Annotated in this window: 97 protein-coding genes and 1 tRNA gene (1 of these 98 running past the window's edge); 45 read left to right on the top strand and 53 right to left on the bottom strand. The window is 50.1% G+C overall.

Annotated features, from left to right (window positions below; all coding sequences use genetic code 11):
• The first annotated feature begins 307 nt into the window (after positions 1–307).
• Positions 308–2,398, top strand: coding sequence for a M3 family metallopeptidase (locus Pan241w_RS03320; protein ID WP_145210933.1), 2,091 nt, complete (start codon positions 308–310; stop codon positions 2,396–2,398).
• 311 nt (positions 2,399–2,709) lie between these two features.
• Positions 2,710–4,029, top strand: a complete 1,320-nt coding sequence (locus Pan241w_RS03315) for a nucleotide sugar dehydrogenase (RefSeq protein WP_145210930.1) — start codon at positions 2,710–2,712, stop codon at positions 4,027–4,029.
• Between the two features lie 85 nt (positions 4,030–4,114).
• Here Pan241w_RS03315 and Pan241w_RS03310 read toward each other — a convergent pair whose 3' ends face one another.
• Positions 4,115–4,669, bottom strand: a complete 555-nt coding sequence (locus tag Pan241w_RS03310; protein WP_145210927.1) for a DUF1802 family protein — start codon at positions 4,667–4,669, stop codon at positions 4,115–4,117.
• A 33-nt stretch (positions 4,670–4,702) separates the two neighbouring features.
• Positions 4,703–6,649 carry an FG-GAP repeat domain-containing protein gene (locus Pan241w_RS03305; RefSeq protein WP_145210924.1) on the bottom strand — a complete coding sequence of 649 codons (1,947 nt, stop codon included), beginning with the start codon at positions 6,647–6,649 and terminating at the stop codon, positions 4,703–4,705.
• A gap of 151 nt (positions 6,650–6,800) precedes the next feature.
• Here Pan241w_RS03305 and Pan241w_RS03300 point away from each other — a divergent pair, with 151 nt between their 5' ends.
• Positions 6,801–8,360, top strand: coding sequence for a TrkH family potassium uptake protein (locus tag Pan241w_RS03300; RefSeq protein WP_145210921.1), 1,560 nt, complete (start codon positions 6,801–6,803; stop codon positions 8,358–8,360).
• Positions 8,361–8,427: 67 nt separating this feature from the next.
• On the opposite strand, the gene Pan241w_RS03295 is transcribed toward Pan241w_RS03300, so the two are convergent.
• Positions 8,428–9,405, bottom strand: a complete 978-nt coding sequence (locus tag Pan241w_RS03295) for a ThuA domain-containing protein (protein WP_145210919.1) — start codon at positions 9,403–9,405, stop codon at positions 8,428–8,430.
• 219 nt (positions 9,406–9,624) lie between these two features.
• On the opposite strand from Pan241w_RS03295, the gene Pan241w_RS03290 reads away from it, so the two are divergent.
• Positions 9,625–10,839, top strand: a complete 1,215-nt coding sequence (locus tag Pan241w_RS03290) for an SGNH/GDSL hydrolase family protein (protein WP_145210916.1) — start codon at positions 9,625–9,627, stop codon at positions 10,837–10,839.
• 17 nt (positions 10,840–10,856) lie between these two features.
• Here Pan241w_RS03290 and Pan241w_RS03285 read toward each other — a convergent pair whose 3' ends face one another.
• From Pan241w_RS03285 to Pan241w_RS03275, 3 genes are all read right to left on the bottom strand, one after another.
• The gene (locus Pan241w_RS03285) at positions 10,857–13,268 is read right to left on the bottom strand and encodes a hypothetical protein (protein WP_145210913.1); all 2,412 of its coding nucleotides are present in this window, start codon (positions 13,266–13,268) and stop codon (positions 10,857–10,859) included.
• Positions 13,269–13,362: 94 nt separating this feature from the next.
• Positions 13,363–14,832 carry a serine/threonine protein kinase gene (locus Pan241w_RS03280; protein WP_145210910.1) on the bottom strand — a complete coding sequence of 490 codons (1,470 nt, stop codon included), beginning with the start codon at positions 14,830–14,832 and terminating at the stop codon, positions 13,363–13,365.
• A gap of 221 nt (positions 14,833–15,053) precedes the next feature.
• Positions 15,054–15,944 (bottom strand): phosphoribosylaminoimidazolesuccinocarboxamide synthase, encoded by an 891-nt coding sequence (locus Pan241w_RS03275; RefSeq protein WP_145210908.1) that lies wholly within the window; start codon positions 15,942–15,944, stop codon positions 15,054–15,056.
• Between the two features lie 275 nt (positions 15,945–16,219).
• On the opposite strand from Pan241w_RS03275, the gene Pan241w_RS03270 reads away from it, so the two are divergent.
• Both Pan241w_RS03270 and bcp read left to right on the top strand, forming a co-directional pair.
• A complete protein-coding gene (locus Pan241w_RS03270) occupies positions 16,220–17,725 on the top strand; it encodes an endo-1,4-beta-xylanase (protein WP_145210904.1) in 1,506 nt (501 codons plus the stop codon).
• 181 nt (positions 17,726–17,906) lie between these two features.
• Complete coding sequence (gene bcp / locus Pan241w_RS03265) at positions 17,907–18,392, top strand: thioredoxin-dependent thiol peroxidase (RefSeq protein ID WP_198000302.1); 486 nt, start codon at positions 17,907–17,909, stop codon at positions 18,390–18,392.
• 43 nt (positions 18,393–18,435) lie between these two features.
• Here the strand turns inward: bcp and Pan241w_RS03260 are convergent, their stop codons facing one another.
• From Pan241w_RS03260 to Pan241w_RS03245, 4 genes are all read right to left on the bottom strand, one after another.
• On the bottom strand, positions 18,436–19,512 hold the full coding sequence (locus tag Pan241w_RS03260) for a Gfo/Idh/MocA family protein (protein ID WP_145210901.1): 1,077 nt from the start codon (positions 19,510–19,512) through the stop codon (positions 18,436–18,438).
• Entirely contained in the window at positions 19,509–20,375 is an 867-nt protein-coding gene (gene lpxA, locus Pan241w_RS03255) for an acyl-ACP--UDP-N-acetylglucosamine O-acyltransferase (RefSeq protein WP_232107343.1), read from the bottom strand. Before lpxA ends, Pan241w_RS03260 begins: the two co-directional genes overlap by 4 nt.
• 84 nt (positions 20,376–20,459) lie before the next feature.
• On the bottom strand, positions 20,460–21,341 hold the full coding sequence (gene lpxC / locus Pan241w_RS03250) for a UDP-3-O-acyl-N-acetylglucosamine deacetylase (protein ID WP_145210894.1): 882 nt from the start codon (positions 21,339–21,341) through the stop codon (positions 20,460–20,462).
• Positions 21,342–21,458: 117 nt separating this feature from the next.
• Positions 21,459–22,127, bottom strand: a complete 669-nt coding sequence (locus tag Pan241w_RS03245; protein WP_232107342.1) for an OmpH family outer membrane protein — start codon at positions 22,125–22,127, stop codon at positions 21,459–21,461.
• Positions 22,128–22,674: 547 nt separating this feature from the next.
• Here Pan241w_RS03245 and Pan241w_RS03240 point away from each other — a divergent pair.
• Positions 22,675–24,096, top strand: a complete 1,422-nt coding sequence (locus tag Pan241w_RS03240; protein WP_145210892.1) for an SH3 domain-containing protein — start codon at positions 22,675–22,677, stop codon at positions 24,094–24,096.
• 87 nt (positions 24,097–24,183) lie between these two features.
• On the opposite strand, the gene Pan241w_RS03235 is transcribed toward Pan241w_RS03240, so the two are convergent.
• Positions 24,184–25,467 (bottom strand): nucleoside permease, encoded by a 1,284-nt coding sequence (locus Pan241w_RS03235; protein WP_145210889.1) that lies wholly within the window; start codon positions 25,465–25,467, stop codon positions 24,184–24,186.
• Between the two features lie 173 nt (positions 25,468–25,640).
• Positions 25,641–25,814, bottom strand: a complete 174-nt coding sequence (locus Pan241w_RS29250; protein ID WP_198000301.1) for a hypothetical protein — start codon at positions 25,812–25,814, stop codon at positions 25,641–25,643.
• 246 nt (positions 25,815–26,060) lie between these two features.
• On the opposite strand from Pan241w_RS29250, the gene Pan241w_RS03230 reads away from it, so the two are divergent.
• Positions 26,061–26,477, top strand: coding sequence for a hypothetical protein (locus Pan241w_RS03230; RefSeq protein ID WP_145210886.1), 417 nt, complete (start codon positions 26,061–26,063; stop codon positions 26,475–26,477).
• 93 nt (positions 26,478–26,570) lie between these two features.
• Here Pan241w_RS03230 and Pan241w_RS03225 read toward each other — a convergent pair whose 3' ends face one another.
• A complete protein-coding gene (locus Pan241w_RS03225) occupies positions 26,571–27,368 on the bottom strand; it encodes a hypothetical protein (RefSeq protein ID WP_145210883.1) in 798 nt (265 codons plus the stop codon).
• A gap of 774 nt (positions 27,369–28,142) precedes the next feature.
• Here Pan241w_RS03225 and Pan241w_RS03220 point away from each other — a divergent pair.
• Both Pan241w_RS03220 and Pan241w_RS03215 read left to right on the top strand, forming a co-directional pair.
• Positions 28,143–28,970, top strand: a complete 828-nt coding sequence (locus Pan241w_RS03220) for a DUF1571 domain-containing protein (RefSeq protein WP_145210880.1) — start codon at positions 28,143–28,145, stop codon at positions 28,968–28,970.
• 424 nt (positions 28,971–29,394) lie between these two features.
• Entirely contained in the window at positions 29,395–30,768 is a 1,374-nt protein-coding gene (locus Pan241w_RS03215) for a Gfo/Idh/MocA family protein (protein ID WP_145210877.1), read from the top strand.
• 100 nt (positions 30,769–30,868) lie between these two features.
• Here Pan241w_RS03215 and Pan241w_RS03210 read toward each other — a convergent pair whose 3' ends face one another.
• Positions 30,869–31,207, bottom strand: coding sequence for a hypothetical protein (locus Pan241w_RS03210; RefSeq protein ID WP_145210874.1), 339 nt, complete (start codon positions 31,205–31,207; stop codon positions 30,869–30,871).
• A 454-nt stretch (positions 31,208–31,661) separates the two neighbouring features.
• Here Pan241w_RS03210 and Pan241w_RS03205 point away from each other — a divergent pair, with 454 nt between their 5' ends.
• The 4 genes from Pan241w_RS03205 (at position 31,662) to Pan241w_RS03190 (ending at position 35,021) form a co-directional block, all read left to right on the top strand.
• Entirely contained in the window at positions 31,662–32,144 is a 483-nt protein-coding gene (locus Pan241w_RS03205) for a division/cell wall cluster transcriptional repressor MraZ (protein WP_145210871.1), read from the top strand.
• 501 nt (positions 32,145–32,645) lie between these two features.
• Positions 32,646–33,281: a transposase gene (locus tag Pan241w_RS03200; RefSeq protein ID WP_232107341.1), complete on the top strand. Its 636-nt coding sequence runs from the start codon at positions 32,646–32,648 to the stop codon at positions 33,279–33,281.
• Between the two features lie 139 nt (positions 33,282–33,420).
• Entirely contained in the window at positions 33,421–34,209 is a 789-nt protein-coding gene (locus Pan241w_RS03195; protein ID WP_145210865.1) for a DUF6985 domain-containing protein, read from the top strand.
• 179 nt (positions 34,210–34,388) lie between these two features.
• A complete protein-coding gene (locus Pan241w_RS03190; protein WP_232107340.1) occupies positions 34,389–35,021 on the top strand; it encodes a transposase in 633 nt (210 codons plus the stop codon).
• An 8-nt stretch (positions 35,022–35,029) separates the two neighbouring features.
• On the opposite strand, the gene Pan241w_RS03185 is transcribed toward Pan241w_RS03190, so the two are convergent.
• A complete protein-coding gene (locus Pan241w_RS03185) occupies positions 35,030–35,623 on the bottom strand; it encodes a hypothetical protein (protein WP_145210859.1) in 594 nt (197 codons plus the stop codon).
• A gap of 200 nt (positions 35,624–35,823) precedes the next feature.
• Here Pan241w_RS03185 and Pan241w_RS03180 point away from each other — a divergent pair, with 200 nt between their 5' ends.
• Positions 35,824–36,243: a hypothetical protein gene (locus tag Pan241w_RS03180; protein WP_145210856.1), complete on the top strand. Its 420-nt coding sequence runs from the start codon at positions 35,824–35,826 to the stop codon at positions 36,241–36,243.
• A 111-nt stretch (positions 36,244–36,354) separates the two neighbouring features.
• Positions 36,355–36,873: a hypothetical protein gene (locus tag Pan241w_RS03175; protein WP_145210853.1), complete on the top strand. Its 519-nt coding sequence runs from the start codon at positions 36,355–36,357 to the stop codon at positions 36,871–36,873.
• A gap of 29 nt (positions 36,874–36,902) precedes the next feature.
• Here the strand turns inward: Pan241w_RS03175 and mutY are convergent, their stop codons facing one another.
• Positions 36,903–38,111 carry an A/G-specific adenine glycosylase gene (gene mutY / locus Pan241w_RS03170; protein WP_145210850.1) on the bottom strand — a complete coding sequence of 403 codons (1,209 nt, stop codon included), beginning with the start codon at positions 38,109–38,111 and terminating at the stop codon, positions 36,903–36,905.
• A gap of 55 nt (positions 38,112–38,166) precedes the next feature.
• On the bottom strand, positions 38,167–39,273 hold the full coding sequence (locus Pan241w_RS03165; RefSeq protein ID WP_145210847.1) for a GTP-binding protein: 1,107 nt from the start codon (positions 39,271–39,273) through the stop codon (positions 38,167–38,169).
• 195 nt (positions 39,274–39,468) lie between these two features.
• Here Pan241w_RS03165 and Pan241w_RS03160 point away from each other — a divergent pair, with 195 nt between their 5' ends.
• Positions 39,469–40,698, top strand: coding sequence for a DegT/DnrJ/EryC1/StrS family aminotransferase (locus tag Pan241w_RS03160; protein ID WP_198000300.1), 1,230 nt, complete (start codon positions 39,469–39,471; stop codon positions 40,696–40,698).
• A gap of 14 nt (positions 40,699–40,712) precedes the next feature.
• On the opposite strand, the gene Pan241w_RS03155 is transcribed toward Pan241w_RS03160, so the two are convergent.
• The 3 genes from Pan241w_RS03155 to Pan241w_RS03145 all read right to left on the bottom strand — a co-directional run bounded on the left by Pan241w_RS03155 (position 40,713) and on the right by Pan241w_RS03145 (position 42,042).
• Positions 40,713–40,787: transfer RNA gene (locus tag Pan241w_RS03155), tRNA-Glu, on the bottom strand.
• Between the two features lie 182 nt (positions 40,788–40,969).
• The gene (gene csrA / locus Pan241w_RS03150; protein WP_145210842.1) at positions 40,970–41,182 is read right to left on the bottom strand and encodes a carbon storage regulator CsrA; all 213 of its coding nucleotides are present in this window, start codon (positions 41,180–41,182) and stop codon (positions 40,970–40,972) included.
• A gap of 530 nt (positions 41,183–41,712) precedes the next feature.
• Complete coding sequence (locus Pan241w_RS03145) at positions 41,713–42,042, bottom strand: HU family DNA-binding protein (protein WP_145210839.1); 330 nt, start codon at positions 42,040–42,042, stop codon at positions 41,713–41,715.
• A gap of 408 nt (positions 42,043–42,450) precedes the next feature.
• On the opposite strand from Pan241w_RS03145, the gene Pan241w_RS03140 reads away from it, so the two are divergent.
• From Pan241w_RS03140 to Pan241w_RS03125, 4 genes are all read left to right on the top strand, one after another.
• The gene (locus tag Pan241w_RS03140; protein WP_145210834.1) at positions 42,451–43,014 is read left to right on the top strand and encodes a response regulator transcription factor; all 564 of its coding nucleotides are present in this window, start codon (positions 42,451–42,453) and stop codon (positions 43,012–43,014) included.
• Between the two features lie 201 nt (positions 43,015–43,215).
• Positions 43,216–43,785, top strand: a complete 570-nt coding sequence (locus Pan241w_RS03135; protein WP_145210831.1) for an FHA domain-containing protein — start codon at positions 43,216–43,218, stop codon at positions 43,783–43,785.
• Between the two features lie 104 nt (positions 43,786–43,889).
• Positions 43,890–44,480: a 16S rRNA (guanine(966)-N(2))-methyltransferase RsmD gene (gene rsmD / locus Pan241w_RS03130; RefSeq protein WP_145210828.1), complete on the top strand. Its 591-nt coding sequence runs from the start codon at positions 43,890–43,892 to the stop codon at positions 44,478–44,480.
• Positions 44,477–45,403, top strand: a complete 927-nt coding sequence (locus tag Pan241w_RS03125; protein WP_145210825.1) for an alpha/beta hydrolase — start codon at positions 44,477–44,479, stop codon at positions 45,401–45,403. Before rsmD ends, Pan241w_RS03125 begins: the two co-directional genes overlap by 4 nt.
• On the opposite strand, the gene Pan241w_RS03120 is transcribed toward Pan241w_RS03125, so the two are convergent.
• The 3 genes from Pan241w_RS03120 to Pan241w_RS03110 form a co-directional block, all read right to left on the bottom strand.
• Positions 45,404–48,322, bottom strand: a complete 2,919-nt coding sequence (locus Pan241w_RS03120) for an efflux RND transporter permease subunit (protein ID WP_145210822.1) — start codon at positions 48,320–48,322, stop codon at positions 45,404–45,406. It abuts the gene before it with no gap.
• A gap of 535 nt (positions 48,323–48,857) precedes the next feature.
• Positions 48,858–49,658: an MBL fold metallo-hydrolase gene (locus tag Pan241w_RS03115; RefSeq protein ID WP_145210819.1), complete on the bottom strand. Its 801-nt coding sequence runs from the start codon at positions 49,656–49,658 to the stop codon at positions 48,858–48,860.
• Between the two features lie 283 nt (positions 49,659–49,941).
• The gene (locus Pan241w_RS03110) at positions 49,942–51,297 is read right to left on the bottom strand and encodes a hypothetical protein (protein WP_145210816.1); all 1,356 of its coding nucleotides are present in this window, start codon (positions 51,295–51,297) and stop codon (positions 49,942–49,944) included.
• A gap of 237 nt (positions 51,298–51,534) precedes the next feature.
• Between Pan241w_RS03110 and Pan241w_RS03105 the strand changes: the two genes are divergently transcribed.
• The gene (locus Pan241w_RS03105) at positions 51,535–52,281 is read left to right on the top strand and encodes a rhamnogalacturonan acetylesterase (protein ID WP_145210811.1); all 747 of its coding nucleotides are present in this window, start codon (positions 51,535–51,537) and stop codon (positions 52,279–52,281) included.
• 463 nt (positions 52,282–52,744) lie between these two features.
• Here Pan241w_RS03105 and Pan241w_RS03100 read toward each other — a convergent pair whose 3' ends face one another.
• On the bottom strand, positions 52,745–53,671 hold the full coding sequence (locus tag Pan241w_RS03100) for a radical SAM/SPASM domain-containing protein (protein ID WP_145210809.1): 927 nt from the start codon (positions 53,669–53,671) through the stop codon (positions 52,745–52,747).
• 278 nt (positions 53,672–53,949) lie between these two features.
• On the opposite strand from Pan241w_RS03100, the gene pyrF reads away from it, so the two are divergent.
• From pyrF to Pan241w_RS03085, 3 genes are read left to right on the top strand one after another with little or no spacing between them, the layout of a single operon-like run.
• Entirely contained in the window at positions 53,950–54,891 is a 942-nt protein-coding gene (pyrF, locus tag Pan241w_RS03095; RefSeq protein WP_145210806.1) for an orotidine-5'-phosphate decarboxylase, read from the top strand.
• Positions 54,888–55,523 carry a DNA-3-methyladenine glycosylase family protein gene (locus Pan241w_RS03090; RefSeq protein ID WP_145210803.1) on the top strand — a complete coding sequence of 212 codons (636 nt, stop codon included), beginning with the start codon at positions 54,888–54,890 and terminating at the stop codon, positions 55,521–55,523. The genes pyrF and Pan241w_RS03090 overlap by 4 nt, the downstream gene beginning before the upstream one ends.
• 41 nt (positions 55,524–55,564) lie before the next feature.
• Positions 55,565–56,566, top strand: a complete 1,002-nt coding sequence (locus tag Pan241w_RS03085; protein ID WP_145210801.1) for an oxidoreductase — start codon at positions 55,565–55,567, stop codon at positions 56,564–56,566.
• 78 nt (positions 56,567–56,644) lie between these two features.
• Here the strand turns inward: Pan241w_RS03085 and Pan241w_RS03080 are convergent, their stop codons facing one another.
• Positions 56,645–57,442, bottom strand: a complete 798-nt coding sequence (locus Pan241w_RS03080) for an HpcH/HpaI aldolase family protein (RefSeq protein ID WP_145210798.1) — start codon at positions 57,440–57,442, stop codon at positions 56,645–56,647.
• A 54-nt stretch (positions 57,443–57,496) separates the two neighbouring features.
• Positions 57,497–57,850, bottom strand: a complete 354-nt coding sequence (locus tag Pan241w_RS03075) for a cupin domain-containing protein (RefSeq protein ID WP_145210795.1) — start codon at positions 57,848–57,850, stop codon at positions 57,497–57,499.
• Positions 57,851–57,992: 142 nt separating this feature from the next.
• On the opposite strand from Pan241w_RS03075, the gene Pan241w_RS03070 reads away from it, so the two are divergent.
• Positions 57,993–59,144: a mandelate racemase/muconate lactonizing enzyme family protein gene (locus tag Pan241w_RS03070; RefSeq protein ID WP_145210792.1), complete on the top strand. Its 1,152-nt coding sequence runs from the start codon at positions 57,993–57,995 to the stop codon at positions 59,142–59,144.
• A 281-nt stretch (positions 59,145–59,425) separates the two neighbouring features.
• On the opposite strand, the gene Pan241w_RS03065 is transcribed toward Pan241w_RS03070, so the two are convergent.
• From Pan241w_RS03065 to sigJ, 5 genes are all read right to left on the bottom strand, one after another.
• Positions 59,426–60,361, bottom strand: a complete 936-nt coding sequence (locus Pan241w_RS03065; RefSeq protein ID WP_145210789.1) for a DUF1559 domain-containing protein — start codon at positions 60,359–60,361, stop codon at positions 59,426–59,428.
• A gap of 67 nt (positions 60,362–60,428) precedes the next feature.
• Positions 60,429–60,872 (bottom strand): hypothetical protein, encoded by a 444-nt coding sequence (locus Pan241w_RS03060; RefSeq protein WP_145210786.1) that lies wholly within the window; start codon positions 60,870–60,872, stop codon positions 60,429–60,431.
• A 364-nt stretch (positions 60,873–61,236) separates the two neighbouring features.
• The gene (locus tag Pan241w_RS03055) at positions 61,237–61,719 is read right to left on the bottom strand and encodes a carboxypeptidase-like regulatory domain-containing protein (protein ID WP_145210784.1); all 483 of its coding nucleotides are present in this window, start codon (positions 61,717–61,719) and stop codon (positions 61,237–61,239) included.
• A gap of 115 nt (positions 61,720–61,834) precedes the next feature.
• A complete protein-coding gene (locus Pan241w_RS03050) occupies positions 61,835–62,821 on the bottom strand; it encodes a DUF1559 domain-containing protein (RefSeq protein ID WP_145210782.1) in 987 nt (328 codons plus the stop codon).
• Between the two features lie 264 nt (positions 62,822–63,085).
• Entirely contained in the window at positions 63,086–63,973 is an 888-nt protein-coding gene (gene sigJ, locus Pan241w_RS03045) for an RNA polymerase sigma factor SigJ (RefSeq protein ID WP_198000299.1), read from the bottom strand.
• An 87-nt stretch (positions 63,974–64,060) separates the two neighbouring features.
• Here sigJ and Pan241w_RS03040 point away from each other — a divergent pair, with 87 nt between their 5' ends.
• Positions 64,061–64,507 carry a transposase gene (locus tag Pan241w_RS03040; protein WP_145209666.1) on the top strand — a complete coding sequence of 149 codons (447 nt, stop codon included), beginning with the start codon at positions 64,061–64,063 and terminating at the stop codon, positions 64,505–64,507.
• Positions 64,504–64,905 (top strand): transposase, encoded by a 402-nt coding sequence (locus Pan241w_RS03035; RefSeq protein WP_145209663.1) that lies wholly within the window; start codon positions 64,504–64,506, stop codon positions 64,903–64,905. Before Pan241w_RS03040 ends, Pan241w_RS03035 begins: the two co-directional genes overlap by 4 nt.
• Positions 64,906–64,947: 42 nt before the next feature.
• On the opposite strand, the gene Pan241w_RS03030 is transcribed toward Pan241w_RS03035, so the two are convergent.
• From Pan241w_RS03030 to Pan241w_RS03000, 7 genes are all read right to left on the bottom strand, one after another.
• Positions 64,948–65,460, bottom strand: coding sequence for a carboxymuconolactone decarboxylase family protein (locus Pan241w_RS03030; protein ID WP_145210776.1), 513 nt, complete (start codon positions 65,458–65,460; stop codon positions 64,948–64,950).
• Positions 65,461–65,556: 96 nt separating this feature from the next.
• Complete coding sequence (locus Pan241w_RS03025) at positions 65,557–65,913, bottom strand: hypothetical protein (RefSeq protein ID WP_145210773.1); 357 nt, start codon at positions 65,911–65,913, stop codon at positions 65,557–65,559.
• 207 nt (positions 65,914–66,120) lie between these two features.
• The gene (locus Pan241w_RS03020; protein WP_145210770.1) at positions 66,121–67,053 is read right to left on the bottom strand and encodes a TIGR01777 family oxidoreductase; all 933 of its coding nucleotides are present in this window, start codon (positions 67,051–67,053) and stop codon (positions 66,121–66,123) included.
• A gap of 73 nt (positions 67,054–67,126) precedes the next feature.
• On the bottom strand, positions 67,127–67,888 hold the full coding sequence (locus Pan241w_RS03015; protein WP_145210767.1) for a DUF1559 family PulG-like putative transporter: 762 nt from the start codon (positions 67,886–67,888) through the stop codon (positions 67,127–67,129).
• A 111-nt stretch (positions 67,889–67,999) separates the two neighbouring features.
• Complete coding sequence (locus Pan241w_RS03010; protein ID WP_198000298.1) at positions 68,000–68,632, bottom strand: DUF4190 domain-containing protein; 633 nt, start codon at positions 68,630–68,632, stop codon at positions 68,000–68,002.
• Between the two features lie 37 nt (positions 68,633–68,669).
• Positions 68,670–69,650, bottom strand: a complete 981-nt coding sequence (locus tag Pan241w_RS03005) for an alpha/beta hydrolase (protein ID WP_145210761.1) — start codon at positions 69,648–69,650, stop codon at positions 68,670–68,672.
• A gap of 82 nt (positions 69,651–69,732) precedes the next feature.
• Complete coding sequence (locus tag Pan241w_RS03000; protein ID WP_145210758.1) at positions 69,733–70,362, bottom strand: M50 family metallopeptidase; 630 nt, start codon at positions 70,360–70,362, stop codon at positions 69,733–69,735.
• A gap of 214 nt (positions 70,363–70,576) precedes the next feature.
• Between Pan241w_RS03000 and Pan241w_RS02995 the strand changes: the two genes are divergently transcribed.
• On the top strand, positions 70,577–74,440 hold the full coding sequence (locus Pan241w_RS02995) for a PVC-type heme-binding CxxCH protein (RefSeq protein ID WP_145210755.1): 3,864 nt from the start codon (positions 70,577–70,579) through the stop codon (positions 74,438–74,440).
• Between the two features lie 53 nt (positions 74,441–74,493).
• Here the strand turns inward: Pan241w_RS02995 and Pan241w_RS02990 are convergent, their stop codons facing one another.
• The 7 genes from Pan241w_RS02990 to Pan241w_RS02960 all read right to left on the bottom strand — a co-directional run bounded on the left by Pan241w_RS02990 (position 74,494) and on the right by Pan241w_RS02960 (position 81,934).
• Positions 74,494–75,243, bottom strand: a complete 750-nt coding sequence (locus Pan241w_RS02990) for a hypothetical protein (RefSeq protein WP_145210752.1) — start codon at positions 75,241–75,243, stop codon at positions 74,494–74,496.
• A 36-nt stretch (positions 75,244–75,279) separates the two neighbouring features.
• Positions 75,280–76,182: an STN domain-containing protein gene (locus Pan241w_RS29245; RefSeq protein ID WP_198000297.1), complete on the bottom strand. Its 903-nt coding sequence runs from the start codon at positions 76,180–76,182 to the stop codon at positions 75,280–75,282.
• A 49-nt stretch (positions 76,183–76,231) separates the two neighbouring features.
• Positions 76,232–77,071 carry a hypothetical protein gene (locus tag Pan241w_RS02980; protein WP_145210749.1) on the bottom strand — a complete coding sequence of 280 codons (840 nt, stop codon included), beginning with the start codon at positions 77,069–77,071 and terminating at the stop codon, positions 76,232–76,234.
• A 73-nt stretch (positions 77,072–77,144) separates the two neighbouring features.
• Positions 77,145–77,918, bottom strand: a complete 774-nt coding sequence (locus Pan241w_RS02975) for a hypothetical protein (protein WP_145210746.1) — start codon at positions 77,916–77,918, stop codon at positions 77,145–77,147.
• Positions 77,919–77,994: 76 nt separating this feature from the next.
• Positions 77,995–78,858 carry a hypothetical protein gene (locus tag Pan241w_RS02970; RefSeq protein WP_145210743.1) on the bottom strand — a complete coding sequence of 288 codons (864 nt, stop codon included), beginning with the start codon at positions 78,856–78,858 and terminating at the stop codon, positions 77,995–77,997.
• A 372-nt stretch (positions 78,859–79,230) separates the two neighbouring features.
• Positions 79,231–80,673, bottom strand: a complete 1,443-nt coding sequence (locus Pan241w_RS02965) for a polysaccharide biosynthesis protein (protein WP_145210740.1) — start codon at positions 80,671–80,673, stop codon at positions 79,231–79,233.
• A gap of 40 nt (positions 80,674–80,713) precedes the next feature.
• Positions 80,714–81,934, bottom strand: coding sequence for a hypothetical protein (locus tag Pan241w_RS02960; RefSeq protein WP_145210737.1), 1,221 nt, complete (start codon positions 81,932–81,934; stop codon positions 80,714–80,716).
• Positions 81,935–82,076: 142 nt separating this feature from the next.
• Here Pan241w_RS02960 and Pan241w_RS02955 point away from each other — a divergent pair, with 142 nt between their 5' ends.
• Positions 82,077–83,489 carry a hypothetical protein gene (locus tag Pan241w_RS02955; RefSeq protein ID WP_232107339.1) on the top strand — a complete coding sequence of 471 codons (1,413 nt, stop codon included), beginning with the start codon at positions 82,077–82,079 and terminating at the stop codon, positions 83,487–83,489.
• Between the two features lie 415 nt (positions 83,490–83,904).
• Here the strand turns inward: Pan241w_RS02955 and Pan241w_RS02950 are convergent, their stop codons facing one another.
• On the bottom strand, positions 83,905–85,110 hold the full coding sequence (locus tag Pan241w_RS02950) for a sialidase family protein (RefSeq protein ID WP_145210734.1): 1,206 nt from the start codon (positions 85,108–85,110) through the stop codon (positions 83,905–83,907).
• A gap of 182 nt (positions 85,111–85,292) precedes the next feature.
• Between Pan241w_RS02950 and Pan241w_RS02945 the strand changes: the two genes are divergently transcribed.
• Complete coding sequence (locus Pan241w_RS02945; protein ID WP_145210730.1) at positions 85,293–86,390, top strand: cellulase family glycosylhydrolase; 1,098 nt, start codon at positions 85,293–85,295, stop codon at positions 86,388–86,390.
• Positions 86,391–86,670: 280 nt separating this feature from the next.
• Here Pan241w_RS02945 and Pan241w_RS02940 read toward each other — a convergent pair whose 3' ends face one another.
• Positions 86,671–88,731 (bottom strand): isochorismatase family protein, encoded by a 2,061-nt coding sequence (locus Pan241w_RS02940; protein ID WP_198000296.1) that lies wholly within the window; start codon positions 88,729–88,731, stop codon positions 86,671–86,673.
• A gap of 207 nt (positions 88,732–88,938) precedes the next feature.
• A complete protein-coding gene (locus Pan241w_RS02935) occupies positions 88,939–90,723 on the bottom strand; it encodes a thioredoxin domain-containing protein (protein ID WP_145210727.1) in 1,785 nt (594 codons plus the stop codon).
• Between the two features lie 1,065 nt (positions 90,724–91,788).
• Between Pan241w_RS02935 and Pan241w_RS02930 the strand changes: the two genes are divergently transcribed.
• The 3 genes from Pan241w_RS02930 to Pan241w_RS02920 all read left to right on the top strand — a co-directional run bounded on the left by Pan241w_RS02930 (position 91,789) and on the right by Pan241w_RS02920 (position 99,575).
• Positions 91,789–92,886 (top strand): hypothetical protein, encoded by a 1,098-nt coding sequence (locus Pan241w_RS02930; protein WP_145210724.1) that lies wholly within the window; start codon positions 91,789–91,791, stop codon positions 92,884–92,886.
• A gap of 62 nt (positions 92,887–92,948) precedes the next feature.
• Positions 92,949–96,536, top strand: a complete 3,588-nt coding sequence (ccsA, locus tag Pan241w_RS02925; RefSeq protein ID WP_145210721.1) for a cytochrome c biogenesis protein — start codon at positions 92,949–92,951, stop codon at positions 96,534–96,536.
• 219 nt (positions 96,537–96,755) lie between these two features.
• Positions 96,756–99,575: a beta strand repeat-containing protein gene (locus tag Pan241w_RS02920; protein WP_198000295.1), complete on the top strand. Its 2,820-nt coding sequence runs from the start codon at positions 96,756–96,758 to the stop codon at positions 99,573–99,575.
• A 191-nt stretch (positions 99,576–99,766) separates the two neighbouring features.
• Here Pan241w_RS02920 and Pan241w_RS02915 read toward each other — a convergent pair whose 3' ends face one another.
• The 3 genes from Pan241w_RS02915 to glnA form a co-directional block, all read right to left on the bottom strand.
• The gene (locus tag Pan241w_RS02915; RefSeq protein WP_145210715.1) at positions 99,767–101,119 is read right to left on the bottom strand and encodes a carbon-nitrogen hydrolase family protein; all 1,353 of its coding nucleotides are present in this window, start codon (positions 101,117–101,119) and stop codon (positions 99,767–99,769) included.
• A 253-nt stretch (positions 101,120–101,372) separates the two neighbouring features.
• Positions 101,373–101,837 (bottom strand): BLUF domain-containing protein, encoded by a 465-nt coding sequence (locus Pan241w_RS02910; RefSeq protein ID WP_145210712.1) that lies wholly within the window; start codon positions 101,835–101,837, stop codon positions 101,373–101,375.
• A gap of 315 nt (positions 101,838–102,152) precedes the next feature.
• Positions 102,153–103,565, bottom strand: coding sequence for a type I glutamate--ammonia ligase (gene glnA, locus Pan241w_RS02905; protein WP_145210709.1), 1,413 nt, complete (start codon positions 103,563–103,565; stop codon positions 102,153–102,155).
• A 407-nt stretch (positions 103,566–103,972) separates the two neighbouring features.
• Between glnA and Pan241w_RS02900 the strand changes: the two genes are divergently transcribed.
• The 4 genes from Pan241w_RS02900 to Pan241w_RS02885 all read left to right on the top strand — a co-directional run bounded on the left by Pan241w_RS02900 (position 103,973) and on the right by Pan241w_RS02885 (position 107,693).
• Positions 103,973–104,950 carry a DUF1559 domain-containing protein gene (locus tag Pan241w_RS02900; protein ID WP_145210706.1) on the top strand — a complete coding sequence of 326 codons (978 nt, stop codon included), beginning with the start codon at positions 103,973–103,975 and terminating at the stop codon, positions 104,948–104,950.
• A gap of 137 nt (positions 104,951–105,087) precedes the next feature.
• Positions 105,088–105,543 (top strand): carboxypeptidase regulatory-like domain-containing protein, encoded by a 456-nt coding sequence (locus tag Pan241w_RS02895; protein ID WP_145210703.1) that lies wholly within the window; start codon positions 105,088–105,090, stop codon positions 105,541–105,543.
• Between the two features lie 719 nt (positions 105,544–106,262).
• Positions 106,263–107,180 carry a DUF1559 domain-containing protein gene (locus Pan241w_RS02890; protein ID WP_198000294.1) on the top strand — a complete coding sequence of 306 codons (918 nt, stop codon included), beginning with the start codon at positions 106,263–106,265 and terminating at the stop codon, positions 107,178–107,180.
• 93 nt (positions 107,181–107,273) lie between these two features.
• Complete coding sequence (locus Pan241w_RS02885; RefSeq protein ID WP_145210697.1) at positions 107,274–107,693, top strand: carboxypeptidase-like regulatory domain-containing protein; 420 nt, start codon at positions 107,274–107,276, stop codon at positions 107,691–107,693.
• A 68-nt stretch (positions 107,694–107,761) separates the two neighbouring features.
• Here Pan241w_RS02885 and Pan241w_RS02880 read toward each other — a convergent pair whose 3' ends face one another.
• Together Pan241w_RS02880 and Pan241w_RS02875 are read right to left on the bottom strand one after the other, a co-directional pair.
• Entirely contained in the window at positions 107,762–108,946 is a 1,185-nt protein-coding gene (locus Pan241w_RS02880; protein WP_145210693.1) for an STM4014 family protein, read from the bottom strand.
• Positions 108,947–108,965: 19 nt separating this feature from the next.
• On the bottom strand, positions 108,966–109,901 hold the full coding sequence (locus tag Pan241w_RS02875) for an STM4015 family protein (RefSeq protein WP_198000293.1): 936 nt from the start codon (positions 109,899–109,901) through the stop codon (positions 108,966–108,968).
• Between the two features lie 116 nt (positions 109,902–110,017).
• Between Pan241w_RS02875 and Pan241w_RS02870 the strand changes: the two genes are divergently transcribed.
• The 7 genes from Pan241w_RS02870 to Pan241w_RS02840 form a co-directional block, all read left to right on the top strand.
• Positions 110,018–110,377, top strand: coding sequence for a hypothetical protein (locus Pan241w_RS02870; RefSeq protein WP_145210690.1), 360 nt, complete (start codon positions 110,018–110,020; stop codon positions 110,375–110,377).
• A 157-nt stretch (positions 110,378–110,534) separates the two neighbouring features.
• Entirely contained in the window at positions 110,535–111,398 is an 864-nt protein-coding gene (locus Pan241w_RS02865; protein ID WP_145210686.1) for a DUF6745 domain-containing protein, read from the top strand.
• Positions 111,399–111,453: 55 nt separating this feature from the next.
• Complete coding sequence (locus tag Pan241w_RS02860; protein WP_198000292.1) at positions 111,454–112,122, top strand: HAD family hydrolase; 669 nt, start codon at positions 111,454–111,456, stop codon at positions 112,120–112,122.
• Positions 112,119–112,934 carry an STM4013/SEN3800 family hydrolase gene (locus Pan241w_RS02855; RefSeq protein ID WP_145210681.1) on the top strand — a complete coding sequence of 272 codons (816 nt, stop codon included), beginning with the start codon at positions 112,119–112,121 and terminating at the stop codon, positions 112,932–112,934. The genes Pan241w_RS02860 and Pan241w_RS02855 overlap by 4 nt, the downstream gene beginning before the upstream one ends.
• On the top strand, positions 112,931–114,250 hold the full coding sequence (locus Pan241w_RS02850) for an STM4012 family radical SAM protein (RefSeq protein ID WP_145210678.1): 1,320 nt from the start codon (positions 112,931–112,933) through the stop codon (positions 114,248–114,250). Before Pan241w_RS02855 ends, Pan241w_RS02850 begins: the two co-directional genes overlap by 4 nt.
• A complete protein-coding gene (locus Pan241w_RS02845; protein WP_198000291.1) occupies positions 114,241–115,107 on the top strand; it encodes an STM4011 family radical SAM protein in 867 nt (288 codons plus the stop codon). The genes Pan241w_RS02850 and Pan241w_RS02845 overlap by 10 nt, the downstream gene beginning before the upstream one ends.
• 200 nt (positions 115,108–115,307) lie before the next feature.
• A protein-coding gene (locus tag Pan241w_RS02840; RefSeq protein ID WP_145210675.1) for an alkaline phosphatase crosses the window boundary here: on the top strand, positions 115,308–115,343 show its 5' portion. The gene runs 1,641 nt beyond the window's last position; only the first 36 of its 1,677 coding nucleotides appear in the window; the start codon lies at positions 115,308–115,310; its stop codon lies off the right edge, out of view.

Genomic DNA, 115,343 nt, shown 5'->3' with positions numbered 1-115,343 from the left:
GTCCAACCATAACAAAGCGGTCCTACATCGAAATATGCTCAATCCAACAGGTCTTGGAAACACGATAAAAAGTGATTACGAGCAAAAACGCGACTGATTTCACACCTTCCAAGGTATCGGCAGGGGACTCTTATCAAGTAAAATCCTACAGGGCATTGTATCGATTCATCGAATATATAGAATGCCTTTTAAAGAAGTCTTCTATTTTTTTATGATGACCCCGCCGATCAATGATGAACTATGATCCGGCAGAGGGACGCCCATCACTTTGAATACCAGAAATTCCGCAAGAAGGATCGTTTTTAGTATGGATCAGCAAAATACGTTAGCCGACAACCCCTTACTGGTTTTAGAGGGCCTTCCCCGCTTTGATCAGATTGAACCTCAGCACATTGAACCCGCTGTTAAGTCATTGCTGGAACAATCAACTGCCGGACTGGAAAAAATTGAAGAACAGGCAGAACCGTCCTGGGAAGGTCTGATGCAGCCTCTGGAAGAATTAGACTATCCCTGGGAACGATCATGGGGGTCGATCGGACATTTGCTGGGAGTGAAAAATACTCCTGAACTGCGCGAAGCCTATGAAGGTGTGCTTCCGGAAGTGGTTGCTTTCTCACTGAGAGTGAAACAAAGCAAGCCCATCTACGAAGCCTTGAAAAGTTTGCGCGACAGCAGCAAGTGGAATGAACTCAATGACGCGCAACGCCGAATTATTGATAAACGGATTCTGTCAGCGGAACTCGCTGGTATAGGCCTTGAGGGCGAGCAACTCACGCGGTTCAATGAAATCGCAACAGAACTGTCTCGTCTGGCAACCAAGTTCTCAAACAACGTTCTGGACGCCACAAAAGCCTTCTCGCTGATTATCACTGACTCCGATGTTGTAAACGGATTTCCTGACAGTCTCAAACAACTGACGGCCCAATCCTATAACAGCTGGGATGACAAAGAAGCCGACACCGAAGCAACTCCTGAACAGGGGCCTTGGAGAATCAGTCTGGATTTCCCCTGCTTCGGTCCATTCATGCAGCACTGTCGAAAACGCGACCTGCGCGAAAAAGTATATCGGGCTTTTATCACACGCGCCTCGGACGGAGACGTCGACAATACACCCTTAATCCCACAGATCCTGAAACTGCGTAAAGAAAAAGCACAACTCCTCGGTTATCAAAATTTTGCCGAAGTGAGCCTGGCAGAGAAAATGGCTCCCAGCATCGATGCGGTTCTGGAAATGGAAGAACGACTGCGCACGGCATCATGGGATGCAGGCCAGCAGGATTTAAAAGAACTGCAAGAATTTGCTGCGGAACAGGGAGAAACGGAACCGATCATCCAATGGGATTTCGCATTCTGGTCTGAACGATTGCGCGAGCAGCGTTTCAGTTATACCGATGAAGAATTACGTCCCTATTTCTCACTGGAAAAAGTTCTGGACGGCTTATTCGAGTTAGTAAATCGAATCTTTGGAATTACGGTCACCGCTGTAGCGGAAGAAGTCCCTGTCTGGAATAAAGATGTCCGCTATTTCAATATCGCCAGTGAAACGGGCGAAACAATAGCCGGATTTTATCTCGATCCTTATGCACGTCCCGCCGATAAACGCGGTGGCGCCTGGATGGATGATTGCCTCGGCCGCAAAATCGTTGCAGGGAATGTGCAAATTCCCGTTGCTCATCTGGTCTGTAATTCGACACCTCCCGTAGGAGACAAGCCGTCGTTGATGACCTTCCGCGAGGTTGAAACGCTGTTTCACGAATTCGGGCATGGCCTGCAGCACATGCTGACGACGATCAATGAAGCAGATGCTGCCGGCATTAATGGTGTGGAGTGGGATGCCGTCGAATTGGCCAGCCAGTTTATGGAAAACTGGTGTTACCATAAGCCCACGCTCCTGGGTATGGCCAAACATTACGAAACCGGTGAAACATTGCCGGACGACTTATTTGAAAAAATTAAATCAGCACGCAACTACCAGGCTGGCACACAAATGCTGCGTCAGATCCAATTCGGTGTCGTCGATTTGAAACTGCATAGTGAGTTTGATCCCAATGGTTCTCAAACCGTCTTCGATATCCAGCGCGAAGTGAGCCAGACAACATCAATCCTGCCAATGCTACCGGAAGATCGTTTTCTGTGTTCCTTCCAGCACATTTTTGCCGGAGGATATGCAGCTGGCTACTTCAGCTATAAATGGGCAGAAGTTCTCAGCGCCGATGCCTTCAGCGCTTTTGAAGAAGCGGGCCTCGATAATGAACAGGCTGTGGCAGAAACAGGCAGACGTTTCCGTGATACCATTCTGGCCAAGGGTGGCAGTTGCCATCCAATGGATCTCTTCAAAGAGTTCCGCGGCCGTGAACCCAGTCCTGAACCACTGTTACGGCATACAGGACTGCTCTAAAAACAGCCTGATTCTTAAGTTTTAAAGCTGGCTCTCCTGCGCCCTTTTCCTCATTCCGGAAATGGCGCAGGCGAACTCCATGCGCTGCAAACTTCAGATTCAAGCCCCCGCAAGTGTATCCAGATGTTCGGGCTGGATTTACCGTAATAGCCACGGAATTCGAAACCGAGTCAGCCGATTCACTGAGCGAAATCCCCGGTTGAAGAGCATCCGCTAAAATGCTTGCAGGAAATAAGTTCGACTGATATGATCCGGCCGACTCAGCAGCATCGTATACCTGCATTAATGACTTAAACAAGGACGGCACTTAGATGGCAAATCAGCTTGAGCAGGCGATTAAAGATAAAACTGCAATCATTGGTATTATCGGCTTGGGATATGTAGGACTCCCCCTGATCGATGCCTTTGTGAACAGCGGCTTCAAAACGATGGGATTCGATGTTGATCAAAAGAAGGTCGATCAACTTCAGGCCGGCAAAAGCTATATCCAACATATCCCTTCCAAAACAGTTTCCGACTGGCTGGAAAAGAAACAGTTTGAATCGACAACCGATTTATCACGCATGAGCGAAGCAGATGCTCTGCTGATCTGCGTACCGACGCCGCTGACAACGAGCCGCGACCCTGACCTCGCCTATGTCGAAAATACAGCGAAAGCGATTGCCGAATCATTACGTCCCGGTCAACTCATCGTATTAGAGAGCACAACTTATCCGACAACAACACGCGATGTCCTGTTGCCGATTCTCGATGCCAAAGGCCTTAAGATCGGTGAGGACTATTATCTCGCCTACAGCCCGGAACGTGAAGATCCCGGTAACCCGGATTTTTCTGCAGCAGGGATTCCCAAAGTCGTCGGCGGGATGGAAGAAAACAGCCTGCGAATCGCCGCTGCCTTGTATGAACATGCCGTGGTGAATGTGATTCCGGTTTCTTCACCGGAAGTGGCTGAAGCCTGTAAGATTCTGGAGAATACGTACCGCGCGGTCAATATCGCGATGGTCAATGAACTCAAAACATTATTTGATCGCATGGGCATTGATGTCTGGGAAGTCATCGATGCAGCGAAAACCAAGCCCTTCGGTTTTCAGGCCTTCTACCCTGGCCCGGGACTGGGGGGGCACTGTATTCCCATCGACCCGTTCTACCTGAGCTGGCTGGCACGCAAAGAAGGCCTCACCACGCGATTCATCGAGTTAGCGGGGGAAGTCAATACCCGTATGCCGCGTTATGTGATTGACCGGTTGGCCGAGTTTCTCAATCAGCAGGGAAAGCCTCTCAAAGGAAGCAAAATCTGCATGCTGGGCGTTGCCTACAAAAAAGATGTCGACGACCCCCGCGAAAGTCCATCGTTCCACCTGTTAGACCTGCTGCTCGAACGTGGTGTGGACTTTACTTATAATGATCCACATATTCCAAGCCTGCCCAAGATGCGTCATCACAATGTACCGGCTATGGAAAGTCAGGAATTAACGCCTGAATTTCTAGCAGCCCAGGACTGTGTGCTCATCGCCACAGATCACAGTGCCTATGACTATGACTTTATCGTCAAACATTCAGGCATGATTCTGGATACACGTAACGCCACAAAGAATGTGACTGAAAGTCGCGAGAAAATCTATAAAGCATAGACAGAGTCTGAATCACAACAGCCCGGTTGATAACCAACCGGGCTGTTTTTGTTTGGCCGACACATTCCTCGACTCAAGCAATAATCTATTGCAAAGCTTGTTGCTGCTGCGCAAACTGCTCGTCGGTCAAGATAGGCATCAGATTGCTGGTTGAATATTCTTGAGTCAATTCAACCCAACTTCGGCAACCGGCATAACGCGTTTCATTTTCAACTTCAAATGGTTGAGACAGTTGATAAGCGCGGACCAGCAACACAAATAAGCCCGGGTTTTTATATTCAAACCGCTGCTGGATCGTTTCCTGATTCAATACCTGAAGCGAATCCAACCGGGAAAGCACTGCCGCATCTTTAATTTCCACGACCTGTTCTACTACTGCATACAAGGCCAGCATGATCTTTCCTGAAGCGGGCTCAATCGCAATCGGTGCCTGGAGCAAATCGCTACATTCCGGCTGCAACTGCTCAGCCCCCTGATGAAAACGCGTCGGAAAAAGCCAGAATTCACGATGGTCAACGCGGAAACCCTGTTGTCCTTCGTGAATGCCCCCTTTGCGAATAATGACTGTCTGTCTGCCCTGCCCTAATGCAGCGCAGACAGCCCCCCATTCTTTAAATGCGATTCGATTCTGTGCCAGCATATTTCTACCAGACAATTGAAAACTGTTGTGTCATTATTTCTTTGAACGCGGATTCTGCATCCAATACAGATAACCGTCTTCGGCACCCACGATTAAATCACGAACGCCGTCCTTGTCCCAATCCACCGTACAAGGGCTGCTGGTATGACCGGCCAGCTTTCGTGAACTGAGGGGGCCTTGATTTTTCAAGGCGATTTTTCCATCAACGGTTTTTTCATTGCGATAGAAGTCAGCATTCATGCTGTTCACGAGTAGATCCAAGCGTCCGTCGCCATCCCAGTCGACGATATGCAGTTTATACCGCCCACTACCGCCGGCCCGTTTGGGATTCAGTTGAATCGGCTTGAGAGATTCATCCACAAAAATTCGCTGGCCCGGCAGTAACTTGAGTTCTTTGCCATCACGAACCCGCTCAAAAAAGGCAATATAACCTTCATGATCCAGCATCACCAAATCGGTAAGGCCATCCTGATTGAAATCGACGGCAACCGGAGTTGTTCTCCACTGAGTCACCAGTTGATTGCCACGTGGATTCCACCAGTTCCAGGCTGGCTTGGGAACATCGCCCTTCCATTCCACGTCCAGCGTCTGTGCAGGAGCCAGTTTGGGGGCTTTCCGTGTCCCAATATTTTCGTACCAGAGAATTTCACCCCAGATCGAATTCACCAATAAATCGGGCAATCCATCCTGATTCCAGTCTGCGACCGTCTGGGTTGTATAACCCCACTTGGCTTCACAGGGACCTTGAATCGAGCCGTTGGGGCCTGCCTGAATTCGAATCGGTCGGCCGCCTGCTTCCAGATAACGGGGGGCAGCCAGTTTAGGAGAATTCGCGTTTCCATCCAGATTTTCTATGAAACCAATATAGCCTGCGGTATTCCCACAGATCAGATCTTCATCGCCGTCACCATCCCAGTCATAAGCGTAAGGCGTCGCCAGTGCACCAAACTTGACTCCCGCTGCCTTTTGCCGGAAATAACGAGGCGGGAGAAACTGAGGCAACCCGCCCAACAGTTCTCCCGTATTCTCCATGAACGCAACACGTCCATCTTCATCCCCTATCACCAGATCGGTATCGCCATCCTGATCCCAGTCAATCGCAGTCGGCACGATCATCTGCAGATCCATCTGTAAGGGCTGCCCATTATTCGCCAGACGGCGACCAGACACATAACGGGGTTCGGTTCGCGTTCCTGTATTCTCGAAGTACGTTAATTGATCCAGAAATTCTCCACACAGCAAATCCAGATCACCATCATGATCAAAATCAGCAAAGTTAGGTGAAGGCCAGCCAAACACTTCCAGAGGCTGATCTCCGACCTTAATCTTGACCGGTTTTTCATATTTGGGTTTTTCATCGGTACCAGAATTTTTCAGCACATACACCAGACCATGCAGCGGTCCGTTGGTCCACTGCCCCTGTTCGTTATAGGCGTCATCCCAGCCATAGTCACCCCAGTCGCCGACTCCTACGATCAAATCATGATCCTGATCGCCATCGTAATCCACATAGTACCATTGATTCGCACGCACTTTTTTCCCATGCACATTTCGGTCAACGGGTAACGCAGTCAGTTTATCAAAGCCCTTGTTTTTGAAATCAACCACTTCCCGCCCGGAAACCAGGACACGAGGTGTTCCATTGATCGATGAGAGACAGGTATTGTGATAGCCTTTCCCCAGGCGAACCCCCGGCTCAAAAACAGGCAGCTTCTGTTTACCATCTGATCGATTTTCGAAGAAATAGGTTCCATTCGAAGGCTTATCCGGACAGGAAACTAGCAAATCCAGATCACCATCGCCATCATAATCCATGGGTAGTGGCCATGCCCATAACCCGACTCCCAGATCAACTTCAAGCCCTGAATTATGGTAGGTTAATTGCTCTAACTCTTCCGCGGGCAGCGAGACCGCCATTGAAAAAAACAAGATAGCGAAACAGAGTTGAAAACCAGTTCGAAATAGACGATGAGCGACCATAATAGAATTTCCTAAAACGGAATGAGTAGTATCGTTCAAAAAGAACAGACGTGCTATAATCTCAAAAATTTATGACTTCCTATATTTAACTCGAATACTCTGGAAGAGTCTAGTCGTTCAATTCCGTACAGATTCAATAAGTTGAAATATAATGAATTGGTTGCTTCTTTGTCGTTTATTGGGGCTTGTGGGGATGCTGGTCGGAGCCTCAATGGTCTTCAGTCTCCCTTGGGCATTTCCGATCTTTGGTGAAACCGCCGAATTCGAATTTGCGGGCTTTTGGGGCATTTGTGGTGCCATCGCCTGTAGTCTTATCTCAGGTTCTATTCTGTATCTCGTGGGACGCAATGAACATGGCACAATCCTGCGAAAAGAAGCCCTGGCAATTGTAGGTTTGAGCTGGATCTATTCCGGAATCCTCGGCTGCCTGCCTTTTCTTTTTTCCGGAACCATGGTCACACCCGAAGTTCCGATGACCATTCCCGATGCCCTGTTTGAATCGATCTCGGGATTCACTACCACAGGGGCGTCCGTGCTGCGTGAACTGGAAGACCCGGCACTGGTTCCCCGCTCGGTTCTGTTCTGGCGCAGTTTTACCCATTGCCTGGGGGGCATGGGAATCATCGTTTTGTTCGTCGCAATTCTGAGCCATCTGGGTGCGGGTGGAAAGGCGCTCATGAAACGCGAAGTCCCGGGGCCTACGAGTGAAGCCGTGCGGCCGCGCGTTCGCGAATCGGCGATTGTCATGTGGACCATCTACGTCTCTTTTACACTCATCCTGGCATTGATTCTCTGGCTGGAAGGCATGAGTGTGTTCGACGCGTTCTGTCATAGCTTTGGTTCAATGGCAACCGGTGGATTCAGCACGCACAATGCCAGTGTCGGCTACTTCAACAGTTCGCTGATTGAATTTACGATCGCCGCCTTTATGGTTGCTGCCGGCACCAACTTCTCTCTTTATTTTCTTTCACTCAAAAATATTCGCTCGCAGGACCGTTCCTGGAAACACTTCATCGCTCCGCTAAGAAACGACATTGAGTTTCGTACCTACCTGATCATTCTAGGATCCGCGATTCTGTTTCTGACCTACAACCTGATGCGAAATCAGATTTACGATAACCTGCCTGACGCACTGCGCTATGCCGGCTTTCAAGCCGTCTCGATCATGACCACTACCGGTTATGGAACCGGCGACTTCGATACCTGGAACGAATCTTCCAAAATGTTATTGCTGCTGTTGATGTTTGTCGGCGGCTGTGCCGGCTCGACAGCAGGTGGTATCAAAGTCATTCGATTCGTCCTCTTTGCGAAGATCATCTGGCTCGAAATTGAAAAATCATTCCGCCCGAATGTGGTTCGCCCTGTTCGACTCGGCGAGACCAATATCGAGCAGAGCATACGAAACGATGTCACCGTTTATTTCAGCCTGGTCCTGGTGATTTTCATCTTCAGCAGCCTGTTACTGACGGCCATTGAGCCAAATACGGAATGGCAAAAGAATAAACCAGAAAAACTGATTGACTGTACCAGCGCCGTGGTCGCGACCCTGAATAATATCGGCCCGGGTGTTGGCGAGCTGGGGCCCACAGAAAACTATGCCGATTTCACCCTGACTGGAAAAGTGATTTTGACAGTCCTGATGTTGCTGGGCAGACTGGAACTGTTTGCGATTCTCGTTTTGTTTGTTCCGTCCTTCTGGAAAAACTACTGATATAAAAAAAGCACGAGTCGATTCCAGACCCGTGCTCTCTCCATCGTCTTTGATGCAGTTTGTTTTATCAAATTTTCTCGGGTTTTTGCCCCGTTTTATACTTCTTGGGACCTGTGCCGGAATTATTTGGTTCATAGTCTCCGACGAAATCCGTCTTGGCTCCCTGGTCTGGAATTTTATCTTCCATCCCCAATGCCCACAAAATACCGTTCAGAGACAATTTTCGCACATTGGGATCTTTGAAATCAAAGGGGTGTGCGGTGGTCGTAAAGAAGACTCGCCCCTTCGTACCGTCTTGCCCTTTGTAGGTTTTAGTCCAGGCAACGGGATTGGTCATCGGAAATTTCTCCAGGTTACCTTTCATCTGATGGTTTGACTTCAACGAATGTCCCGTGAGTAAAGGCTTACTGTCCCCCGCCAGCTTATGGCCTTCACTACCACCATCTACATGATACAACCAAGAGTAAGCTTTATACGGCTTTACGCCTCGCAAAATCGGGTGATCTTGGGCGTCGTCATCAATGCTGACTTCGGTCAAAAATTCGTGACCGTCACCAAAGTGACCATGGTGTGTGATCCATCTCTGGCCAACAAGTTCGGCAATCTTTTCATTATTCCAATCCTTGTACGGGCTTTTCGGATCACGGAACAGGAAGGCATGCGTAGCTGTTCGAAAGCCAACAACAGGCTTTCCTAATTTGACATACTTTAAAAAATGCTGGAACTGCTCAGGTGGTAAATCCCGGAAACGAGTGAACAACACCATCAGGTCTGCATCATCAAGTGCTTCCAGACCACTGATCGATTTTTGGTTCCCTGGAGAAATATTGCCGTCTTCATCCAATGAATAACAGATCGTCACATCGAATCCATAATCCCGCTTCAATATTTTTGCCAGCATTGGCATCGATTCTTCGGAACGGTATTCATCATCGCCTGTCACAAATACGATGTGTGGCTTCTCACCAGCCTGCGTTTCTGTCACAAATGCGGACCCCAATAACAATAAGGAAAAACAGATCAAGAGATAAGACAACGATTTCATGAATACTCCTGCCAACGCTGAGGACTTTTCTATATGTGAAGTATGACGTTTAACTTCGATTCCACCTCTATCGTATCTGAACAGGGGACCCGAATTCAATTGTTGAACGGGAGAACTCTTGACCTTGCCCTGTAGATTAGGCATGCTGGAATTATCCAAAATCTGTCAAAGTTCAAAACACCTTCCATTTTGGCTCCTTTTATCGAGTTTCGCAGCAACATGAAGAATGATACATTTAAGACATGCTTGATTACCGGTTTCCTGCTATTGGCGATACTCTCGCTTAAGACAAATCTAAATGCCGACCCCGCCCTGAAAATCCCCGCCGTTTCAGACAAAAATATCCATCTGCGAGGCAGCTACCAGAACAGCAGGCAGAAATTTGAAACAGATAAGACCGGGCATGTCGCGTTTCTGGGTGGTTCGATTACCGAAATGAATGGCTACCGTCCCATGGTCTGCCAATTCCTGGAGAAAACGTTTCCGGAAACCAAATTCCAGTTCACGAATGCCGGGATTTCTTCTACCTGCTCGAATACCGGTGCATTTCGTACAAAACGCGATGTGTTAAGCCAGGGTCCCGTTGATCTGTTTTTCGTCGAATTCGCTGTCAACGATGATCAGGACGCCGGACATTCTGAAACAGCCGCCATTCGAGGCATGGAAGGCGTGATTGCACAAATTCGCAAACACAACCCGTATGCTGATATTGTAATGGTTCACTTCGTCAATCCTTCCATGCTGGAAACGATTCAACAGAACAAGAAGCCGCTCTCCAGTTCCAGCCACGATCGCGTCGCCGAACACTATCAAATTTCAACCGTCGATCTCGCCAGTGAAGTCGCGCGGCTCATACAAGCCGATCAACTGACCTGGAAACAATTCGGAGGCACACACCCGGCTCCATTCGGAAATGCCATCTGCGCTGCGATGGTGGAAAAACTGCTCACCAACGCCTGGCAGGAAAAGGGATCGCGCAGCAAACACGCGACTCCCGAAAAACCCCTCGACCCCTTCAGCTTTCGCAACGGGCGACTGATCGATATCAAAGACGCGAAACTTCATCCAGGCTGGACAATCGAAGTCCCCGATTGGGATTCCATTCCCGGAAGTAAACGCAGCCGTTTCACTAGCATTCCCATGTTGTGTGCCACTCAAGCCGGCGCGGAGCTGGAACTCGATTTTGAAGGAACCGCGTTAGGCGTGTTTACCGTGGCTGGCCCCGACGCCGGGACCTTGGAAGTAAGCATTGATGGAGGCCCGTTTCAAACCTTCGATCTGTATCACAAATACAGCAAAGGCCTGCACTATCCGCGTTCTGTCGTCTTTAACAGCGAGTTAAAGCCAGGCAAGCACCATGCCAAAATCCGCATGAGCGAGAAATCATCAAGTAAAGGGCATGCCGCGCGAATTATGTATTTCGCAGGTAACTGAGGGCAACACAGTTCGACCTAAAAGAAATCCAGACGGACATCAAACAGTTTCTGCCGATCCCCCCGATTGCGGAAATCATCCAGCATCGCTTTCATATCCGGTCGCAGGAAGTCGTTAAACTTCTGCTTGCCCCCAACACGTACGACGAGGCGTTTTTCATAGTCTACGATATCAGGAGTAAGCCAGAGTGTGTTGACTTTGCCTCCGGATTTGACATAGATCACATTCCCCTCTTTCACACTGACATTGAGTGTGACGGGCCTGACTCGAATGCGCTGATTGTTGACGACAACGGGCCGCGTGACCTGCGGTGGAAGATCTTCGGTCCGAACCCAGTAAAAACGATTATCAATCGGACGCAGAATCTTTTCCTCGATCTCTTTCGGATACTTCAGTCGCTTCTGCAGCTCCATCCAGTTAAACAGGTTATGAATTTCTTCGTAATAATATTCATAACCACGCCCTATATACTCGGCGTAAATCACGTCGTGTCCGTATCGCATCATTCGGTTGACGACCAGAGAATTATGATCCAGCGTATCGCGGTCGAGTTCGCCTCCCACAATATACCAGGGTAAATCTTTGGCGTTCTGCCAATAGTGCAGATTAAACGCGTTGGTCTTGCCGGCAATCGGAATCACACCGGCAAACAGCCCCGGATGTGACATGCCGATATCAAAAGCCGCATCCGCCCCTGTCCCATGTCCTGCAAGAAACACGCGGTCGGAATCGACATTGAATCGCTTTCGGGCATCGCGGATGGACTGAATGACGGCATAATGTGCCGTGATATTGTCTTCATATTCTTCCTGATCTTTCTGCAGATACTCGGGAGAGATCACGATATAACCACGGCGCTGGGACTGTCCGGGACCGTTTTTGTACTTACCCCACCAACCCAACTCAAATTGAACCGTCTTATGTGAAGGACGCAACGCCACAATCATCGGATAAGTATGATGAGGATTATATTCGATCGGCAACAAAACCGAATAAGAGACAGGAACTTCTGCATCGGGATCAGTCACCTGGATGGTAAATGCGTCATCGTTCTTACGTACCGGAGCATCCAGAATCGGTGGCAGCAGAGGTATCATCTGTTTGACGACTTCCGTCGAAACACCTTCCAGCTTCTGGAGCGTTTCAATCATGAAATCGCGTTCATGCTCATCTTCGTTACGTAAGTACTCCAGTACTTGCGCCCGTGCGGTCCACAAGTTGAGCGCCGTATCCAGGTCGGTCATCACGTGCGCGGATCCGATAATCCAACCCGAATAGGCAATCGCCAACTTTTCCTGAACAGTTAATGAATCATCGCTTTCCAGATTCAAAAAAGCGGATAAGCGATCAATGGAATCAAAATTGAGCTGTGTGATCACCTCGCGACGGTAGGCCTGTAACAGATTTTTGTTTGCCTCATCCTTAATCTCAGCTTCGAGTTCCCCTAGACGGAACTGGGCTTTTTCGATCTGTTCTTGACGTTTGTGATAATCTTCTTCGATTTCACGAATCTGTCTGAGGATGGACTGGCTGACATTATTGGTCGGAAATTTGGCAATCGCTTCCTGTGCCAGTCGATGCTGCCCGGCTTTGCGCCGTTGTTGAAGTTCGTTCAACAGTTGCTGGCTATGCAGCGTGCGTAAGTCTTTCACAAACACAGCGATTTTATCTTTGTACTCGGGAAAATCCTGTTCGATATCCGCAAATGCCTGGGCTGCGGGAAGATACAGCCCCGCCTGAATATAAAACCGGGCGACAGCGATCCGTTCGTTGGGGTCCAGCGGATCAATGACTTGTTTCAACATCGCCGCCAGAACTTCTTCTTTCACAGAAGTCGTTCGAATTCCCAAATCCCACTGGTGCTTCAGCCCAGTCACTTTCAGATACTTTGGAGTAATCTCGGTGACTCCCTGCAGCAATGCCAGATCGCCTTTATTCGTACTGAGTGTTACCGTTCGTCGACCGAACTTGTCAAAATCGGTGACATCTTTGAACGAACCCACTGTTTTTAACATCTGCCCGCGACCGGTCACCTGCTGTTTGAGAGGGAAGAGTTCCTGTTCCGATAAAAATTCCTGGTCAAGGTTGTAGCGTTTTACATTCCGACGAGATACGAAATAGCGAACCATCCCATCATCGACCAGGATAATCGGTGCGCCTGTAAACGTCCGCGATGACGCGCGCGGATCAACAATGTCACCCTCAATCCGGGCAGCTAACTTATCCGTGAGGCCAAGAATTGGTGCCAGATCACCGCGGATAATAGTGCCATGTTCCAGCTCCACCTCCCCGGCCTGGACTGCCCCCACGGGTGCGAATCCTGGCCCGATCAAGAGCAGGAACACCAGTGCGGCGAGACTTGCTCTTTTCAGACTCAAAGTGGCACTACAACAGCGGAAAACGGATTCAGGAAATAATCGTACAGTCATACACAGTTCATCGACATACCGACTGTCAGAATTTGAGAAATAGTAAACCCCTTCCCTTTACCTACGTATCCGGAATCCATTCAATGGTAAAAAATCAGGATAAATTCAATTTTACGGCAATCCAGCGCCATAATTCCGGAATATAACGGTAAGCAAAGAAACATATTGCGGCTATGATCCCCAGATAAATGATCAGGGTAATCCAACCCCAGGTCCCTTCAGCCAGATTTTTGAAAAACCGACGGCGATTCCTGCGGTCATAATCACGGCTGATTTCGTTGATTTTATCCTGCATATTCATCGCACGCGCATCAGCTTTGTCTTTGATTGTGCGGACCTGCATGACCGAATCAAATTCCGGGCACTGTGCCAGCGCAATAAACTCTCCCTCGGCTGTGCGTTTGACCTTAGCAGTCGTATTAATGACTCCGGCTTTCACCCCTTGCTTGATCTGGGCAACCGTCATTTTACTGACGATTGTTTTGCCGGCTGCGTTCTGATGTTGAATGAACCAGACGCGTTGCTCCACAACCTCTTTCTTGTTTTTGCTGACCGATCGTTCTGCGTCTTTCGCAGATGAAACTTCACCCCCGCTATTCCGCTTGGGAGCTGCTGCGGATGATACTTTGCTTTTGCCTTTGCGACGAACTCGTGAGACACCAGACGCGGCTTCACCATCGATAAAGCTCAAAGATGGAGACTCGAGCTCCATGTCTTCCAGCAACGTCATAATCTCGGCACAATTCTTAAATCGATGATCCGGGTTTTTGGCCATCATCTTTTCAATTAACAGATCCAGTTTCTCGGGTACTTCAGGATTGAGCTTGCGTACGGACTCAAACTTCCCAGACTCCTTAGCCATGATCAGTTCCAGAGCCGTATCGCCACTGAACGGAAACTTGCCCGTCAGGAAGTTATAAAAAGTTCCCCCTAAGGCATAAATGTCCGTCCGATGATCGACGTGCTTGGCATTCCTTGCCTGCTCGGGAGGCATATAAAGAGGCGTGCCCAGTCCCGTGCCACTTTGGGTCATTGAGTTATCTTCATCAACGGCTTTGGCAAGCCCCAGATCAGCGACCTTCACGACGCCTTTACTGGTCACCAGAATATTGTCGGGTTTGATATCGCGATGAATCAGTTTTGACTCATGTGCATGCGAAAGCGCATCCAGACAGGCCAGAATAATCAATGTGGCATCGCCAATGGAGAGCTGTTTGAGCTTATCCATCCAATCCTGCATGCTCTTGCCATCGATATATTCAATGGCAACATAATGAAATCCGTGATCCTCCCCGACAGCATAACAGCGGACCACATTGGGATGGTCAAGCTTGGCCATTGCTTTCGCTTCACGATAAAAACGCTCTACAAATTTCGGGTCGTTAGCAAACTTTTTCTTCAGAGTCTTGATCGCCACTTTACGATCCAGACTTTCCTGCTCGGCCAGATAGACATCGCCCATACCACCGGCGCCCAGCTTGCGTTTCAGTCGAAACTCTCCCAGATGAGTAATCTTATTCGCGGATGATGCCCCTTTTTGAGGTGAGGCTTCTGATGAAGACATTGTTCCATTCTCCTGTTAAGCCCGCAGAGAAAAATCAGGTATAAAAAAGAATATAAGTGCAGAACTCACTATAGCTTGCAGGAGGTAGTAGAAATGAAATAATGAACCGGGGACTACGGAAACACTGCCCCGGATTCGGAATAACCTGCATCGCCCAGTATAAACAAAAGCCTCTAGAATAGCCATAATTTCCTGTAAAACCAGCGAAGAAATGCACCGGTCTACCAGGTACATTCTTCCCCAGTCAGCATCTTGTATGCTTCAAAGTATTTCTCGCGCGTTTTGGACACGATTTCTTCAGGTAGTGTGGGTGGCGGGCTGTTTTTATCCCAAGTAGTCGTCTCCAGCCAGTCACGTACAAACTGTTTGTCCAGTGACCGTTGAGGCCCTCCCGGTTGATAATATTCGGCGGGCCAGAAACGGGAGCTGTCAGGTGTGAGCACCTCGTCAATCAGAATCGGTTCGCCGTCCAAAATCCCAAATTCAAATTTCGTATCTGCCAGAATGATGCCTCGCTGCTGTGCGTATTCGGATCCCTGCTGATAAATCTGAATGCTCAGATTTCGCAATTTGTCTGCCAGTTCCTGACCGATGGCATCACTCATGGTTTGAAAAGAAACATTTTCATCGTGGCCTGTTTCCGCTTTGGTTGCCGGCGTAAACAGTGGTTCCGGAAGCTGATCACTTTGCTGTAAGCCTTCCGGCAGATCGATTCCACAGACGGCGCCCGTCGCCAGATAATCCTTCCAGCCGGAACCGGAAAGATAACCGCGAACAACACATTCAAAGGGAACTACTTCTGTTTTTCGAACGACCATACAGCGACCGCTCAGCGCCTCGAGATCAGCATCATCGGGAAGTGGTAAATCAGCCGGATTCATGCTCAGTAAATGATTGGAAACCGACTCAAATCGTTCAAACCAGAACCGACTGATCTGAGTTAATACCCGCCCCTTATCTGGAATGCCGGGTGATAGAATCCAGTCAAACGCACTGATACGGTCTGTGGCGACAAACAGTAATCGGTCCTCAAAATCATACACGTCTCGAACTTTACCCCGTCTGACGGGAATTCCGGAAAGCGAACTTTCAATAAGAGCTGTAGAAGCCATAAACTAAGACCACCATGATTAAAATCCAATGAATTTGAACACTGGAAGTTTAGCGGGAAGCTGCCGGCTAAACAATTGACGATAAATCATAACCGATAAATCCCGTACAAAATGAGTGATCGTCAGGTTCCTGATTACTCAGTCACGTATCTCGTTTCAATGTACATACATACGAGTCTACACTTGCCTGCAGTAACTTAAACGCGATAATGGATGATAAGGCTTGAAGTTAACAACTTTTTCGAAAAAATCAGATAACGATTGCGACCCGTTTTATGGGCAACTTGCGTTTTTTAATAGCACCCTCCCAGGTACCTGAAGACTGGTCTGATCTTCATCGTGCTTATCTGAACGCTGTTGATGGTCGTGTCTTCCCCACGCGCGTTGAAGTCGATGGGAACCTGCTGACGTTTCGTCGTCAGACTTCACAAAGCTGCAAGCTGAACATTGTCTGGAAAATCACTGACTTTGGCCGTCCTGTCATCAGAACAGCTTCCCTCTCCGAACGGGAAGAACCTTATGTTCTGCTCCTCGAATTAGCTCGTGGAAAAATTTCGACACTGAAAGATCAACTCAGTGTCTGGCAAATTGCCGGTCTGAACATTCCTGATGAACTCTGGAAACTGCACGATGAAGCGTTCTCCGCGTTCTCGAAAGCAGCGGTTAACCAGGACAAACTGGAAGAATGCTCCGAGCTGGCGGGAGTCGCTCTACAGAAAGCGCATGCTGCAGCCGAAATGCTGGTGCAACTTTATGCGCGCCAGCGATTGATGATTCTACATCAACGAGCACAATCACTGAAACTGCCTGTATCACTGGGCTGCAACCTGGGTGAGTTTATCCCCAATTCACAGGAAACCCGGCAAATCTGCCAGGCCTTCGATGCCGCGAATACTGATCTGATTAACTGGAAACTGATCGAACAGTTTGAAGGAGATCAGAACTGGGATTTATGCGACCAGCAGGTTGACTGGTGCGAAAAGAACCATCTGCTGATTCGTGGCGGATGTCTGCTCGACTTTGCTCCACAAGGTCTGCCCGACTGGCTTGAATCCTGGAAGCTGGATATGGTCAACTTTCAGAGCATCATTTCACATTTCATCGAAACCGCCATCACGCGGTATACCGGCAGTATCCGGACCTGGACTCTGGTTTCCGCCATAAATACCGGTGGAGTGTTTGGTCTCAACGAAGAAACACGCTTAACATTAACCGCACGGGCAATCGAAGTTGCCAAACAGACCGACGATTCCATTCAATGCTTTATTCGGGTGGAACAACCGTGGGGCGACTATCTATCTAAAGGCCAGCATCAGTTATCCCCCATGCAATTTGTGGATGCCATTGATCGGCTCGGCGTCGGCCTTTCCGGAATCGATCTTGAATTCAGCATCGGTTACTACCCCAATGGTTCCCATCACCATGATTTGCTGGATATCTCCAAACTGATTGATAAATGGAGTATTCTCAATCTGCCTTTACATATTACGCTGGCATTCCCCAGTGATGACAGTGTCATTGATGAGAAAAATTCTTCTATCTCCAAGGTCCAGGCAAGCCAGTGGAAAACAGACTGGAGCGAAGCCGCACAGGCGGAATGGATTGATTTATACCTTCCCCTGCTCTTGGCTAAACCTGCTGTGACGGGTGTGTACTGGTCCCGATTCCGAGATCAGGATGCACGTCGTTTTCCCCACTCTGGCCTGATCAATCTCGAAGGCAAGGCCAAACCAGCCTTGAAAACGATCACCAAATATCACCAGCAATACTGGCGGTCCTGAATTTCGGGCTTTCCCGATCCTGTCAAAGCCGCTCTCAGTCGAAAGTTAGCCGGCTGCCTGCTAGTATGGAGTCGCGTGAGGCATTGTAGAAACGAAATCCTGATCGTCTTCAGGATGTTTTCACCACGCAAATTCCGACGGCTTCTGTTCCGTCTTACTCCACTACTTGAAGGATTCTGAAATGGCTACTGAAAGCAAAGTGCCTGAAGTTGGCAAACGTGCTCCTGCTTTTTATCTTCCCGCTTACCCTGAAGGAAAAATTCGCCTGAGCCAATTTAAGGGTGAGAAAAATGTACTGCTTTACTTCTATCCTAAAGACAACACACCAGGTTGCACTACCGAATCCTGCGATTTTCGGGATCGAGTCGCCACCTTTAAACGTAAGGACACTGTGATTATGGGGATCAGCCCGGATTCGGTTGCATCACACGAAAAATTCGCAACCAAATTCGATCTCCCCTTCATTCTACTGTCCGATGAAAACCATGAGATTGCCGAAAAGTACGGCGTATGGGTCGAGAAGATGAACTACGGCAAAAAATACATGGGCATTCAGCGATCCACCTTTCTGATTGATAAGGCGGGAAAAATTGCTGCTGCCTGGCCGAAGGTCAAAGTCAATGGTCACGCTGAAGAAGTCGCAGAAGCTCTGAAAGAACTAGACTGAATTCGCTTTTGACTCGCAGAAATGCTGACTCCGAATGGCTGGATTAACCAGCCATTCGGCGTTGTTCTGCAGGAAACTGGAGAAACGGCCCCACTGCTCCCTGTTGGCTTCCATCCCACTCGTGGCAGTTCACCGCTTCCAGCACCCGTTCTGCAACCTGCATCGCCTTGAGCGCCTGCGGGCCTCCGACCAATGGTTCGGACTGGGTTCGAATGGCTTCAACGAAACTGTTCAATTCAGCTGTTAACGCATCTGCTGATGAGACATCCGGCGAATCAACTTTCAGAAATGTCCCAAACACATCCTGCTTTAATGCTTCAATGTTCGCGCCTGCTTTTCGTGCCCGTTCCAGTGGAGGCGTTCCATAGAGCAGCGTTTCTGATGGTTGATATGAGGTGACTTCGCGGCTGGTGAAATCAACGGTCACACAGCCCGAGGCGCCCCAGATCTGCATGTCCCGCTTCGCTGTGGGACAAATCCGGCTGGCTGTCAGATCGGCAATACATCCATTCTGAAAGCGTAAACGGGCCTGAACGACATCTTCATGCTCTCCCATCACTGAAACACCAAAAGCTTCTACACTTTTTACTTCTGAGTCGACAAGAGACAGCACCAGGTCAATATCGTGAATCAGCAAGTCGTGAATCACGCCAATATCAGTTGATCGAAATGTGTAAGGACTGACGCGTTCACTGCGAATAAATCGTGGATTCGAACAACGCGCAAATGCCGCTTGTGTCGCAGGATTAAACCGCTCTACGTGCCCTACCTGAAGCAAAGTGTTATGTGCTTCGGCGATCCGCACCAGTGCTTCCGCTTCCTCAAGATTGCAGGCAATCGGTTTTTCCACCAGAACCGGAATTTTGCGGGATAAAAATTCACTGGCAATCGCCAGATGGACGTGCGTGGGAACGGCCAGTGAAACCGCATCGATCCCCTCGAATAAATCACGATAATCGGCAACCCAGCGACTGCCATGCTGTTCCGCAATAGCCTGACCCTGCTCCGGATTCGTATCTGCCACAGCTGACAGATTCACACCTTCCAGTCCAGCTAAGATTCTAGCGTGATGACGCCCTAATGCCCCGACTCCGACTACAGCCACATTCATTAAACTCATGCTGCTCTCCGTGTTGTAATTTGTTCGCTTTCTTGAGGAACATATTTCGCATTGCGCGCTGCTTCTTCGCGGCCTCGACCGGCTTTACTACCTTGAATGGCTTCAAAATGGTTGAACAGAGTTTGCAATGCCATCGGCATCACCCCGTCCAGTTCCTGGCTGAAAATATCTCTTACTTCTTCCAGTTTCTTGTGTTTTCGATAAAACAATCGGTGTGCCCGGCGAATGACGGCAACACAACTTTCAGAGATACCCGCACGTTGCATGCCGACAATGTTCACGGTCCGAACTCGAAAATCATCCGCGCCGGTGCAAATCATAAATGGAGGCACATCCACAGTCGCACGTGCGGAACCACTGACAAAGGCCAACGTCCCTACAGTACAAAACTGATGCACGACCGTATTTCCGGAAACAATCGCCCGATCATGAACGTGTACATGGCCGCCGAGTAAGACACCATTGACCAGAGTGACGTCATCAAAAATTCGACAATTATGAGCCACGTGAGAATTACAAAGAAATGTATTCCGGTTTCCAATGCGAGTACGATGATCCTCTTTTTCAGCGCCGCGATGAACGGTGCAACCTTCCCGAAACAGATTATCATCGCCGATCTCTAATCTGGTGGGGGCATCTGAATAGCCTGCATCCTGCGGCTCAGTACCAATCACCGATGTTGGAAAAAATCGATTTCGTTCCCCAATTGTGGTGTGCCCGGTAATGGAAACATGACTTTGCAGTACCGTCCCACTTCCGATCGTTACATGAGGACCAACATGGCAAAATGGTCCGATTGTAACATCTTCCCCTATCTCCGCTTTAGGATCGACGTAGGAAAGATTTGATATATTTGTCGGCATGTTCGACATCCTAAAAAGTCTGCAGTCAATGACGTACCAGAGTGTGAATAAATGACTGCAGCACAGCAGTCGAAAAGTGCAATATCAGGCAGCCTTCCATACTGTTTCAGTCAGCGTGGAACGATGCGTCGATTTAATTTTTTTGATTAACTCACGATTTAAAGCATGCCCCGATTGATGCGCACTGAAATATCCGTGCAGATCACAGCCAATCAAGGCAAAGTCACCCAGACAATCTAATATTTTGTGACGAACACATTCATCGAGTGTCCGTAATTCATTTCCTACCGGTCCCTCTTGTCCCAGAACCAGTAAATCTTCCGCAGAAAGACGCTGCCCATATCCCAAGGCACGCATCGCTTCAACTTCTTCTTCCAGAACAAAGGTTCGTGAAAAAGCCAGTTGATTCATCCACGTCTCGGGATTGATCTCCAGGGTCAGGCACTGTGGAGTTACAGGGGAATCTTCACCGTAATTCAGATAATAACCAATCGCCAGAACCGACCGATTCAACGGCTTGGCCTGAATGAAACTTCCCGATTCGTCTTCAACAGTCAGAGCCTGTTCGATACAAATCAATTCTCGCTTAAACGGTTGCTCAACGATGCCCGCATCCAGCAATGCCAGAGACAAATCCTGTGATGAACCGTCAAAACAAGGCGCTTCGGGAGCATTGATTTCGATACGGCAGTTATCGATCTGCAATCCAGCTAAAGCAGCCATGACGTGCTCGATCATTTCGACCGACGCACCCTGGTGTTCAATCGCCGTTCGCCTCTGTTTGAAAACGGCATATTCGATCAAAGCGGGAATTGGTTTTGAACCAGCCAGATCCGTACGGACAAATTGAATTCCATGATTCTCCGGAGCCGGACAGAAACGAATTTTGACGTCTGAGTTGGTGAAAATCCCAACTCCAGTACATTCTAATGATCTGGCCAGCGTTCTCTGATTCCGAGTTCGCATTGCCTACTCCTTCGATGGCGGGATACTAGCTGCTTCGCTGAAACAATCGCAAAAAGGATGCAGGCAGGTCAGAACACCTGCACTACATCCAATGAGAGTGATAACCAAGCATTCGGTTTAGCGAGTTTTCGTACCCGGTGTCGGACGCGTCGTCGAACGAGTCGGAGCGGCACCAGCTGAACTTGGCTTATAGCTGCGGTTCAGATAATCCAGAACTGACAGCGTAATGTCATCATCGGCACGGTGATAAACAACTTGACGATTCATGCCTTGAATCAATTTCTTTGGATCATCGGTATCCAGGTTTTCACGATTAAACCGCATGATCAAAGTGTAGTTGTAGATCTTGGCATACTTCTTGACGGTGTCTGTCACTTCCATGTAAATGGTGTGATAGATGCGTGACTCTTTTCGCAGAAAGTCGCGTTGTGCCACTTTGCGAAATGCTTCAAAATCAGAAGCGGCCTGTGCCAGCTGTTTTTCGCGTGCCAGATACTCAGGGCTTCCCTGTTTGAAATCCTGCATTTCTTTCTGGACAGCCTGAATTTGCTCAGCCATTGCTTTGGCTTTCGCATCGCTTTGCTGGATCTCTGCTTTCAACTCTTCACGCAGCGCGGTGAATTTTGTGTAGTTTTTGAACACGTGGGCCATATCAATCAGACCGACTTTGTGTTCCACTGATTTTGCATTAGCCGGTGCGGTGTTTTGTGCTGACGCTGTTTCAGTCAAACAGCCAAAACAACCGGCGATAGCAATAACCATAGCTGATGTAATAAATTTTTTCACGACCGAAGCACTCCTTTGCAGAATGGACCACTCTCCGTAGTGGCAATCAAACGAAATTAGAATTTTTCTTGATTTGGTGACGAATTTGACCCCAGCCTCTGATAAACAAATTCTTGATCAAAATCTCTTGGAAATGTTGCTTTAACTTGATGGCGCACTGGAAATCATGTCATATGAAACCTGGTGACCATACTGAGAGAGCGATAATTTTGCATAGTTTGGATTTTACGTCAATACGAAAAACCAGGCTTTGACTATCTATTTTCAGAGGAATTGAGAGATCAAAAATAAATTGCTACGTTTTTAGATCAATTCAACAAGTCACGAACGAAACTTTCGGTTTCAAAGCGATTTTTTGGGCTTGCCTTAATTTTCCAATTCTATTATTAAACGCCCCTCTTTCATAATCTCTATCGCTACCTGTCCCCTCATTCGAATCCATTTCGACTCGTGATTCAAAAACAATTCTGTTTTATTCAATCACCTTCGACTCCACAATTAATACCTTACAAATGGGCTGTTTAAAGTCAGCACGGAGGCTTATTCCATGTGTTCGCTAGACCGCTGGATCCTGACACCTTTATTAATAACAGGGCTGCTACTCTGCCTGGCCGATGACGTTGATGCCAAAAAACGAACATTTCCTTACGAAGCGGTCGTCAACGCGGAAGAAGCCCTGGTAAGAAGCGGCAATGGACGTCGCTATTATCCCACGCTCAAACTCAAAAGAGGCAGCCGCGTCACCGTGCATCGGCATGATCCGGGCGGCTGGTTTATGATTACGCCTCCCCAAGGAAGCTTCAGCTGGATTCGCGCTGAATACGTTCAAAAAACAGCCGGCAACCGTGGTCGAGTCACAGAAAACGGCGTCGTGGTACGAGTTGGAAGTGCCTTTGGTGATTCGCGTGATGTCGAGCAAATTCGGCTCTCCAAAAACGATGAAGTCACTGTTTTGGGAAGTAAAAATGTCCAGACCGAATTCGGCAATGTCCAGATGTATCAGATCAAGCCCCCAACGGGCGAATGGCGCTGGGTGGAAGGGCATCTGCTGGTTCCCACGAATCAATATCAACCCGGACAAACTCCCCCCACACCCGTTGATTCACCGCTGGCTAATAACGAAAAAGATCCCTTTACTCAAAACATTACAAAAAGCGATTCTCCTGCACCGCACCAGGAAATGATTAAGACCCCCACCGATGGCTCTGCACGTCGTAGTGTTCCAGAAGAAGAACAGATTGCCGCCGCCAAGCAGGCCATCAAAACCATAGATACACAATTCCGAGCCATGATCGAAGCCGAACCAACAGCCTGGGATTTAAATGCCTTAGAACAAGACTACAAAACGCTACAGCAGGAAATCAAACACCCTGCGATCGCCAGTAAAATTGACTTGAGACTGGATGCCGTTAATCGCTATCGAAAAGTGCAGGCAGAATATCAAGATTTCCTGAAGCTGGCTGAAGAGACCAGCAAGCGCGACGCCGAGCTCGTCTCGATGGCTCCCGATCAGAACAAAACCAGTCGCTATCCTGCTCCGGAAATGACGACACCAGGATCAGAATCCCTGATTCCCCCGACTCCTGAACCGTCCGCTCAACCAGCGACTCCAGCACAACCAGTCACTCCACTGCCTCAACCCAGCGCTCCGACACCAACGATTCCTCAACCACAGACAACGCCACAACCAACGCAGCCAGCACAACCACAGTTCTCTGGAGCAGGCATCGTCCGCCGATTAAGAAACGTGCGACAAGGAATGCCAACCCACGCGTTAGTTGCTCCCAATGGTCAGTTCCTCGCTTATTTACAGCCGGTCTCACCACAAATCAATCTGGATGCCGCAGTGGGACGACCCATCGGCGTCACCGGCAAACGCTGGTTCCGCTCTGACTTACGCGGCGACTATATATTGGTCGAATCGATGATGCCGGTCCGCCTGCAAGCCGCTCCCGTCCCTGGACGATAAGCAAACATTCAAAATCAAAACGCATAAAAAAGCCCTCTGCTCTCAATGAACAGAGGGCTTTCGTTATTTTAAAAATGAAAGAGAAAGTTATACCATCTCTTCCGTACCAGCGGCTTTCGCGACATCCTCTTCGCTGACTTCACCTGATCCCTTGGGATCGTCTTTGAACAGAATCAAAAAGATGACCATGATCACAAAAGCGGCGGCTGTAGGAATAATCCAGAACTCTTTCCAGGTTTGAAGCTTGGCGGCTCCTTCACCGGTCACGATTGCATTGATTAAGTTTCCACTAATCAAGGCACCAACCAGCATCCCCACCCCTTGCGTTGCCAGCACAAGAAACCCTTGTGCCTGAGCTCGAATCGCAGGACCTGCCTTCTGATCAACATAGATTTGTCCTGTCACAAAGAAGAAGTCGTAACAAATCCCATGTAGCAAAATCCCACAAATAATCATCCAGGCAACTCCATCAGAAGCACCTGCTGCAAACAACGCATAACGGACGACCCAGGCAAACATGCCGAACAGCAGCATCCGTTTGACACCCAGAAGTTTAAAGAAGAGTGGCATCAACACCATAAACAGAACCTCGGACATCTGCCCAAACGACATTTTGAACGCCGGGTACGTGATTCCCGCATCAGCCACAAAGACGGGTGCGTAAGCATAATAAGCGGCTAAGGGAATGCAGATGAGCAAGGAACTCGCCATAAACACGAGGAAAGAACGGTCCTTCAATAAAGCCAGCGAGTCTAAGCCCAAAATGTCGCGTACTGAAATCGCCTTTCCCTTCGAAGGTGGGGGCGTATGAGGCAGCGTTAAACTGTAAAGTCCCATCAAAACACCAGCGCCTCCCGCAACGAGCAATGGCTTCGATGTCATGTCTGCCCCCATCACCTTACTGACGAGGATGTTAGCCACAATCCACCCCAATGTTCCAAATACACGTACTAAAGGAAACCAGACTTCCTGATTCTTGAGGTGAGAAAAGGCAATCGTATTCGTCAGCCCTAATGTGGGCATGTAACATAACATGTGTAACAACAGCAATAAGATGAACGTCGTACTGCCTTCACCGTTTTCGCCGACAACACTCGGTGCCATATAAAGCACCGCGCCTCCGATAATCATCAGCACTGCCAGCACTCGTTCCGAGGAAAAGAAACGGTCAGCGATCATACCCAGCACGAACGGGGAAACAATCGCGGCGATGGGCCCCACAGTATAAGCCCAATAGATGGCATCCCCCATCCCGTTGGCCCCCATGTAGTTACCCACGGTAACATACCAGGCCCCCCACACGAAGAACTCCAGGAACATCATGATGGAAAGTCGAATACCAATTGATAATGGCGATTGCTGTGATGACATATTGGGCGGGCCCTTCTCCTGATCTGTGTTGTATCTCGTTCAATGAAACCGTAGCGACTTGGAAATACATCCTGGCTGCATGAGCCGTCGAGACGCTACTAAGAACCCGAAATCGGGCTGAGTACGGAGCCTTTCGGATTTTGATCGTTACGATCATGTCCCGAATTCACAAATCAGGCAAGTATAAAGAGATCCACTCCCACGAAATTCTCTTGAATGGTCGGCTGCAACAGTCCCAATTTCAGCCTCGTTCCCATAGAGAGAGCATCAAACAGTCCATATTCCGCCGTAAAATGGCCGGTTTCAGAGACCGCAACCACCTCACAATACTCATATAAAGCCAACATCTCCTAATTATCTTATGCTCGCCGTCAAAAGCGAGAATATCGTATCTCTTTTTATAGAAATCACTTAAGGCCACTCGATCAAATACATCCATTTTTTATCCATTCTTTTCATTGTACCCATATTTACATTCAGCGGATATCCGTTACAATCCGCTTAATCCGAACAATCGTTACAATCGGCACAGGCGGAACTCACTCTCATCTCACTCTCAATAAAATTGTCACCGCTTTCTGAGAGGTCTGATCATGAATCTGTTAAAAACATTCTGGAGTGATGAAGCTGGTTTCGTCATGTCTGCCGAGCTGGTCATGTTGGGAACCGTGGGTGTCATCGGTGCCACCGTGGGGCTCAGTGCTGCTTCCACCGCGATCAACGATGAAATGGTGGAATTCAGCCACGCCATTCGAAGTCTGGATCAAAGTTACCACATTGAAGGTCATAAAAGCTGTCGTGCATGGACCGCGGGCTCTTCTTACCGCCAGCAGGATGTGGCTGTTTCCCTCGCCGACCTCTGTGGCCAAATCGAAAAGGCAGAACAGGCTGCTGAGAAAGAAACCGTGATCAAACGCAAAGCACCTCCGAAATCAAAAGAGTTGCGAAAGAAGTTGAAAGCCAAAAAGCAAAAGGCCAAACAAAAGCAGAACAAGAAAAATGAAGCCTGATTCATTTCGCTGCTAAGCAATACCAGACCACAAATAAAAAAGCCCTCTTTGAATGAAACTCCAAAGAGGGCTTTATTATTTGATCGGTTTAGCTCACTTCGTTTGATTCCACTCGTCGACCTGCTGTAAGACTTTAATCACGGCCTTCAACGGGTCAAGAGCTTCTGCTTCAAACCGGCGGGAGATCCGTGGATTATGAGGGGGCGAATACGTACAACTGAATAAAAACTCGTTCGGCCGAACTCCCGGTTCGAGACGATAATCCCTGATACCCAACTCATTCAACTTTTGGACGGCTGCACTCCACGTTGCCGGATCTCGGCGCAGCATGGTTTCTGCACGTAAGCGAAACTGGGGATCGACTTCTTTTACCGCTGCTTGCTGAACAGAATTCGTTTTTTCAAACGGGTTCGTTTCATTCTCGATTTGACGAATTTCCTGGCCGAATGAACTGCCGGCATTGGATGAGAATTGCCCCTCTTCAAAGCCTGCTTGTTCAATCCGATTTTTCTCAAAACCACGTTCGGGCTGCTGTTCCGCTGATCGAAGCTCAGCCATTTTGTGGTCTGGTTCCAGTTGAGAAGGTACCGGATCTAATTCCCAACCTTCCATCGCATCAGCGGGCGGCAACCATTCTTCGCCATTGATCGAATCATTTCGTGATGAGGTTGTTTTCGCGAAAGGGCTCCGTTGATCAGAGCGATGCCGATTTCCCCGAGTCCTCTCACCAAGATTACCTTCACCCCCCAGATCAATCTCGTGTGATGAAGCATCAAACGAAATTTCTTCAAATTGGGAGTGGGACGATCCTTCGCCTTCGAAGTGATCATTTTCATTGAAAGACGACTTTTTAACGGGAGCGATTTCCGGAATACCAAAAATGGCCAGCATCGGAACTGCAACCAAAGGTATCAGCACTAGCAAGGTCGAAAAAAAGTCATTTGATTTGGAGCGAATTTGCGTTTCTCCTCCATGTTCGCAATCACGCTATCGGAAACTATCCGATTTGAACAATGGGAACACTCCTTGTTCTCAATGTCTGGTTACCAGAAACCATCGTGGTCAACCACATACTTATGAGATCAGAAACTGCCTGACATGATTCATCTGGCATGGCAAATCGCTGACCAATCGGCCCCTGAGGAAAAAACAGACGAAGCGAAAATCGCTCCCCATGCCTGCCTCAAGGGGGCGGATCATACAGAATCGCCTCTAAATGGACAATTGAAGTTTCGAAATTTCTCCTGATTTAAGAAAATCTCGCTCATTTCTCTTTTTTCCCTCAAGAACCCAGCTGTTAAAATAGAGCAACAGGCGGCCATGGAAAAAATAAACAGCACGCAAGCCAAACACCTAAACAGATAAACTGAAGAATCTGTCTTGACAATTTACGAAAAAACAAGGAGAACACGTGATCTAAGTAATTACGGTTTGTCAAATAGTTCGATTAATATTATAGATTCGAGCCAAAAACAGATTGGATCTGTTCTCGACAATACTTGATCGGACCCTATCATTTCAATAAGCGGAAACTCAGTCAGCAGTTTTCATACAGCAGTGTGGTCTATATTTCTTACTGGTTTTGAGAGATTTGCTCGGGCAAAAGTGCTCACTCGGGAATAACTTAAAACAAGTGGATTTCGACAAAGGGAGTCACGGAATTCAATGGTAAAACAAAACAATTACCAACCAAGCAACGTACTGGTACGCCAGGCAAAAAAGGTGGCTACCGTCGCAGGAGTCTTAACCCTCGCAGCGACTGCCTGTCTGTCACAAGTCGGCACGCTGATGGCGGCAGCCCCCAATGAACATAAACTTGATCCCGCCATTCGGCTCGCTATGCAGAGCTATGAAACAACGGCGCAGATCAAAGATTTTCAGGCGACCTTCATCAAGCGGGAAAAAGTGGGCCGAAAAATGCAGGCCACACACACCATGCAAATTAAGTTTCGCGAAAAACCATTGAGCGTTTATCTCAACTTCCAAAAACCACACACCGGTCGAGAAGTCATTTACTTCCACGGCCGAAACGGGAACCAGATCCTGGCCCACGAAACCGGAATCAAAGGTCTGGTCGGAACCGTCTCTCTTCAGCCAAACAGCCCTCAGGCAATGGATGAAAGTCGTTACCCGATCACAACCATCGGCATCCGAAAAATGCTGTTTCAGATTCTGAAACAATGGAAAGAAGAACGTCAAGTTGAAGGCGGCGTCTCTGTCAAATATTTCCCGGATGCCAAACTCGGCAACCTGCAGTGCAAAGTTCTGCAGACCAGCTACCCACAACAAAAACCAGGACTTCGCTTCCAGATGACAAGATTGTACATCGATAAAGCAACCAATCTTCCTGTCCGAGTCGAACAATACGACTGGCCAACCAGAAGAAATGCCACTCCAGAACTAGTCGAAGAATACACATACACAAACATCCGCACCAACGTCGGATTAAGTGATGCTGACTTCGATCCCAAGAATCCGGCTTATAATTTCTAGAGCGCATCACGTTTTACCATAGCGTGCCTCAATCTAATATACTCGGTTCAAATAGCCTTGGAGACGCTACAGTAAAACTGGACACAGTCTAAGCCTGCTACATAAATTAACTTCTCTAATAAATCAACAGCCGAAGGTGAGTCCTTGACCTTCGGCTGTTTTACCTTCCTCTGCCGCCTTCCACACCCCCGGCACTCTTCTCTTTCCCATGAGTCAGGCACACTATCAAGTTGCAAGTGGCTCTTTCGCATTGATATAATCAAATATTATCATATGTCCTTTTGTCTTTATCTGATTTATTTTCGTACTCTTATATAGACAAAGAAAAAACGGCCTTGTTTCAGGGTCCTGTTGCAAGCAGCCGATCAGATGAAATTACAACCTGCTTTGATCTACTTTTTATCAACTACCAAGGAGCCCCAATATGAGTGAAGCGCCCAAGAATGTCTCATCACGCCGCGACTTTTTAAAGAATTCAAGTAAACTCGCAGCGGGGGCTTCTGTGTTAGCCGGAACGGCAATTCCACACGTCTACGCCGCCGATGAAAGCACCATCAAAATTGCCCTCGTCGGATGTGGCGGACGTGGAACCGGAGCAGCCGCCAACGCACTCTCCACAAGCAGCGGCCCCATCAAACTGGTCGCCATGGCAGACGTCTTCGACCACCGTCTTGACACCAGCTACAAAAGTCTCAAAAAACAATTCGGCGACAAAGTCGATGTTCCCGACGATCAGAAATTCATCGGCTTTGACGGATACGAAAAAGCAATCAGCTGCCTCAGCCCCGGCGACGTCGTGCTGCTCGTCACTCCACCTGCATTTCGCTGGGTCCAATTCGGTTATGCCATCGAAAAAGGCATCAACGTCTTCATGGAAAAACCGATTACCGTGGACGGCCCCAGTACTCGGAAGATGCTCGAATTGGCGAAAAAATCGGAAGAGAAAAACCTCAAAGTCGGCGTCGGCCTGATGTGCCGTCACTGTAAAGCACGACAGGAATTGTACGACCGCATCCAGGATGGACAGATCGGCGACATCCTCGAACTCCGCGCCTACCGTATGGCGGGTCCCACCGGATCGGCAGCCACCGGCCCCAATACGACTGACATGAGCGAGTTGATGTATCAAATCTCTCGCTTCCACGGGTTCCTCTGGGCCAGTGGTGGCGGTTTCAGTGACTTCCTGATTCATAACATCGACGAAAGCTGCTGGATGAAAAATGCTTGGCCTGTTCGTGCCGATGGATCCGGCGGACGTCACTACCGCGGCGATAATGTCGACCAGAACTTCGACAGCTACAGCGTCGAATACACGTTCGCCGACGGAACCAAAATGTTCCTCCGCGGCCGTACCATTCCTGGCTGCCGACAGAAATTTGCCAGCTTTGCACATGGCACAAAAGGGCTCGCCGTGATTTCCACGTCGGCTCATCATCCCGCCAAGTCGCGAATCTATAAAGGCTATAACGAAGATAAAGACAACCTCCTCTGGGCTTACCCGCAACCGGAACCGAATCCGTATCAGGTGGAATGGGATGACCTGATCAGCGCGATTCGAAACGATCAGCCCTACAACGAAGTCCGGCGCGGTGCTGAAGCCAGCCTGGTCACTTCGATGGGGCGCATGGCCGCTCACACCGGGCAGGTTGTCACCTTCGACGAAATGCTCAACTGCGAACAGGAATTCGCTCCGGATGTCGACAAACTGACACTGGACTCACCCGCGCCGGTTCTCGCTCGCGCCGATGGCTCCTACCCTGTTCCACTGCCGGGTATCCTGAAACGTCGTGAGTATTAAGATTCACTAACGACTCCGTTTGTCTCTGAATAAAATGTTCTAAAAATGTAACGACAAGCGAACTTCGAAATCATTTCGGAGTTCGCTTTTTTCGTTCCGTTTAAGCACCTGTTTCCCCGTTATGCGTCGCGCGCGAGAAAACCGGTTTCTTCACCTGAACCAGCGGCACAAACTGATCATTCCGCAGCGGGTTCAGCGGTGATGTTTCGCTGATCATCACCTGCAGAATCTGACCTGCTGCCGTCTGCTCAGCATTTTTTTTATGACGTTCGACACACTTCGGCGCGCTTTCAACACGCAATGGTACACGTTCGGAACCAGTTGAACGGTCTTCAGCACCACTTCGGAACTGGGGACTTTCCTGGCCTCCCTCATGATTCGTACTCTTCCCGAAACAACAGAAAACAGATTTCAATACGAAATGCAGGAAGCACAACATGACTCATCTCCTTGTCTGAAAAACACCTGTCTGCGAACAATGCAGTCAAGTGTTCGCTATTAGCCGAAGCGCGTTAGCCCCGGTTCTCTTTTTTGCAAAGACGATTTCGAATTCAGAAACACGATCTGGCGTCGCGAAAACGAAACCCAGGCGGCACATTCTACGGATCGCCACCAGCGAAGGTAGCTGAAAATCACGCCGTACTCGTGATCCATCGCTTGTGACAGATTTTCACCTGAATCAAAGCCAGATAGAAAAATTGATAAAATCAGGAGAATTGGACAATCGATGATTGCCTTTTTGATCGACGAACTGTAAATTCTGTTTATGTGGGTTTCTTACCCAATTGATCTTTAATAACTAGTTGATTGTGGGTTATCCGCCCAGTACAATACTGAGATCACTCAATATTGTGGAGAGTTGATACACGCATTCCCCCTTTCGCAGGCTGGCCATGAACGGCGAAACATTTATTTCGGGAGAAACAAAACGAACGGTCGACGACCGCTTTCGTATTTCTCTTCCCGTAGAAATGGCCCAGGCGATTACTGACGAATCCGGGGAAACGCTGTTGACCAAGGAACGAGCCGGATGTCTCAGCCTCTGGAAAGCCGCAGACTGGCAAGCCAGACACCAGCAGGGTGTGGATCTGATTAAACAAAAAATTCAGGCACACCGACTGGAAAACCGCTGGGAGGAAGTGCAACGCCTGGGACGATTACTGTCGACCAGAAATCGGACCATCCAGTTGGCAAATCGCTCTCGCTGCACAATACCCGAAGGATTTCGAGAATTTCTGGGAGTGCAACCCAACCAGGAAGTCATGATTGTCGGCGCAGTGATCTGTGTTGAAATCTGGAATCTGGAAGCCTGGCAAAACCTTCTGGAACAGGACATGCCTGAATTCGGGACACTCTTTAAAGACCTGTCCAGCTAGCCTTTGCCTGGCGATACCTACAATCAAAAAACAATACACATTGTTCTTTAGCGTCTTTGACGACAGGAGAAGCGGGCGACTCATTCAGTATCCCCATCACATCCGATTCACCCTAAAGGCTTAATTCCATGGAAGGTCTTTTTGGCACGGATGCCGCTTTCTTCTCTTGAGTCAAATACGTTTTCCCCATTCTCAATCTCAGGCAATTTTGAGAATGGGGATTTTTTATGCACTGTGTAAAGCGCAGTAAAATCGTCTCACCGCCGCTGAATTTGTTTTAACCATTAGCCGCAGGGCGTTAGCCCCGGTTTCTCGCCAATTCTATTTCGTCACCAATAGAAAACGCTTCCTTCTGCCCCTTCACGACTTGGTCCGGGTCAGAAAAGGGGCGGGTCAGAAAAGGGGTCAGGACTCTTTTTCCTTTTCATTCTCACTGGTTTCTGCTAGACTTTGGGCATGCCTAGATCGAAGCGAATTTGTCCTGCCGGTGAGGTGTTTCATGTGCTGAACCGGTCTGTTGCGCGGCTGACTCTGTTTGAGAAGCCGGACGATTGTGCTGCGTTCTTGCGGGTGGTCGAGGAAACGTGGCAGAAAAATCCGCTGCCAATCTTCGCGATGTCAGTGATGCCCAACCACTGGCACTTTGTCGTACGGCCCACGACGGATACCCAGCTAACGGACTTCTTCCGACTGCTTACCCTGACCCATACCATGCGCTGGCACGCCCACTATGCGACCGGCGGCACCGGGCACTTGTACCAGGGCCGCTTCAAGTCGTTTCCGATTCAGTCTGACGACCATTTACTGACCGTGATGCGTTACGTCGAACGCAACCCGTTGCGGGCAAATCTGGTCCAGAAGGCAGAGGAGTGGGAATACGGCTCCGCCTGGGCCCGACAGCAGAAACAGGATACGCCGGAATGGCTGGCGACGCCAAAGAATCCACCGCTGCCACGAAACTGGCGCGCCCTGGTCAACAAACCCCAGACCGATGCCGAGCTGGCCGCTCTCCGAAAATGCATCGTCCGCGGCACCCCGTTCGGCAACGAAAAATGGACCAGCAACACAGCCAAAAGGCTCTCATTGGAGAGCACCACCCGTCCCCGCGGCAGGCCACGCACCAGAAAAGAGTCCTGACCCCTTTTTCCATTTCCTTAATATCTTGATAATAGGTTGTTGCCATGAGCATTATTGACAAAATGAATTACGCACCTGAGTATGAAGCTTGGCTTGGAAATGTGGAATTATCGGGGTTTGAATCCTGTGGGATTGTGATGTGGATTATCTCTCCGAAGCATCAGAAAAAAGTGAACCGAATAATGGACCGGTGTTGCTAGAGCTCCAAATTGAGTCACAAGATGGTAAACCGCCCACATCTGAACAAGAAGCTGCATTTGAATATTTATGTGCAAATGCAAATCCTATTGCAAAAGCCACTTTAAAATATGCCTTTCAGCAATGTAAATCAGCGTACTATTCAGAGTCGCTTCCTGAACTAAGCTCGTTAAATGGTGAAAAACGTGACATTCGCAAACGACTGAATACTTTAGATGGATTTTACGAATTAGTAGAACCAAATACCGTTACGATTCTGGCGGATCATAAAAACAAGGTTTCATATATCGCATTTGATTTCAGAACTTCATTGGATTACGAACACGGCTTTAGCATTTTAACGCATCGAAGAAAGGCTTTAAATTGGGCAGGGGCTGGCGAACGAGGAGGAGGACCACCAGAAACAATTTCTCCAGAAGATCAGGAATTGATTAATAAAAGTATTGATTGTGAAGAGCATTATCTTGAGCTAGTGTCCAAGGTTGTAGATTTAAAATCAGCAGAACGACTGGCTGCTGATATCGCTAATGTAGAAACTGAGAGTAAAGCACTAATAAATCAGACTTTCCTGTTATTCACTCCAAATTCTCCACAAGCACAGAAACGATCCCCGATTCTGGGACAGCGATTTTCTGAATTTCAAAGAATCTGGAAAGACTGCCCTGAAGCTGCTAAGCATTTGAACTTGTATCTTAAAAAGTGCCTTGCGTGGAAAAATAGTCGCCCATAATCTCTGCAATCTATGAGATTTCATATGACTCGCAATAACATAACGAGCAATTTGTGTGGTGAATTGAAATGTGGACAGATAAAGGGGTCAGGACTCTTTTCATTCTCTCTGGTTTCTGCTAGACTTGGGGCATGCCTAGAGCCAAACGAATCTGTCCTGCCGGTGAGGTGTTTCATGTGATGAACCGGTCTGTTGCGCGGCTGACTCTGTTCGAGAAGCCGGACGATTATGCTGCGTTTATGCGGGTGGTGGAGGAAACGTGGCAGAAAAATCCTCTGCCGATCTTCGCGATGTCAGTGATGCCCAATCACTGGCACTTTGTCGTACGGCCCACGACGGATACCCAGCTGACGGACTTCTTTCGACTGCTCACCGTCACCCACACAATGCGCTGGCACGCTCACTACGCAACCGGCGGCACCGGCCACCTGTACCAGGGACGTTTCAAGTCGTTTCCGATTCAGTCTGACGACCATTTACTGACCGTGATGCGTTACGTCGAACGCAACCCGTTGCGGGCAAATCTGGTCCAGAAGGCAGAGGAGTGGGAATACGGCTCCGCCTGGGCCCGACAGCAGAAACAGGATACGCCGGAATGGCTGGCGACGCCAAAGAATCCACCGCTGCCACGAAACTGGCGCGCCCTGGTCAACAAACCCCAGACCGATGCCGAGCTGGCCGCTCTCCGAAAATGCAACGTCCGCGGCACCCCGTTCGGCAACGAAAAATGGACCAGCAACACAGCCAAAAGGCTCTCATTAGAAAGCACCACCCGCCCCCGCGGCAGGCCTCGCACCAGAAAAGAGTCCTGACCCCTTTTTTATCTTGCAAGTTTCCTATTCTCAGTAAGCATTCTTCTAATCCGGTTAGAGAAATTCAAATTCAGTGATCGAAATTCACTTTCAGACATGAAAGGAACCAATAACGTCTCAGGCGTTTCTCCCCGATTAAACTGTTTGAATTGGACATTTCCTAAATCAGTTATTTTATTTGAATACAAAGCATATTTGTGAATACCCTTTCCGTAAGTCCAACCACATACTGCTGTAACAATTAATAGATTTTCAGTATCTTGAGAAATCTCGACCGAATTTATTCCTGAAGATGAAAGAATAAACGTTTCCCATGCCTGAAGTTTAAAATCTTTGTCGGTAATGATACAGGTGACAGGAAACAAAGGCTTTACTCCAGGTTCTAGATACTGATTCAAAAGAAAAATATGATTAAAACCTCCCGAATTATTCTGGTACTTTGATTGCCAGACAATCCGTTTTTCTAGACCAGGAGAAAGATATGTGCCAATAAGTCCTGAACTCCATGCTTTATCATCATAAACTAGATGGTGTAACAGTAATCTATCACTCGAGCTAATTTTACTTCTTTGAATGGCATCCCATAATTCATCTGAACTCACATAGCTATTCGAATCCCACCATATACATGGTCCAACAAAGCACAGAGATACAAAAACAAATAAAATAATTTTCTCGAGACCGAATATTTTTTTTATTATGTTACTGCTTTTCATGAATACGAAGCTTAAAAGAAATTAGGATATAAAAAGGGTCAGTATAATCTAAGAGTCCTGCCCCCTTTTTAGTTAAGGTAAATTGGATGAAAAGTAGGGTAACTCGGATTTTGTTCTTAGCAACCTTAATGATTAGTATTGTGTTTTTATTAACATATCAGTTAACACATAACAAATATCACATGTCAAATAAGGAGTATCTCGTATCTATTCCAGCCTCTCCCAAAATACAATCATCAGTTGATATGAAAACAGAATTGACTCAGAATCAAACTGTTAATGAGAGTTTGAGGGAGGGAATTTCGAAAGAACAATTTGATCAGATAGTCAAACCGATTAGAGAACGTATAATTGGTTTCAGTGTGCGAAGAAAGCACTTTGTGTTTAAAATTGAAAATGTAGCAAATCCCTACATATTTGCTACATTTATTAAAGGTAATAAGGGTGCATGGCATTTAAGTGAATGGGAGACCGAACAGCGAGATTTTAGTTATTTTTTTGAATAAAATAATTTACTTATAGAAGAAAAGCATAAAGGGGTCAGGTATCTTTGATAGAGTCCTGCCCCCTTTTTCTATCTGGCCTTTCTCAAGACTCACCTCTTCAGGAGTTCCTGCATGCCCTTTCCGGAGTGGTTACCACAATATGAATTGTGTTTTCCCATCATCTCTGAACACTTCGGGCCGGCACGATTGCGGATTATTCCCACCGGTTACGAGAAGGACACCAACGGAAACCTCGCCCCTGCTCATCGGAACTGCATTTATGGCCTTTACCTGACGGCACGATATGAAGAAGAGAAACGTAGACTCCAATATGACATTTGTGATTTCGTTGAGCCCGAGTCCTTGCAGGAGCTCGAAACGGTCCTCACAGAACCGACAAATTCCGAAAACGAAATGCAGCTCCTGGGACTCGATGGTTACCTAGACCTCCGCTTTCAGCAAAAACGCGACGGTGGCCTGAAAATCGTGTGTCACTCTCCCTCACCAGGCTGGAGCGTCAACTGCCTCCGATTGCAGCTGGTATGCGAGGTGGATTCCAAAGCACTTTTCGATATTCGGAATCAGCTCGAAAAGCTAAGGGCACTCGTCAGTAAGATTAACTCCGGTGATAACGAGTCTAGCCGGGGCTAACGCCTATTCTATTTCGGCTCTGCGAACGGTTACACCAGTTCCGCCAGCAGTTTCGCAAATTTGCGCCCCGTCACTGACAACGGATACGATTCCAGATCGCTTACCCTGACCCATTGATAGCTGCCTGCGGAATCTCCTGCATCAGCAGGCTCCGCCTGCGCGATAAAACAAAGCAACCGGATTTTATATCGGGTCACGCTGTGACGGATCTCGGATACGAACTGTTGAACGGCCGCCTCCACGCCCGCGTGATCTCGTACATATGCTTCCAGTTGCCCCAGCACATCGCGGGGCAAGCCGGCGGGCATCTCAACGCCTCGTGCCGTTTGACGCGGTGTCTCTTCAAACAGCAGCTTCTGCCCACTGTTTTTCTTGCGAGTGGCAGCGGGATGCGACACACCATTTAAATCCTCCAGCGTGAACCGGGGAAAGTCCCACAGGCCGGCCCAGCGCTCGTCTGACTCCCGCTGTCGGATCAAGACGGCGTCCTCCCTGAAAACGGCAATGCTGGCATCGGTCAACGGCGTGATCTCCGGACGTGCCTTGGGACGGGGAATCAGATGCTGCCGCTGGTTCAAAAAGGCTTCGCACCCGGCACTCACCGGGCATGCACCGCAATCGGGATTTTGAGGCGTACAAACCAGACTCCCCAAATCCATCAACGCCTGATTGAAATCGCCGGGTGACTTCCGCGGCAGGATCAACTCGGCAAATTCCCACAGCTGATTTTGCCCAGCCTTGGATCGGGGATCTTCTTCCAGCCCGATCAACCGCGAATACAGCCGCAACGTATTCGCCTCAACAATTGGTGCCCGCTCGTCATACGCAAACGAGCAAATCGCCCCTGCCGTATAGCGACCGATTCCCGGCAATTTTTGCAGGCCCTCGACACTCTGCGGAAATTCTCCCTGCAGCTCATTTGAGACGATCTTGGCCGCCTTATGAATATTCCGCGCCCGGCTGTAGTATCCGAGCCCTTCCCAATGCTGCAGTACTTCGCTCTCGTCAGCAGATGCCAGCGCATGCACATCGGGAAAGCGATCCTGAAACTTTTCAAAGTAGGGAATCACGGCTGCCACGACCGTTTGCTGCAGCATGATCTCACTGATCCAGACCGCATACGGTTCAGCCAGCCGCCGCCAGGGTAAATCACGCTGATGCGCCGCATACCACGCAATTAATTGCCGGCGAAATCGCTGCCGCCGCTTCGTTTCAAATAAAGTATTCAGATCAGACATGGCTCTTTCGCTACTGTAGCAGACATCCGAAAAGTGACAAGCCTGACATCAAACTTTACTGAGGCGCGGCGTAGCGATGCGTGGGTACAGGACGGCCGGGACGGAAACTCTGCGTCTGACGAATCTCCAGCTTCGCATTCAATGCCTTCGCACAGTTCTGCAAGACTTGCGTTACCTGCTCCGTTAACGATTCCGGATCACAGGCGACACGGGCATTCACGATCAGATCCACTTCATTCACTGTGCAGTCAGAAGCCAGAGACAACTTGGGCTCACTGTCGTTGCTCACCAGATTGGCCACGCCGAAAAAGCCTTCCCAAAGTCCGATGGTCTTGAGATGTGCCGTCTCAACCCCCTGCTCTTTAAACGAAGCCTGCAACTGGGTAATCACATCCAGCAACAACTGATCCAGAGAAAAGGATGTCTCGGAAGTAAGCCGCACGCTGCTGTTTAACCAGCCCAACTCTGCTTCTCCCTCGGCGTAGATATCATAATCGATATCCAGAACCTTACTCCCGAAATCGCCCTCTTGCTCCAGAAACTCAACCAGTCCTTCAAAGCCTTCGCCCGTGAGTGCGGATGTTCTCAAAACGGGAGTCCCGGGAAAATTCTCGTCAATCAGACCGGTGAGTTCGTCGACTTCTTCGGTCGTGAGTTCGTCAATTCGATTAATCAGAATCAGATCCGCTTCTTCCATCTGCTTCCTCAAAATGTAAGCAGCCTTCGGGGAGAAACCAGAGCCCGTCTCATTTTTCAAAATCTTTCGGCCATGACTGGGCTTCATCAGAACCGCATAAGGGTGAATCGTAAACTCAGCATCAAACAAGCGCTTAATGGGCTGAATCACCGTTGCCACCAAGTCAGTACAGCTTCCCACCGGCTCTGCCAGAATCACGTCCGGCTTCGATTTTGATCCCAGTTCTTCAATCGTTTCCATCAGTGCGTTAAAATGACAGCAGAAACAGGCACCGGCCACTTCGCCGACATGCAGCCCCTGGGAACGTAGCGCATTGGTATCTACCAGATCTGCTGCCTGATCGTTGGTCACAACCCCTACATTCAAGCCCTGATCCGCATAATACTTTGCCAGCCGACCTAATGTCGTGGTTTTCCCCGCCCCCAGGAAACCACCAACCATAATAAATTTAATCTGATGTGACATGCTGCACCCATTCACGATAAAATTGATTTTCGAATACTCAATATTAACACCGGCTGCTCTCACAAACGGTCGTTAGTAACAAAAATTCCTGTATTTCGTCTACATTTAGTTTAATCAAACATTCTTAAGTACGATAGGATGTTGTTTCAGAATTCCCATTTGGCAATCAAAATACGGACCCTGACAACGAAGCTTATGAACAGTTCAACACGAGAAAAGCCGGCCATTCTGGGGGGAGCTCCCTACTTTCCGGAAGGCCCTCCCGAGTGGCCTTTTGCCTCTCCTGACATCAACCAGGCCTTACAGCAGGCACAGGAAACAGGGTTATGGGGAAAATACCATGGCCCCTGCTCTCAGGAGTTACAACAGGAACTGGCGGCCTTCCACGAAACCGATGAAGTGATTCTGTGTTCGAGCGGAACCGTTGCCATCGAGCTGGCCCTGCGCGGCCTGGGCATCGGCCCGGGCGATGAAGTCATCCTCGCGGCGTATGACTTCGAAGGAAACTTCAAGAATATTTTGACCACCGGTGCCACGCCGGTACTCGTTGATGTCGACAGTCGAAATTGTAATCTGGATCTTAACCTGATAAAGCAGGCTATCACTAACTCGACAAAATGTATTCTGGTATCACACCTACACGGAGGCCTGGTTCCCATGTCAGCTGTGATGAACCTCGCCAAAAAGTGGGGAATTCCCGTAGTAGAGGATGCCTGCCAGATTCCGGGCGCCAAAGTTGAAGGACGTACCGCCGGCAGTACTGGAGACATTGGCGTTCTTAGTTTTGGTGGCAGCAAACTGCTGACAGCAGGCCGCGGCGGTGCGGTTATGACATCTTCACCCCAGATCGCACAACGCATCCGACTCTACTCATTTCGGGGCAATGATGCCTACCCCCTGACAGAATTACAGGCAGCATTGCTGATCCCCCAACTGAAAACACTGCCGCATCAGAATCAAAAACGTCAGGAGAATGTCACACGTCTGCTGCAACAGCTCGCCGATCACGCCGGGCTCACCAGCCTCTCTCAAGCCAACTCCACTAATGAAGCGGACTCCTGCCCCGGGTATTACAAACTGGGCTTCAAGTATGATCCAGAGCACTTCGCAGGCCTCACTAGAGAGCTGTTCTGTACGTCAATGCAATCTGAAGGGATTGCCTTCTATCCGGGCTTCAGAGCTTTGCACACAATTCACAGCAAGCGACGCTTCAGACAAATGGATGAACTCCCCGTCGCCACCGCCTGCGATCAGAATCTCGTGGTCCTGCATCATCCGATTTTACTGACCGATCAAAACAACATGGATCTGATTGCCACGGCTGTCGCCCGGATTCATCAGCACGCTGAAGAAATCATTCAGATGTCCACCAGCGGCCAACTTGACACCAGCCGTAAAAAAAGCGAGGACCTTTCATTTGAATGATCCTCGCTGTCGACTGACCCCAAGGGGATTTGAACCCCTGTTTTCGGGATGAAAACCCGATGTCCTGGGCCTAACTAGACGATGGGGCCGAAGCGAAATAGTAATCTAAGGTTTCCATCGGATAAGTCAAGCGGACGGCGTTAATAGAATTCATCTTCTCTGAAAAAACTTTGAATTCCGCAAACCGAGCGACAAGAAACCTGGAAATCGATCAATAAAAAAAGCCACCCACTGGCGGCTTTTTTAGTATTCATAATGGCACAATTCGAAATCACTGCATTAGCTCAGTCGTATCGTTTTCTGTCTCTGAAACCGAATTCTGCTCGTTTTGAATTGCTTCATAAACTTCACTACGGTGAATGGGAACTTCACGAGGGGCTTCAATTCCCAAGCGAACTTTGTCACCACGGATCTCGACAATCGTAATGACGATATTTTCGTCGATTACAATTTTCTCATTCTTCTTACGAGATAATACTAACATGCCGTCTTCTCTTTCAGGATACCTGATGCATCCTACGTAAATCCTGATCTAGCGCTCTCTGGAAGGCTTAGCGCTACTGTCATTAATCAGTAATAATACCAATCAATCATTAACGTTCAGATTTTACATGCCCACATTTATACCGTCAAGAGGCTAGCGCAGGGCAGGCGCGCAGTGCGACTGCAAAGTGGGATCAAGAGAAGAAACGCACCTGAAGCTGAGGGTTTACACTGCAGACGTAAGCTATAGTCAAATCTACACTTACGAAAACATTTGTCTGAAAGGACTCATCGGCATCCGGCTTCACAAAAAACGCCTAAATTTCAAAGAAATTTTGGTTTTTCAGAGTTTTTGACCTGAAAGTTCTCTTATGCATGAGAAAACTTCGGTAAATTAAAGTGAAGCACGACAACAGATGTTAGACCCCTTTATCTTCTTGAATCCAGAAACCGACCCATGTCTGGTGCAGCCTCCAAGAGTGGAAACTGCACCTTCCATGATCGTGTTTTAAATTCAAGCAGACAGGGTGATTAAACCATCTCTTTCAGTGCTTTGAGAGGTCGTACCTTGACGACGTTGCGGGCTGGCTTGGCTGCAACCTGCATCATTTCGCCTGGCTTGAATGGGTTGGGGCGGGTTGTGGCTTTGGTAGCTGGTTTCCGCTGAACTTGAATTTTCAGGAGCCCAGGAATGTTAAAGACGCCAGGACCACGCTTTCCAAGATTCTTGGAAATCAGTGTGCTTAATTCATCAAGAACAGCAGTCACTTCTTTCTTGGTGAGTCCAGAACCTTCAGCCAGTGCATTGAGGATCTCTGTTTTGGTAAGTGGCTTATCTTTAGTCGTAGCCTTTGCTGCCATCGTGAACTCCTGATACTGGAATTGAAAATGAAAGAAGTGATTTCCACTTCGTCATAATGAGTTGCGAAATTGTGTCATGCCTGGTTTCAAGACTGAAGTCTCCCCAAGCCAAGCGTAAGTAAAGTAATCTTAATTCCAAAAGTCAATGTGTTTGCCCCTGTTTTTCAGGACTTTTTGGCATTTCCGCCGAAAAAAATTCTTTTAGCGTGTCATTTATTTGTCGCTTTGGGATAATAAAAAGAGGGCTTTTATTTAAGAACTTACAATTTGACGGCGAACTACTATTGACGGATTACCGTTTTCCATACCAACCCATTTTGCAAACAGTACAAACTCTGACCTGCCAACCAGTTAAAAATTAATGAAGCCCGACGGAATCGGGGACACTGAAAACAGGGAGTCTCCACTATGGCTACGCATGACATTCGCCTGGATATGACGCAATCAATTGTGAATCATATTCTTGTGGTTGAAGACGAACAAGACACTGCTTTGTTTCTGAAAACACTGCTCGAAGAACACGGCTATCATGTCTCGCTTGCCAAAGATGGAGGGCAGGCTCACTCCGCTTTCAGTATGCACAAACCTGATTTTGTTATCCTGGATCTGATTCTGCCTCACGAAAGTGGATTCGAAATCTGCGAACATATGAAACAAAAAGAAAGCCATGTTCCCATACTCATTCTGACGGCAATCGATTCTCCGGAATCGCGCCAACTGGCCACACGCGTCGGTGCGGACGGCTATCTACTCAAACCCTGTAACCCCGATGAACTGCTCGAATTGATTAAAGAAATCTCCCACGATCTCTGGGAACAGGAACACTTGCCTGCTGCGAAAGTGAATTCCGAAGAACGGATTCATTTCTTCTGCCCCTGTGGTAAAAAACTAAAAGTGCGCAGCAAACACCGGGGACGCACAATGACCTGTCCCTCCTGTAATGAAGCACTGATGGTTCCGCTGCATGATTAATCAAACCTAACTCAGTCCCGAATTCGGATTTCCTGATTTTGAATACACAATAGCCATCCCGGGATTCAACCGACTCCTTTACTCACCCTGGTGAGATTGAATAAAAACAATCCAGCATACTTCTACGAATAAAACCCATACAAACAACCTGAGATCCACTGATTTCAGAAAACAGAATTCATCATTTGATTTGAGAGCCCCATGCCAAAATTCATCATCAAGACAGGCAAATATCAGGGAAAAAAACTAAAACTTCCCGACAGAGATATCACGGTCGGGCGAGACTTGGAATGCGATATCCGTGTTTCTGATTCTGACGTCAGCCGTATGCACTGCCAGATCAAAATCCGCGACGGGAAACTGTTCGTGGATGACCTGGAAAGCCGCAACGGAACGTTCATCAACGACATCGCCATCCAGACAGAAACGCCTCTTCAGGCGGGAGATCTATTGAGAATCGGGCCGATGGTCTTCGAATTAGCCGGCACGAAAACCAAGATCAAAAAGCCGACGAATCTGGAACCAGATCAAGCGGCGCCGCTGTCAGACGATGATATTTCGAGCTGGCTCTCGGAAGAAGTGACTGAGACCGAAACGTCTACTGCCGGTGACACCACGGTGATTCCTACTTCAAATATGCCGCCCGCTGATTCGAACCCCGCACCCAAAAGCCCGAAAAAAAAGGAATATCACTCGGTCGCCGAGGAAGCCGCTGACATTATCAAACAGCACTGGGAACGCGTGGCACAACAGAAACGGGAAAGTGAGTAATACTTCTCATTGCCAACAAGTCTTTCTACAATCACGATTTAAAGTCGATTTACCATCCGTGTGAGCCATGGGGCCACACCCATTTTTATTGAAATGACATCGCTGTGCGTATTATTGCAGGAAAATACCGTCGCCGAAAATTACACGTGAATCCCGGTCAGACCACGCGTCCCATTACCGACTTTGTGAAAGAAGTCCTCTTTGAATGGCTGGGAGATACCGTCAAGGAAAGACGTGTGGCCGATATCTATGCCGGCACAGGCTCACTCGGCCTGGAAGCACTCAGCAGAGGCGCTCGCAGCGTTGTATTTATCGAGCAGGACCGCAAGGCACACGAGCTCCTCAAACGCAACGTGGAAACCATTGGCGCGGATGAAGAAACACTCTGCTGGAGAACCAATGCCCTGCTCTCCTCGTTCCGCCCGAAAAACGTCCCGGATTTTGTTCCCTTCGATCTGATCTTTTTCGATCCCCCTTATAAGATGCTCGACGATCTGAAACCCGGATCCAGACTCTACGAATCGATGGAACGGCTCGCGCGGGAAACTGTTTCCTCAGACGACTGCCATCTGATCCTCCGCGCACCGCGAGACGCCGAATTCGAATGTCCGCCAATTTGGGAAGAATATGATCTACTGCAAAAATCGAGCATGGATCTGCACTTCATGAAAAAACGACAAGGCCAGACCCCATGAAACATCGCTCTGTTTTCCGATCCTGTTCCTGGAAATTGATCGCCACACTCCTGCTGGTAGCCTTCTCCAACCAGATTGCCCGTTCGGAAAATGAGACGCCCCCGGCGAAATTCAAAACGGTGCTCCACGTCCCCTATGATTCCTCAATCCGCTTCGGCAAGCATTTCAAAAGCCTCGACATCTACGCTCCTGAATCAGGCAAGAATCACCCCATCGTGATCTGGGTGCACGGCGGCGGCTGGAAAATTGGTGATAAGCGCGGCGTCGATAATAAACCGCTGGCTTTCACGCAACACGGTTACCTGCTCGTCAGCATCAACTATCGACTCCACCCTGGTGCCACTTATGATCAACAGGCACAGGACGTCGCACAGGCCATTCACTGGGTTCGTGATCATGCCCGGGAATACGGCGGGAATCCCGATCAAATCTTTCTGATGGGGCATTCGGCCGGCGCACACCTGGTTGCGTTGGTGTCGCTCAACCCGACTTATCTCAAACAGCAGTCCCTCTCGCTGAAAACCATCAAGGGCACGATTTTACTGGATGGCGCCGGCTATGATATCACCGATCGCATCAAGACCGCGGGCAGGACGGGCAAAAAAATTTACACCAGCGTATTCGGCGAGGACGAGAAAACCTGGAAAGCAGCCTCGCCGCTGACGTATGTCCGCAGGAATCGATCCATCCCCCCGTTTTTGATTCTGCATGTCGCCGACCGGGCCGACTCCAAACGACAATCGGAAAGCCTGGCCAAAAAACTCAAAGCGAATCGGATCGACGTCAGTGTCATTCCTGCGCCGGGCAAAACTCATATGACGATCAATCAAGAAATTGGTCTTGCCAATGATATGCCTACTCAGAAACTATTTGCGTTCCTCAACCACATTACGGGAGCATCAAAAGGCCGGAAAACGCACTGATCAGGTTTCCAGAGTCTTTTCAGACTGCGTCCGCTTAATTGCCTGCGGGAGATGCGGTTTTGTCGCTTTACCTTCCTGCAACAAAGGGGCTTTTGCCGCTGCTGCCTCCTGCTCTTTTCTCAGCGAAGTCACAATCAGCGAACCCAGCGGTCCCGCCAGCAACGCCGGCAAGAAAATAATGTCCGCCAATAAGGCCGCCGCGATCAGAGCACACATCAAGATCCCAAAGCGGCTCACCAGCAGCAATTCTGCCGGGTACAACATTGCCAGACTGATTCCCACCGCAGCACTGGTCTGCCACATCGCCGGGCCACAATGTCCCAAGGCTGCAGCGACGGCTTCGCTCTTGGTCTTGCCTTCTTCAATGCCGATCTTGAACCAGGTCAGCAAATGCAGGGTCCCATCCACGGCAATCCCCAGCGCCACCGAGGCGGTAATCATCGTGCCGATATCAACGGGCATTTTCATCCAGGAGATCAACCCGAAGACCACGCCGATCGGCATCAGGTTCGGCAACATGGTAATCAAGCCGGCTGTCGGACTGCGGAGCAGAATCATCATCACCACCGCAATCACGGCAAAGGCCAAGCCGAAACTCTTAATCAAACTTTCGAGCACCGCCTGCTGAGTTCGCAGGAACAGCGGAATCGTCCCCGTTACCAGATGCGTCGTGCCCGCGTGATCACGCAATACCGACTGCGTTACCTGGTTCAGATCTCGCGTCAGATGACCGTAATTCAGGTCGGTCATAATCGCGACCTGGGCGGTAATCCGCCACATTTCGTCTCCTTTTTTCACCGTCACTTCACGGGGGCCGTTGGCCGATTCCTGTTCCAAATCGATTGAGTCATCAGCGATATGCACAAACGATTTGGCGGTCGCCGAATGCGGGGTATTCGTTTCTGTTTCTGAGTCCTCAGAATCGGGTGTCAGGCTTTTGAAAACTCGTTTTTTCGTGATCAGAGCCCGTCTGTTATACATTAACTTTTTCGCGGTGCTTGCATCTTCGGGCGGCGGTTCTGTGACCGGACTAAAATCAGCCAGCGATACGGAACCGCTGATTTCCGGATGCTCAGCGATTTTCTGTTGAATCTTGCGAACCAACTCGACCCGCTCAACAAAATTCATGTTTTTCTGAGCGGTTTCATCGAAGCAAATCACCGTATCGACGGGCGTAATCCCCGACAGGTTTTCTTCCAGGAATAAATAATCCTGAATCACGCGGGAGGAGTCCGGAAAATATTTGATGACCTTCGTTTCTGTCCGAAACCATTTGAAGCCGTAACAGGAGGCAGCAAAAATCACCAGGCAACCCATCGACACCATAACCTGATGCCGGGATAACACACGCCCGAACTTCTGCCAGTGTCTGGTATCAACCTCAGATTCTTTGGGAGGCTTGGCCGGCCACAACTGTAACAATGAAGGCAAGCCGTACAAGACCATCAACAGCGAAATTAGACAGCCAATTGATGCGTACAGACCGAAATCACGCACGGGTGCGAGCGGGCTGGTCATTAACGAAGCCAAACCAATGGCGGTTGTCAGGCTGGCCATCATGCAGGGAGCCCGCGCCATTTCCACGGCTTGTGCCACCGCGTTTTTCATGTCGACATGCGCGGCATGTTTCCAGTAATTGGCCACATGAATCGAACCGGACAGCGTCAGCACCGTCAACAGGGTCGGCATCACGACCAGAACCATATTCATGGTTCCCCCCGTCAAAGGCACCACAGACACAGCCACAAACGTAGTATAATAAGAGACCAACAGGACCAGGCAGGAAAGCCGTACGCTGCGTAACATCAGAAATGCCAAAGCAATTCCAATCAACCCGGAAAACAGTGTCACAGACCGCTTATGAAACTGCCAGGCAGGATAGGCCGTATTCCAGGAAGACTCTTTGACCATTCGATTCAGGGCGGCTCCCGCGACAGGGCGGCCCCCCATATGCAGGCCCGCTTCCGGGATGCCCGCTTTAAACGCGGCAGATTTGACGGCAGCAACCGCAGCTGCATGGTCGGCGTCTCCCGTATCGGACAATTCGATCGCAACGGCAATCGGCGTCCCCACAGCAAAAAAGCAATCTTCCACCAGAGCGGGGTGCGTGGTCGCAGATTTACTATTCTGTTCTGATTTCTCAGACTGAGAGTCAGGCAGAATCGTCGGCCGCTTCAGAGACAGGGCCAATTGCTTGATCTGGTCAGTCAGTTTGGAATCGGGCTGCATCCGCGGCCAGGTCACTTGAAAATCATGCGACGGAATCGCAGCAACCAGCGCTTTGAAATCGACCTGCTCTTCGTCATCATTGGCAGGGGTCTCGACGACTTCCGCCTGCGGATTTGATTCATCGACGATCTCCACCCACTCTTTAAAAGCAGGCTTCACGGTCAGCACGATGCCTAATTCGCTCTTCGCTTTGGTGATCAGTTCTTGAATCGTCTGATCCTGCCTTTTACGGCCGGCTGCGGTGAGCTGAATTTTCAGAGCTCCGGTCCCCAGCAACACGCCTTTCATCCGCTCTTGCGCTTCGGCCGGCTCAATCTTGTTTTCCACCATCTTCTGGATGGCATCCTGAGGCGTGACAACATTCTGAATATAAGGCGAACCGCCGCGATAAATCCCGTCTTCGTCAGGAGTCCCCAACAGCAGGGTTTTCAGGCGACTGGCCCGCAAGTCCGTCAGCGAACTCCCTTCCCACGAGAGCAGGACCCGGTCTTCAATGCCAAAACTGTGACGGTGCCAGGAGAGAACTTTTGATTGGGGATCGTTGGGAGGCAACCAGTTCTCAACGTTGTTTTCCTGTCGGATCTCACGCAAAACCCCGAACAACACAGGGGTAATGAAGATCATGAAAACCACAACCCATAACGAGAGACTATGTCCCCACGGATCGCGCTTTTGAAAAAACGAAGCCATTAACTATTCCAATTGCCCCAAGAGGCTTTATCAAATCAATGAATCTCAGCCGTTCCACAATGAAGGCGAAATTCAAATTGAAAATTGTTTGATCCTGAAATGCTCATCTCATACATCTGACTTGAGTTTAATTCCAGAGAATACCAGAGCTTTTTCAAATCAGCTCCCCTGAATTGTCACTCTTTCACAATCTGAATCAATCTCGAATGTACAAAAAAACGGAAAAGCTCTCTGCTGATTCCGTTCTGATATCACTTTTTACGATCGCCCCGCATCGGTATTTTTCGTCGTCGTATCGGGTTGAACTTGTCGCAACACAAACAACATTTGTGTTTGTGATGAAGATTCTGATAATGATACCAATTTTGCGGATTATAGCAGCAGGAATTCCCTCTTAGAGGCCCTGCTTACCAGCAAAAAACAGAAAAAAACAGGCCTTCTCCCTCGTGATGGGACTTCCTGTTCAGCGCAGCAGGCAGAAAACGGGCCTCGAAACGGCATGAAATATGAACATAACACCACAATACAGCGGCGATTATTCGGCGGTCTCGGGATCAAATCCCTTCAGCAGTTCTTCATCCCACTCGTCCTGCAACGGCCAATCGATGGCACACGTCCCAAAATCGGCCATATGCAGGTATGTATTCAAACGATCAATAGTCGCCTGCAGCAGTTCTTTTTTGTTCCGAAAAATGGGACCATGGCTGGGTAGCAGCCATTTGGCATCGCAGTCGCGGATGCGCTCCAGGGACTTGATGAAATCAGGAATATCGGACCCGTGATGGGCATCAATGTGTCCCACACAGCCGTCACGATAGATGTTATCACCGGAAAACAGCAAATCGCCGAAACGAAAGGCCAGCTGACCGTCGGTATGACCGGGGGTATGCCAGACTTCCAGCTGGATGTCCTTCCCCAGCTCAATCACATCACCTTCATTGACTTCCCGATCCACCTTGCAGGCAGGCATATCGATCGAAATTCCCTGCGCACTGATCTCGGCATAAGTACTGATCCGATCTCCGACTTCAAGCAAGCGAGCCGCACTTGGGTGCGCTATGACTTCTGCTGCAGGCAATAACTCTTTGGCACGGCTCAACCCCTGAATGTGATCCACATCAGCGTGCGTGGCAATCAGATATTTACAATTCGCCAGCGGAAAATCCATCTGGCGGATCATCTCGATGATTTCGGAAACCGTATCTTCGTACCCGATATCAATCAACAACCATTCATTCTGATCATTGAATACGAGGTAAACACAACATCCCAAACGCTGTCTGGCCTGATAGTTGATTTCGATAACGTGTGGAAAAACTTCGCGGCGGGGCAACATTCCCGTTAGCTCCTCGTATGGTTAAGCTCAGTGATTGATTTCGTTCGTTCAGAAAAGCAAAGACTGCTTGAGAGCCTTGCAGGAACAGCATTCCTAAAACGGACGCCCGACAGATGGGAACCCCTCAAAGCCAGTCTCAGTGATCCCGTCATTCTATGCGGGCCAATTCACTGAAACAACCATTATCAAAGCAGATGTAGGGGTATATGTCCGATTTTCAAGGGAAACCAGCACGCTGATGCAAACCCTCATCACTCAGGAAAACCAGACAATCAGAGCCGCTTTACAGCTTCCAGTATTTCGGCAGTCCGGGTTTCGTTTCGATCAGAATCTCCAGAATCGCCCGCCGATCTTCGGCACTCAAGTGGGCATACTGCTTGCCTTGCTCTTTGCCGGTCAGAATATCCCATAGTCGCTGATACACAAAATCCAGAATCGGGCGCGGCAGCGCATCGAATGATTCCGAATAGATCAGAAAACTGCACGGATACTTAAACAGTCGTTGCTCCAGATCAAAGTCTCGCAACGAACGCCCTTTCTGATCCCGCGGGCCGGCCAGGGGAAATTCCGTTTGAAAACGAGAAACGCCGCGAACCGGGTCTTCCAGCGCCAACTCATCTACAAACAGCATGTAATCCACCAGTCGATTCGCCGAGCTCGCAAACCGCCGTTTGGTACTGTCACTCTGAAACGTCGCCTTCCGTTCCAGCATCTTGTTCATCACCGCCGCATCCCGCTCTGTAATCCGACCTTCAAACTGCGCCCGCGTAATCAGATTATGCATCTTCGTCTGATGCTCCAGCACCATCAGCGATACGATATCACTATGCGGGGTCAGATACTCCTCGGTATCAAACCACCTCTCCAGATCGACGGCGTTCGCTCCGCGATCGCGATTCAGATTACTCGAACTGTCCCCGCTGCGAAAAATCAGATTTCCCATGTGTCGCATTTTTCCATGCGTGCCCGACACATACCAGCCGCCCCAGCGTTCCTCGAAGGGGCTGGAATGATCGCTGCGATACGTCCCTTCACGAAAGACAGGCATCCCGTCCGGCCCCGGATAAACCGACCGCATGATATGCCCCGGCACTCCCTGCGTCATCGACGAAGCATGGCACTGAGTGCATTCAAACGTTTTTCGCACAAACGCAGGCTTGGAAGACTCGGTCTGAGAAAGCGTATAAAACACCGTGCCTAGTTTGGCATCACTGGCAGACACTTCCAGCACGGAACCACCCTGCACAAACCCGATATAGAGATCGTCATTAAAATACAACGCACGCGGCGACTGTGGATCGATGTGCTTGACCTGCAAACTCGTCTTGGAAAAGACCAGCACCTGGGAAGAGACCGGAATCTCCAGCGACTCCAGCACCGAAGCTAAATAACCGGTTCGCCTTTTCCGATCGTAAGACAACGTCACCTTGCCGGCATCCAGTTTTTTCTGCAGACGCGTGATCAGATTCTCTGGCTTCGACGTATTATAATTGATCGGCGCCTCTTCAAAACTGACCTGCCCGAACAGTGCCGACGTCTGGATGCAACAACAGACAAAACACAGACCAATCGACCGCAGACCGCGCAGGAACACTTTTTTGGATTGAGACGCGAATCGAATCACTTCAAACGCATGCATCTGACATTCATTCTTTCAAGGTGGGAATCAATCACACAATTCAGCAAATTACCGTAACCAATTGTGTGAGGCAGGAAACTAAAACTTATATCGGATATTAATATCCATTTTAATCAACTTTTTTACGATGTCAACTGACTTTTCTATCTGATCATATCGACCTAAACTAAGGAATAACAAGATTTTTCAGATACAATTCCATATTCATTATGGATCAATTCAAATGAAAGCTGTCTTATGAAACCTGCTCCGCGTCAAATCCTGCTCACGATTGCAGTTCTGTTTTTCAGCCTGACGTTCGCACATTTAAAAAGCCACGCCGCCGAACCACAAATTCGCATCCTGATGATCGGCGATTCGACCATGGCCACCTATCACAAACCTCCGAAAGACCGTCCCGATCTCACCGGCTGGGGTCAAGTGTTTGGTGAGTTCTTTACTGATGATGTGACTGTTCTCAATCGCGCCGCCTCCGGTCGCAGTTCGAAAAGTTTCATCAAAGAAGGTCGCTGGAAAAAAGCGGTTGCAGAAAAGGCCGATTATCTATTTATTCAATTTGGCCACAACGACTGCCCCGGCAAAGGGGACCGTGAGACCGATCCCAAGACAACCTATCAGGACTATCTGCGTCAATACATCGACGAAGCCCGCGCCGCCAACATCAAACCAGTGCTGGTCACCCCTATGACACGCAGACAATTTCAAAACGGAAAGATCATGACCATTCTCCGCCCCTACGCGGAAGCCATGCTCAAAGTCGGTCGCGAAAAGAACGTGCCCGTCATCGACCTGCATCAGAAAAGCGTGACTCTCTTCAACCAACTGGGAGACGCCGGCAGCAACGACTTTAGCCCCAGCAAATCCGACCGCACCCACTTCTCCCGAAAAGGCGCCCGCGAAATCGCCCGCCTCGTCGCGGAAGAAATCCCCACTACTGTCCCCGACCTGAAACCGTATCTCAAACAATCTGCAACTACCAACTGAAAATACATTTATTTCTCATCAATATCAGACCACCGGGGTGCCACTGTTGGCTTGTCCAACAGTGCGCGAAAAGTGGTTTCCAAACGACTTATTTTCACACAAATCAAATGGCCCCGAATGCGATTCACCCCCGCGCAGCGAGCAGGAAGTCCCAGAGCAATCGCACGATTTTGACTCAAGTGATCCGATCATAACATATTTTAAAAGTAGGAAATCGTCATCAGAACTGATCGATTTCCCTGCCACCTCCTGTTGCCTGCGGCAATCTCGGATTTTATCCGAGACCACCCAGTCAAAATTTTTCGTGTTTTTCGTATTAGAAAAACGACCGTGCAGTACACGGTTAGCTACTCACCATCTGTCCGATCTAAATACTCGTCCAACAGTGCCTGCTTGAAGGCATCCAAATGCGAATATTGAAGCTGCAACACAGAGAGAACCAGGAACCGTTCTCCCTTAAGCATCACATGAAAGTACATTTATTGCACGGTTCGACACTCAAGCGAGAAACCGTTGCTTCCCGGAGTTTGCGATACTCGGGCGAATTATAGACTTCCAGCACATGTTGGTCGTTCACATTGCCAATCGGGAATTCCGCCTGACCGTCGGCACAGCAGTGAGCGACTTCACCGGTCGCCGTAATCGAAAGTTCAAACCAGCGCTCACACCCCATATTGGGCACTTCATTCACCGTCAATCCCTCGACCTGCCCCATCCATTCCATCCGGGGAAAAACACTCACCTGAAACAACGGATAATTGATGCCCACCCAATCCACAAATTCACGGTCAGCAATTGTCCCATCACCCACGCGCGAAAGAACCACAGGAAAATAAACGTCCCCTTCGGTAAACGCATCGTGAATCATCTCTAGACGCTGTCGCGTCCGCTGGTAAGGCAGGCTCATCACCCGCTCATACTCCTGTTCGCGGTGGTCGTTGAACGAGATCCAGAGATATTGAATGTTCTTGACCTCCTGCAACGCTTCGAGTTTGTCTTCTGTAATCGGTGTTGAATTGGAAGTCAGTGCAATCTTGGCTTGAGGCAACAGATCATTAATTTTTTCCAGAACATCAAACAACCGGACATCCAGAAACGGCTCACTCACCTTGAACGGCGAAATCTGCAGATTCATCTCGCGGGGGATCTCGGTCAACTCATTCAGAATCTTATCAATCAGCTCATCGCTCATTTTGGTGTGCTTGCGATTGAGATTCGGATACGGACAGAAATTACAGCTCGCATTACACCGGGCCTGCGTTTCCAGATGCACATGCTTCGGATAGTCCATATAGAGAGAATGACGCATCCGGGCGATCCCCGCATCATATTCGGCGCGCTGTTGACAGAAGTGATAAGGGCTTACTATTTCCAGCGTTTTTTCCACCATTTTGAATGACTCTTCCATGAATCAAAGAGAAGTGATCTGTTTTGCGCCGCGAGGATCGCAGACATCCCGTTTTTTGTCAACGAGAATTCGCCGCGCCTATACATTTGAAAACAACATGTTTTTTCGAGTAGATCTAAGGGAAAACTCTCAAACGCATCCGCAATTCAAAAACCGGTATGATTCCATTGTCGGCTCAACTTTGTATGATTCATGAAAGAAACCCGCTGTTCCATCAAGAAGAATCATGCTTAACTCATAATACTGAAAGCAGTTACCCGATGCACAATTTCGCCGATCGTTTACACGCCGCCATTCAGAACAAAAAAACACCCGCCCTGGTCGGCCTCGATCCCCGCTTTGACTGGCTTCCCGCAGAAATTGTCTCGGCTGCTGAAGAAAAACATTCCAGCAAAGCCGACATCGTCGCCGCCGCCTTTGAAGAATTCTGTTTTCGCATTATCGACGTCGTCGCCCCCCTTGTTCCCGCCGTCAAACCCCAGGCCGCCTTCTTCGAAGAATGGGGGCCCGCCGGTTGTGCCGCTTTGCAACGCGTCATCAAAAAAGCACGTGACGCCGGCCTCGTTGTTATCTGCGACGCCAAGCGGGGCGACATCGGCTCCACCGCAGAAGCCTACGCCCGCGGCTACCTCGCCGGCGAAAACCCTGACAGTGCTATCTGGGCCGCCGACTGCCTGACCGTGAATCCGTATCTGGGTAGCGACACGCTGGAGCCGTTTGTGAATGTCGCCGTCGAACGGGGTGCGGGCATCTATGTCCTCGTCCGCACCAGCAACCCCGGCGCCGGCACATTTCAGGATCGCAAAACGGAGGGCACCAACCTCTATGAATGCGTGGCCGCCGCCGTCGAAGAACTCGCGCTGAAAACGAAAGGTGCGGGTAACTACGGTTCCATCGGCGCTGTGGTCGGCGCCACCTACCCCGAAGAACTCAACCAGCTCCGTGCGCTCATGCCACACACGCCCTTGCTCGTCCCCGGTTATGGCAGCCAGGGCGCTGGTGCCGGTGATGTCGCGGGCGCCTTCGATGAACAGGGCCTGGGTGCGATCATCAACAGTTCGCGCGGCATTAACTTCGCCATCCGCAAAGCCCCCTATTCAGAAAAATTCGCCCCCGAAGAATGGGAACAGGCGATCGAAGCCGCCACACATGATATGATAGCCGATTTAGCCACGCACACCCCCGCGGGTAATTTACAATGAATGACCACGCAGCCACATTCCGCAAAGCGTCACAGCATCTGAGAAAAGCAGATCCGCGTCTGAAAACCGTCATCGATACCGTCGGTCCCTGCCCGCTCAAACCATACCGCTATCGCTTTGCTCTCCTGCTGCGTTCGATTGTCTCACAACAGATTTCTACCTCGGCGGCCCGCACGATTTACAAACGTCTGCATGCACTCACGGGAAAAGGCCAACCCACGGCAGAAAAAATCATGCGACTCTCGCACGAACAACTCCGCTCAGTGGGTCTCTCTACCCAGAAAGCCAATTACGTGCATCACCTGGCAGAGATGGTTCTGGAAAACAATGTCCGCCTGCATCAGATGCACCGCATGACCGATGAAGAAGTCACTGCAGAACTGATTCAGGTCAAAGGCATCGGCCAGTGGACCGCGCAAATGTTTCTGATGTTCGGCCTCTGTCGACCCGATGTCTTCCCTCACGATGATCTGGGAATTCAAAACGGCATTCAGCAGATCTATCAACTCAAATCCCGCCCCGACAAACAGACCTGCATCGAAATTGCAGAGCGTTGGCAACCCTATCGTACCGTCGCCAGCTGGTACTGCTGGCGGACCCTCGAAATGGAGACTCCCGACGGTCCCTGGTAAACTCGAACTCACGCTGACTCTTTCCAATAACCGGGAACATCATGACTGATAAGTTTCGCTGCTATCAACTCGATAAAAACAAACAGCAGAAAATCACCGCCGACATTGAAACGGTCCCCTACGATGCCCTGCCTCCTGGCGCAGTCACCATTCGTGTGGTCTACTCCTCGGTGAATTATAAAGACGCCCTCGCAGCGACTGGGCATCCAGGCGTCGTGCGAAAATTCCCCCACGTTCCCGGCATCGACGCCGCCGGTTATGTCGTGGAATCCGAGTCCGATCAATTCCAGGTGGGCGATCCGGTCGTGGTCACCAGCTATGAACTCGGCGTCGAACGCTGGGGAGGCTGGGCCGAGTTGATCCGCGTTCAGCCCGAGTGGATTGTCCCCCTGCCCAAAGGGCTCACGCTCAAAGAATCCATGATCCTCGGCACCGCCGGCCTCACCGCGGCGATGTGCGTCGACAGTATCATTCATCATCATATCACCCCTGACGCAGGCAATATTCTCGTCACCGGTGCTTCCGGAGGCGTCGGTTCCTTCTGTGTCTCGTTACTCAGTCAACTCGGATATCAGGTGACCGCGGTCTCAGGCAAGCATGCACTGCACCAGCGACTGCTTGAACTCGGCGCCACGAAAGTCATCGACCGACTGGAGATCGATCTCAGTTCCGACAAACCACTGCTCAAAGGACATTGGCCCGCCGCCATCGATACCGTCGGCGGCTTCCTGCTCAGCCATGTCATTCGTTCAATTCAACCCCACGGCTGCGTCGCCGCCTGTGGCAATGCGGGAGGCGCCCAGCTGGACCTGACCGTCTTCCCCTTCATTCTGCGGGGCGTCACCCTCGATGGAATTGACTCCGCTTGGTATCCCATCGAACGCCGAACGGCTCTCTGGCAGAAACTGGCCACCGACTGGAAACTGCCCGATCTCGGATCCCGCGCGAAAGTCATCAGCCTGGAACAGGTCGAGGAGACCGTCGAAAGTCTCTTGAACCGCACACACCAGGAACGCACCATCATCAAAATCAGCGAAGAATAACAACGCAGACAGCGCGTAAAAAAAGAAACCACCCGTTCCCGAATGGCTTCTTCGATTGATTGAGTCTCAACCCACGATTTAGTACCGGGCCAGGTCAGCTGCTTCTGCTTTGAGATTCAAACCGCTCACAATCCGCTGCGCTTCGTTGACCATGAATTTGACTTCAGAGCCACACGCAATAAATCGCCAGCCTTCCGCAATCCGCTGCTCGACCGCTTCCACCGTCTGCACATGCAGGCCAACAGGCGTGCCGGTCTTCTTTCCGGTTTCCAGAATGCGCTGCAGCATCGCTTCCAGTTCGTCAGGCGAGGGATGCACGCCGGTCGCTTTGCTCATCTGGAATGTCAGGTCGTTGGGTCCCACAAAAATTCCATCCACGCCGGGCAGGCTGTAAATTTCTTCCGCGTTCTCAACTCCTTCGGGAGACTCGGTCTGCAGAATCACCAGAATCTCATCGTTGGCGTGTTTGTAATAGTCGCCGGCTGTCGCATCGAAGTTCATCGCATGCAACACACCACCCACAGAGCGGTTCCCGAGCGGCGGATACTTGACCGCGTCGATGACTTCTTTGGCCTGTTCGACCGTGTTGATCATGGGTGCAACAATGCCGTGTGCGCCGGCGTCCAGCGCCCGCTTGATCAATTCATATTTTCCCAGGGGAACCCGGCACAGAGGAACGCAGCCCGCGTCGGCAATCGCACCGAACAGCAGCCCTGCCTGTGACCAGTCGATCGGCGAATGCTCCATATCTACTGTCAGCCACGGAAATCCCACGCGGGCCATCAGACGGGTCATCATCACATCCCCCGACGAGAGCCATGTTCCTACTTGAGGTTTTCCTTCACTTAACGCCGCCTTGACCGGGTTCTTTTTCATCAGTCTGAAATTCTTTCCTGTAATCGATTTGAAATAAATAGTCTGTCTGTACCGCTATGCGGTTTCTCCATTCTCGACAGGCTCATAGTGGATTGCAAGCCAAACGCTTTCCCGATCGGCGGCGGTCGCCTCAACCCGGTGCCGACAATGAGCGGGAATGTTCACCGCATCGCCGGGAACCAGCGTTCGCCCCTCGGTTTCCCCCTCAAATCGCAGGACCGCCGCGCCCGAGAGCAAAACCACCCATTCTGCATGCTGTTGATCATACCACTGCCCCTCCCGCGTCGCCTGCCCCGTCGAAACAATCCGCTCCACCCGGAAAGTCTGGCCCCGAAATAGCTCATCAAACACTTCCGCATCGGGCAGTGTCGAAAAGGGAGTCAGTAGATTCTTGATTTCAGGAACCATCGTCGCTGCCTCGCAATTGTCAGGTGATTTAGGGAGTAAGCAGATCAGCGTGTACTGTAAGCGCACAAGCACCACACAACAACCGTTCCCCATCCATTAACAACTGCAAACCTGCTTGCCGCTACTTCAGGGAACTGGTAGCATGAATTTCTCGCCGACAACTGATTCCTCCCTGCCGATGGAGCCTCCTATGAAAATCACAGGCGTCGAAACGTTTCTCGTTGATGTTCCTTTGCAAGTCCCGGTCTCCCCGTATCAATCCCGCTATATTTTCTCTACATCCACCGGCGCCCTGTTGATCCGCCTTGAAACCGACGCCGGCATCATCGGCTGGGGAGAAACACCACAACGGCTCTCCTTTCAGAACGCTGTCAGCTTCACCGGCGACGAAGCCGACTACTTCCGCCCGATTCTGCTCGGCAAAGACCCGACCGACATCGCTGCCCTGTATGCCGACTGGGGCATGGAAGAACCGTACCTGCAGTCAGTGGTCGAAATGGCCTGCTGGGATATCCTCGGCAAGCAGGCCGAACTCCCCCTGCATCGTCTGCTGGGCGGCCTGTATCGCGACCGCGTCGAAGTTACCTGCTGCATGGGCATCCGCGGCCCGGAAGAAGCCGCCGCCATCGCCAGACATTATGTCGACCTCGGCTTCTCGACCCTTAAAACCAAAGCCGGGCGTGATCCCGAAGAAGACCTGGCAATGGTTCGCGCCATTCGCGAATCCGTCGGCGACCGTTTGAATCTCCGCATCGATCCTAACATGGGCTACACTCCCGAAGTCGCCCTGCAACTGGCCAAAGATCTGGAACCCTACGAGCTGCAATACTTCGAACAGCCGATGCACAAAGACCTGCTGCAGGAATCGGCCGACATCCGCAAGCAGACAAGCACTCCGCTCGCGCTCAATGAATCCGTCACCACGATGGCCAATGTCCGCAAGATTCTGGAACTCGATGCAGCGCAGTACCTGCTCCCCGACACTTACCAGTGCGGCGGCATCTGGGCCGTCAAACTGGTGGGCGAAGTCGCCGCCTCAGCGGGCGTCCCCTGTATCTTCCACTGCGCCCACGACCTCGGCCTCCGCACCGCCACCATGCTGCACATGGCCGCCTCATCACCGAATTTCCCACTCGCCAACGACTGCACCTACTATAGCCTCGAAAACGACATCATCACCGACCGGTTTGAAATTAAAGAGGGCACCATCGCCGTACCCACCAAACCCGGTTTAGGCGTCGAGATCGACGAAGCCATGCTGAAACGCTACCTCGTCAACAGCTCGGTAGAGTAATTCTCTGATTAAAGACTGGGTGGGACCGAATGAAATTCGTTCCGAGCGAAGCGAGCAGGAAATAGACAGAGAACACCTGGGATATTCTTCTTGCGCCCCTACGCGAGAAACACGGCGATCAATGCTTTCAAAACCGGTCACTTTCCCTGCCACATCCTGTTGCCTGCGGCAAAACTTTTTCGTGTGCTTTCGTGTTTTTCGTGGTAGCCTAAAAGAAAACGGCCAGCGAATACCAGTTCGCTGGCCGTTTCTATTTGTTCTGAATTCAAATCAGTCTGCGATTAGAACTCTCCGATCACGTTACCATCCGCTTTATTCCCCAGATCCTGCCAGGTTCCGAGGTGAATGTTTTCAGAGACAAAGCGAACACGACCATCACCCAGCAGCGTGTGAACGCCACCCACGTGTTTACTGCGGGCTCCCAGCAGTGATGTTCCACCGGTGCTTGAAGCACACTCCTGTAAATCGGAGTTGGGACCGATCAGAGTCGTATAGCTCCACGACCACATCTCACGTCCGTAGAACCAGGAATAACCGCGGCGTTTCTGGTCGGCGGTTCCCGTACAGACTGTTCCGGAAGTGGCGTTGACGTTGGAATGAGGATGGCCCACGACACACTCTGCCACCAGCATCGTGTTCGAGCTGCCGTCTTCGATATCCTTGAGTTGCGTCTTACTGTTCAGGAACATCACAGAACGACCATTGTTCTGATAGGTGCTCCCTCCGGCCGCATAACTTCCCGTGTCAGCAGTACTCGTGACATAGTTCGTCGGACCGTAATCAGACTGTCCCGTCTTACCACGGTCACCCGGATCGCTGGGACAGCGATAAGCGGGCAATTCCACTTTCCGGGCATCGGTATTGGGGGTTCCCGATCGTCCCGGCTCAACGCTCCAGTCAATCTGATTGAACAGGGGCGCCTGGTCCATGTAAGGTAAAATCCGGGCTTGCCAGCTGATCATGCTGGTTTCCCATTCGGTGGTGGCTCCCTGACGACGCACGGTAGCGGGAGGAAACGTCCGAAATGTATCGTGATAATTATGTAGTGCCAGACCGATCTGCTTCAGATTATTCTTGCAGGTCGAACGACGGGCTGCTTCCCGTGCCTGCTGCACTGCCGGTAACAGCAGAGCGATCAGAATCGCGATGATGGCAATCACCACCAGCAATTCAATCAACGTAAATCCCTGACGACGCTTCAGAAATAATGCTTTCATAGTTTTGATTTATCCATATAGAGAAAAAGAAGACTTACTGAGATCGATAAACGACTCAAGCAACACGTTATTTCGATTCCAGCGCGAAGTCGGCGGTGTTTTCGCCGGTTTTGATGTCATACTTCAGCGTGGAGTTCGTATTGTATTTCGCGGGAAGATACTGCTTCAGGATCTCTGTTTTCTGACCGTCAGATTCCTGGAATTTCCCCGTTTTCTTTGATGCATTGATCAGAACCTGATTCATGCCCACTGTGGGGCCCTGGCCAGCTTCCAGGCGATAAGCCCCTTCGGTAATCTGAGCCTGCACGGCTTTGCCACGCAGCGGCTTGCCGGAGGCATCCACGTCAGGGATAAATTGAATACTCCCCTCGGGAAGCGGCTTCCCATCCAATGTGACAGTTCCTGAAACCGTAGCTCGTTCAATCTGTTCCGCCGAGCCGCCAAAACAGCCGCAAAGGGTCAACGTACAGAAAACGAGCGCAAAATGAGTCGAGCGCAAAGAAAGAAACATATTGTGCCTGCAAAAAACAATCGGGAAGGTTAGGGGCAGGTTCGCGTAGGCTCACCCAACAAACTCGGGACGGAGTAGAGGTAGGAATAGGAGGGAATCAAACTCTCAGTATCTTTACCACACTTTTGTCTTATTCATTTAACATAGAATAAGCGATTTAGTATCGCTTGAAAATCAATCAGGCAGGAAAATCGATACAAATTTTCCTGCCGCACTTTAAACGTAATTAGCCAACCACCCCTGTGTCAACTGTAGATTAGCACATAACGACAACGTGATTCTAAGTCGTTGAAGACCTTAAGCATTAGCACATGCAATACACCAGCAGAAGTGAAAGCGATTCAAAAAACGGCTCATAAACTGTTTATGGTTTCAGATCAAAGTCGAATGTATTTTCGCCCTCTTTGATCAGTGCCTGCAAGTCGGTCGACTGTTCACTCTGATATTTCTTGGGCACATCCTTGAGTGCGTCTTTCTGTTCCGGATTCCCTGATTCCGAAGGCGGTGCATCACCCAGTCCCGCAGATGTGAAAAAGACGCGGTAGTCGCCTTCAGGAATCGCGTTCGGCAATTCATACGAACCATCTGACTGCAAGTCAGCATAAACCCCGGCCCCGGTCGTCGAGGACACGAAATTGATCCGCGCCTGGGAAAGTGGTTTGCCATCCAGTTTGACCGTTCCACTGGCCGTCCCTGAAGGAACCGTCTCCGCACCACCTCCGCAGCCACTGAAGATACAGACGAAGAACACACATACCATTGGGAATATCAATGCACGCAGGTGCTTCTGTTCTATCGCAGAATTTGAAATTCGAGTCCCTTGAGAACTGCTAAAATAAAACGACATTCCGTCTTCTCCCTACATTGAATTCTCTAAAACAAACAGCCGATGCATTCAGAAAAACACATCGGCCATCGTTTACAATTTGAATGCTCATTACAATGCTGATCGGTGCCGTGAATTAGAATTCGCCGAGGACCAGATTATCATTTTTCATACCTAACCGGCGGAGTGTTTCGATATCGACATTATTCGAAATGAATCGAACGGCTCCGTCTGCCAGTAAGCCATGAATGCCTCCCACGTGCTCTGAAGTTAGCGGGTTATTCGGCGTGTAGGTTTGATTTCCCCCGGTAGGTGCTGTCGGCGGATTAGGGTTGTAGCGAATGGTATTCACACCAGTTCCCCAGCCTGAGAGCCCCAGATGACCGGCCCAGCCACCATAATAATTACTCCGATAATCTTTGTTATCGACCAGACCGGAATCTTCGCCGATGATCATGGTATTCGAAGTCCCGTCTTTACAATCACGCATCCGGGCAGAATCTGCGATCATCATCAGACCGCTGTTACACCAGTTTCCGCCATAGACGGTACTGCCACATTTTGTGTTGAATGGAGCAACGCCAGAATAAGAACCGCTGATGCCTACATAGTCCATCGTCATCCCGGTCTCTGTACCCAGTGCGGCATTCGGCGACGTTTTTCCATTATTCGAAACCGGGCTGCCACCTGTATAAAATGCGTCAGCAGTACTCGAAGGACATTTATAAACGGGCACATAGAAATTATTCAGTACAGCGTTTTCGGTATTGTAACCAGAGGCCGAATTCCCATTCCCGGAAGCAAAGCCGTGCTGAGAATGCGCTTTTTGAGTCAACTGATTGTAAGCGGGGGCCTGGTCAAGATAAGGCAAAATCGAAGATCGCCAGTTGGCCCGATAATAAGACGTTTGAGAACCAATAGGAAAAGCGCGAAACGTATCGTGGTAATTATGCAGTGCCAGCCCGATCTGCTTCATATTGTTTTTACAGGTCGAACGCCGAGCTGCTTCGCGTGCCTGCTGGACAGCGGGCAACAACAGTGCAATCAGAATCGCAATAATCGCAATCACAACAAGCAATTCAATGAGGGTAAACCCTCGTCGCTTACTTAATAATTTCAACATAAGACACGCTCCGGAGTGAATAAAATAGGAAGGAAATCAGGCAGGAAATTTCTTCGTTAATAGAGTAAAACCCCATCATGTCTAATTTTAACACGCTCCGTATAGCAACGCCTATAATTTTTACCTTTATTTAATAAAAAAGACATATAAAAAAATGTATATTCAGAACAAAAGATCAATGTGTATTTACACATGTACATTCTTTGATTTATCAATCCCCACTGGACGGCTTTTCCCCTGAAGAAATAAGGGCTTTCCGAAACATCAACGGCCCACAAAAAACGTTAATTTGTCCGGATTTCGCAGGGCGTAAATACCGCAGATTTTGTTCTGTTCCACTTCAAACTGATAGGCTGAAACCGGCACACCCGCCTGATAGATGATCAATCCGGGAGCGCCGTTGAACCAGGACATCTCCACTCGGACGTCCTCTTCTGCCCCTGCGATGAATGCGGGACGTACCGCTTTCATAAAGAACCGGGTAATCAGAGCGGCCCCGCAAACCACCTTGCGCGCGGCAATCGCTTTGCCGCCCCCGTCGGAAATGAATGTCGCATCTTCTTTTAACAGTGATACCAGTTCTTCCGTCTCGCCCCGTTTCACTGCCTCCGAAAATGCTGCCAGCAATTGCAGATGCTCGTCGCGACTCTGTTCAGATTTCAGATGTTTTGACCCCAACTTCGCGCGAGCCCGACTCGCCAGTTTGCGACAGGAACTTTCACTCCGCTCCAGAATCTCTCCAATCTCGTTAAAACGATACTGAAACAGATCGTGCAAAATATAACTGGCCCGCTCGGCCGGCGAGAGCTGATCCAGCAATACCAATAGCGCCATCGAAATCGATTCGTCCAGCTCCAGTTCCTCTGCCGGCGTATTCTCATCTGCCAGATAAGGCTCTGGCAACCAGGGCCCCACATACGACATCCGCTGTACCCGGGCGCTTTTCAGATAATCCAGCGCCAGCCGCGTGGTCACTTTCATCAGCCAGGCCCGCGGCACTTGAATCGCCGCGTGATCAACATCCAGCCATTTCAGACACGCTTCCTGCACGATGTCTTCCGCTTCGACCCGCGAACCGGTCATCCGATACGCCAGACCCAGCATCGATTCGCGATACGTTTCAAACGTCTCTAACGCAATGGAAGAATTCACAACTAGAGGTTGTCTCATAACGTCAAAAAAAGTGAACGGTTTGGCGCGTCTTTTGCATGAAGTGTTCTCCTGAAAGGAGAATTTCTTATGTATATGACGCTGGTCTGGTGGCCCAAACGAAAACGGGTTTCCACAAAAACAGCGTCCAGGACGGAACGCCCGGTCGTTTTGACCGATAAACAATGGTCTTTAGTCGCAAAACTGTTTCCCTGGACTCCCCCTTCCAAAAAGGGAGGACGTCCAAAAGCCCATCCACGAGATTGCCTGGAAGGCATTCTCTGGATTTTGGTGACAGGAGCACGATGGAAAGATTTACCAAGAGAGTATCCCTCAAAAGCGACGTGCCATCGACGTTTCCAGCAATGGACGATCGAAGGGCGGCTCTTATCTGCCTGGCAAATCATCTTGGAACGAATGGATGATGCTGGCCAGATTGATTTCTCGGAAACCTTTGCTGATGGCACTTTTGCCTCGGCAAAAAAAGGGGTAGAAGAGTTGGCCCGACTCGTCGTGGCAAAGGCACAAAGGTCATGATTTTTGTCGATCGTCACGGGACACCTGTGGCGATCGACACAGAATCGGCCCGTCGTAGCGAAGTCAAGCTGATCGAACCGCTGCTTGAAAAAATCACATTGCAAAATCGACAACCCGAGCGACTTGTTTATGACAAAGCCGCCGATTCGGACTCGTTGCGCAAACGGCTGATGGAAAAGAATATCGATCTGATCTGCCCGCATCGAAAATCGAGAGTCAAACCGCCGACGCAAGATGGTCGAAAGCTTCCACGCTTCAAACGACGTTGGATTGTGGAACGCAGTATTGCCTGGCTCCACAACTATCGTCGCATTGTCACGCGCTGGGAATATCACGATTACCTCTACGAAAGCTTTGTAATTCTTGGGTGTTTATTTACACTATTAAAAAGGTTTTGAGATGCCCTCTAGACATTCTTTTTCTATAAGACTTGGAATTGGTCAGACCTGTATTTCGATCAGACGGCAGCTGTTCGCATAACCGGCGGCACGCTTGATCGTGGGAAAGACTTTCGCACTCGCGATACAGACACCCAAATCCAGCAATGCAGTTCGACTCAGGCGGGATTGAATTCGTTCTTCCAACGCCGGATCAAGATCACGCGAACTGGCTACCTGAACCGCAAAATCATACAGATCACGCAGTTCCTCCGAAAGTCCGTCTCCCCCTTGTAAAACCGCCTCAATGATCTCGCGCGCGATACCGTTTTCTAACGCAAACCGCACATTCAACTGCAGGCACTCGCCACAGTCTTCCACTTGCATCGTTGCCAGCTTTGCGATCCAGAAGGTCTCCTTATCCAGACTCCCCTGATAATAGGCCAGCGGTCGGAACGCGGCAAATTTCGCATACCCATCGGGCGAAAGCGCCAGCAATTCCCTCAAATAGGTACCATCGTACTGATAATGCGTTTCAAACTCGTCGATTTCTTTGAGATCGTCTACTTCACTCATGTGTCTACTCCTGTGAGAAATAAAGTGTGTTCACAGGTATGACGAGCGAGTAGATCAAAATGTGACCAGATTCAAAAAAAACCGTCAACGCACAACTCAACGAGTGTGTATGCTCAACTGTATGAGCCCCTCCAGATTAGCGGCAATTCGCTCGGCAACCTGGCGACAGAACTCGGCCGACTCTTTCAACCCCTTCACGGTAACGACATCGAAAATCTCTGTCGGAGCCACTCCCAACGCCGCAAGATCGGCCTGACATTCTGCCTGATCCTGTTCCAGAGGCTGAATCACGACCGTCAAAATCAGATGGCTTTTCCTCAGCCGCCACTCGCGGCCATCCTCCGACCCGAAGTATTCGTCACCCAGATCTTCCATCAGACGCTCCATCTCAGCCGCGTCTGATTCATCAAAAGGTAGTTTCAGGTAAACTCGATTCGAAGTACAGATCGACATATTGGTTCCCTCCTTAAGCGCTTCCATCCATCAACGTGCTTCCTAAAAAGCCCAAGTCGACTTGAGATAACCTGGACTTTCTTAGTATACATAAAAAAAAGCCGCTGTCTGCCGGAATTTGGCAATTCCCTGTAATTCGACAGGGCAACAGTAATGAAACAGACTGAGTTTTTTATGGGAAGAAGCGTCAGACAAGCCAGAATCCGTCTACGCCGTTTTGGGCCCGTAAAGATCCTGCAGCGCCGATGTCAGATCGGGAAACGAAAATTCAAACTCCTCGTCTCGCAAACGGCTTGAGACACAATAGCGACCATACAGCGCCAGTTCCGGGTCCGTTCGCATCAACAGCGGCGCCCCGATCCGTACCATCCAACCAGCGGCCGGCAGCCCGATCGGCATCTTGAGTGCGTGTCGTAATTCACGCATGAATTCCGCATTCGAAACCGGTTCGGGAGCCGTCGCCAGATACGCCCCCTGCATTGTTTCGTCTGTGATCGCGCGGTAGAACAGACGGTTCATATCCTGCGCATGAATCCAGCTCATTCCCTGTTTGCCACTGCCGACCGTGCCTCCCAGTCCCCAGCGCACCAGTTTCGCCAATCGCTGCAAGGCACCGCCGTCACGGCCAATGACAAAACTGGTCCGTAGAATGACTTGCCGCATCTCTGGCAGCACCGCACGGGCAAATGCCGCCTCCCATTCTTGAGCGACAAAGGGAGCCAACCCATACCCAAAGGCAGAGTGTTCATCACAGATGCACTCGGGCGGATCACCATACCGGTGTGCTGTTGACATCTGCACCCAGACGGGTGGCGGCGATTCCACTTCGCGCACCGCCAATCCCAAAACATTCGTCGCTTCCACGCGCGACCGCAGAATTTCATCACAATGATCGGGCGTTTTAATACAGTCGACCGTCCGCCCCGCCAGATTCACAACCACTGTTGCATTTTCCAGCTCATTCACCCATGAACCGACCGAACGCGCATTCCAGGCGACATGCCGCCACGCACCTGACGCTTTGGGAGCATGCCGCCCTAACAACACCACGTCAAAATCCAACTCAGTCAGATAACGCGCCAGGTTCAACCCCAGAAACCCGGTCCCCCCGGCAATCACAATGCGATGCTTCGTATCCATACGGGATTCACTTTGTAATGAAGTAGCTTGCTGCATTTAATATCGAAAAGGAACACCCACAATGTCAAAGGTATCAGCCGGGTCCTTGCTGATAAAGGCGCAGGTCTTTCGGAGAAACAGAGTCGGAAATAAAATGCACGCCGCCATCGCCAGTCAGAACCAGATATCCGTGCGCCGTGAATCCCCCCAAACGGGGAACGGTCGCAGCTTTTGAGTACGCAATATCAACGGGTTTCGTCCAGGGGGCTCGACTCCGCGACTCGGCCAGCATTAATGTTGAAGCCGGCCAGTCTTTGATGGCATTGTATTGAGCCACCTCACCCGGATCAAAGACAGTGCCTTTCCCTACCACGGCATAATAAGCACTCTCAGTCGAATCAGGTTTGTCACGGGGATGGCGATAGACGGACGGCATGGTTTTAAGCACATTCCGGTTCATCGGACTGTCCCAGGATTCGTTAATATCATAGCCGCAGGCTTTGATCGCCGCATGATACAATTCTCGATCCATATACTTGAGTCTGACAGGCTCCGCGCCATCCACGTACTGTCCCAACAAGGGCAGCAGCTCCACCCGCCAGCTGTGCTGCGTTTTCCCATCTGCAGCATAGAGAACCGCTGGCGGAAACTGACCAAACAGATCGTGATAGTTGTGCAACGCCAGCCCGATTTTCTGCAGATTCTTAAACCCGGCTGTTTGATGCGACAGACGGCGAGCATCCTCATACGTTTTCGGCTCCTGAAATGCCTTCTCTGCCGGTTCCTCAGTAGACGCTGATCGAATCCAAACCATTGGTATGCACAAGAGAATCAAAATCACCAGAGACTTAGACATACTGCATTTCTCCTGATTGTTTTCTGAAAGTTTATCTGCGTGCCAGTGATGATCTTACGCCAAGAGACACAACTGATAGATACGCCTCAAGGGGATTCTTGTCTTTTAAAATCAGGGAAAAACGAACGCCTTCGCTACTTCACTTTGAACCAGTTTAAATCCGGGGGCATCCGAATTGGATTCTGCATTCGGATTTCGAACCAATGTTCCTGAAACAGCAATTGGCTCATAATGCCACTTCCAGGATTTCCCGTCAGGCAGTTGGACCATGAGTGTTTTCTCCGGATCAGGCTTCCATCCGAACGATGCGTCTGGCCGCTCGTAACCCATCTGAAATTCGTTCAACTGAATTTCCCTGCGGGGCAGCGCGTATCCTTTCAGACAGACATGCTCTCCCACCAGCGCCGCCAGCTTCTCCTCGGAGTGCTGCCTGTCCTGCATGATGGCGGCAAAATTGAAACGTTGGTATCCAGGCAACGTTTCAGATCGAAACTGGATCTCGTACCAGACCGGTGCGAGAATGCCAAAAATCAGTGAAAGGCAGATCCCCACTTTCGCCAGTTTCCGACCACTGAGTTCGTAGCGACGAATCGACTTCAGTGCCAGGTAACCCAGAACAACACCGGGAACCGCTAACAACGCCAGCCAGGGAAATAGCATGGCACAAATACAAAACACTCCCAAAGCAGAGGACACAATGGCCTGCAGTGATACCGGTGCAATATAGACTTCTGACTGTGACATGCTCGGTCCTCCGCTCTTCGACCTGCGGGAGATCTTTTCAACGCATCCGATCGTGGATAAATGCAAACGCCTGCTGATAGGCATCATCGATCAGTTTCGGATCACCGCCCGCCAGTCCGTGTTCGCCATTCGGGATCGTTACCAGCTTGTGTTCGACGCCATGCTGCTGGAACTGTTCGGCCAGCATCGTCGACTGCTCATAAGGCACATCCGTGTCTTTCGTGCCATGCACCATCAGCGTCGGTGGATACTCTTTCGTCACGTTCTTGATTGTCATATACGGATAAAACTTTTCTGGTTCGCGGTGATGGTCCCAGCCGGCGACCTCTTTCGGCCAGATTCCCTGCTGACGACAATACTGATAAAAAGCCCCCCGCTCTTTTTTGCTCTCCCGCGAATCGGCAATCGGGCCGTCGCCCACCTGCGCGTAGGCTTCTTCTTTGGTGAATTTCGTCTGATGACGTTCATGCGGGCTCGGCTTGCCGATCCAGTCACCAATCAAATCCCCGTATCCCCAAAAGGGCACCAGCACCGTCGGTCGCGGTTTTGCTCTAAAGCCAGAGACCAGCGTCAGACAGCCCCCCGCCGATCCGCCCGAGACCGCAACCTTGCTCGTATCGACATTAAACAAATCGGGCCCTTTTTCGTGCAACCAGGTAAAGCCGTCTTCCAGGTCGGCAATGATCTCCGGCAGTTTGGTTTCGGGAGCCAGCCGATAATCAAACGACACGACGGTATAACCGGCGCCCAGCATATCCTTCAGCACGCGACCACTCACGCCACCCCGATGTCCCACGATCAATGCGCCGCCATGAAACCAGACCAGCACAGGCCGCGTCTTGTTATCGTCGGCCCGATGCACGTCGGCTTTGATCTGGAGATCACCGACCGTTTTATACGTAAAGGTTTTCATTTTCGTTTTCGGTTGTTTTGCACTGCTGATCGCAGGTAGACACAACGCAGCCGCACTCGCGGCACTGATTCCCAACATTTCACGACGATTCTTCATAGCGGACATGAATGGTTCTCCTGGAAAAATGATTCTGGTCTGCTTCCACGATAGCAGAAACAAGATACCGCGAGCAAACCGGAAACAGGGATCAGGCAGAAAAATAGACCATCAGCACGACTAGCACCATCACCGCTAGAAACAGGCCCCACGCGCTCTGTTCTGAAACGCGTTCCGGATTCCGCCACCAGTCCCGGAATGAACCGAGCCGATGCCAGAGCCAGAAACCGGCGGGCACTGTCAGCAGCCCAAACCCCCACATCACCCACAGCGGCGTCCCCGTTTGCCGCATCACGCCGCAATCACCGATCCCTTCCAGCGCACCACCGGCAATGTAAGCACCGTTGGCAATCAGGCAGAAACCCGCAAAGAACTGCGCCCATGATACCACCGACCAGCGCAGCCGGTTCGCAACCAGGAACAATCCCAGTGGGAACAAAACGCCCCACAGAGGGCCAGCCCAAACCACCACCGCCGGATGAGGATTTACAGAAAAATCCGTGCGGGAAATCGCCAATGGATGCAGCACCACCCGGGCGATCTCTCCCCCGGTCACCAGACCGCCAATCACATGGCCCAGTTCATGCACGCCCATCATCGCCAGCCAGCAACCGACAAGCAGCGAAATTCCAAACAGAATCTGAATCCATCGCGATTTGATAATCCTGTCTCTCCTCCAAGAATGGGAAGAACGAAATCCAACATTCGTTTCGACTGTCATTGATGACAAATCAGCACAACGATTAGACCATAAACAATGACTTGATAACCACTTAAAATCGAGCATCGAATAAAGAAACAGGAATGGTCTCACTCGCGATATTCTTCAGAAAAGTCGTCAAATGTCGGGTGACAGAGCCCGAAGCGGGCTGTTATTATGAAAACCCAACCTTTAATTAGTTTCCTTTATTTTATAGATCAAGAAGTGATTCACCATGCTGAACAGAGTTTTTCTGAAGCACACACTCTCCCTGTTTGTATTTTTCGGGTTCTGTAGCCTCGCCTGTTTCTCTCTCTCAGGTGCAGAAAAACAGGCAACATCCAAAGCGGCCACTCCCGCCGACCACCCGTTGATCCTGTTTATGATCGGTGAAGAAGGTTATAAAACCGCCGATAGCCTGCCCGCGTTTGCCAAAGCACATCTGCAGCCGCTCGGCTTCCGCACTCAGTTCATTTTCCCCGACAAAGACGATCCGAACTCCTTCCCCGGCCTGGACGCCCTCAAGGATGCCGACCTGCTGTTCCTCAGTGTCCGTCGTAAAACGCTGCCCGCCGCGCAGCTGAAACTGATCCGCAATTACCTCGCCGCCGGCAAACCGCTGGTCGCGCTCCGCACCTCCAGTCACGGCTTCGCTCTCAGTAAAGGTAAACCCGCCGACGGCTATGTCGAATGGAAAGACTTCGACACAGAAGTCCTCGGCGGCGAATACGCGGGCGACTTCGGTAACAAAACACCAACCGACGTGACCACTCAACTGCGCGCCGAACAAGACCCGATCATGGCGACGGTCCGCAATAAATATTTCCGCAGCGAAGGTTCGATGTATAAGAGCATCAATCTCAAACGTTCTACTAAAACGCTGTTGCGTGGCCTCTCCAACGTCGAAGGGCAACCAGTTCAGATGCCCGTCGCCTGGACGAACACCTACAATAAATCACGCGTGTTCTACACTTCGCTCGGTCATCCCGGCGATTTCAAAATCAACACGTTCACCCACACGCTGGTCAACGCCATCTACTGGTGCCTGAAAAAAGAATCCCCTCAGGTTGATGTCGCCGGTAAGATCACACGCGACCGTTTCAAAACCGACCTCGCTGGTAACGAACAGGTCGACAAGGTCATGAAAGCCTTCAAAGGCAAAGGCGAAGTCGGCGATGAATCTGATCCGACCCCCCCGGAAGAAGCCGTTAAACTGTTTCAGGTCCATAAAGACTTCGAAATGGAAAGCATTGCCGCCGAACCCGAAGTCATGCAACCCCTCTACATGAGCTTCGACCATCGCGGCCGGATGTGGGTCGTGCAATATCTGCAGTATCCCTTCCCCGCCGGTCTGAAAGTCGTCAAATACGATCAGTACTTGCGAGCTGTCTTCGATAAAGTCCCCCAGGCCCCGCCCAACCACGTGAAGGGAGCCGACAAAATTTCGGTTCTCGAAGACACCGACGGCGACGGCACCTTTGATAAAATCAAAGACGTCATCACCGGTTTGAACATTGTCTCCGCGGTCACCGTCGGCAAGGGAGGTATCTGGGTCCTCAATCCCCCTTACCTGATGTTTTATCCTGACGCCAACGGCGATGATATTCCCGACGGCGATCCCGAAGTCCATCTCTCCGGCTTCGGTCTGGAAGATACACACTCGGTTGCCAACAGCATCAAGTGGGGTCCTGATGGCTGGCTCTACGGCGCGAACGGCAGTACCACCACCGGCACCGTCAGTTCCAAAGCGACCAAAGGCGTGCACTTCAAAGGCCAGATGATCTGGCGTTATCACCCCGACAGTAAAATTTTCGAAATCTATGCAGAGGGGGGCGGCAACACGTTCAGCGTGGAGATCGATTCCAAAGGCCGCGTCTTTTCAGGCACCAACAACGGCGGCACCCGCGGCATGCATTACGCCCAGGGCGGCTATGCCAAAAAGAACTGGGGCAAACATGGCCCACTGACCAATTCTTACGCCTTCGGCTATTACGAACATATGCGCCACAAAGGTTATCAGGAACGATTCAGCCAGACCTTCTCGATTTACGAAGGGGGCATCTTTCCCGCCAAATACAATGGCGCGGTCTTCGCGGCCAACTCGCTGCACAACCGCGTGATGGCCAGTCATCTGATTCCCGATACCTCGACTTACCGCACCGAAGACATGCCGCCGATCGTGCTCACACAAGATCGCTGGTTCCGCCCGGTAGATATCAAAGTCGGCCCCGACGGCTGCGTCTATCTCGCTGACTGGTACGACAGCCGCCTGACGCACGTCGACCCTCGCGACAACTGGCACAAAACCAGCGGACGGATTTATCGTTTGAAACCAACCAACTTCCAACCCATCAAACCGTTCGACCTCAGCAAACAAACCAACGCCGAGCTGATCGAAACGCTGGGCCATTCCAACAAATGGTTCCGCCAGAAAGCAGTCCAGGTCATCGGCGAACGCGGCGATCAGTCAATGATTCCGGAATTGCTGAAAATCGCAAAAAGTGACAACGATGACCGCGCTCTAGAAGCCCTCTGGGCACTGAATCAATTGGGCGCCTTCGATGAACAACTCGCACTGGAACTGCTGGGACACCGTGATCAACATGTCCGCCGCTGGACCATTCGTCTACTCGGCGATCAACACCGGACATCGAAGCATTTAAAGGAGTCACTCGTCGAACTTGCGAAAACAGAACCCTACGCCGAGGTCCGTTCACAGCTCGCTTCCTCTGCAAAACGCCTCCCGGCGGAAACCGGTCTCGCAATGACCGAAGTCCTGCTGCAGCGAGAAGAGGACCTCGAAGACCTGCATATTCCGCTGCTCTTGTGGTGGGCGATTGAAAGCAAAGCGACGTCCGACCGGGAAGCCGTGTTGAAGCTGTTCTCCAAGCCGGAATTCTGGCAGGTGAAAATGGTAGAGGACTATATCCTCGAACGCATCATGCAGCGTTACGCGATGGCGGGTGGTGAAGAAAATTATGCGATGTGTGCCGAACTGCTCAAGCTGGCTCCCTCCGATCAGCATAAAGAAAAGCTGATGGTCGGCATGCTCGAAGCGTTCCGTGGTCAGAAAATTGATAATCTACCGGAAGAACTCAGCAAAGGTCTGGCCGAATATCAGAAGAGCCTGGGCGAATCTGATCTCGCTCTGGCGCTGCGTCTGGGTGATAAGGAAGCCACCAGCCGCGCCTTGAAAATCATCGCCGATAAAAACGCCGATCGACCAACGCGTCTCACCTACATTGAAATTCTGGGACAGCTCAAGACCAAAGCTGCCGTCGGCCCTCTGACCGCGATCCTTTCCTCAAGCGGTGCCGACACGCATTCGCTCAAACGGGTTGCGTTACAGGCGTTGATGAATTTCGACAATCCGAGTATCGGCAAAAATATCCTGGCCCGCTATCACAGTACCCTGCTCGACGAACATGATGTTCGCGGCACTGCACAACGGGTTCTGGCCAGCCGTAAAGCCTGGAGCAAACAGTTCCTGGGTGAAGTCGATGCCTGGCGAATCAAAGCCAACACGATTCCGCTGGATGTCGTGCAACAGATGGCTCTGCACGATGATCCGGAAATCAAAGCCAGCATCAAAAAACACTGGGGTAAAGTGCGCGGCAGCACCAACGAGGAAAAAAAACAGGAGATGAAACGCGTCGCCAGTCTGGTCAAAGCGGGGGGAGGCCAATTCTCTGCCGGGAAAGTTCTGTTCAACAAAACCTGCGCCGCCTGCCATACTCTGTATGGCGAGGGAGGCAAAGCCGGCCCGAAACTGACTGGCTATGAACGGGACAACCTGAACTTCATGCTGCTGGCGGTCGTCGATCCGAGTGCCGCCATCCGCGAAGAGTTCACAAACTTCCTGATCGTCACCGAAGACGGGAAAACCGTCACCGGTCTGATTGATGAACAGACCACGAAAACCATCACACTCAGAGACATCAAAGGTCAGACGGTACTCATTAACAAAGATGAGATCGATATCCTCAAAGCGCTTGACCTTTCTCTGATGCCCGACGGTCTGACCAAAAACCTGAGCGATCAGGAAGTCAAAGACCTGTTCTCCTATATTATGAGTCGTACCCCCAACGGCGGTAAATAAGCCGCCTGCGAAGCGGGCTGCTCCCCTCGGCCCGCTTCGTTTTTCACTCGGTTTTACAGAGCTGGATCAGGACTCTTCAGTTGAGCAGCACGTGCCTGCCGAAGCTGGGTTAACAGTTCCACAATCGCATTGTGGGCGTGGTACGTCTGGCTGATCACCAACGAATGGCTCTCTGGTACCTCTGAGATCGTCCCCCCTGCGTGATTGACAACACGACGAGGTTGCGGCCCCACACCTCCACCGAATCCCCCAGGAGCAGAAGGCAGCTCTTCCCACTTCCAATCCCCCAAATTCGAATTCCGGATCGCCTCTGCCAGAATCTGATAGTCATCAGGTCCGGAACGGCATAAATCTCCCACGGGATAAACGCGGGGTTTCAGCATTTGCGCCGCTTTATCTTTAGAGGTAATCAGGATCAGATCCCGATCGACCACATACGTCAGCTCAATCGGATCCAGAATTTGAATCAAGGCATTTTTGAGAGAAAGATCCGTGAGCTTAACATCGATCGGCTCATCAACAGTAAGATTAATGTCTTTCAAATCTGTACGTTGAATCACAATAGGTACGTTGTGCAGTTCACTAAAAAAAGTTATCACTTCCTCGAGTGGGATCTCTGGAAATTCACATTCTGTATCTGCTCGTAACGCTGCTTCTAACTTCTCTTCGCGTTCCGTCAACGCCGGGTAAAAAGCTTGTTTCGCCTGCTTCTCTTCCGCATGCACGGACATCGCCAACCAGCCCGCACTCAACAGGCACGCAGTAACCATCAACGCTGTGGTTCGTCTGTTCTTGTATCGCATAAAATCCTCCTTTGCTGTTTCCTGTTTCAAATGTGATTATTCAATAGCGCGTGCCTGACGAAGCTGAGTCAGCAGGTCCACAATCGCATTGTGAGCCCGATAGGTCTGGCTGATGACCAGTGACTTACTTTGAGGCACCACAGAAATAGTACCGCCTTCTCCTTCTTCATAAACGGCGGAACTTTGTCCCATCCCCGGAACGCCGCCACCAAAACCTCCACCACCACCAAGTTGAAAGAAACCGCCGCCACCACCACCAAGGCCTCCACCGCCTCCACCAAAGCCCCCTGCCTGAGCGGGTTGAGGAGGAGTCGCAGACGTCTTCCGTTCACGCCATTGACCCAGGCCGGCATTGCGAATTGCGACTTCCAGTGCGACATAGTCTTGTGGAGAATTTCCAAAATCTCCCACTGGATAAACGCGAGTTTTCAGCATTTCAGCGGCTTTATACTTCGTTGTGATCTTCACAACATCCCGGTCGACCACGTAAGTCAGACCGATCGGCTCCAAGATCAGCTCCAACGCCGTCTTCAACGAAACCTTCTCAAGAGAAATGGCAACGGGCTCATCCACTGTCAGACCTTCTTCTCCCAGGTCATTCGCAAATATCACAATATTGGCCCCGGTCGAATCTTCATAGAATTTCATGACATCCGACAAAGGAGCATCCACAAATTCTGCTTCCACATTTTCCTTCAACTGCTCCTGAAACTGCTTCTCGAACTTCGTCAATTCCGGAAAAAACAGCGGTGTAGTCGGCTGCAATGGTTCTGCAACGGAAACATCCAAAACAGGCAAGGCAGCTGGAACAGACGGTTTTTTCGCTTGAGCACTCTTGACCTTCTGCTTTTCTTCCGCATTGGCCACAAGCAGAAAGCCTGCTGCTGCCAGACAGAACATGGACGCGACAACAAATTTTTGTTTGAACAACCCACTCATGATAGTCCCCTATGCTTAATAGTACATTGAGATTGACAGCAGACGCCGCTCAGTAAGCATTCCCTTCTTTTTTAACGGGTGCCTCTTCCTGATCTTTGCGCACCTGTCTGAGCTGAGTCAATAAATCAACAATTTTCGTGTGGACCCGATCCGTATCGTTCACAACAAGTGCTTTGCACTGGGGAACGACGGAGATACTTGCCTCGACGGAGACCGTGGGAACGGTCTTCTTGCCCGGCGCTCCCAGCACCAGATCACCAACCGGATAATACTTTGATCGAGACCGGCTGGTTAAAACACAGGTCTTTTGGATCACGCTTTCTAATGCATCATAGTCATCGGGCGTCTTGCACATATCTCCCACCGGATAAATGCGCACCTTCAAAGTACGAGCCGCCTCTTCCTGCGTGGTAATCTTAAGAACTTCACCATCAACAACATAATCCAGCCCAATAGGATTCAAAATAATATCCAGAGTTGATTTGAAAGGCACACCAGACAAAGAAACGTTGATCGGCTCATCGGTAGTGAGACCTTGTTCTTTCAGAGCAAGTCCATCAAGAAAAACATTGATGCTATGCTGTTTCTGAAGTGAACTCAGCGCTTTCGACAAAGGGACGCCCGGAAAATCGCACTCCGTAGCGGTATTGAGGGCCGTTTGAATTTGCTGCTCAGCTTCCGTCAACGCCGGATAGAAGGGCTGCTTGATCTCAATTTTTTTCTGAGTCACAGCCGGGACCTTCTCTTGGACCGTAAATTTTACCGGCCAATTGTGAGTTTTGGTCACCACCTTGCCCGGCTGGTCTTCCGCATTCGCCACCACCAGCCAGCCTGCAGTCAAATAACACATCAGTACAACAACCAATTTCTGCCTCAGTATCCCACTCATGATTCTTCCTTCCCTGCTTAATAAAATTTCGAAGTCGACAACCAAAGCAATTCCCGCAACGCGGAAGATCGATCTACTTCTTATCTTCAGACAACGCCTCTTGCCCCTGTCGTGCCAGCCGAAGTTGAGTCAGAAATTCGACAATTTTAATGTGGTTATGATAGGACGCGTTAATCACTAATGATTGGCTGGAACTCACCAGAGAGATACTGTCGTCATACTCCAAAATAGTTGTCTGGATTGCATCGGTCAGTTCGGCATAGCCTCGGAGAGCATTATCACATTTATCTTTGAGAGTGTTGTCAAAATCACCGACAGGATAAACGCGCAGCTGATATTCAAGCTCATCCTCTGCATAGATGCGCGTGGTAATTTTAAGGACATCTTGATCGACCACATAAGTTAACTCATTCGGTTCCAGCATCAGACCCAGCGCATTCTTGAGAGAGATCCCTTTGACTTTAAGACTGACTGGTTCATCCACTGTCAAACCTTCTTCCCCCAGAGAATGCGACATGATGAGAATCTGGATGCCATGTCGTTCCGCCAGTAATTCCATTGCCTTAGAAAGGGGAGTCTCCGAAAACTCACACTCTGTTTCTGTATTGAGTGCCTCTTGAATTTTTAATTCGTGTTTCGTTAATGCAGGAAAAGAAATCGTCTTGATTACTTTCGCAGATCGTTTAATCGAAGGTGCTACCGCCGATGGGGCTTGAACGTTTTGCTTTTTTTTGCGGTGCTTATCCTCTGCATTGACCACCATCACCAGCCAAACAGAAGTCAATCCACAAACGGCAAGGATCAATTTTTTGCGATGCCAAAACATGATTCTCGTTTGAGTTTCCATCGTCGACTCCTGCTACCGTATTTTATGAATATCGATTTTATGCAAACCAATATTGAATGAGGGTCAAAAAATGTAATCAATCCAAAGCGCGTGCACGCCGAAGCTGTGTTAGTAATTCGACGATTTCATTGTGTGCATGATAGGTCTGACTGATCACCAGAGACTCACTGAGTCGAACCGCTACGATGGTACCACCATTTTTTTCATCATAAACGTATGGACGGAGACTTAACTCTGGAGGATTCGGTTCACTGATCACTTGAAAGAAGCCAGAGCCCCCGCCCCCACCTTGAAACGGAGTGTAAAATGGAGTGTACGCGAAAGCTACGCGATAGTACCCCAGACTCACATGCTTAGAAATCGTTGATCCCAGTTCAAGATAGACTTCAATAGTATTACCAAAATCACCCACAGGATAAACGCGCGTTTGATAGATCTCTTCTTCATGTAATCTGCTGGTAATTTTGAGTCGCTCTCGATCGACCATATAAGTCAAATCGATCGGCTTCAAAATCAGTTTCAACACATTCTTGAGAGCAATTCCTTTGACACTGAGACTGACTGGTTCATCAATTGAGATACCTTCTTCCTTCAGCTTATCTTCCAGGAGAAGCATCGTGATGCCATGTCGATCAGCCAATGACTTGATTACCTCAGAGAGAGGAGTTTTCGAAAAATCGCACCCTGAATCGGCATTGAGTGCCGCTTGAATTTTCAATTCGCGTTTCGTTAATTCAGGATAGAAAATCGGCTTTGGTTCTTTGACAGATCGCTTGACTGTAGGTTTTACCGCCAGTGACTCGACCTGGGAAACAGTAGTCAGTTTCTTTTGGCGATTTTGGCCCTGCTTATTCTCCGCGTTCGCCGACATCACCAACCAGCTTGTAGTCAATACAATGCAGCCGATTACTATCGTTTTGTGTCGCAGTATCCCACTCATGATCGAACCCTGTCCATAAGGAAAATTCGCAATGACGCCACAAAGCATCCAATCAGTACACTCTGAAATGAAAATGAATCACGTTTCAGAAAGCGTTTGTCTTTTACACTGATATCATCACGAAAGCAGAAAAGGAATGAATGTTCTCGAAAACAAAAAATGGCTTCTCATAAAATGAGAACGCATCGGTCTCTTCCTAAAGAAAGAATGGGCTCAATCAAAATGGGAGCGAAATGAAACAGAAAATATGTTTGAGAACATCAGCAAGATAAAAGCATGAAATGATGAATATCTCTCGATGGTAAAAAGTTCACTTCAATGTGTCAACTTTTTTCTTAAATGAATGTAAGTTCATTGATAGGAAACCACCTGTCAATCACGTACGACCAACGATTTTCGCTGCGTCACAAACCGTTTGAGAATCCATAAAAACCCGGGCACGCTCAGGAAATAACCCACCAGCAAAAACCCCCAACCCGCACCCACCGGGCCATAAGTCTTCCCCAAATACCAGACCAGCAGCCCGGTCATCAGTTGGCACGCAGTATTCAATATCAGGAACGGCTCCTGTTTAAACGGACGGATATACGCCATCACACACTGGGCGATATGAATCGGAAAAATGGCCAGTGTCAGCAGCACGGTCGGATAGAGCGGCAGAATTCGACCTTGTACTTTCTGAATCAGATTCCAGACCGGTTCCAACGCCTTCCACGCCGCAGGCATTTCTACCCCCTGTATCGCCTGCAGCATCCAGACGACCAGACAAAAAATGGCGCCCCCCGTCAGCAGAACCGTCGTCGAAACCTGAAACAGTCGACGAAAGACACGATTTAATTCTTTGATGTCGTTTTGTGAAACCAGTGTGCCGAATAATGGCGCCCGCGTCAGCATCCACGCATAGGCGGCCATTTGCAGCGTCATCAAGGAAGTCCACGTCATTCCCAGTTGCCCGGAGACTTCAGCGCCCTGATAGTTGAACATCAGGGGAATCACAAAAGAACTGGTGAAGTAAGCGGCCATCGCCTGAATTGCCAGTTTCCAATGGAGAGGCCAGACCTCTTCCGACCAGCTCACCTGGGGTCCCGACACAGGCTTCCACAATGACGCGAAAAAACGTCGATAATGAACGAGAATCAACCACAGTTCCCAAAACAGACGCACCGCAGAAATTGCTACGCACGTCCATAAGCCGGCGCCACTGGAAATACAAAGCCAGACGACCAGCGTCCCCATGATCCCCTGCAGTGCCCGATACCGATTCGTCACCGAGACCTGATTGCAGCCTTCCAGGAGTGCAACACAGGGCGCCGCCATCAAACTGAGCGCCGTCAATGCCACGACACAAAACCAGGGAGCACGCCAGATCACATCGGACGCCGGCTGAGACGCCAGGAAAAAATAGCCGGCCGTTCCAATGGCCGCCACAAACAGCGTCCCTGCGATTGAGTACCATTTCACTACCAGCGCCGCCAGACTGCGCAAACGTGACAATGCCGACACGTCGCCGGTTAAATAGCCCCGCTCATCAATTTCCAATTGAGCCCATTCGTGACTGGCCAGATACAGTGTTACTACCTGCATCCCCATTTCAACAAACGTCTGCAGCGCAATCAGCGCACCAAAGTTGTAATAGTAACCTTGCGTCTCACTGGAAAAAAAAGCGACGATCAATAACAGCGTCACCGGGCCGGAGAGAAACTGCCAGCCCCGATTCACCAGCGCATAAAAGACGGCCCGGTTGACTTCCATGCGGTTCAGCATGCGACGGGGCCAACTGCGTCTGGGTGGTTGAGGTTCCCGCTGTTCGGTCATGCTGCCTTGATCTGCTCTCTAATCGAATTCGATGTCATTCTCAACCAGTGGTCTCGGCCAGTTCAGAAACTGCTCGCATCAGTTCGGTTTCTGCCTGACACAATTGATCAGCCGTTTCGGAAATCAATAACACAGTCACCAGCCGCACGGTTTGTCCGTCGATCTGATCGGGAGACGTCGCTATCAATCGCGTGCCCGATCCCCCTTGCTCTGAAACACATCTTAACCAGTTTGAAAAGCAGATACCATACGACTCTTTCCAGGGGAAATGCAGCCAGCTTGCTGCCTGATGCGGCTGTAAAAAACGCGAAAACCCCCGCGCCAGCCGCCCCATCGTATACCGGGCGTTCACATCCTGAATCGGGCGCCAACGCTGTTCGCCGTGCTCATCCGAAAATTGCATTGCATCAATGCCCAGCGGACCAAAGTAGCCCGCCGCTTGTGCCCGCAACGCCACGCGCTGCCCCACTTCAATCGCGGGTTGCCACTCCCGTAGTGTTTCCACGTCAACCGTAATCCGGCTCCCCCGATATTGTCCCCGCTCATCAGACAGCAACAAAGCCAGCCCCATCCATTGCGGCTCATCCTCTTTCGGAATGAAAAACTGTAAACCCACTTCCGCCGTCCGCTTGACCCAGGGTTCTACAAACAGAGGCTGCCCCTGTGCAAATCGCTTCGCCACCCAGCCGCGCATCTGTTCGGTGATCTGCATTCCTCGCCCAAGCATTCGTTCGCGGGCTGACATACTGAAGTTGGCTTTAACCACCCACGTGTTCTCCGGATCCGCTTCCTGTTGCTGCAGCTGACGCACCGCCGTCTCCAGCTCAGCCAGATCATGCACCTGACAACTCCCCGGCAAGGCCAGGCCCCACTCCTGCTCGCATGCAAAAGAAAATGTGCGCGCATTCACAGCTTGGACGGCACTGAGATCGGGCGATTCAAATTGAAACCCGTTGTCAGCCGCGATCCGCTTCACTGCACCCGACCAGCCCCAGGGAACGAACTCCAGCTCCGCAGCCTGTTCTCGGGTCGGCCATTGATTCGTCAATTCCACGCGCGGCAAGCCGGCCTCGCTGAGTTGAGACACAAAATCAGGAGCAACACTGCCGGGAAGAAAAAGCAAATCGTCCTCTTCCGCCAGACCGATCCAGCAACTGGCAAAGATCGCATTCAGGGCTGGCGTCGCGCCCCCCGACGCCGCATACACTTCGCTTGCCAGTTGATGTTCGAAATCAAAATTACCCAGAAAGAAACGTCGCATTGATCAGGTCAACTTTTTCAAGAATCGGATTTTCCATTGTAAGTTTCAGATTATGGTTGAAATCGGAACGGGGAAATCTGTTATACTATGTCACTCCTGCCAGAACTATCCTCACACGCTTTTTCTCACGAAAGTCAGACCGATGTCACAGCTTAGAAAATGCTCCGTTGTATTTCTCAGTATTTCAGTTCTAGCGCTCATCATCTGCGTTCCTTCTCGTCTCAGTCAGGCCGCGGGAACGTCCGAGTCGGCTCCCCTGCAAGTCGCTACGTTTGAATGCGACATCACACCCCCGATCGGCAGCCCCCTCTGTTATGGACATGTGGCCCCCGCCAAAAAAGTGGTTGACCCGCTCAGTGCGCGCGGCATCGTCATTCTCGGTTCCGAAAAACCGATCGTCATGCTGGCGCTCGACTGGGTCGGCGCCAACAACGGTGCACAGGATGTCTGGAAAAAGAAACTAGCCGAGGCACTCGATACTACAACCGACCGTTGCGCCGTCCACTGCCTGCATCAGCACGATGCCCCCGGTGTCGATATTTCCGCGAACGCTCGTTTGAAACAGCAAAACCTCAACGGCATCATGTACAACGAAGACTATCTGAATGATGTCATGCAGCGCACGATTCAGGCTGCAAGAGCAAGCCTCAAAACAGCACAACCGGTCACACACGTCGGCACCGGCAAAGGCACAGTCAAACAGTTCGCTTCTAACCGCCGCATTTTAGGACCGGACGGGAAAGTGAAAATCGTCCGCTATAGTTCTTCGCGCAATCCCGCCGCCATCGCAGCTCCCGTCGGCACCATCGATCCGTTCGTGCGGTTGCTGAGTCTCTGGAATAAGGACCAGCCCATCGTCATTCTCAGTTATTATGCCACACACCCGCAAAGTTATTACGGTAAAGGCGGCATCAGTTGTGACACCGTCGGTCTGGCCCGTGCTCTACATGAAAAACAGACACCCGGCGTGCTGCACGTGCACTTCAATGGGGCCGGCGGCAATATCGGCGCGGGAAAATTCAATAACGGCGATCCTGAGAATCGTCCTCTACTGGCACAACGTCTGGCAGACGGCATGAAACAGGCCTGGGACACCACCGAAAAAACACCGATCTCTTCCGGAGACGTGAACTGGAAATCAAAACCGGTCCTGCTCCCCCTGCGTGACACGCTGGATGAAACAAAACTGACGGGCATTCTCGAAAATCCGAAAGCCCGCTTAACCGATCGCATCCGTGCCGCCCGTGACCTGGATTATCTCAAACGGACGCAGGCCGGAACCACAATCGACATTACCCGACTCAAACTAGGCCCGGCTCAGGTTGTGCACATGCCGGGTGAATTGTTTGTGGAATACCAGCTCGCCGCACAGAAAATGGCGCCCCATGATTTTGTCTGCATGGCCGCCTACGGCGATCAGGGCCCCGGCTACATCGGCACAACCATCGCCTACGCCCAGGGAGGCTACGAAACCAGCCGCGTCTCCCGCACCGCTCCCGAAGTCGAAACTGTCTTAATGCAGACACTTAAGGAACTGGTAACCAACAACTATTAATAAAGCCGCTATTTGAGACGCGGTGTGGCACTGTTGGCTTGCCAACAGTGAGAAGATTTGCATAACTAACTACAAGCTTAGAGAGGAGATGCTCTTTAGTCGCGTTCCACAACATGAATTGGAACTGTAGATCCGAATTTGAGCCTTCACCGTTGGGCAAGCCAACGGTGCCACCCCACCGAGCAGGAAATTGACAGTGAAATAGAACCAACTAAGAGCGAGGTCCAATTCTATTATAGCTCTTACTTAGCAACGAACACCCACTCTTCATTGTATGCATGCTCTGACCGTTTCCTGTTGCCTGCGGCAATCTCGGATTACATCCGAGACCACCCATTCAAAACTTTTTCGTGGTAGCAAAAAAATCGTGTGCACGAACCCAGCTTCCGGAAAAGATCAATCGTTCCTTCTACTCCTACTTCGAAGGTCTCGACCACTTGATCCGGGAGGTATAAATCCGGTTGTTACTCCCGTATTTCTCAATGCCGATCGGCTGCATCCACTCGGCCACCACAACCCACGTTTCAAAGGGGCTGATGTCGACCACCGCGAAGTTCCCCATCCGCGCCCCTTTTTCCGGGACGATAATTCGTTCGGTCTTACGAATCACTCGCATGGTTTTCGGATCAACTTCCGCCATGAACAGCGGCGCCCGATGACGGAATACATGATCGTTATTCGCACCACGACGCGTATAAACCAGGTACAGCTTCTCGCTGTGCGTCACCCAGTGCTGCTGCGTGTTATAGTTGCCCAGTTCCTGACCATCGTCAAATTTCCAGACGATCGGCTCGGAAAAGTTCAAGCCATCTTCACTAACAGAGACATAACCCTTTTCATCATTCCGCATCGTCAGATAATACCTGTTCTGAAACTTCGTAATTGAAGGCTCATACAGGCCCCGTTTCACGGGAATCGTGTGCGCGCTGCCATGTTTTTTGTACGTCAGTTTTTCACCATCGAAGTCACAGAGCACCACTGCAGAACTGTATTGTATTGCCGTTTTTGTTTTGAAGTACACGGGCAATAGAATCGTGCCGTCTTCCAGATCCACGCGCTGGGCCGAACCGGCGCCGCAGTTTTCGAATTCTGGCCGATCCGGCATCGGCATCGTTGTCCAATCTGACCAGGTATGATCTTTCTGATTGTAAACCGAATACGCCACGCTCCGTTTGCGAACGTGCATCACCTTGTTATTTTCGTAACGCACCGAATGCCCGGTCCCCAGCAGTTTTTTCGTCTTCGCGTGCCAGCCGGGTGTAAAATCGCAGATCGCAATTTCTCGCGTGTCTGACAAACGACGGCGCGCGAGTGTGTCATGCTTGATCGGCCCTTCCCAATGCTCGCCATCACTGGTTCGAAATTCATTCAAGGCATAAAACACATCGGAACCGGTGAGTAATAACTTTTGAGTTGTCAGCACCACGGTCGCGGGAAACGGCCCCGTTTGGGGAATCGCACCGGCACGGGCCTGCACCCAGCAGGTTTTGCCGTCAAAGCCTTCCGTGACCGTGCGCAGATCAACCTCATACGTCAACGGCTGCGAATCCTCGGCAGCTGAGGCACCGATTCCGATAATCAGTAAACCAAGTACAATACAAGTGGGAATGATTTTTTTCATGAGAGCCTCTATTTTCAATGAGAAGAGAATATCTCTTTACGATAAGCAGATTCAGCACCGGTCTCAATACCAGAGCAAATAATGTCAAAAAGAGATCCCGCTGAATAAGTTTGCATTCCGCGTGAAACCGACTTTAAAATGAATCTGCGTCAGCCTCTCTTATCTTTTTCAGGAACAGACAAATGCGAACATGCGCTCTGATCGCGATCTTCTACTTCATATCGATTATTAATCTGACAGCCGCTGAGTTGGATTGGATTCAGGTCAGCCAAGACGGAAAGTCATTCGTGACGGCAAAAGAGCAGACGCCGTTTGTTCCCTGGGGATTCAACTACGATCACGACCGAGAGGGACAGCTCCTCGAAGATTACTGGAACACAGACTGGAAAACGATCGAGCAGGACTTCGCCGAAATGAAGCAGCTCGGCGCGAATGTCGTGCGGATTCATATTCAGTTCGGCAAATTCATGGCTGCTCCCGATCAGCCGCGAGCAGCTGCGTTAAAGAAACTGGGAGAACTGTTGAAACTGGCCGAACACACGGGCCTGTATCTCGATCTGACCGGTCTGGGCTGTTATCACAAGCAAGATGTTCCCGGCTGGTACGATCAGTTGAGTGATGCAGAGCGCTGGCAGGCTCAGGCAAATTTCTGGTCCGCCGTCGCAAAACAGTGTGCCAACAGCCCTGCCATCTTCTGCTATGATTTAATGAACGAACCGGTGGTCCACGGAGGTAAGAAAAAAGGGACCGACTGGCTCGGCCCCGGGTTTGCCGGCAAGCATTTTGTGCAACGAATCACACTCAGCCCCGATGAACGCCCGCGACCCGAGATTGCAGCCGCCTGGATTAAAATGCTGGTCGATGCAATTCGCAAACAGGACCAGCGACATCTAATTACCGTCGGTCTCGTCCCCTGGAGTCTGGAGCGTCCCGGCCTGCAATCCGGGTTCGTTCCCGACAAAATCAGCCAACATCTGGATTTTATCTGCGTGCATCTCTATCCCGAAAAAGGGAAAGTGAAAGAGGCCCTCGAAACATTGAAAGGATTCGACGTCGGCAAACCACTGGTGATTGAAGAAACGTTCCCACTCAAGAGTTCGCCTCAGGAATTCGAGGAGTTTCTCTTGAAATCAAAAAAACACGCCGACGGCTGGATCGGTTTCTACTGGGGCCAAACACGCGAAGAATACGAAAAGGGCAAAACCATCCGCGATGCCATCATGGCCGGCTGGCTGAAATTCTTCGAGGAAAACGGTCGCCAATTTAAAGAACAGCACTAAGAGAGTACACGGCTAAGGCTGAACGCAGCGAGCAGGAAAATGTAGGAAAGCAGGCTAACTAGCACTCGATGGGGTGGCACTGTTGGCTTGCCAACAGTGATGAGGGAAGCCTGCGTGACTATTAAACTCGTAGGAGCGGTACACAAGGGGCCGCCCCTACCACTACACACGTTGGGCAGTTGATCTGGAATCGAACGAGCACCGTCGGACAAGCCGAGCGGTGGCACACGGGAGTGTTATCTGGTATTTGACACGATATTCAAAATCGTACCAGCACCTCTCACGGCTTGAACACAATATCGGTCACGGTGCCGAACTTCGCGGGCAAAGGCATGTTCGCAAACTGCTCCTGATTGCCCACTCGATACTGCCAGCGTCCCGCTAAAGGGAGTGCGCTGGTTGCTGAGATCAATTGAGGTACTGAAGCGAAATCAGACCCTTGATTCATCCCTTTCACCTGCAACACAATCAGGTTGGCGTCGTTTTTCGCCACCGGTTGACAGTCGATTTGAAAACCGGCGTCCGTTTTCTGGAGAGACGTTCCATTCAACCAGGCGTTGACTTCGGTCCCTTCCGCGCCAGCGACTTTCAGCAGCAGCGGCTGACCCGCCATCCATTTTTCCGGAACCCGAACCACGCAACGATACCAACGACTCTGTTTTGTTTTCTGTGCTTGCTCTACTCCGGGAATCTGCACGACGGACCAATGAGGTGCAGAGTGCAGTGTGACTTTTTCGGAAAGACTCACGTTGGCCGGGTCGAGGCCGGCGGCCCAGTAGATGCCGTTCGCCAGCAGTCGTACATACTCCGGCTGTTTGAAATCTCCCGGATGCCCGAGCGAAGTATAAAACGATTTGCCGCCGTCTTTCCGTTTGAACGTCCAGGCGACCGGCTCGGCCGGTTTCCCTTCCGCTTTCGCGGTCATCAACACGGTCGTCCCTTTCGCCAGCGGCAAGACTTCATATAACGAGTAAGCTTGCGGGAAGGGTTTGTCAGGGATTCCCGTCAGAATCGGGTTTCGCTTTTGTGCTTCGTTGATCGAAACAATCGATTTCAAATCATTGGCGTAATGCCCGTGATAATTGCCGCCGAAGACTTCCGCATCAAACTCAGGCCAGTCCTGCAATCCTTCGGGAGGCTGCTTGCCTCTGAGAGAAAATGCATGACTGGCAGTCCGAATCCCCACGACCGGCTTTCCCGCTTTGACGTAATCGCGAATCGCCTGCATCGCTTTTTTCGGCAACACGCGTCGACGAACGCTGAACAGGACGACGTCTGCATCCTTAATGGCTTCGATGCCGGGAATCGAATTGCGGTCCTTGTCATCAGCAAACACCATGCTCACGCGAAAATGTTTGCCGAGATTTTTAGCGGCAAATTCGGGCAGACTTTGATTAGTCTCATACTCGGCTTCGGCCATCACGATCAGCAGATGGGGACGCTGATCGCGTTTGAAGGTAAATTCCTGGCCGCCCAGAATCTGATCGCTGGTAATAGTTGGACAGACATACTTTTCGATGTGCGACACAATCAAATCGTTGCCGGTAAAATGACTGACGTAAGGCCAGCGTTTCGGGTTATACATCGTGTCGGTCATATCGCGAACCAGCACAACATTCTTCCCGTTTTTCGCCAGTTGGCGCAGACCAAAGGGCCGCCCCAGCACACACATGTTGGTATGCACGCCGGTCAGAATCACATTCTTGATGCCGCGACTTTCCAGAATCCGCCAGACCTCATCCCCTTTATCGCTGATATAATCTTTGTCGCCGTTGATGGTGATCAAAGGAGACTGGCTATTCCAAGGCAGCGCTGGATTGCGTCCCAGTGATTTCAATTTTTTCGCCCAGGCCGCATGTTCTTCCGGATCGTCGTCTTCTCCTCCATCCGATTGATCGAGGGGATAGACGGCCCGTTCTTCGCTGGGAATCTTCGAACACCAGTTCTCAATTCCTTCGGGAATCGGCCCCTTGTGCTTCACCTGCATCGCCCGCATGCGGGCCGGGTGCCCCTGGTAGGCGGGCATGCAGTCACTGGGAGCATGAATAATCGTCACGCCCTGTGACCGCGCTTTCTTCAGCAGGTTGTCTAACCGCGGTGCAAACTGTTCCAGACGTTTGACAGCGTTCAGACAGTGATGATAATCCCAGACATCGCAGACAATGATCGCCGTTTGCTCCGGCTTCCAGTTTTCTGAACGTTGCAAACGATGATAGCGTCCCGAGTCTTTGCTCGTTTCCTGCTGATAGCGGAGTTGTAATTTGAGATCCTCAGCCGACAATCCAGTTGTCGTCATCAAAACCAGACTCAGGCAGGCAGCCAGCTTGCATAAAGTATTCACGTGATGTCTCCTGGTGGCAGGCAACGGGAAGGAACGGTCGAACACATTCTGCTGAAGGCATCAACAGTCTCTTCATTCTAAAGCGAGATCACACCAGAACAAAAGTCTGAAAGCAAAAAACAAAAAAATCCAGCCTGAAAAGTAAATGACTTCTCAGGCTGGATCAGTAATTTGACTCTGTTTCAGGATATTCGAGAGCGAAAGTCCTTAACGACGCGATGCGGCCGAACGGCGATAGCGTTCGAGCCGTTGTTTGACCTGCTCGATTTTCTCCCTCTGCTGCTGATTCGAAACAGTCGTTTTGCCAGCCGTTCCCCGGAATGAAGACGGAGGTCGAAAGGTCGGCTCTTCTGGTTGCTGAGAACGACTCTGACGCTGAACGCTGGCAACACGAGGCAGACTGCGGCTGATGCGTTCGTCTCGCATGCGTTGCTGTGATTGTGGCTTGCGAGTCAGTACTGCATCCGGCTGGAAGCGAGCCGAGGTCGGCTGTGGCTGATTGCTGACTTCGCCTGACAGATACGAAACAAACTTGGAACTGGCTTTGTTGATAATCACCACACGACTGGCTGATTGCGGTTTGTTCAACGGACGAATAATGCAGACCACTTCTGCTTCTCCCGCCTGATCTAAAGCCGCCTGCAATTGAGACAGATCCGGATTTCCAGTTGTCGCTGATGTGACAGATTGACTGGGCATCGCCCGATCCAGAAACTCATCCAGCAAGGCCTGATTGGGTTCGGCCCGCATTTCCTCTCGTGATTCCGCCATCGCCAGTTTGACTTCGGGAGCAGGCTGCTCGATTTCAGGCTGCTGCTTGTACAACGCCGTCAATTTCGAGTCATCCAGTAATTTGTGAATCACAGGCAGACCGACATATAATCCGCGTTGATCATCTTTTTCTACTGCAAAACAAACGCCCACCAGTCGGCCCGATCGATCGAACAAACCGCCGCCGGAACGTCCCTGCACGGGCATCCCCGTACATTCAATATTGTCCGGTCCTAAAAATCGATTCAGTTCGGTCACCTTGATTTTTTCCAGTGTCGGCAGTTCACCGCCGTTACACCCGATACTGGCGACGGTATCGCCGGCTTTGACTTCATGTTCGATGGAAGCGACTTTTGCTGCAGCAACCACACCCGACGTGGGAATCGAGATCAGTCCCACATCACCTTCCATATTGTATCGCACCAGGGTGCCTACGTAAGTTTCGAATTTCTCGCCTTGAAAAACATCGACTTCGATCACCGAATCGTTCTTTAATTCGCTGAAGATGTGACTGCAGGTCATAATCAGAGTGCGACCCACGGCACTGTGAATGATCGTTCCCGAACCGAGATCCATCCCTTTTCGATCTTTGACGCGAATCCGTACCGTGCTCGCACGCCAGTCATTCACGACCGGAGCCTGTGGTGATTCTACCAGGTGATCGCCGGCAGCATCGCCGAACTGAGCCCGGATCACAGGCTCTTCGACAGGCACCGATTCTTCTTCTTTCGATTTACCAAAAAAGGGAATGTTGAACCCACGCGATTTCTTTTTTGGTTTGGTCTCGTTTTGTGTCAGTTGAATCGGCGCCTCTGACGACTGGCCGGCTTTTCTTTCATTAGCGGCAAAAATCACCGAGTCCTCTTTGTTTGAACTCGCAGGTGGTTGAGCTTCTTGAGCAGGAATCCGGGCCAGCATCCGTCTCAGGTTGCTTTCCGTCGTCGCGCCAACGGAACGGGCAACTTCCCGACCTTCGACCACCAGCACGAATGCGGGAATACTGGAGACGTTAAACCGACGCGCCAATTCCGGCTGCTGATCGACGTCAACCTTTTTAATCGGAAAACCTTCACGCTTCAAACGCGAAATCAACGGGCTCATTTTTTGACACGGACCACACCAGGTCGCGGTGAAATCCAACAACACCCCGTTGGGAGCCGCCGCACTGGCTGAACCGGAAAGAACTACAAATGATAAAATAACTGTCGTCAAAAACTTCATCTACCAACTCCTCAAAAAGGTTGGTTTGAACGCACGAAGCGTTACTGATTCAGATAAAGGGGTATAGTCTCCAGACTCCTGTCGAGAAATGGGAATGTTTCTCAGGACAGAGCAGACAACCGAACGGGCTGTCATTTGCAGAGAAGCAGTGCAGCGAGATTGATTGAGAATCTCTGCGTGAGCGAAAAACTGCTGGAGCCCCCTCTTAATCCGAAGAGAGTCGACAGTTCGAAAGTTCACAGCCCTGTTGAATGAATCAACGGGCGAATTCTGTGAAAATAGCTTCACGATGCGGCTTCCATGCCTCTTAGTTAGTTCCAACGCAGCGTTGGAAATGAAGATTTGTTAAATGGCGAATCGAGTCGGTCTTCCTGACCTTCTGTTTTGATTCAAGTGAATTGTCGGTTCCGTACCTGTGTACAAGTATGAATGAGAAATGGAATTCAAAATCCCATTTGTGACGGGTCATCGAATAAGGACGCACCTTGCGTACCAGAAAAACAAATTATTTTGCGAAATCTTCGCCAGAACGCGTAAATACATTAAAGAGTATTCTTTGTAAATAGGATTTTCTCTGGAACCTTTTACAATCAACTCTCTCAGAAATCATTTTGCTGTCTTTTTTGCAAGACATTGTAATTTTTACGCTATTTTCCGCAGTTTTTTTAACTGGTACCAATGAGGGCCGGTTGTGGTGATATCGCAGCGCCAATCAGCGGGTTTTTGACAGGAGCCCCAAACTGGTTGTGTACTTTTCTGCTTTGGAAGAACTATAATAAAACAGTAACAATTCTGAGGTTGGCCCCAAGTGGTCCGAGCTTGGAACCTTTTTCTTAAGCAACTGTTATTGAATCACTTACACCACCTGAAGAATGACGCCGTCTTTCTTCGCACTGCCCCACCTTGAACATAATTACAGAACCGTTTTCTGTTTTCCCGATATTTCGAAACTGAAAGGCGATCCCGCACCAGACACGATTTCAATTCGCGAAATCCTTATATTCCACAGATCGCTTTGAAGAATTTGCCCCAGTTATGTATCCCACATTTTTCCGAATGAAACACATGAAACTGATATTCCCCGTTCTAATGACGCTCCTGCTGTTACTCTCTGTCGGCTGCAGTAAACAGGAAGAGATTACCTCATACACCGTTCCCAAAACGTCTTCGGGACTTGGTCCTGCCGGATCAGACAGTGCCATGGCGCCCGCCAAAGAGGTCCGCATGCTGGCAGCGATTTTACCCGACAGCCCTCAGAACTGGTTTTTCAAAATGACCGGCTCTCCCGAACAGGTGAAAGCTGAGTTCGATCCGTTCGTGCAATTTCTCAAATCCGTTTCCCTGAAGGATGGGAAGCCGGAATGGAAACTTCCCGAAAACTGGACGCAGGAGCCGGGCAGTTCCATGCGATTTGCCACACTGAAAGTCAAAGACAGCGACCCGCCAGTTGAACTCTCGGTAATTCCGCTTCCCGCCAGCAGTAATCTGAGCGTGGACTTACTCTCCAATATCAACCGCTGGCGCGATCAGGTGGGGCTCGGCAATATTACCGAGGCGCAGTTGAAAGACGCTTCAGATACCCCCGCACTCGATACCGAACTATTCACCCTGAAAGCCGGCGATCAAAGCATGACGGTCGTCAGCCTGAAAGGCAAGATGGCAGGCAACCCCATGAGCCGTGCCCCCTTCGCATCCGGCATGATGGGTGGCGGAGGTCGGCCTGCTCCCGGTCCCGTAAATCCCCCCGCAGCCGCAGCATCACCTATCAAATTTGAAACGCCCACAGGCTGGAAACCGGGTCGCAGTGGTGGAATGCGAAAAGCCGCCTTTAATATCACTGAGGGAGACGAAACCGGTGAAGTCACGATCATTGATCTGGCCAAAGACGCCTCTCCCCTGCTCCCGAATATCAACCGCTGGCGGGGACAGGTCGGCCTGAAAGACATCACAGAAGCCGAACTCACCAAACAATCCGAGCAGTTAAAAGCCGGCGATCTGGAAGCCACCTATGTGAAACTGATTGGCCCCAAAGAAGCCATTTTAGGTGCGATCATCTATCGAGGTAATCTGGCCTGGTTTGTGAAATATAAAGGCTCTACAAAACTGGCTGAACAGGAAGAAGCACGATTTAAACAGTTAGTGCAGTCGATCCGATTTGAATAGCCCAATTCCAGCCCATACGAAACGATCATTAAATTATTGAGTCTGACTTTCAGGAAATCATCATGTCAACAAATACACTCTCAGACACATCCAGCGAATTTGCTACCACCGACTCCAATTCGGGGTCTGCAAATTCGAATGAACGGTTCCTGAAAATTTTACAGCCTTTTGCGTCACTGAAGCTGACCGTCGTGCTGTTCGCGATGGCTATCTTCATTATTCTGGCCGGCACACTGGCACAGGTGAATAAAGATATCTGGGTCGTGATCGACGAATACTTTCGTACCGGAATCGCGAAGATAGAATTCAAAATCTTCTTTCCCCCCTCTTTTTTCCCCAACCTCGACCAGCAGAATATCCCCGGCTTCATTTACTTCCCCGGCGGCTGGCTCATCGGCTTTATGATGGGCATCAACCTGCTGGCGGCGCACTTCATCCGTTTTAAAGTGCAGGCCAAAGGCAAACAACGCACAATCGGCTGGGTCATCGTCACTCTGGGTTTACTCATTACCTGGGGTGTCATCGCCAGTGGATCAAACAAAGATGGCTTCCAGGAATATTCTGTTCTGAGCTGGCTTGTCTTATGGTGGTTATTTGAAGCAGGTATTGGGATCCTTGCTATCGCGAGCCTCGTTCTTTATTTCAAGATTGAGAAATATCGTAGAGCCGAACGTGGCCTGACGCTCGGAGCTGCAATTCTGTTTGCCTGCCTGATGGCCTGGTTTCTGGCACAAGGAGACGCCGCCCGCTTCAGTGATTCTTCCATGCGGATTCTCTGGCAATTAATCAAGGCCACCTTTGCCGGCGTTGTATTACTGGTGGGATGCATTCCTCTCTTCAAAAAACGGGCCGGTATCGTACTGCTGCACGGCGGTGTCGGTTTGATGATGCTCAGCGAACTGATGGTCGGCACCATGGCCGTCGAAACCCAGATGACCATCTCCGAAGGGGAAACAACCAACTACGTCCACGACATTCGCACCATTGAACTGGCAATTATCGACCAGACCGATCCGAAACAGGATCAGGTCACCGTCATTCCCAAGTCGATTCTACTCGCAAAACGGAAAGAAGTCGTTTCTGATCCGAAGCTCCCCTTTAACTATGAATTAGTCAAATATTATCCGAATTCTTCGATCCGCAAGATTTCCTCGTTAACGCCCGAGGAAAAAAAACTCGCCGAGAACCCTGCAACTGGCGGCATCGGAAAAGACTGGATCGCCTTACCCGCCCGAAGTGCAACGGGCACCGACACCGGCGGCGCCGTCGATACCCCGGCTGCTTACATTAAAATCATTGATAAAAAAACAGACGACTCTCTGGGCGTCTATCTCGTCAGTCTCGAGATGGCATTACAGGAAATCGGCGAGCAGGTCGTTGTCGATGGAACACCATACCAGCTCTACCTGCGATTCAAACGCACCTATAAACCCTATAGTGTTAAACTCATCGATGTTCGCAAAGACGACTACGCCGGCACGAGTACGGTCATGAATTATTCGTCCGATATTCATCTGGTCGATCCGACGACCAACGTCGACCGGGACATCAAAATCTGGATGAACAACCCACTCCGTTACAGCGGCGAAACATTTTATCAAAGCGGCTACCACGCCGACCCGCGTACCGGCAAAGAATTGACGACCCTGTCGGTTGTCACGAACATGGGCTGGATGATCCCTTACGTCTCCTGCATGATTGTCGCCGTCGGCATGTTGTACCATTTCATGATTACCCTGCTCCGATTTCTGGGACGGCGTGAAAAACAGAGAATTGAGCCATCCGCGGTTTCTGAGTTCTTACCACCCGATGATGCAAAACACGAGGACATTAAAGACAAGCAACACTTTATGAAAAGTCTGAATACCTATCTGATACCTGCGCTGATTCTGGTCATCTTTGGCGGCTATCTGATGAGTAAAGCCCGCATCCCCAAAACACCGTCGAATCAAATGAGCCTGTATCAATTCGGTGAACTTCCGATTCTGTACCAGGGACGCGCCAAGCCCATTGATACTCTGGCCCGTAACAGCCTGCGAATCATCTCGGGTCGGCAAGACTTCACGGATCCAGATGGAAACAAACAACCTGCGATCAAATGGCTACTGGATACGATTGCCAAACCGCAAGAAGCTTATTCATACAATGTGTTTCGGATTGAAAATCCCGATCTGCTCCATACACTCGGACTCAAAAAACGACCGGGCTTCCGCTACTCCCTGGAAGACTTTATCGAAAAGCTTCCGGAGCTCACGAAACAGGCAGAACTGGCACGCCAGGCGGGTCAGGGAAAAGCCAGCTTGTATCAATCACGGGTCCTGGATCTGGAAAAGAAAATCGGCATCGTCGATTTACTGATCCAGTCATTCACTCCTCCCAATATTCGCGCGGAATCGGCACGCGAAGATTTAATTGAAGCCATCCGCCGTCATGGCATGCTCGACCGCCGCAACCCTCCCCGCGTCATTCCGCCGGGAGGTGCAGCCGAAGAAGAAGCCGAATGGCAAACCTATTCCTATGCCTGGACCCGCGATCTGGTCAAAGCCAGTTTTTCCAAGGACAAAGAAAACGAAGCCACCCAGGCCTGGACTAAAATTCTGGTCGCCTATTCGCAAGGCAATACCGAAGAGTTCAATAAAGAAGTCCGCAACTATCAAACCTGGTTGAAAAAACATCAGGCCGATCTGACAGATGTGAGTCTATCCAAAATTGATTACGAAGCATTCTTCAATCACTTTGAGCCGTTTTACTATTGCTCGGTCCTCTACCTGATTGCCTTCGTTCTCGTCTGTATTTCATTCCTGATCGGAGAGAAAACGTTAGGGAGCGCCTCCTTCTGGCTGATCGTCCTGACATTTGTCGTACATACGTTTGCTCTGATTTCCCGGATCTATATCTCGGGACGCCCTCCGGTCACCAACCTTTACTCCTCTGCTGTCTTTATTGGCTGGGGCGCCGTACTGGCGGGAATCGTCATCGAGCGCATGAATCGTCTGGGCATCGGAAACCTGCTCGCTTCGGTTTCCGGTTTTGCAACCTTGCTCATCGCACACATGCTGGCCGGTGACGGTGATACGATGGCCGTGCTGCAGGCAGTTCTCGATACCCAGTTCTGGCTCGCCACGCACGTGGTCTGTATTACCCTCGGTTACGCCGCCACCTTTGTCGCCGGACTGCTCGGTCTGTTTTATATTCTGTGGGGTACGTGTACCCCGCGGATGACCGCGAATGCCGGCAAAGAAATCATTCGCATGCTCTACGGCGTACTCTGCTTTGCCATTTTCCTCAGCTTTTTTGGAACTGTACTCGGCGGTCTCTGGGCCGACGATTCCTGGGGCCGTTTCTGGGGTTGGGACCCGAAAGAAAATGGGGCGCTGATTATCGTACTCTGGAACGCACTGGTTCTGCACGCTCGCTGGGGAGGCATGATTAAAGATCGAGGACTGGCGATCCTGGCGATCGGCGGTAACATCGTCACCAGTTGGTCCTGGTTTGGGGTGAATGAACTCGGCGTAGGTCTGCACTCCTATGGATTCACGGAAGGGGTCCTGATGGCGCTCGGCCTGTTTATGCTTTCACAGTTGGCCGTGATGGCGGTCGCCTTGATACCGCAAGACCGCTGGTGGAGTTTCAAAAACCGCGACGCTTAATCAATTAGGGAAAATAGAAAAATAATACTCAGGGCACCGCCTGTCGAAGTGCGGTCAGCCCTGAGGAGCCTCCTCGGTAACCTCAACCTATTTCCTGCAATCGGAACTGAACAGACGAGTAATCAAAGTTACCGTCCCTTACCGTAAGAACTGCTTTAGCCCTACATTCCGTTCTGACGAAAGATCTTATAACTTTACGTCTACATCGGAATGGAGTCCATGAATCGCGTATACCTTGCTTTACTGCTTGCCTTTTGCGTGCCCGGTACGCTCCTCGCCCAGCCTGTTGACCCAGCCTATGAAGAGCCTGGTTTTGAAAATGAAAACTATGGCGGCGATGTCTCAGAACTGTTTGGAGATTCTGCCTGGTTCGGTCGCTATCGACCTCATTTCGGTTACCGCTACGAAGCGGGGGATACAATCGGCCGCGTCGGCGGGCTGTCTTCATTTGATGCCTTCTTCCCACTGTTGGAAGGGGAAGACAGCGACTGGCTGACCTTCATCGATGCCCGGTTATTACTGGGAGACGACAACCATAATCTGGGTTCGAATCTTGGTGTCGGTGCCCGCCAGTTTATTCCCGAAATTCAGCGTACCATCGGGGCCTACATTTACTACGACACCCGCGATGCAGGATATGCGACCTTCGATCAGGTCTCCGGGGGGATTGAAACCCTGGGGGATATCTGGGACGCGCGGCTCAACTGGTATGTCCCCACTGGTCAGACGAGAAACGAGTATGCCACCACTCATACCAGCGGCGGGAATAGCTACCAGTTTATCGGCCACTATCTGGTTGGTGGTACGTTTACCCGTTACTATCAGGCCGCGATGAAAGGCCTCGATATGGAAGCGGGCGCCAAATTCTACACCAACGATTTTATGGACCTCCGCGCGTATGCAGGCTGGTATCATTTTCAGGCCAAAGGCAGTAAACAGGCCTGGGGCTGGAAAAGCCGCATTGAAAGCCGGATCTCCGATGTCGTATCACTGAATCTCAGTGTCCAGAATGACCGCGTGTTCGACACCACCGTCAACTTTGCCGTCGGTATCCAGTGGCCCAGTATTACCGGTTTGCGAGGAGGTCCTCGTGCAGACCTCAAAGCCTGGGATCGGCTCGGTGAAAGCCCCGAACGGCTCCGCACCATTGTCGTCGACAATCAGGAAATCCAGGATCCGAATGGTGGTCCCGTCATCGATCCAACCACGGGATTACCGTATTACTTCATGCATGTTGCCACCGGAGGCAACAGTGACGGTTCTTACGAAGACCCGTATGCCACTCTCGCCGCCGCCTTTGCTGATCCGCGCACACAAGCAGGTGATGTCATCGTCTATGATCACCGCAATGCCATGGAAACGGGTAACTTCACCCTGGCAAACAATACGCAGGTGCTTTCAGAAGGACCGGCTCAATTCATCAATACGCAGTTCGGATCGCTTTTACTGCCTGACTCGAATTCAGGTGTGAACCCACAGATCACAGGTAGCTTCACACTGAATAATGGTAGCGTGCTTTCCGGCTTTGATATTACGACCACGACCGGAAGTTCGATCATTGCCAATGGCGTCGGCAATATCCGCGTGGCGAACAATACCATCAATAATACGACTGCGGGTATCTCTGCTGGCATCGATCTGTTAAACGTCACCGGTTCTGTCACATTTGACGAAACGACGATTTCGAGAACAAACGGAGCCGGCCTGTTGATTGTCGGAGGTGATGCTGACATCGCTTTTACCAACAGTCCAATCACGACCAATTCCGCCACGTATGGAGCCCGGATTCAGAATGCCGGTGGTTCAGTCCATCTCGGCCAGATGAATGGTACCGGAAACACGTTTGACGTCTTTGCTACGAATAACACGGCTGCAATCACTATCGATGAACTCAACAGCACCGGCGCAACCAGTCTGCCTTTCACGGCCCAGGGCAACACAGGCAGCTTTACCATCAACGGTGGTACTATCGCGAACAGCGCCAGCAGCGGCGGACAGATCGACAATTCGCAAAACGTAACCGTTCGCAATGTCACGTTTAATTCGCCGGGAGGTCACGGGTTGAGAATTTCAAACTCGTCCAACTTCACGATCTCGAATAACACGATCAACAACGCGGACTTTGATGGAATCTCTGTCTTAAGCAGTTCCGGCAACATTACCATCAGCGACAACAAAATTCACAGCATCCTGACCGCCTTTGACAATGCCATCAACGTCACAACCAATGCCGACACCACACTCAATATCGACAACAACATCATCGACAGTCTTCTCACCATCGGCGGAAATGGGATCGATGTCACAACCAGCGCAGGCAATGCTACGGTCAATATCCGCGATAACCAGATCACCAGTATCGCCAATGGTTTCGGCGCTGCGATTAATTATACCGGAAATACGACTGGCGTGATGAACACGACCATCTCCGGCAACACAATCCAAAATACGCTGGGCGGCTTCAATAACGGTATCAGCGTCAGATACCATAACGGCTCTGCCACAACCACCATCACACAGAACACGATCGATTCCGACGATCTCGTCAACCTCTTCGGTAACGGCATCTTTCTGCGACTGAATACACTGGGGGCCACGACCTCTTACATTACGCAGAACATCATCTCGGATGATACCAACGCGGCCCTGTTCAGCGACGGGATCAATCTGGAAATTGATCGCGGCACCAGTCATAACGCCTTTATCAACAATAACCAGGTCGCTCAGAATGGAGGCATCTTAGACGATGGCATTGAAGTCCTGATGGCCTTTGGTCTCGGTGCGGTCGCCAACGTGCAGGTCCATGATAACACCCTCAACGGCAGCGCCGGAATCGGGGGTCGTGGGCTCGATGTTGCTGTCTTCTCACCGGATCAGATCTTCATGGATGTCATGAACAACAACACCGACACCGCACTCGACTTCTTTGCCGGTGTCGGCGGAACCATCAACATCGACGATCTGCCCAACCTCTCTGTTAACAACAACGGTGCCACCATTAATCTGCTTGGACCGGGAACCATTCAAAATAATCCGTAATCCACTTTCGAATTGGTCATCGCCAAAGATTCAAGATCAAACTGCGCTGTCAAAAGTGGACCGGGAAGAAACCGGGGCAAACGCTGCCTGACAAAATACTGAAAGCAATATCAGCCACACGGCATGGATACCCATCTCGGTAAAGCTGACTTTCCTGAGATTCACCGTCAACTCGATGAAATAAAGACGACCTAAGGCTTCACGTCCACTTCGGGGCGATGCCGCTCGATTTGGGATTTGAAATCGCCCAGGCTTTGCCAATAGAAGGGTTGATTCAAGTCGACTTCGGTAATGGCAACGGTGCCCCAGTCTTTGGCCTGCGCCAATGGCTTGCCATCCTGACCAAAAATGGCAGAGATCATCCAGTTCGCAGACGTGTCTGTATAAGTGCTGCTGATAACATAAACATGGTTCTCACAGGCACGCGCCGCACCCAGCATCGGGTTACATCCCCAGACCGGCCAGGCAATCACTTCGGCCCCGTTTTTACTCAGTTCCCGGGCGACTTCCGGAAAGAAGCCGTCGTAGCAGATCATCATGCCGACTTTTCCGAAACGGGTATCAAACACTGGATACTCGCTCCCCGGCGTCACCCCCCCTTCAATCTCACCCCGCGGCAGTGTCACTTTGCGATACTTGCCGACAATGTCTCCGTCTGGTCCGATCAACACCGCCACATTATAAATCAGATGCTTAGCCCGTTCGTAAAGTCCAACCACAATGTAAAGGTTATGTTTTTTGGCCAGTTGACCAAAGTACTTTGTGGAAGGTCCGGGAATCGGCTCAGCAGACTCAGCATAAGAGAGTCCGGTTCCGTAGACCGTGATGGACTCGGGCAGAACCACCAGGTCAGCTTTCTGCTCGGCTGCCTGCTCAATCAACTTCGCAAACTGGGCCGGCTTGTCGCTCGGCTTTTTCCCTTCCCGGGGTCGATGATGAATCGTCGCCAGTCTCACAATCCGCGGCTTGATGTCGTCGGTCTGCTTGAAGCTGATATTGCTCCACTGGATTTGTGAATGCGGCGGCCCCCAGCGAAAATGTAATTCAATCTGAACCTGTGCCGCCTCTGAAGGAGCGCGGTAGACGCCCGCGACCTTCGTCCAGTCAGATTTGGTTTCCTGATCGCCGGGAAATTCCGGTTCTGCCCGCGGTCGTTCACCGGGTCGATAAGAGGCGAACGAGGGTTTATCGCGCGTCACACGTTTTCCGTTTTGGTCAAGCCAGATCAATCGGGCTGCCCCGGCCCGGCGAACCAGATCAATGCCCTCAGTTTTGCGTAGCGCGGTGAACTCGTAAGTCTTCCCTCCTTCGACGGGGAACGTCTTTTGAATGTGTCCCATCAAGCCTTCTCGCCCATCTGCCTGAATGAGAAAGGCGCCCTGTTGATTCGGCCCCGCGTCGGCATTCCAGGATATTTTTGGCCGCAGTTCTTCACGAGGCGTCATCGCCTGCCATCCATCGTGTAATCCGGGATCACCTGCGTGACTCAGTTGAGAGGAAAGCAGTATCGCAAGAAAATATAAAATGCCAGTTGCATTTTTCATGAGGAGGTCTCCGGGAACCGATACGAGTTTCTGAAGCGGTTATCAACTAACGGAACAATAACCGGCAAGCAATTATTGTAACATCGCAGGCATGACAAGGCATCTGAAAACTCAATTTTGGTACAGATTCGTCAGAAGCACGCAAACGCCATCAACGGCAGATCTGCAGAGAGGGCCAGGCAAAAAACCAAGCGTTAACAAACAGCCGCCATATCTCCATCGCGCGATTAAGCAGGCGATGATGGACCTCTGCTTAAACAATCTCAATCAAGTCTTCTGGCTGTTCTGTAGACTTCTCTTTGAGTTCGATAAAGATTTTCAAAGCGTATTTCGCCAAAGTTCGCTTCTCGCTCACTGAAGTTAACTCGTGCAGCGACTTCATGCACTTCTTCAGTTTATAGAAATCGAACTCCGTTGAATCATCCAGATTATAGAGGCCCATCTTCCAATTCGGAAAAAGGCGTTCCTGAATTGGATAGGAGATGATGCGGTTGACGCGACAGTGCCGCTTGTCTTTTTGAATCCGGGCAAACACGGCCTCTACATCATTGTAGCCCCCCTCCAGAACCTGGCAAAAATGCCCGCGATCATAGACCAGAATCCCGGTGATCCCCTGCTGGGGATTGTTCCGACAGGCCGACTTCAAAATCTGTTTCAACCCAACCTCTGACATCGGAGCAATACTCTTACTGACATAGATAAGTTGATAAAGCTTCATATTGTCTGGACCAGCGAAACCAATGCGATAGAAGGACAGGAACCTGTAAAACCCAATTCATCTATCATTGCTTATCGGTTTAATGGGGAGGGAAATACATTAATATCCGGGGAGATTAAATACATTTGGAGCAAATTATCGTCTTCTTAACTGGCCAGAAACTCCCTATCAAATCACCTGTCTATCAATGAAACCCCCATGTTTCAGAGCATTGGTTATATTTAAACAACCTATTCCGGAAAAATGGCCTTTTGAATCGAATGCATCTGCGCAGTCATAGCCTCAGCGCAAACTCCAGCTGCCTGCATCCACGAATTAAATATCGTAGTACATGGCGAATTCATAAGGATGGGGGCGCTCGCGCAAGGCGGCGACTTCCTGACTGGTCTTGTACCAGATCCAGGTATCGATCACATCTTCGGTAAACACATCGCCGACCAGCAGAAACTTATGATCGTCTCGCAATGCCTGCAACGCATCCTCTAACGAGCCCGGCACGGCAGGCAATTCAGCCAGTTCATCCGGCTTCAGATCATAGATGTCTTTTTCCAGAGGATGACCGGGATCGATTTTATTTTGAATCCCATCCAGCATCGCCATCAATACAGCCGACATGGCCAGATAAGGATTCGAAGAAGAATCAGGGCAACGGAATTCAAACCGTTTATTTTCGGGATGCGGACTGTGAACGGGAATCCGAATCGCCGCTGAACGATTTCGATAGCTGTAAGTCAGATTGATCGGCGCTTCATAGCCGGCAATCAAACGTTTATAACTGTTCGTTGTGGGGCAGCAAAAAGCAAACAATGCAGCGGCATGTTTAAGAATTCCGCCCATGGCATACATGCCCATTTCACTGAGTCCGCCATACCGGGAGCCGGCGAACAGAGGTTTGTCATCTTTCCAGAGAGACATGTGTAAATGCAAGCCAGAGCCGTTATCATTCCAGAGAGGCTTGGGCATGAATGTCGCTGTTTTACCATGCTTGGCGGCGACGTTCTTGACAATGTACTTGTAACGTAACAGGTTGTCAGCCGTCTTTAACAGCGGCGCATATTTCATGTCGATTTCACACTGCCCCCCCGTCGCCACTTCGTGGTGCTGGGCTTCGACATCGACGCCACAATCCATCAATGCCAGCATCATTTCGGTCCGTACATCCTGTAACGTATCTGCTGGTGGAACAGGAAAATAACCTTCCTTGTAACGAATTTTATATCCCGCATTCGGGCCGCTGCCTGGCTTCCCCCGATTCCACTGCCCTTCAATACTGTCCACATGATAGTAACATTCGTGCTCGTTCTGATCGAAACGAACGTCATCAAAAATAAAGAACTCCGCCTCTGGTCCAAAATTGGCGACATCAGCGATTTTTGTGGACCGCATATAGCTTTCTGCTTTTCGGGCAACATTGCGCGGATCTTTGGCATAGTCCTCCCGCGTAATGGGGTCCTGAATGTTACAGGTCATCACCAGAGTATTCGACATAAAGGGGTCGACAAATGCTGTCTCTGGCTGGGGTACGACCAGCATATCACTTTCGTTAATTGCCTTCCAGCCGCGCATTGAAGAGCCATCGAAACCGAAACCATCTTCGAAACTCTTCTCTACCAATATCTTAGCAGGAATTGTGAAATGTTTTTGCGTACCGGGAAAATCCATAAACCGTAGGTCGATGGCTTGGATTTCACGTTCACGACAGAGGGCGAGCACTTCCCGAGGGGTCATCTTATTTTCCTGATTTGAGGATGTCATTCATCGAAGATTCTATCTGAATACAGAATATCTTAATAATGCAAAACATATACCATTCCAGAAAATTGCTTAAAAACCAGGCATTATTATCCATGCGTCCAGATGTCGTAAATAAAAGAAGAAAGACACAAGAAGGTGAATGTCACCTGGAATAGTTAAATAAAATAACTCATCATGAAGGTTGTTTATATTTGCTTTTTACGCGCATTTTATGATAGCGTGTTAGGTAGAGACAGTTCAGCAGTCATCTCTAATGCTAATTCAACTAAGCAATATTCTTACAATTTCTCCACTACATAAAGCGAAGTTTAAGTTTCCTGAAAGGTGTTCTAATCCAAAATCAGGCGATATATAATATATAATTCTTTAGGAGAAGGTTCATGAAATCATTCCAGCGCTCGGTACGAAAAAGCGGTTTTACTCTGATTGAGTTACTCGTAGTGATCGCGATCATCGCGATCTTGATTGCTCTACTTCTACCCGCCGTTCAACAGGCACGCGAAGCGGCTCGACGATCGAATTGTAAGAATAACCTCAAGCAAATCGGTCTCGCACATCACAACTATCACGATAACTTTAAGTGCTTTCCTCTTGGTGCAAGACGAGATCAGCCGGGCGGCTGGGGGCCATCCTGGTGGGTTGGCATTTTGCCTTACATGGACCAGGCACCACTCTATAACAAATTAAATCTGGAAGTGAACCACTCCGGATATGTTGGCAATGGAGCCGTTGCAAACCGCGTTACAGTTCCTCTGATGGTCTGTCCTTCCAGTCCCATGACAACGTTCACACACAGCACAGGCGGCGGCTGGACACTCCGTCCACATTATGTGGGAATTTCAGGCGCTACAAACGGTAACGGATTCACCAATGCATCGATTCACAACGAATACGCTTATACCGGATGTTGCACTTCCGTGACGGCAGGGGGCATTAAAGCACGCGGCGGGGTCTTGCTCCAAAATAAATGTATTTCGATCAAAGATATTATTGATGGAACCACAAACGTCATCGTGGTTAGTGAATGCTCTAATTTCTTCCGCGATGCTTCTGATAACCCAGTGCAGGTCAACAGTAACCATGGCTGGATGATGGGTACAGCCGATGGCGGTGAGACCGGACAAAACCGAACCTTCAATCTGACAACAATTCGTTATCCCCCCAACACCCTTGATAACAGTCTGCCAGGGACCGGAAATAACGATGGCCCCAACAACGGCATCTATTCTCCGCATGTCGGCGGCGTGCATGCATTGCTGGGTGATGGCTCTGTCCGATTCCTCAGTGAAAATATCGATATGCAGACGTTACGACGTTTAGCAACGCGTGACGACGGACAGCCACTCGGCGAATTCTAATCTTGAGCTTGCAGGCGGGCAGTCGATGTCCGCCTGCAATTTTTTCATGCGTAATGATTCACTTCTTTGATTTCTCATTCAAACCGCAATGGTCTACATACACCGAAAAGATAAGGGAAGAAATGCACAATTTATTCATGATGAATCAACCAAAACAGGTTTTCATGAGTGGCCTGATCGTAGCAGTCATTTGTCTTGTTGGCTGTGGTGGTGGAAGCAATCTACCCAAGGGAGAAACGGGAACGGTAACCGGAAAAGTCACGTTCAATGGAAAACCTGTCCCTGAAGGCACATCCATTGTCTTCCTGCACAAAGACAAAGGAATCACTGCCTCAAGTGCAATCGCCGCTGATGGATCATACGCACTTCGGATGCGCCGTGAGCCTGCAGTTCTGACTGGCAAATATCAAATTGGCATTACGCCGCCGACTGTTGAATTGACACCAGAAGAGGCACAAGCAGTCAATGAAGGCAAAGAGCTTCCCGAAAAAGAATGGCCCGAAATTCCCAAAAAATACCGGAATCCTGAATCGAGCGGTGTGCTCTTCACAGTCAATGCAGGCGAAAACACGTTCGACCTGGATATGAAATAAACTCCCCCTGTTCCAACCTCAATCACCAGGAAGGGATTCGGCAGAAGAAGATAAACCATCCCTGCTACTTACGTAGCAACTCGCTTAAACGAAGTGAGGCGGCTCATTTATCTCATCTCGATCCCATTCCTGGTAATTGAACTGAAGCAACTCCTGCTCTTTCTCACAAATCATCTAAATAGTCTTTACAGCTTTCCTCTCTTTCGAATAATTTTCGAAATCCGATTCTCGCTGCAGACTTCATGCGCTCATGGCCCGGATCACCTGTCGAGTCCACCAACTGTTGTAAGCCTGACCGCGACTCATTCTTCTATCAAGATGCGCCTGACAGCTTTCTGCCCCCTGTCATAACCGGGAGGTTTCAGACTGGTCGCACCCAGAACTTGCTCACTTGGTATTGATCTCTTGAATGAACAGACAAATGATGAAAGTCAACTGAGCACAGAGAAAAATAATGAATTCCCCAAACTCTTTATTTATCAACTAAATTTGATAGCGGAACAATTCAAACCACTGTAGACTTGAATAAAACATCAATAAATGCACATAATTAAATATTCTGATCTAAAGGAGTTTTTGCTCCGTATCCGAAGATAAATCCTTTCATTTTCTAATTCAGATTGCTTGCCTATCAGCAGACTGTTTGTCATTTCAATGATGAGCTTTCGTCGCTTTTTGTCCTTAATTTAATTTTCATGACCGAGGAGAGAAACGTGCCAATGAGTCAATTTTCGAGACGCGCTTTTACGTTAATTGAACTACTTGTGGTGATCGCCATCATCGCAATATTAATCGCCCTGCTCCTACCCGCAGTACAACAGGCCCGTGAGGCAGCCCGCCGAAGTACCTGTAAAAACAACATGAAACAGATCGGGCTGGCCCTCCACAATTACCATGAAACTCACAAAATGTTCCCGATGAGCTACAAGCACACGCTGGATGGCGGCTATAACAACACACAACGTGGCATGAGCTGGATTTGCTACATCTTACCCTTTATCGATCAGGCAAACCTCTATAACCAGATTAACCAGGGACAACGTCTATCTGACCCTGCCAATACCACAGTTTCCAGAAACATCCTCACAGTCATGCTCTGCCCGTCTGATCCTGGTACGGATAGCGGTATCTTAGGAGGCCGTGCAAATGTGGGGGATGAAAGAGCGGTCACCAGTTACAAACTGGTCTCAGGAAATAACTGGGCCTGGGGATCATTTATCCATTCAGATTCGAAAGGCCGTAACGCTGGTAATACCAATGGCCTTGACTGGGGAAATGGCTTTATGTGCCGCAATGGTTCAAGCAAAGTCAACGTGACCAGGATTCGTGATGTGACCGATGGACTGAGTACGACGTTCGCTGCAGGAGAAGCACTTCCCAGAGAGTGTACGCACAACTGGTGGTGGTGGTTCAATGGTTCAACTGCCAACTGTGCGGTCCCTCTGAATCACTATATTAACAACACCTATTCTGCCGGAGACTGGCCACAAAATTATTCGTTCGCCAGTCAGCACGAAGGGGGAGCCCACTTCTTAATGGGTGACGGAGCCGTTCGCTTCGTGAGTGAAAATATCGACTTGGGAACCTATCGTGCCCTAGCTTCTATCCAAGGTGGGGAAACGATTGGCGAATTTTAGTCTCATCACAGATTACGATTTGATATGATTTTTAATTCGATGCAGCCTGTTTGGTTCAATTGAAGCAGGCTGCATTTTTCATAAGGGTCTGACATGCGAAATTATAGTTTGTTACTGCTACCTCTGATCACGGTACTCATTTCCGGTTGTGGAGGGGGGCCTGACGACGCTCCCCAGACGGTTGTAGTGACCGGAACCGTGACAATGAAAGGCAATCCTGTCTCTGACGCCAACGTCGTGTTCATTCCGAAATCAGGTCCGTCAGCGGTTGGCTCAACAGATGCTTCAGGAAAATACTCGCTCAAAACAGGGAAAGCAACAGGAGCCATCCCGGGATCGCACACCGTGACGATTACGTCAGGGGGCGAAATTCCCATGCCGGGAACGGAAGAAGCAAAAGCTGAGCAGGCAAAACCAATGATCCCTGCCAGTTATGGGGATCCCAAGAAATCGGGACTCTCTGCAGAAGTCCAGGACTCGGGAGAAAATGTCATCGACTTCAAACTGAATTAAGTCTGCTATTTTCTCATTTTCCGCTTGTATCAATCCTGACCAACGTATGTCGTTGAGTCGGGATTTTTTTATGGAATGTATTGGCTCGCATTGCGCAGTAATGACCAGACTTCAGACTGATAGGTATCCCGGCCTTCAAAACGGACTTCAGGTAACAAATCACCAAACGCATTCAGTTCCAGAATAAAACGTTGTCGAAACCCGGGGGTTAACAGTAAATCAACGCCTATCTGAAAACTCTCTGGATAAAGGCCCGCTACCTGTTCGCAGAGATTCAACGTGTCAGACCAGTTCGATTCACCCATTGATTGAATCAACTGGTTGCCGTCCCCGCGCCGGTTTCCCAAATGGAGATTGGTCAGCGGGCTGCGACTTTCTCTGACCACAAAATGCCGCGCACGACCATTGATCACCACCACGCGCAAATCAAACGTAGTCCCCCGTTTCAGTGAAGCCTTCGGCAACCATTTCTCAACATGCACACGCTCTCGGCAGAGTAAATCAATCAACACCTGGATTTCATCCAGATCAGTATACCGGCGAAGTTTTAAAGAATTATAGAGCTGATCGCCCCCCTTCTCCCGCACCAGTTCTGCCGACGTAACTACTTCTGTTCGGTTTGAATGATGAGAAAAGGCAACCACACCCGAAGCAGAAGAACCGTGAGCCAGTTTGAGAAAGACGCGCTGGCAGTTCTGCTGCTGCATCGTCTCCATCAATTCCTCAAAGGAGCTTATCGGATTGAATGATTCAGCGACAGGATATCCTGCAGCCTCACATGTTGCATGACATTCGGTTTTATCGAAAAACTCGATCAGATCCGCGGGAGAATTCATACAGAAAACATCGTCGACTGCAGCAAGCTGCTGTTTGACTTCACGCATCAAAGAACGAAATCCCAGATACCACTGCCGTGGGTGAATGATCAGCCCCCGATCAAAAAAAAGTTGTCCTACTTGCTCAACGGGTAGAAAGGGAGCCCCTTCTTCTTCGGCTTCAGCTGCTCCCCGGCACAATATTTGTTTTTCAACGTCGAAGTTCTCTCCCGGCGATTCAATTCTGAGAATCGTGCCCGGCTTCAGTACATCACCCAATTGGGAAGGGTCCTGTAGTAGCCGGCAGTAAGCAATCACCGTCGCCGGTGATTGCCCAAAATGCTGTAACGCCTCTTGAAAGAACTGAACGCGCCGGTTTTCAGGATTCCCAATCAGGACAACTTGACCGAGGGAAACGCGCGGTAATCGATCTGCCATGCGAGTATCTCAAATTCGTTTATTCCGTAACGGCACAATAACGTTCTTCAACACCATCGTACACATCCGGCTCCTGTTGATCATCGAGATCGACTTCAATCCCCAGACTCTTAAACTGCTTACACATTTCCTCACTCAGGAAGTGATAGTGCAGATCCAGCTTTTTCAGATGATTCAGCCGTTTACTGTTTAATAATGCTTGTGCTCCCTCATCACCGAGCGTCCCCAGAGAAAGATCCAAAACTTCGAGTTGATCGAGAATGGGAGAAACGGCGATCGCTTTGGCAATCTCGTCTGCAAATTCGCTGTCACGCAATCCCAGATATTTTAAGTTCGGAAACAACACTCCAGTCAGTATGGGCTCGACATCCGCAATCGAAGCATCCCCTCCATAGTTCTCTGTACCCAGCCAAAGCTCCAGATGCTCCAGTGCCGGAAATTGTGCCGCAGTCACTTCACGAACCACATCCGCTCCTAAACCTCCGGATTCAATAATCAGTTTTTTTAAATGCGGATGATCGGCACGCCCCAAGCTCAGACCATTGGCACCACGCACCCGCAGTTCCTCTAATTGCGGAAAGGCATCAAACAAAGCAGAAAGATCCGTTTGCACAATCCAGGAGATTTCACTCTCTTCATAAGTTATATCACCCAGAAAAAGATGTCTCAAACCGGAAAGTTTTTCGCTGGCAGCCACCAGTTGCTCAACACAACTTTCAGAACCACCCCCTTCAAAGGCAGAATCCCAGCAACCAATAATGAGTGCCCGGGCCTCGCCGACCTGTGGAGAGCTCAAGAACTTCTCCAGCAACGAAGAAAATTCGACGCCCTCTTCTTCTCTCTCGTACCCCAATGTCAGTCGATAAGCAATTCCTGAGGCATTTTGTACGCCTGCTTTAAGATCAAACTCTTCAACAGGCAACCCTCCAAACTCGTTCGCATGTTCGCCGATCACAATGAAATACTCCTGAATGCTGACTATGAATTGACCTTCTCCCGCATCCTTATACAATAGAACAGTGTCGTTTTGCAATCCAACGTGAATCGAGAACCTTAACAAAGTGAATGATCATGACGAAATTCAATTCCAGCCTCAAAAAGATACTCCCCCGGAAGCATGTTCCCCTGTGGCGACATGGAGATGTTTTGATCGCAGCCGTCTCAAAGATTCCACCAAAATTAAAAAAGCTCCCACACTGCATTCTGGCAGAAGGCGAACTGACCGGGCACATGCATCGCATTCAAGAGCGCGATGTGGCAGAGTTATTCGAAAGTGATCAAGACGACGGCGATCGCTACCTGGAAGTGACCGCGGAAAGTGCCACGCTCATTCATCAGGAACACGCGGCCATCGAATTACCTCAAGGCAAGTATCGCGTCTGGATTCAACGTGAATATTCTCCCGAAGCAATTCGCAGAGTCATCGATTAGCTCACGACCAAAAGCAATACAGAAAACCGAAACGGAGAATACCCGTATTCTGTTTTTATCAGCATCCATCGCTGATGACACCACATGAGACATTTCACACAAAAATGTTTCTACCGGGGGCCCTGCAATTCAAATCTTCAAAACGGACATCTGTGATATGAATTCAACCACGCTAAATAACAAAGATCAACTATCAGCAGGTATGAAATGCTACGAACTTGAAATCCCTGGTAGTGAGGTCACTCATCTCCCGGATGACATCCAAGTGGAGTATCGAATCAACCTGGATGGCTGCCGAAAACTGAAAACACTTCCCGATGGTTTGAAAACAGGAACCCTCATCCTTGCCGGCTGCACAGGACTCACACAACTTCCTGAAAATCTGGATGTCTGTTTTCTAAATATCAGCGATTGCCCTCAATTAACAGCATGGCCTCAACAAGGCAGAATCCGCTTTGGAAATCTCATCGCCCGAAATTGCACAAACCTGAAAGCGCTTCCCGACTGGTTGACTCGCATTTCACAATTGGACATCAGCGGCTGTACGTCTCTGACATCGCTTCCGGAACAATTGCAGATTTCCTCCTGGATTGACATCGCCCACACTGGGATTACCGAACTACCAGAGTCAATTGATGAATCACAACTACGCTGGCGGGGTGTTCCCATCAATCAGCGCATTGCTTTTCATCCAGAAGAAATTATGAGCGAAGAAATTCTCAGCGAACCCAACTCTGAACTTAGACGAGTCATGCTTGAACGGGTTGGCTTCGATCGCTTCTTTAAATCGGTCGAAGCAGAGGTTCTGGATACCGACCAGGACCCGGGTGGGAAACGGGAATTATTGAAAGTCCCATTAGAAGGAGACGAAGACCTTGTCTGCGTCTCTGTGAACTGTCCCTCCACAGACAGACGCTATATCATACGTGTCCCCCCCGATATGAAAACCTGTGCTCAAGCCATCGCCTGGACGGCCGGTTTTGATGACCCGGACGACTATCACCCGCTGGTTGAGACTTGAACTCTCTGGTAACCGGGGCTCTCTTTCAATAAGTCTTATCAGCACCTCTGCCAAAATGATCAATGCAAATTTGAATGCCATTCTGTTCGATCTTGATAACACGCTCATCGATCGTTCTACCGCCGTGCACGGCTACTTTTGCAGCCTTCTACAGCGTGCGGCACCACACCTCTCCCCTCGCGCTTCCCAACAGACACTTCAGGAAATCAAAGAACATGATCAGCTTGGCTATTCTGAACGCCTCGTTTTTTTTCAGTGGCTCGCCGATCACCATTTCCCGCATTGGACCTCGCAAGAACTCTGGAACGATTTTGCTGAAAACATGCCGCAATATATTCAGCCCGAACCGAATTGCCTTACACTACTCAACCAGTTACAACAACGGTATGCCCTGGCGGTCGTCACAAACGGATCTGTAAAAGTTCAACGCGCCAAGCTCAAGGCATCGCACATCGATCAACACATCGATCATATTTTCATCTCGGGAGAGACAGAATTTGAGAAACCAGACCCGCAATTATTCCAGCTGGCATTACAATCTCTTTCAGTTCCCAGCAAGCAGGCACTCTATATTGGAGATCATCCTCAGGCAGATATAGTCGGTGCCATCGATTCCGGTATGCAAGCCTGTTGGATCTCCCTGAATCGAGAATTCCCCGTTGAGTTACCGCAGCCACATTACCAGATTCCATCCGTTCATTCCCTCCGATCTTTATTACCATGATTAATGCCCGCACCTGCCTTGGAACGCACGATATCCTGTTCATCACGCTTGATTCGTTGCGCTACGATGTTGCGGTGACTGCACTCCAGAACGGCTTAACGCCTCATCTGGAAAGCCTGCTCCCGAAAACGGGTTGGGAGAAACGACACACGCCCGGGAACTTCACTTACGCCGCTCATCAGGCGTTTTTTGCAGGCTTCCTGCCCACTCCCATAGAGCCGGGGCGACATCCACGCCTGTTTGGTGTCGAGTTCCCCGGCAGTGAAACAACCACAGAGGAAACATGTCTGTTCCAGGCTCCCAATATCGTCGCCGGGTTTGCCCAACACAATTATCACACTCTCTGCATCGGCGGTGTCGGCTTTTTCAATCAGCAAAGCCCTTTAGGAAACACATTGCCAGATCTGTTTCAGGAAAGTCATTGGCATGAAACGTTTAGCGTTACCAATCGTTTTTCCACAAAACACCAGATCGACTGTATTCTGGACACGCTGCAGCAGCAATCATCCGAACAACGTCTGTTCTTGTTTCTGAACATTTCCGCCACACATCAACCGAGCTGTATTTTCACCGAGGATGCGACAGAAGATTCTACCGAAACGCAAGCCGCCGCGCTGGCTTATGCGGATTCGCAACTCCCTCCCCTGTTCGCCGCGATGCAGAAACGGGCGCCCCTGCTCTGTATTATCTGTTCCGATCATGGCACTGCCTTCGGTGAAGAGGGCTACTGGGGCCACCGCATTTCACACCCGGTTGTCTGGGAAGTCCCTTATCTTGAATGCCTCTTGCCGCAGAGAGGGGACCGGAAATGAACCAGCTTCAAAGCATGCTGCAGGACACTCCCTTTGTCTCATACAGCTATTCGTACCCACATAAATCTGCCTACCGCCCTTTTGATGCGGCACGTTCGATTCGCACGATCTGGGAAACAGAAAACCAGAATGCCCTCTCCCTGTATGTGCATCTGCCCTTTTGCGAGTACCGCTGCGGCTTTTGTAATCTGTTTACACTCTCAAACCCGCAAGGCGATCTTGCCGACCAGTATCTGCAACAACTTCAAATCCAGGCAGAGCAGATTCGCAAGCAACTTCCCCAGGCGCGCTTTTCCCAACTGGCGATCGGCGGAGGCACGCCCACCTGGCTGAATCGCCATGAACTGGATCAGTTGTTCGCGATTCTGACCAGCGAAATGCACTATCAACCCGGTGCCATCCCTGCTTGCATCGAAGCGTCACCCGCCACACTGACCTCTGAAAAAGTACAACTGTTGAAGGACTTTGGAATTGATCGATTGAGCATGGGGATTCAATCATTTTACGAACAGGAAACGCGGAATCTGGGCCGCCCGCAAAAACGGAAGGAAATCCATCAGGCACTGGATCTCATCAAAAACACGGGATTCTCGACGCTTAATCTCGATCTTATCTACGGCGCCGACGGTCAGACAGTGGATTCCTGGCTCGATTCGCTACAACAGGCCTTGGACTATCAGCCACAGGAGTTATATCTCTATCCGCTTTATGTGCGTCCTCTGACAGGTTTGGGAAGAAAGTTAAAGGACTGGGATGACCACCGGCTCACACTCTACCGCGCAGGTCGCGACTTTTTACTCAATCAAGGTTACGAACAACTTTCTTTGCGAATGTTCCGTGCCAAACATTCCAACTCACAAACTGACGTGCAGTATCAATGCCAGACTGACGGGATGCTCGGGTTGGGCTGTGGTGCCAGATCCTATACCACGGAGTTTCACTACTCGAACGAATACGCGGTCGGCCGCAGCAGTGTGGCTGCGATCATCGCCGATTTTCTGGACAAGGAACCCCAGTCGTTTGGTTTTGCCGAATATGGATTCCAGCTGGATCGAGAGGAACAACAAAGACGCTTCGTCATTCTGTCACTATTGCAGACTGACGGCTTATCGCGGCAATTTTATTCAGACCGATTCGGCGCAGACGTGTTAATTCACTTCCCGGAACTGAAGGAACTCCCCGGGCACCATCTGGCGACGATCACCGCCGATTCCATCACTTTGACATCAGCGGGCATGGAACGATCCGATACAATTGGTCCCTGGCTCTATTCTGAGAACGTTCAGCAACGCACCGAAAGTTTTCAATGTCTATGAAGCTCAGCATCCTCTATCGCGGGCCTTTATCCAGTTGCAATTACGATTGCCATTACTGCCCCTTCGCCAAAGTCCATGAAACGGCAGCCGAGTTGAAAACCGATCGACGGGCTCTCGAAAAGTTCGGCGACTGGATCTCAACCCGCAAACAGGACCGGCTCTCGATTTTCTTTACGCCGTGGGGCGAAGCGTTAACCAGACGCTGGTACCAGGAGGCCATCTGTCACTTAACAAGTCTGGACCAGATTGAAAAAGTCGTGGCACAAACAAATCTGTCTTACAATCTGGATTGGATCGAAAACGCAAACGCACAAAAGCTGGCCCTCTGGTGTACTTATCACCCCTCGCAGACGACACGCAAAAAATTCCTGTCTCAGTCACAACAGTTATCGCAACGGGGAATCTCACATAGCGTCGGAACAGTCGGACTCCCGGAAGACCTGGAAGAAATCGAGCAATTACGCCGAGAGCTCCCACCAGATATCTATTTATGGGTCAACGCCTATAAAAGTTCCGGCAAGAAATATAACGATGACACATTGAAACGATTCGAAACCATTGACCCCCTGTTTCAACTTAACACGCAATATCATTCGAGCCTGGGACGCAGTTGTCGCTGCGGGTCGAGTGTGATTTCTGTAGATGGCACCGGCACCATATTCCGCTGTCATTTTATGAAAGAGCCAATCGGAAATATTTACGAGTCTGATTTTGAATCCCATTTACAAGAAAGCCCCTGCACCAACCAGACTTGTGGCTGCCACATTGGATATGTACACATGGATGACTTGGAGCTTTACAGTGTCTTCCAGGAAGGAATACTGGAACGTATCCCCTTCCACTATCGACAAGTCTGAACCAGCTCTGCCTCCTTCTCAGGCATCAAGCAGCACTATTCTGCATTTTCAGGCGAAAAACGGCGTTTTAAACTTCAAAACTTAACGCAGGCTTCACGTCGGGGCTATTTACAAACCCCAGACGTCTCTGGCTATAATAGAGTTTAACCTTCCTGTTTCCCTCCTGTTACTTACTGGTTACAAAATACACAGAGGATCAAATGAACTGCGCTGTTTCTTCCAGCCTGTTAGCGCTG

Origin of the sequence: Gimesia alba (genome assembly GCF_007744675.1) — a bacterium.
GTDB lineage: Bacteria > Planctomycetota > Planctomycetia > Planctomycetales > Planctomycetaceae > Gimesia > Gimesia alba.
The sequence above is the reverse complement of the archived record's forward strand: the minus strand, read 5'-3'. Positions and strand labels throughout refer to the sequence as shown.

Excerpts from the sequence above, each read along its gene's own strand:
- Pan241w_RS03320 (WP_145210933.1), top strand. The coding sequence starts at position 308 with ATGGATCAGCAAAATACGTTAGCCGACAACCCCTTACTGGTTTTAGAG.
- Pan241w_RS03315 (WP_145210930.1), top strand. The coding sequence starts at position 2,710 with ATGGCAAATCAGCTTGAGCAGGCGATTAAAGATAAAACTGCAATCATT.
- Pan241w_RS03310 (WP_145210927.1), bottom strand. The coding sequence starts at position 4,669 with ATGCTGGCACAGAATCGAATCGCATTTAAAGAATGGGGGGCTGTCTGC.
- Pan241w_RS03305 (WP_145210924.1), bottom strand. The coding sequence starts at position 6,649 with ATGGTCGCTCATCGTCTATTTCGAACTGGTTTTCAACTCTGTTTCGCT.
- Pan241w_RS03300 (WP_145210921.1), top strand. The coding sequence starts at position 6,801 with ATGAATTGGTTGCTTCTTTGTCGTTTATTGGGGCTTGTGGGGATGCTG.
- Pan241w_RS03295 (WP_145210919.1), bottom strand. The coding sequence starts at position 9,405 with ATGAAATCGTTGTCTTATCTCTTGATCTGTTTTTCCTTATTGTTATTG.
- Pan241w_RS03290 (WP_145210916.1), top strand. The coding sequence starts at position 9,625 with ATGAAGAATGATACATTTAAGACATGCTTGATTACCGGTTTCCTGCTA.
- Pan241w_RS03285 (WP_145210913.1), bottom strand. The coding sequence starts at position 13,268 with ATGACTGTACGATTATTTCCTGAATCCGTTTTCCGCTGTTGTAGTGCC.
- Pan241w_RS03280 (WP_145210910.1), bottom strand. The coding sequence starts at position 14,832 with ATGTCTTCATCAGAAGCCTCACCTCAAAAAGGGGCATCATCCGCGAAT.
- Pan241w_RS03275 (WP_145210908.1), bottom strand. The coding sequence starts at position 15,944 with ATGGCTTCTACAGCTCTTATTGAAAGTTCGCTTTCCGGAATTCCCGTC.
- Pan241w_RS03270 (WP_145210904.1), top strand. The coding sequence starts at position 16,220 with ATGGGCAACTTGCGTTTTTTAATAGCACCCTCCCAGGTACCTGAAGAC.
- bcp (WP_198000302.1), top strand. The coding sequence starts at position 17,907 with ATGGCTACTGAAAGCAAAGTGCCTGAAGTTGGCAAACGTGCTCCTGCT.
- Pan241w_RS03260 (WP_145210901.1), bottom strand. The coding sequence starts at position 19,512 with ATGAGTTTAATGAATGTGGCTGTAGTCGGAGTCGGGGCATTAGGGCGT.
- lpxA (WP_232107343.1), bottom strand. The coding sequence starts at position 20,375 with ATGCCGACAAATATATCAAATCTTTCCTACGTCGATCCTAAAGCGGAG.
- lpxC (WP_145210894.1), bottom strand. The coding sequence starts at position 21,341 with ATGCGAACTCGGAATCAGAGAACGCTGGCCAGATCATTAGAATGTACT.
- Pan241w_RS03240 (WP_145210892.1), top strand. The coding sequence starts at position 22,675 with ATGTGTTCGCTAGACCGCTGGATCCTGACACCTTTATTAATAACAGGG.
- Pan241w_RS03235 (WP_145210889.1), bottom strand. The coding sequence starts at position 25,467 with ATGTCATCACAGCAATCGCCATTATCAATTGGTATTCGACTTTCCATC.
- Pan241w_RS29250 (WP_198000301.1), bottom strand. The coding sequence starts at position 25,814 with ATGTTGGCTTTATATGAGTATTGTGAGGTGGTTGCGGTCTCTGAAACC.
- Pan241w_RS03230 (WP_145210886.1), top strand. The coding sequence starts at position 26,061 with ATGAATCTGTTAAAAACATTCTGGAGTGATGAAGCTGGTTTCGTCATG.
- Pan241w_RS03225 (WP_145210883.1), bottom strand. The coding sequence starts at position 27,368 with ATGCTGGCCATTTTTGGTATTCCGGAAATCGCTCCCGTTAAAAAGTCG.
- Pan241w_RS03220 (WP_145210880.1), top strand. The coding sequence starts at position 28,143 with ATGGTAAAACAAAACAATTACCAACCAAGCAACGTACTGGTACGCCAG.
- Pan241w_RS03215 (WP_145210877.1), top strand. The coding sequence starts at position 29,395 with ATGAGTGAAGCGCCCAAGAATGTCTCATCACGCCGCGACTTTTTAAAG.
- Pan241w_RS03210 (WP_145210874.1), bottom strand. The coding sequence starts at position 31,207 with ATGTTGTGCTTCCTGCATTTCGTATTGAAATCTGTTTTCTGTTGTTTC.
- Pan241w_RS03205 (WP_145210871.1), top strand. The coding sequence starts at position 31,662 with ATGAACGGCGAAACATTTATTTCGGGAGAAACAAAACGAACGGTCGAC.
- Pan241w_RS03190 (WP_232107340.1), top strand. The coding sequence starts at position 34,389 with ATGAACCGGTCTGTTGCGCGGCTGACTCTGTTCGAGAAGCCGGACGAT.
- Pan241w_RS03180 (WP_145210856.1), top strand. The coding sequence starts at position 35,824 with ATGAAAAGTAGGGTAACTCGGATTTTGTTCTTAGCAACCTTAATGATT.
- Pan241w_RS03175 (WP_145210853.1), top strand. The coding sequence starts at position 36,355 with ATGCCCTTTCCGGAGTGGTTACCACAATATGAATTGTGTTTTCCCATC.
- mutY (WP_145210850.1), bottom strand. The coding sequence starts at position 38,111 with ATGTCTGATCTGAATACTTTATTTGAAACGAAGCGGCGGCAGCGATTT.
- Pan241w_RS03165 (WP_145210847.1), bottom strand. The coding sequence starts at position 39,273 with ATGTCACATCAGATTAAATTTATTATGGTTGGTGGTTTCCTGGGGGCG.
- Pan241w_RS03160 (WP_198000300.1), top strand. The coding sequence starts at position 39,469 with ATGAACAGTTCAACACGAGAAAAGCCGGCCATTCTGGGGGGAGCTCCC.
- csrA (WP_145210842.1), bottom strand. The coding sequence starts at position 41,182 with ATGTTAGTATTATCTCGTAAGAAGAATGAGAAAATTGTAATCGACGAA.
- Pan241w_RS03145 (WP_145210839.1), bottom strand. The coding sequence starts at position 42,042 with ATGGCAGCAAAGGCTACGACTAAAGATAAGCCACTTACCAAAACAGAG.
- Pan241w_RS03140 (WP_145210834.1), top strand. The coding sequence starts at position 42,451 with ATGGCTACGCATGACATTCGCCTGGATATGACGCAATCAATTGTGAAT.
- Pan241w_RS03135 (WP_145210831.1), top strand. The coding sequence starts at position 43,216 with ATGCCAAAATTCATCATCAAGACAGGCAAATATCAGGGAAAAAAACTA.
- Pan241w_RS03125 (WP_145210825.1), top strand. The coding sequence starts at position 44,477 with ATGAAACATCGCTCTGTTTTCCGATCCTGTTCCTGGAAATTGATCGCC.
- Pan241w_RS03120 (WP_145210822.1), bottom strand. The coding sequence starts at position 48,322 with ATGGCTTCGTTTTTTCAAAAGCGCGATCCGTGGGGACATAGTCTCTCG.
- Pan241w_RS03115 (WP_145210819.1), bottom strand. The coding sequence starts at position 49,658 with ATGTTGCCCCGCCGCGAAGTTTTTCCACACGTTATCGAAATCAACTAT.
- Pan241w_RS03110 (WP_145210816.1), bottom strand. The coding sequence starts at position 51,297 with ATGCATGCGTTTGAAGTGATTCGATTCGCGTCTCAATCCAAAAAAGTG.
- Pan241w_RS03105 (WP_145210811.1), top strand. The coding sequence starts at position 51,535 with ATGAAACCTGCTCCGCGTCAAATCCTGCTCACGATTGCAGTTCTGTTT.
- Pan241w_RS03100 (WP_145210809.1), bottom strand. The coding sequence starts at position 53,671 with ATGGTGGAAAAAACGCTGGAAATAGTAAGCCCTTATCACTTCTGTCAA.
- pyrF (WP_145210806.1), top strand. The coding sequence starts at position 53,950 with ATGCACAATTTCGCCGATCGTTTACACGCCGCCATTCAGAACAAAAAA.
- Pan241w_RS03090 (WP_145210803.1), top strand. The coding sequence starts at position 54,888 with ATGAATGACCACGCAGCCACATTCCGCAAAGCGTCACAGCATCTGAGA.
- Pan241w_RS03085 (WP_145210801.1), top strand. The coding sequence starts at position 55,565 with ATGACTGATAAGTTTCGCTGCTATCAACTCGATAAAAACAAACAGCAG.
- Pan241w_RS03080 (WP_145210798.1), bottom strand. The coding sequence starts at position 57,442 with ATGAAAAAGAACCCGGTCAAGGCGGCGTTAAGTGAAGGAAAACCTCAA.
- Pan241w_RS03075 (WP_145210795.1), bottom strand. The coding sequence starts at position 57,850 with ATGGTTCCTGAAATCAAGAATCTACTGACTCCCTTTTCGACACTGCCC.
- Pan241w_RS03070 (WP_145210792.1), top strand. The coding sequence starts at position 57,993 with ATGAATTTCTCGCCGACAACTGATTCCTCCCTGCCGATGGAGCCTCCT.
- Pan241w_RS03065 (WP_145210789.1), bottom strand. The coding sequence starts at position 60,361 with ATGAAAGCATTATTTCTGAAGCGTCGTCAGGGATTTACGTTGATTGAA.
- Pan241w_RS03060 (WP_145210786.1), bottom strand. The coding sequence starts at position 60,872 with ATGTTTCTTTCTTTGCGCTCGACTCATTTTGCGCTCGTTTTCTGTACG.
- Pan241w_RS03055 (WP_145210784.1), bottom strand. The coding sequence starts at position 61,719 with ATGTCGTTTTATTTTAGCAGTTCTCAAGGGACTCGAATTTCAAATTCT.
- Pan241w_RS03050 (WP_145210782.1), bottom strand. The coding sequence starts at position 62,821 with ATGTTGAAATTATTAAGTAAGCGACGAGGGTTTACCCTCATTGAATTG.
- Pan241w_RS03040 (WP_145209666.1), top strand. The coding sequence starts at position 64,061 with ATGTATATGACGCTGGTCTGGTGGCCCAAACGAAAACGGGTTTCCACA.
- Pan241w_RS03035 (WP_145209663.1), top strand. The coding sequence starts at position 64,504 with ATGATTTTTGTCGATCGTCACGGGACACCTGTGGCGATCGACACAGAA.
- Pan241w_RS03030 (WP_145210776.1), bottom strand. The coding sequence starts at position 65,460 with ATGAGTGAAGTAGACGATCTCAAAGAAATCGACGAGTTTGAAACGCAT.
- Pan241w_RS03025 (WP_145210773.1), bottom strand. The coding sequence starts at position 65,913 with ATGTCGATCTGTACTTCGAATCGAGTTTACCTGAAACTACCTTTTGAT.
- Pan241w_RS03020 (WP_145210770.1), bottom strand. The coding sequence starts at position 67,053 with ATGGATACGAAGCATCGCATTGTGATTGCCGGGGGGACCGGGTTTCTG.
- Pan241w_RS03015 (WP_145210767.1), bottom strand. The coding sequence starts at position 67,888 with ATGTCTAAGTCTCTGGTGATTTTGATTCTCTTGTGCATACCAATGGTT.
- Pan241w_RS03010 (WP_198000298.1), bottom strand. The coding sequence starts at position 68,632 with ATGTCACAGTCAGAAGTCTATATTGCACCGGTATCACTGCAGGCCATT.
- Pan241w_RS03005 (WP_145210761.1), bottom strand. The coding sequence starts at position 69,650 with ATGTCCGCTATGAAGAATCGTCGTGAAATGTTGGGAATCAGTGCCGCG.
- Pan241w_RS03000 (WP_145210758.1), bottom strand. The coding sequence starts at position 70,362 with ATGACAGTCGAAACGAATGTTGGATTTCGTTCTTCCCATTCTTGGAGG.
- Pan241w_RS02995 (WP_145210755.1), top strand. The coding sequence starts at position 70,577 with ATGCTGAACAGAGTTTTTCTGAAGCACACACTCTCCCTGTTTGTATTT.
- Pan241w_RS02990 (WP_145210752.1), bottom strand. The coding sequence starts at position 75,243 with ATGCGATACAAGAACAGACGAACCACAGCGTTGATGGTTACTGCGTGC.
- Pan241w_RS29245 (WP_198000297.1), bottom strand. The coding sequence starts at position 76,182 with ATGAGTGGGTTGTTCAAACAAAAATTTGTTGTCGCGTCCATGTTCTGT.
- Pan241w_RS02980 (WP_145210749.1), bottom strand. The coding sequence starts at position 77,071 with ATGAGTGGGATACTGAGGCAGAAATTGGTTGTTGTACTGATGTGTTAT.
- Pan241w_RS02975 (WP_145210746.1), bottom strand. The coding sequence starts at position 77,918 with ATGGAAACTCAAACGAGAATCATGTTTTGGCATCGCAAAAAATTGATC.
- Pan241w_RS02970 (WP_145210743.1), bottom strand. The coding sequence starts at position 78,858 with ATGAGTGGGATACTGCGACACAAAACGATAGTAATCGGCTGCATTGTA.
- Pan241w_RS02965 (WP_145210740.1), bottom strand. The coding sequence starts at position 80,673 with ATGACCGAACAGCGGGAACCTCAACCACCCAGACGCAGTTGGCCCCGT.
- Pan241w_RS02960 (WP_145210737.1), bottom strand. The coding sequence starts at position 81,934 with ATGCGACGTTTCTTTCTGGGTAATTTTGATTTCGAACATCAACTGGCA.
- Pan241w_RS02955 (WP_232107339.1), top strand. The coding sequence starts at position 82,077 with ATGTCACAGCTTAGAAAATGCTCCGTTGTATTTCTCAGTATTTCAGTT.
- Pan241w_RS02950 (WP_145210734.1), bottom strand. The coding sequence starts at position 85,110 with ATGAAAAAAATCATTCCCACTTGTATTGTACTTGGTTTACTGATTATC.
- Pan241w_RS02945 (WP_145210730.1), top strand. The coding sequence starts at position 85,293 with ATGCGAACATGCGCTCTGATCGCGATCTTCTACTTCATATCGATTATT.
- Pan241w_RS02935 (WP_145210727.1), bottom strand. The coding sequence starts at position 90,723 with ATGAAGTTTTTGACGACAGTTATTTTATCATTTGTAGTTCTTTCCGGT.
- Pan241w_RS02930 (WP_145210724.1), top strand. The coding sequence starts at position 91,789 with ATGAAACTGATATTCCCCGTTCTAATGACGCTCCTGCTGTTACTCTCT.
- ccsA (WP_145210721.1), top strand. The coding sequence starts at position 92,949 with ATGTCAACAAATACACTCTCAGACACATCCAGCGAATTTGCTACCACC.
- Pan241w_RS02920 (WP_198000295.1), top strand. The coding sequence starts at position 96,756 with ATGAATCGCGTATACCTTGCTTTACTGCTTGCCTTTTGCGTGCCCGGT.
- Pan241w_RS02915 (WP_145210715.1), bottom strand. The coding sequence starts at position 101,119 with ATGAAAAATGCAACTGGCATTTTATATTTTCTTGCGATACTGCTTTCC.
- Pan241w_RS02910 (WP_145210712.1), bottom strand. The coding sequence starts at position 101,837 with ATGAAGCTTTATCAACTTATCTATGTCAGTAAGAGTATTGCTCCGATG.
- glnA (WP_145210709.1), bottom strand. The coding sequence starts at position 103,565 with ATGACCCCTCGGGAAGTGCTCGCCCTCTGTCGTGAACGTGAAATCCAA.
- Pan241w_RS02900 (WP_145210706.1), top strand. The coding sequence starts at position 103,973 with ATGAAATCATTCCAGCGCTCGGTACGAAAAAGCGGTTTTACTCTGATT.
- Pan241w_RS02895 (WP_145210703.1), top strand. The coding sequence starts at position 105,088 with ATGATGAATCAACCAAAACAGGTTTTCATGAGTGGCCTGATCGTAGCA.
- Pan241w_RS02890 (WP_198000294.1), top strand. The coding sequence starts at position 106,263 with ATGAGTCAATTTTCGAGACGCGCTTTTACGTTAATTGAACTACTTGTG.
- Pan241w_RS02885 (WP_145210697.1), top strand. The coding sequence starts at position 107,274 with ATGCGAAATTATAGTTTGTTACTGCTACCTCTGATCACGGTACTCATT.
- Pan241w_RS02880 (WP_145210693.1), bottom strand. The coding sequence starts at position 108,946 with ATGGCAGATCGATTACCGCGCGTTTCCCTCGGTCAAGTTGTCCTGATT.
- Pan241w_RS02870 (WP_145210690.1), top strand. The coding sequence starts at position 110,018 with ATGACGAAATTCAATTCCAGCCTCAAAAAGATACTCCCCCGGAAGCAT.
- Pan241w_RS02865 (WP_145210686.1), top strand. The coding sequence starts at position 110,535 with ATGAATTCAACCACGCTAAATAACAAAGATCAACTATCAGCAGGTATG.
- Pan241w_RS02860 (WP_198000292.1), top strand. The coding sequence starts at position 111,454 with ATGATCAATGCAAATTTGAATGCCATTCTGTTCGATCTTGATAACACG.
- Pan241w_RS02855 (WP_145210681.1), top strand. The coding sequence starts at position 112,119 with ATGATTAATGCCCGCACCTGCCTTGGAACGCACGATATCCTGTTCATC.
- Pan241w_RS02850 (WP_145210678.1), top strand. The coding sequence starts at position 112,931 with ATGAACCAGCTTCAAAGCATGCTGCAGGACACTCCCTTTGTCTCATAC.
- Pan241w_RS02845 (WP_198000291.1), top strand. The coding sequence starts at position 114,241 with ATGTCTATGAAGCTCAGCATCCTCTATCGCGGGCCTTTATCCAGTTGC.